The sequence below is a fragment of the Superficieibacter sp. HKU1 genome (assembly GCF_029319185.1).
GTDB lineage: Bacteria > Pseudomonadota > Gammaproteobacteria > Enterobacterales > Enterobacteriaceae > Superficieibacter.
Map to the genome: position 1 here is coordinate 3,800,677 of NZ_CP119754.1, position 113,702 is coordinate 3,914,378.

A 113,702-nucleotide genomic window follows, 5' to 3' on the forward strand; every position below is an offset into this window, starting at 1 on the left:
GCGTCTGCTCAGCGTTGAGCAGAACTATGACAAATGGTATGAATTCAGCGGCGAGCAGGATCTTCAGCTTGCCGATCTCGATGTCATCCTGATGCGTAAAGATCCGCCGTTTGATACTGAGTTCATCTACTCCACCTATATCCTTGAACGTGCGGAAGAACAAGGTACGCTGATCGTTAACAAGCCGCAGAGCCTGCGTGACTGTAACGAAAAGCTTTATACCGCCTGGTTCTCCGATCTAACGCCGGATACGCTGGTAACCCGCAGCAAGGCGCAGTTGAAGGCGTTCTGGCAAAAGCATACTGATATCATTCTAAAACCGCTGGACGGCATGGGCGGCGCATCTATTTTTCGCGTGAAGGAAGGCGATCCTAACCTTGGCGTAATCACCGAAACGCTGACCGAGCACGGCACCCGCTACTGCATGGCGCAGAATTATATTCCGGCTATTGTTGACGGTGACAAGCGTGTACTGGTGGTGGATGGCGAGCCAGTCCCCTACTGCCTGGCGCGCATTCCGCAGGGCGGTGAAACGCGTGGCAACCTCGCCGCGGGTGGCCGTGGCGAGCCGCGTCCGCTGACCGACAGCGACTGGGAAATTGCCCGCCGCGTGGGGCCGTTGCTGAAAGCCAAAGGGCTGATTTTTGTTGGTCTTGATATCATCGGCGACCGTCTGACCGAAGTTAACGTCACCAGCCCGACCTGTATTCGTGAAATCGAAGCGCAGTTCCCGGTCTCGATTACCGGTATGCTGATGGATGCCATCGAAAAACGTCTGGCGAAGTAATTTGCGTTGCGGGCGGATGACATAAACCCTCGCCTTTGCAACGCTGAGTCGCGGGAGGGAACCCGCGTTCTTCCTCCACTGGCTAGTGACAGCGTGATACTTTCCCCGCATACTGAACGTTGTTGCTTTTTTGAACCAGGAAACCGAACCTCTGACAATGAATTTACAGCATCACTTTCTGATTGCCATGCCTTCGCTCCAGGATCCTCTCTTCCGTCGTTCTGTGGTCTATGTCTGCGAATATAACGACGAGGGGGCAATGGGCATCATCATTAATAAACCCCTGGAAAACCTGCAGGTGGAAGGCGTTCTGGAAAAGTTAAAGATTACGCCTGAACCGCGCGATCCGGCGATTCGTCTGGATAAACCGGTCCTGCTTGGCGGTCCGCTGGCGGAAGATCGCGGTTTTATCCTGCATACGCCACCCGCGTCGTTCTCCTCCAGTATTCGCATCTCCGATAACACCGTCATCACCACCTCGCGGGACGTGCTGGAAACGCTGGGAACGCACGATCAGCCTGTCGATGTACTGGTCGCGCTGGGCTACTCTTCCTGGGAAAAAGGCCAGCTTGAGCAGGAGTTACTGGATAACGCCTGGCTAACCGCGCCCGCCGATCTCAATATTCTGTTTAAAACGCCGATTGCCGATCGCTGGCGCGAAGCGGCAAAACTGATTGGTATTGATATTCATACCATGCCCGGCGTGGCGGGACACGCCTGATGAGCGGAACCTTACTCGCTTTTGATTTCGGCACCAAAAGTATTGGCGTGGCGATTGGTCAGCGCATCACCGGCACCGCTCGCCCGCTTAATGCGATCAAAGCCCAGGACGGCTCGCCCGACTGGACGCTGATCGAACGTCTGCTTAAAGAGTGGCAGCCTGACACGGTGATTGTCGGCCTGCCGCTGAATATGGACGGCAGCGAACAGCCGCTAACGGCGCGGGCACGTAAATTTGCTAACCGGATCCATGGCAGGTTCGGCGTGACGGTGACGCTACACGATGAACGATTAAGTACCGTAGAAGCGCGCGCTGGCCTGTTCGAACACGGTGGCTTTCGCGCGCTGAATAAAGGCAGCGTGGATTCTGCCTCGGCGGTGATTATCCTGGAAAGTTATTTCGAACAGGGTTTTTAGTTGAATGCTCCCTGTGCCGTCCGGGTTGTCTGGTCACGCAGGGAGGCATTTGTCCAGCTAACCGCCTGCGTTCTGTTTTTGACGTTGAGCTTGCGGAAAATATTATACAAATGCGTGCGTACGGTATTTTCGCTGATAAACAGCGCGCGGGCGATGTCCACATTCGACGCGCCGCAGCGTAACTCATTAAGAATTTCATACTCACGTTCGGTAAGGGAAATATTCTCGTAACGATCGCTATCCCGTTCATCCGTATATGCCTGGACAGTACCGGGTAACTCAGACACCTCGCCGTTTAATATCGCTTTAATACCCGCCAGAATATTTTCCTGGCTGTCATCATAACTAAATATTCCGCATAACTTAGGCCAGCGCGCCATATCAAAAAGCGTATGCTGCTGAGCGCTATTTAAAATGATAACGCGTAGATTATCGGTTTGGGTCTGCAAAATATCACACCAGATGCCGGTTAATTTTTTATTCGACACGGCAATATCGAATAAGACGATGCTACCGTCAGGCAAACGCTGCTCCAGCGGCTTGGTTATATTCTGCAAACGGACGGGAACAGAAAGCGTTTCGGTCAGATAACTGGCAAAAGACCGGGATTGTACGGAAGGGCATGTAATAATAATCATCTGCTGCGGTGCACTTAACCCACTATCCTGCTGAAACATCCTGATTCTCCTTCAAACGTAGATTATCTCGCCATCAACGTCACGGACGCTACTCTCGCCTTGCAGAGGTCATCTCATGATTAAAGCGAATTCCTGAGTCAATCCTATCACCGGGTCTGAAGGGGAATAAGCCAGCCTGATGGACGAGGGCTAATTGGCATCGACAGCCAGCCCCCGATCCGGGTCACGTTTTTAGGATCTGCTATTGCAAAACCATCAGTGTTTCTATAAAAGAAACAAATCAGAAGGCGATTAATTGCGCTGCCAGCGCTTGCAGTTCACGGTGGCGTGCCGCAATGGTTTCAGCGTCCGGCTGCCACATTCCGGCGAAGGCCAGCGCGGCTGAATGCGCGCCCAGCGGCTGAGCAATAGAGACTTCACCATCCTGGTGGTGCCAGATGACGCTACCCTGCTCTCGCTGCTGCCGGAGGTGCGGGGCCAGCTGCTGCCACTGCTCGGGGGAAAAGCGTTTGGTAAGTTCCTCGTCGGATTCGGCTGCCAGCAGGCTCATGCCGATCACCGACTGCCACGCGGGCAGCATATGAAATCCTGCCAGCGCCTGACTGATCTGATGGCCGGGTTCAGAGTGATAAATGTAGATCACCTGATCCTCCCACAGAACGCCCATGGCGACCACGATATCACGTGGGGCATGGCGCTCAAGAATAGGCAGCGCCTGAGAAAAGAGAGCAGAGCCGCGTATCGCCTGCGCCGCCAGCGCATGAATACCCGGTCCTGGCAGATAGCGACGCTGTTCATCCTGTCTCGTCAGCCCGATGGATGCCATGGTCATCAGCAGACGATTTACGCGGGTCGTGTTAATGCCCATAAGACGTGCCAGTTCGCGGCAGCCAATGGCGCGGCCGCTGGATACCAGGTATTGCAGACAGCGAATGCCGTCAATCAGGCTTTGATTCGGTTGAGATGACATAACAGGATGATCCGCGTCGGGCTTAAGCAAACTACAGATTCTAGCGCCAGTTGAGAAGGATACAAGGTCATGAAAATCTTTAGCCAGACCGATAGCCGGGCTTTTCCCTCGCAGACGTTGCGTACTGATCTGCTGGTGGCAGGCGGCGGACTTGCCGGACTGTGCGCGGCGCTGGCCGCCGCCCGTGCCGGTATTAAGGTGATCCTGATTCAGGATCGCCCGGTACTGGGCGGAAATGCCTCCAGCGAGGTGCGCCTGTGGGCCAATGGCGCCACCTCGCATATGGGCAACAACAACCGCTGGGCGCGTGAGGGTGGGATCATGGGCGAGATCCTTGAGGAGAATCTGTGGCGTAACAAAGAAGGCAATCCGGTAATGTTCGATCTGCTGCTGCTGGACATGGCGCAGCGCCAGCTGGGGCTGACCCTGTTGCTGAACACCGCCATCTTCGCCGTACAAAAAGAGGCCAGGCGCATCACAAGCGTCAGCGCCTTTAACCCTATTAATGAAACCTTTTATGAGGTAAGCGCGGCACAGTTTTGCGATGCTACGGGCGACGGCGTGCTCGGCTATCTGGCCGGCGCAGAGTGTCGTGAAGGCGCGGAGGACATTGATGAACTCGGTGAAAAAATGGCGCCGGGCGATAATTTCGGGCATAAGCTGGGCCACTCTATCTACTTTTACACCCGGCAGACCCCCGCCCCGGTGAACTTCGTCCCGCCCTCTTTTGCCCTCAAGGATATCACCGCCATCCCGCGCTATAAGCGGCTGACCTCCACGCTCAACGGCTGTGACCTGTGGTGGCTGGAATGGGGAGGCCGACTGGACACGGTGCATGAAAGTGAAGAGATCAAATGGGAGCTGTGGAAGATCGTCTGGGGCGTCTGGGATCATATTAAAAACTCCGGCGAGTTTCCTGAGGCGGAAAACATGACGATTGACTGGGTGGGCGTGATCCCCGGCAAACGGGAGAGCCGCCGCTTTGTTGGCGATCATCTGCTGAGCCAGCAGGATATTATTGAGCAGCGCGACCATTATGATGCGGTCGGCTACGGCGGCTGGTCTATCGACCTCCATCCGGCCGACGGCGTATACAGCACTCATGATGGCTGTCGTCAGTTTCACAGTAAAGGTACCTATACGATCCCCTGGCGCAGCCTGTACAGCCGCTCGCTGGATAACCTGTTCCTGACGGGCCGCCTGATTTCTGCCTCCCACGTTGCCTTTGGCAGTGCCCGCGTGATGTGTACCTGTGGCCTGCTGGGAGAAGTCGTCGGCCAGGCCGCCGCCATTTGTCAGACGCAGCAGCTAACCCCGCGTGAGCTGGCGCAGCCGGACGCCATCGGCACGCTGCAACGCCAGCTTCAGGCCAGCGGCTTTTATATTCCACGCCAGTGGCTCAGCGATCCGGCGCGTGGCGCAAGCGTGCAGGTCAGCAGCGAGCTGGAACTGAGCGCGTTGCCGGCTGACGGCCAGTGGCATTCGCTGGCGGAGCGGATGGCGTTGCTGGTGCCGATTCAGGCCGGAGAGACGCTTCCTGAATTAACCTTTAGGCTGCGCAGTGCTCACCCCCGGCCGCTTACCATCGAGCTTCTCGGTAGCGAGCGCGCCGGTAACTTTACGCCGGAATTACGTTACGCCACCTGCGAATTGCAGATCGACGGCGAGCGCGACTACCGCTGCAATTTCAACTGGCAAAGCGACCGCGACCAGTACCTGTTTATCGCCTTTGCCGCACAGTCCGACGTGGAGATCGCCCTGACCGATTGCCATCTCCCCGGCCTGATGACCGTGTTTAACAGCCTCAATGCCAGAGTGGCAAAGCATTCGCGTCAGGTGGCCGACGGCGACTACGGCGTGGATGAATTTGATTTCTGGCTACCTCGCCGCCGTCCGCATCAAATAATGCCCGCCCTGCGTTTTGCCACGCCGCTGCGCTGCTTCAGCGCGCAAAACCTGCTCAACGGCCGCCTGCGTCCCGAACAGCACACAAATGCCTGGGTGCCTGACGTGGACGATCCTGCACCGATCGTGCACTGGCGCTGGCCACAGCCGATTACCCTCAGCAGCCTGACGCTGGTGCAGGATAACGATTTTGATAACGCCATGGAAACCGTGCAGATGGGACACCATCATGCGGTAACGCCGCATTGCATCACGCATTACCGTCTGTGGACGGACGATATTCTGCTGGCGGAAGTCACGGATAATCGTCATTCAGTCTGCCATCATTGGTTAAGCTCGCCGCGCGAAGTACAGGAGGTTCGCCTGGACGTTCTTGCCACCGCAGGCGCGTTACCGGCGATTTATTCGCTGAATGTTCGCTAAAGCAGCCCCGCCGCGACCCGCTGCTGGTAGCTTTGCGTAAACGTCTGCATCCCTGCCTGCTGCCCGGTTTGCATCACGCCGGGTAGCTGGTGCGTTTTACCCTCGCGGATCAAATTGGCTACGGCGGGGGTATTCACCAGCAGTTCAAACAGCGCCACCCGCGCATTTTGCGGATTGCACTGAAGCTTTTGCGCCACCACCGCACACAGGCTTCCGGCGAGCTGGCTGCGCACCTGCTCTTTCTCCTGGGCGGGAAACACATCGACCAGCCTTTCTACCGCCTGGGCTGCCCCGCGCGTGTGCAGGGTCGCCAGCACCAGATGCCCGGTTTCTGCGGCGGTCAACGCCAGACGAATGGTTTCGCTGTCGCGGAGCTCGCCGAGCAGAATGACGTCAGGATCTTCACGCAATGCCGCGCGCAGCGCCGCAGCAAATGAGTCGGTATGGCGACCGACTTCCCGCTGCTGGATCAGGCAGCGCTGGCTGTGATGGACGAATTCAATCGGATCTTCCAGCGTCAAAATATGCCCGTCCAGATGATGATTCAGATGATCGACCATTGCCGCGAGAGTCGTCGATTTACCGCTGCCGGTTGCCCCGGTGACCAGAATCAGCCCGCTCTCTTCATTTAATAACTCCGGCAGCGCGGCGGGACCCCCCAGGTCGGCGAGGTGCGGCGTTTCCATGGGAAGCAATCGAAGCGCAAGCGACGCGCCCTGACGGTGAATAAAGGCGCTGGCACGCAGCCGCTGCTGGCCGGGCAGCGTGATGGCGAAATCCACCTGCCCGCGAGCGAACTGCACCGTCTGCGCCTCATCCAGACAGTCATTCAGCACTTTTTCCACGTCAATGGCCGCAAAAGGCGCGGGCTCCAGTTTACCTGACCGTCGCCAGCGCGGTGGCCAGGCGTTGCACAGGTGTAGATCCGAGACGTTATGCTTTACACTAAGGGCCACGATTTCTTCCATATCCATACCATCATCCTCTGAAAATGAACGACATTGCGCATAACCTGGCACAGGTCAGGGATAAAATCTCCGCCGCCGCATCGCGTTGCGGCCGTGCTTCAGAAGAAGTTACGCTGCTTGCAGTCAGCAAAACCAAGCCTGCGAGCGCCGTCGCAGAAGCCATCGCTGTCGGACAGCGCGCCTTTGGCGAAAATTATGTGCAGGAAGGCGTGGAAAAAATCCTCCACTTTCACGAAGCGGGCGTGGAAGGGTTGCAGTGGCATTTTATCGGGCCGTTGCAGTCCAATAAAAGCCGTCTGGTGGCTGAGCATTTCGACTGGTGCCACACGGTCGATCGTCTGCGTATCGCCAGCCGCCTGAGCGAGCAGCGTCCGGCGCATCTGCCGCCGCTTAACGTGCTGATTCAGGTGAACATCAGCGATGAAGCGAGTAAGTCAGGCATTTCCGTTGAAGAAATTGATGCGCTGGCCGATGCAATAGTGGAGCTGAAAGGCGTGACGCTGCGCGGATTAATGGCAATCCCTGCGCCAGAGTCAGATTATGTAAGGCAGTTTGCGGTAGCAGGCCAAATGGCTGTAGCATTTACGCGGCTAAAAACACGCTATCCCACGGTAGATACCCTGTCGTTGGGCATGTCAGATGATATGGATGCTGCCATTGCAGCAGGTAGCACCATGGTACGCATCGGCACCGCCATTTTCGGTGCACGCGACTACACAAAAAATAAGGAAAACTGAGGAACGCCATGAAGACGTTGACTTTCCTGCTCTCAACAATCATTGAACTGTATACGATGGTGCTATTGCTACGCGTCTGGATGCAGTGGGCACGCTGCGATTTTTATAATCCGTTTTCGCAGTTTATCGTCAGGATCACTCAACCGGTCGTCGGACCGTTACGCCGCTTTATCCCGTCGATGGGTCCCATCGACAGCGCCTCGCTGCTGCTGGCGTTTATTTTATGCATTATCAAAGCTATCGTGCTGTTTATGGTGGTCACCTTCCAGCCGATTATCTGGATTGCCGCCGTTCTTATTCTGCTGAAAACCATTGGCCTGATGATTTTTTGGGTGCTGCTGCTGATGGCAATCATGAGCTGGGTAAGCCAGGGTCGTAGCCCGGTGGAGTTTGTCCTGATGCAGCTGGCCGATCCGCTGCTGCGCCCGATTCGCAGACTGCTGCCTTCGATGGGCGGTATCGATTTCTCGCCAATGATTCTGGTGCTGCTGCTGTACATGATTAATATGGGCATCGCTGAATTATTGCAAAGCACGGGTAACATGCTGTTGCCGGGGCTGTGGATGGCACTATGAGTGCCGTTATCACCTGCTCAGACGGCCTGGTTTTGCGGCTCTATATTCAGCCGAAAGCCAGCCGCGACAGCATTGTAGGTCTGCATGGCGACGAGGTAAAAGTCGCCATCACCGCCCCGCCGGTGGACGGCCAGGCCAACGCGCATCTGGTTAAATTTCTTGCCAAACAGTTTCGCGTGGCAAAAAGCCAGGTGGTGATTGAAAAGGGCGAACTGGGCCGTCATAAACAGGTTAAAATTATTCATCCGCAACAGATCCCGACGGAAGTCGCGGCGCTAACAGAGTAAATGCCCTATGCAAAAAGTTGTCCTCGCGACCGGTAATGCCGGTAAAGTGCGTGAACTCGCCTCGCTGCTGAGCGATTTTGGCCTTGATATCGTCGCGCAAACCGATCTTGGCGTGGAGTCCGCGGAAGAGACGGGCCTGACGTTTATTGAAAATGCGATCCTGAAAGCACGCCACGCCGCGCAGATCACTGGCCTGCCCGCCATCGCCGACGATTCCGGGCTGGCGGTTGATGCGCTGGGCGGCGCGCCGGGCATCTATTCCGCGCGCTATTCCGGCGTGGAGGCCAGCGACCAGCAGAATCTGGAAAAGCTGCTGGAAGAACTGAACGATGTCCCGGACGACCAGCGCCAGGCGCAGTTTCACTGCGTGCTGGTGTATCTGCGTCATGCCGACGATCCGACGCCGCTGGTTTGCCACGGCAGCTGGTCCGGCATGATTAGCCGCCAGCCTGCGGGCGCAGGCGGATTTGGCTACGATCCAATTTTCTTCGTGCCTTCTGAAGGCAAAACGGCAGCCGAGCTGACCCGCGAAGAAAAGAGCGCTATCTCCCATCGTGGGCAGGCGCTGAAACTGTTACTGGAAGCCCTGCGTGATCGCTAATTTACCGCCCCTGAGTCTGTATATTCATATTCCGTGGTGCGTGCAGAAATGCCCGTACTGCGATTTTAATTCGCACGCCCTGAAAGGCGACGTGCCGCACGACGATTACGTTCAGCATCTGCTGAGCGATCTGGATGGCGACGTCGCTTACGCGCAGGGACGTGAGATTACGACCATCTTTATCGGCGGCGGCACGCCGAGCCTGCTGTCTGGTCCGGCGATGCAGGCGCTGCTGGACGGCGTGCGCGCCCGTCTGCCGCTGGCGTCCAGTGCGGAAATCACCATGGAAGCCAATCCAGGCACGGTGGAAGCGGACCGTTTTGTGGAGTATCAGCGTGCGGGTATTAACCGTATCTCCATCGGCGTGCAGAGTTTTAGCGAGCCAAAGTTACAGCGCTTAGGACGTATTCACGGCCCGGACGAGGCCAAACGCGCCGCCCGGCTGGCGGCGGGTCTTGGGCTGCGCAGCTTTAACCTTGATCTGATGCACGGCCTGCCGGATCAGTCGCTGGAGGAGGCGCTGGATGATTTGCGTCAGGCCATCGCGCTGAACCCGCCGCACCTGTCGTGGTATCAATTGACCATCGAGCCAAACACCCTGTTTGGCTCTCGCCCGCCAGTGCTGCCCGATGACGACGCGCTGTGGGATATTTTCGAGCAGGGTCATCGGCTGCTCAGTGCGGCGGGCTATCAGCAGTATGAAACGTCGGCCTATGCGAAGCCGGGCTATCAGTGCCAGCATAACCTCAACTACTGGCGCTTTGGCGATTACCTCGGGATTGGCTGCGGCGCGCACGGGAAAATCACCTTCCCGGACGGGCGCATTCTACGCACCACCAAAACGCGCCATCCGCGCGGCTATATGCAGGGGCGCTATCTGGAAAGCCAGCGCGATGTGGAGCAGGCGGATAAACCGTTTGAGTTCTTTATGAACCGCTTCCGCCTGCTGGAGCCTGCGCCGCGCGAAGAGTTTGCGCGCTACACCGGACTGACGGAAGCCGCTGTTCGCGTACAGATTGATGAGGCGCTGGCGCAGGGTTATCTGACTGAAAGCGAGTCGCACTGGCAGATCACCGAACACGGCAAACTGTTCCTCAACTCGCTGCTGGAACTGTTCCTCGCAGAGTAATCTTCTTTACTGCGCCGGGCGGAATCATTTAATGACCCCGCGTCGGCGCAGATCGGTAATATCCTGCTCCCAGCGCTCATAGCTTCTCTCCAGCTCGCTGCTGCTGGTATCAAGTTTCATCAGCTGCGTGCGCAGTTCGCCCTGTTTCGCATACAGCGGCCTCACCTTCTCATCCTTAGCCGCCATCTCTTCTTTGATTTTTTCGCTTCTCAGCTTGTGCTGACGGGAATAATCGCGCTTCTGCTCTTCCAGTGCGACATCACGCGCTTTACGCAACGGCTCAGCGTCGCAGTCCGGTTTCTGCTGACAGGCAGCGAGCGCGGGTTCATAGATGGTTTTGTAGTAATGGTTTTCGAAGGTGAGCGGATCGTTTTTCCGGTCGGCCTGATACATCTCCTCCAGCATGGCCTGTTGCACATCACCACGGCTCAGCGGCTTACCGTTGGCGTCCGTTCCCCACGAGCGCTTTATCTGGTCATCTAACGTAGCAATCTCTTTTTCCAGCGCTTTTTGTTGGCTTTCCATCTTCTGTAGCGACTTTTTTTGTTCGCTATAGCTGGCTTCGATCGTTGCCAGGCGCGCATAAAAATTGCTGTCGTTAACCACCAGATACTTTGTTTTATCATTTACATCATCCAGCGGAACACCGGCATTTTTCGCCGCCGTCTGCATGGAGAAGAACTCCGTCGTCCAGCCGGAATCTTTTGTGCCCGTCGCGGTCACCATCGCCGAGAATTTAACCGGCTTACCCTTTGTCCAGGTCTTTTCCACCAGCCGATAGTCTGCCGCCATACCGACGGTGGCGTATAAATCCTGCGTCGAAGAGACGTCGCCCTCCGCCGACCAGGTGCTCTGGTTTCCGATACTGTTCAGCGGGTGCAGCGAGACGCTGTCCAGATGGATCATGCCCTGATATTGTTCGCTGAACTGCTTTTTCAGCGTGTCATCGGAAGGAGGTGTGGTTTCTGCCAGCGCGTAGCCTGCGGAAAGGAAAAGTAACGTCAGCCCAATGGCCAGGCGGTATGTCATGACAAAGTCCTTTTATCGTTTGGATAGCAGGCAATATTCTAACGCTAATAAATAAAAGAACATTATTTTTTATATTTTTGCGATCCTGCCCTGCAAAAAAACACGCTTATCATTCACGGGACAAATTATTTATAAAGATCTATCCATCACACATTAAATTCATGCCATGAATGTAAACAGCTTAACAATAAATATACAAGGTGAGAAAGATCACATAAACATTAATCGTTACAATCCTTCGCAAGGATAGCTATTGCTTCCCCTTTTAAATAGGCAAATAATTCTCTTCATCGAACAATTGTTCTATATATGGAACAGGAGGCAAAATGAATAACGGTAAATTTAACGATATCTCTCCGCCTGAATTCAACGGTTAATCAGCGAAAAGTCCGTTATGCACAGGTAATCTGCCTTGATTATTCCTGGAATCACATATTGTTAAAGTGTTATCTCCAGTATGCAAGATAAAACCTGTGCGGTTATAACGCTATTTCTGATAGTGGAAACTGTGTCGATATAATATTACTGGCAATAATAACTATTTCGCTAACAAACGATTTTGTTAGCGGCGGTTTGTGCGCGCAGTCATACTTAACGATTTAACGGCGGATGAGCCAGGCACGTCTTTCGAAACGCAAAATATATTCTGAGGTAAGAAATGGAACAAAAACCTGTACTGGGTATTTTTTTAGGTGAGGCCGCTGGTATTGGCCCTGAGCTGGTAGCGAAAGTGATCGCCGACGGGACCGCCTTTAAATATTGCCGCCCTATTTTGATTGGCGATGCGCGGGTACTGGCGCTTGGTCAGAAGATTGCTGGCGTCAGTTTCACATGGGAAACCATCACCGACCCGGCCGGGGCAACCTGGGAAAACGGCACCGTTCCGCTGATCGATCTAAAAAACTACAATCCTGAAAACCTGGTGATGGGAACCATTGATACGGTCTCCGGCCACGCTACCGGCGAGTCGCTGGTGAGCTGTATGGCGCTGTTAAAGAGCAGAAAAATTGATGGTTTTGTTTTTGCCCCGCTGAACAAAGAAGCGTTTAAGAAAGGCGGCTGGCACGTTGAAGATGAGCATTACCTGTTTGCAGAGCAGCTTGATTGTCTGAATCGTCCGCGTGGCCTGCTGAACGTGCTGGACGATCTGTGGGTTTTTCGCGTTACCGGACACGTTCCGTTCCGCGACGTTGTTAACTATATTACGCCGGAAAATGTGGGCCGTTCCATTCAGCTTTGTTACGACACCTTAAAAATGGCAGGATACGATCGTCCACGTATTGCCGTGGCGGCGCTGAATCCACATGCCGGCGATGGCGGCACCTGTGGCCGGGAAGAAATTGACGTATTGATGCCAGTGATTGAGAAATATCAGGCTAAAGGCATGGATATTTATGGCCCGGTACCCGGTGACACGATATTCATACACGCGTTTAATCATGAATATGATGCTGTGGTCACGCTTTTCCACGATCAGGGACAAATAGCCACGAAATTACATGCATTTGACGTTGGCGTCACGGTCGCAGGTGGTCTTCCCTATGCTATTACCACACCGGAACACGGCACCGCATTTGATATTGCCGGTAAAGGCGTGGCAAAAACGCTGGCAACAGAGAGAGCGATTTCCGTGGCAGCTCAAATGGCAATGACCACTCACAAATAGAAATAGCAAAGGTATCCTGGTCATTTATTTATAAATGACCATTTTAAATTTTAAAGTAGGCGGGCAGCGGTTTATATAGCCATGCATCCGCAGGGCACTCTCTTAATTAATTTATGGGTTGGTATGGTTTTTAAGGAGAAATTTTGTGGACACAACCTCATTTGTGGTAATAAGCGGCGTCATTTCAATTGGCCTGCTTATTATTCTTATTACTAAATTAAAACTGCATCCCTTTTTCGCTTTGCTTATTTCCTCTGTATTTCTGGGGATGGTTAATGGCATGGGCGTGGCGAAGTCGGTGAAGACCTTTACCCACGGTTTTGGCGGACAACTCGGCGTTACCGGGGTGGTCATCGGCCTGGGAGCGATGCTGGGCGGCCTGCTGGTTCAGTCTGGCGGCGGCGACAAAATTGCCGATATTATTATCGGTAACAGAAAACGCGTGTGGATGCCGCTGAGCGTAGGGCTGGTTTCACTTATCATCGGTCTGCCGAATCTCTTTGAGGTTACATTCGTCCTCATGGTGCCGCTGGTATTTTCCATCGTAAAGCGTCTGAACGTGTCCGTGCTGGCAGTCGCTATCCCTATGTGTGCCGGTTTAATGACGGCGCACGCCCTGTTGCCTCCTGGACCGGCAACCATCATCGCGGCAACAGCGTATAACGCCAACATCGGCGAAACGACGCTGTACGGGGTCATTATCAGCGTCCCTGTGCTTCTGGTCGGCGCTTATCTTTTCCCGCGTCTGATGCGCAATCATATGGATGTCGGCACGCCGCTTGATTTAACCGGCCCGGCTCACGGTTCCGGTAAAGCAGCGAACGTGACTCGCCAGCCTTCGCTGGGCGTGGCGCTGACCACCGTGCTTATTGCGCCGTTCCTGATGATTATCGGCACAATTGGCATCAATTTCGTGCCGAAAACCGGGCTGATTCAGGAAATCTTTCAGGCCATCGGCAACCCGATTGTTACTCTTGGGCTGGCTTTGATTTACGCGATGATTTTCATGGGGCGCGCCACCGGCTTAGCGGCAGAAGAGATCCTCGCTATCTGCAAAAAGAGCATTGTGCCGATTGTCGGCCTGCTGCTGATTATTGGCGCTGGTGGCGGACTGAAGGATATGCTGAACACCATTGGTCTGAGCGATATTATCAGCCATCTGGCAACCGAGTGGTCGATTCCGCCGCTGCTGTTTGCCTGGCTTATCGCGGTGGTTTTCCGTATCGCCCTGGGTTCTGGTACCGTGGCGGTTTCCGCTTCGTGTGGTATTGTCGCCTCACTCCTGGCCGCGCATCCTGATACCAACGTGGCGCTGTTGGTGCTGTCCACGACCACTGGCGCAATGATTTTCTCGCACGTCAGCGATGGTGCCTTCTGGCTGTTTAAGGAGTATTTCGGTCTGACCGTGCCGCAAACCCTGCGCACCTGGAGTTTACTGGTAACGGTACAATCCGTGGTAGGTCTGCTCTGCGTGCTCGCACTGGGGGCGTTTATCGGGGCGTAATTCTGCATCATAAAGTAAAAATCCCCGACACTCTCTCGGGGATTTTTTTACAGCGAGTAGAGACGCTTTACTTCAATCCACTCACCAGCGCCTTCCGGCTGTCTTCCAGCGTAATCACCCGCTGACAGACGTCTTTACCAAACTGCTGGAAATCTTTTTCCTGATTTTTCCATTCATTCTGCACCGCCGTTTGCAGGCCGCCCAGGTTGCCCAGCACGCTTTGCAGCGGATTGCCGCCTTTGGTCACCGCCTGCGCGCCCATCTCGTTAATGCTGTCCTGCAAGATACCGCCCATCGCCTGATTCACCAGCTGTTGCCCGTTGGCGCGTACCTGGTCAATCGCCTGATAATGAAAGGTCAGGCCGTCGGTGCGGTGTTCAATAATTTTGTTCAGTTGCTCTTTAAGCTGCGCGTCCAGTTGGGTCAGGCGGCTGCGCATTTTGCTGTCGGCCCCGACCTGTTGGGTAATGATTTTATCCAGCGCGGTTCGGCCTTTTTCAACGCGACTGCGTGAGCCGTCGTCAATCCATGGCAGAGCGTTGCGTAAATCGGTCTGATAATCTTTGGCCTGCTCACGCTGGCTGGCGCTCAGGTTGTACTGTTTGCCATTGAACATGACGCTGCCATCCGGTGAGATAACTAAATTGCCATTCTCGCCTTTGACCTGCACCGTTTGCGGGTTAAGGATCACGTCATCGCGCGGCGTGACGCTGCACTTGTAGTCTGCTTGTGCGGCAAAAGCCGTCACCGTCAATGCCGCTGCCAGCAGCGCTTTACGCATCATATATACTCCCTCAGAGACAAAACGGGCCAGCATGCGCCAGCCCCGTATTTCTTAGTCCCACCAGACGTCGAAAAGTTCGCTGGTGCGCACCTCTTCAAGCTTGTGTTCTTCCAGCCATTTACGCACGGCGGCCTGGTCGTCTTCGGTACATTTACCGATTTCCTGACGGCAAATCAGCCCTTCCCAGGCAAGATAGCCGCTGCCATCAAACGCCAGTTTATTCGGCTCAATCACCTCATTGATAAGGTCATCGACCGTTTGATCGATCTGCTCTGTAGACGTGCCTTCCGGGAAACGGAACGCGACGGAAAAACCTAATTCCTGAAACTCGTCAATGTGCATTTTTTTGCGCAGACGACGACTACGATGCTTTGCCATTATTTCACCCTCTCGAACATTAAGTCCCATACGCCGTGACCAAGACGATGGCCACGCTGTTCAAATTTGGTTACCGGACGTGAATCCGGACGCGGTACATAGTCGTTGCTGGCGGACTGGTTTTTATACCCGTCCAGCGCGGACATCACTTCCAGCATGTGCTCCGCATAGGCTTCCCAGTCGGTCGCCATATGGAATACGCCGCCCAGCTTCAGCTTACTTTTAACCAGTTCTGCGAACTCAGTCTGTACGATACGCCGTTTATTATGACGGGCTTTATGCCACGGGTCAGGGAAAAAGAGCTGCACCATGGTTAAAGAATTGTCAGGGATCATTTTGTGCAGCACTTCGACTGCGTCGTGACACATCACGCGCAGGTTCTCCACACCCTCTTCATGCGCGGAGGAGAGACAGGCACCGACGCCCGGCGAGTGGACTTCAATACCGAGAAAGTTTTGCTCCGGCTTTGCTTTCGCCATTGTGACCAGCGAAGCCCCCATACCAAAACCGATCTCCAGGGTGACGGGCGCGTCGCGGCCAAACAGTTCGGCAAAGTCCAGCGGCGCGTCCGAGAATTCAACGCCCATCACCGGCCAGTAGTGGTCCAGCGCATGCTGCTGCCCTTTGGTCAGGCGTCCCTGGCGGCGGACGAAGCTACGAATACGGCGCAGCGGGCGACCGTTTTCATCAAATTCCGGTGAAATGACGTCGTTATTCATAAAAGTAATCTGCTTGTGAGAGTCGTCGGGAAAACGGGCATTATCCAAAGTTAGTTGCCGGATGCAAGCATAGCAAAGATCCGATTTACAGCGTCGTGCGGCTGTGCTGGAATCTGTGCCCCTGATAGCGCAAATTCGGAAGCCCGCTTTGACCCTACAAGCCTCGCAATTTTCAGCCCGGGTGCTGGACTGGTACGACAAATACGGGCGTAAAACCCTGCCCTGGCAAATTGAAAAGACGCCTTACAAAGTCTGGCTCTCTGAAGTGATGCTACAACAGACCCAGGTGACCACGGTCATCCCCTATTTTGAGCGTTTTATGGCCCGCTTCCCGACGGTGACGGATCTGGCCGAGGCGCCGCTTGATGAAGTGCTGCACCTGTGGACCGGGCTGGGTTATTACGCCCGCGCCCGTAACCTGCATAAAGCAGCTCAGCAGGTCGCCACGCTACACGGCGGCGTATTTCCGCAGACGTTTGAAGCGGTCTGTGCCCTGCCCGGCGTCGGGCGTTCTACCGCCGGGGCAATTTTATCCCTCTCGCTGGGTCAGCATTATCCGATTCTGGACGGTAACGTAAAACGCGTGCTGGCACGCTGCTATGCTGTTGCCGGCTGGCCGGGTAAAAAAGAGGTCGAGAGTCGCCTGTGGTCAATCAGTGAAGACGTTACGCCTGCACAAGGCGTCGCGCGATTCAATCAGGCGATGATGGATTTGGGGGCGATAGTCTGTACCCGTTCAAAACCCAAATGCGAGCTGTGTCCGTTAAATATCGGCTGCGAAGCATACGCGTCGAACAGCTGGGCGCAGTATCCGGGCAAGAAGCCAAAGCAGACGCTGCCGGAACGCACCGGCTATCTGCTGTTAATGCAGCACGGCGATGACGTTTACCTGGCGCAGCGACCGCCCAGCGGCTTGTGGGGAGGATTATTTTGTTTTCCTCAGTTTACGACGGAAGAGGAAATGCGGGATTGGCTGGCGCAACGGCAAATTAACGCCGATAATTTGCGCCAAATGACGGCGTTTCGCCATACGTTCAGCCATTTCCATCTGGATATTGTGCCAATGTGGCTTACCGTGTCCTCCTTCCACTCATGCATGGATGAAGGCAACGCGCTCTGGTATAACTTAGCGCAACCGCCGTCAGTTGGGCTGGCGGCACCCGTGGAGCGCCTGTTACAACAGCTACGCGCCGGAGCACTCGCATAAGCTCGGGCCGATAAAGAGGATGATTTATGAGCAGAACGATTTTTTGTACCTTCCTGCAACGTGACGCTGAAGGACAGGATTTCCAGCTGTACCCAGGCGAGGTTGGCAAACGCATCTATAACGAAATCTCGAAAGAAGCCTGGGCGCAGTGGCAGCAAAAGCAGACCATGTTGATCAACGAGAAAAAGCTCAACATGATGAATGTAGAGCACCGTAAGCTTCTGGAGCAGGAGATGATCAACTTCCTGTTCGAAGGCAAGGACGTACACATCGAAGGCTACACGCCGGAAGACAAAAAATAAGGGCTTCGTGCCCTTTACCACAACACAACACACGCTCCCGGAATGATGAAAAAATATTTAGCGCTAGCCCTTCTTGCGCCGTTACTCATCTCCTGTTCAGATTCAACGAAGAAGGGTGAGACGTTTAACGAAGCCTGGGTCAAGGACACCAACAGTTTTGATATCCTGATGGGCCAGTTCGCTCATAACATTGAGAATATCTGGGGATATAAAGAGGTACTGGTCGCTGGTCCAAAGGACTATGTTAAGTATACCGACCAGTATCAGACGCGTAGCCACATCAACTTTGATGAGGGTACGATCACCATCGAGACCATTTCCGGTACCGAACCGGCCGCGCGTCTGCGCCAGGCGATTATCCAGACGCTGTTGATCGGTGAAGATCCGGGTTCTATCGACCTCTATTCTGATGCCGATGATATTCAGATCTCCAAAGAACCGTTCCTGTACGGTCAGGTTGTCGATAATAACGGCGCGCCGATCCGCTGGGAGTGGCGCGCGGCGCGCTTTGCCGATTACCTGCTGCAAAACAGGATGAAAAGCCGCAATAACGGCCTGCACATTGTTTACAGCGTCACCATTAATCTGGTGCCAAACCACCTTGATAAGCGTGCGCATAAGTATATCGGTATGGTGCGCCAGGCGTCGCGCAAGTATAACGTCGATGAATCGTTGATTCTTGCCATTATGCAAACTGAGTCGTCCTTCAACCCTTACGCAGTCAGCCGTTCTGACGCGCTCGGTTTGATGCAGGTTGTGCAGCATAGCGCCGGGAAAGATGTCTTCCGTATGCAGGGTAAGGGCGGCACGCCGGATCGTAGTTATTTGTTTGATCCGGCCAGTAACATTGATACCGGCACCGCCTATCTGGCGATGCTCAACACGGTTTATCTGGCCGGTATCAGCAACCCGACTTCGCGTCGCTATGCGGTTATCACCGCCTACAACGGCGGTGCGGGAAGCGTGCTGCGGATGTTCTCAGCGGATAAAGCTCAGGCGGCGGCGATCATCAACACTATGTCGCCGGGCGATCTTTATCAGGCCATTACCACCCGCCATCCATCAGCGGAATCGCGTCGCTATCTGTATAAGGTCAATAGTGCGCAGAAGGTCTATCGCAGGAAATAACATTGGCCGGGTGATCCTCTGTTTCGGGGATTGCCCGGCAATGCTTACCCTCGCGGCATTTTTTGTTCGAAATTAACCGCTGCCCCAATAAGATTGGCTTCACTGCCATACTGGCACAAACAGATTTCCGGCATAAATTCCTGTAGCCCTTTTTCGCATACCAGGGCGCGCAACCGCTGCGCAATACCTGCAAATACGGCCTGATTGGCTGAGATGCCGCCACCGAGAATAATGCAGTCAGGATCGTAGCAGACCTGTAAATTAAGCAATCCTGTCGCCATCCAGTGATAAAACTGGTCGACTTCCTGTTCAGCAACGGCGTCGCCCTGATGCGCAAGCTGGAAGACTTCCGCGCCGCTTAATGCGCTGGCGGTGCGTTGGTTATAGCGTTTTGCCATTGCTACGGCGGTGCCCAGCTCACTGAAGGTTTTTCCGTCATCCAGCGTCATCAGCCCAAACTCGCCAGCATATTTGTGGCTACCGCGTTGCAGGACGTTGTTTTTAACGATAGCGCCACCGATACCGGTACCCGCAATCACAAATAATACATGTGGTTTCCCCTGGCCCGCACCGAGTGCCGCTTCAGCGATACCGGCGGCATTAGCATCGTTTTCAATACAAACCGGGAGATTAAACAATGCGGTCAGTTCATCAACAATCGCAAAATGATGGATATAGGGGATAGCACTTAGCCCGCCAATAATGCCGGCCTCCGGGTCGACGTTACCCGGCGCGCTCACCGACACACCTTCAACAGCATACGTTTGCTGGTATTGCTGAAAAATATTCAGCAGCGCGCTTTTCATTGCCGGCCAGCTTGCTGGCGTCTTCGTTGAGGCCGTTTGTACTAAAGCCCCTTGCTGCCAGACACCGTGCTTTATAGACGTTCCGCCCCAGTCAAATAATACAATTGCCATTTATCCCCCAGCCATATAATTCCGCAAAAATCATTCACTCACAAAATATATAAAACACATTCAGAACGCTTTTATTATTTACACCACCCACCATCGCATCTCAATAGAAAAAAACGCTGCGCAATCAAATCAGGATAACGATCACAAAAGACATATCTTTTATTAATATTGATATTTACATATAAAAACGGCGGGGTATTTTTAGTTCACAGCGCAATCCGATAATAGCAGATGAATTGTTAATATTAAGGGAATAGCAGATGAACATTTCACTTTTTTGTAACTCTGGCATGTCCACCAGCATGATGGCGAAAAAACTCCAGGCAGCCTATGAGGCCGCAGGTGTCCACCATCAGGTTGAGGCTTATGACTATTCCAGCCTGCCTGATGTGGCTGAAGAGACGCAGGTGATCATTCTGGGCCCGCAAATCGCCTGGGCGCTGGATGATGTAGAAAGAGACTATCCGGACAAGATTGTAATTACGCTGGGTATTCAGGAGTTTGGCAGCATGAACGGTGAACGTCTGAAAAACAGAATTGATGAATTAATGGAAAAGTAATTTCTTCTACCTCCCAGGGATGAGGCTACATTAATGTCCATACTCTCTTTATCCGCAGTCCAGATCGCATTAACAAAATGCATCAGTAAAATTGCCGGCAACCGCCTGCTGCTGGCGCTACGCGATACCTTTATTATGACCGGCGTTCCGCTGATGATCGCCGGTATCGCTATTATGATCAGCTCCGTTTTTCTCGATCCCAACGGCATTATTTTTGGCCATGCCGGATTAAAACTCGGGGCGCTTTTTTACGGCAGTGACACGACGTGGCTGGCGTCCGGTATGGCAGCCAGAATGGTCATGCTCCAGCATTACTGTAATTATTTTATTAACGGCACTATGGCAATTAACGCCATCCTGATTATTGTCGGCTTTACCTTTTTTGGCACCCGGCGTTTCTTTCCTAAAAATAAAGAGCCGATTGTTTGCGTGTTTTACGCCATTGCCGCGTTCTTTATCTGCCTGCCGTGGGAATTTACCACTAACGACGTAAATCAGCAGGTCGTCACGTTGAGCGGCATCGTCAACACCCGCTTTATTGGTCAGGAAGGTATTTTTACCGGTCTGCTGGTCTCCGGATTAACCATCTGGATATTCAACCGGCTGGTGGAGAAAAATTACACGATCAAAATGCCTGACAGCGTTCCTCCGGCAGTAGCACGTAGTTTTGAATCTCTGATCCCCGGCTGCTTTACGCTACTTGTTTTTGTTGTTATCGCCGCCGTGCTGCATGCCTGCTTTGACTCGTCGGTGCCCGAAATTTTACTGACGCTGCTGCAAAAACCGACGCTGGCGGTAGCCTCAACACCGTTCTTCGCGATTGTGGCGGTCACCACCGGGCCGCTGCTGCAATGGTTTGGTATTCATGCCACTTCCGTCTGGGGGCCGATATTCGGGCTGACATGGACCATCAACGACAATGAAAATATTATGGGCGTGGCGCACCATCTCTATTCCACGCTGTTTTTTAACTTCTCAACGGTGTCATCCGGTGGAATGACGATTGCGCCGATTATTGCGGTGTACCTTTTCTCCCGGCGGATGGAGAACCGTAATACGGCAAAAATTGCCCTGGCTCCTGCCATTTTCAATATCAGCGAACCGATAAACTTTGGCCTGCCAATTATTTTAAACCCGGTGATGTTTATTCCCTACGTGCTGAGTTGGGTACTGCCGTTCTTTGGCGCGGTTTTGCTGACCAATATGGGGCTGCTTCCCATTATTACTAACAATGTTCCGTGGACCGTGCCACCGGTGATCTCCGGAATACTCTTTTCCGGGCAAGTTTCAGGGGGTCTTTATCAGCTTTTAGTGATTGTGGTGATGACCGCCATTTATATGCCCTTCGTTAAAATTGCTAATACAATCAACGAAAAAGCCGCTGAATAACGGAGAACACGATGATGGAAGAACATATTATCAACCGGGCGATCAATGGCTGGGATTACCAGAATAGCGATCGTCTTTTTTATCACGATGGCTATCATTACGATTATGTCACCGATGCGACCGCAATCGTTGAAAATGAGCATAGCGTCGACATTATGTTAACGCTGACCAGCGGTAAAGCGGCCTGCTTAACGCTGGCCGCGCTGGCTGACGACACGCTGGCATTTGAGTTCAGCCCGCGACCGGTCAGCCATGAAATGGCCGCATTTTATTTGCCGGTAACGCAGTGGCCGCGGCAGGCGCTGGCCGTCCGCCAGGATAATGAGAAGGCGCAGCTTCACTTTGCTGAACTCAGCGTGACGCTCACCCTCTCCCCTTTCTCGTTGCAGGTACGGCGCGGAGACACGGTTTTTTCGCTGTCGGGCAAGAAAGTCTCCCGCCAGCCCGTTACCCCGGGGCTCGGTATTCGTATTAATACGCAGGGACAGGTGGAAACATTCTTATCCTGGGAGATGAAAAACGGTCAGCATTTCTACGGCCTGGGGGAAAAATTTGGTCGCGTTGAAAAATCACAGTCTCGCGTTACCAGCTATGTGATGGATGCCTGCGCCACTAACTCAACGGATCTGAGCTATAAAGCGCACCCGATTTTACTGAGCGATGCCGGATACGGCATCCTGCTGGCGACCGCCCGGCGCACCCACTGGGAAATCGGCCACTTCTGTTTTGAATCCGCCAGCGCGCTGAGCGAAAGCGCCCTGCTGCGCGGCTATTTGTTTTTCGGCGATTCATTAAAAGCGCTGGTGCAGAGACAGGCTGAAATGCAGGGTAAACCCGATCTTCCCGCCCCGTGGACGCTCGGCGTCTGGTACAGCCGCTGCGCTTATCAGAGCGCGGAAGAAGTGCTGGGCATTAAAAAGCAGCTTGAGGAACATCAGCTCCCCTTTGATGTCCTGCATCTGGACGTCAACTGGGGCAAGCATTACTGGTATAACGATTTTTGGGTAGATTGCTGCGACTTCGAGTGGGGCCATACGCATTTTCCGCAGCCAGAAGCCTTTTTTGCCGCCCTTGAAAAAGAGCATGTCGCCTGCTCGGTGTGGATCAACCCTTACCTGCCGCCCGGCACCGATATCTATCGCGAGGCGCTGGAAAAAGGCTATCTGGTCAAAACATTAAACGGCGACATCGCCCACGTCTACCGGCGCAACGTCAGTGAAATTGGTATTCCCGATCTGACGCATCCCGAGGCGTATAACTGGTGGAAAGCGCATCTGATCACGCTGTTGCGGCGCGGCCTGAAAGCGCTGAAGCCCGATTACGCCGACCGTATCCCTGAAGATGCGCTGTTTTATAACGGCTATAGCGGTAAGGATATGCATAACGCTTATATCTGGCTGTATGCAAAAGTGTGCTATGAAGCCACTCAGGACGTTCACGGCACCGCGCTGGTCTGGAAACGCCCCGGCTTTCTTGGCTGTGGACGCTTTGCCGGTACCTGGTCAGGCGATGTAGAATCCACTTTTGAAGGACTGAAGCATACCCTGCGCGGCGGTCTGAGCATTGGCTTTAGCGGAGAGTGTTACTGGAGCAGCGACATCGCCGGTTTTAAAGGGCAGAACGTCGATCCAGAACTGTACATCCGCTGGTCGCAGGTGGGGATGCTGTGTTCCCTGGCCCGCTATCACGGCGTCAGCCCGCGCGAGCCGTGGCATTTTGGCCAGCAGGCGGTCGATATCGTCAGACGTTACAGCCGGCTACGCTATCGCTGGCTGCCGTATTTGCTGGCACTCGGCTGTGAAGCACAGGACAAGGGCCTGCCACTCATGCGTCATCTGGCGCTGGAATTTGAACGCGATCCTTTCGTCCACGCGATTGACGATCAGTTTATGCTCGGCGAAAATATTATGGTTGTTCCGGTGCTGGAGCCAGGACAGCGCCAGCGAAGCGTTTATTTACCCGCAGGCCGCTGGTACTCGCTGCATGAAAAACGCTGGTTTGACGGTCAACGCGTGCTCAGCGTTGATATTACCCTTGATGATATTCCACTTTATATCCGCGAAGGGGCAATCATTCCTGCTTTCGCAGAAAATACCCCGCAGATGAAAACCTTTAACACGATCCCTGTGGTGCTGAAGGGATATGGCAATGTTTCTCAGGGAAGCGGCATACTGGTGGATGAAAACCGCAGCCGCTATTGCTGGACATTGACTAATAATACGTTGCGCTGCGATTATCCCGGCACGGTGACATTTGAAAATGTTCGGTAATACTGGCGGTTGATTTTTATAATGCGGCGATCGATGCGCAGGCGTTGCGGCAAATGGGCAGCCGACTGATTAAAAAAGCGGTCACTGGTGTAACGCACTGCGCGCTAATAATGGCTTCGGTTACTCACCATGTCCGCCGGGAGAGATGCCCTCCCGGCCTGCGTGCGATCCGCTGGATTACTGCCGTTTTGATGGTATAGTGCGGTGATTTACGGATGAAGAATACCCGATGCGCGACAATTCACTGAAATATAAAATAATCTTTAATGATTTAAGAAATAAAATCATCACTGGTTATTATGGAATTAATCAGCAATTGCCGCTTGAAAAAGAGCTGGGGGACTTATACTGCGCCAGCCGCATCACCGTAAAAAAAGCCATGGATTTGCTGGTTAACGATGGCTTAATCATAAAACGCCGGGGCGTGGGTTCGTTTGTTAAAGGTGCCGCCTCGCTGGCCGCCAGCGCGCCTGCGGCCACAAAACCGTTTGGCTTCACCGCCGCGCATCAGGACGACGCCGTATCGTCAAAGCTCATCGAATTTTGCGTGGCGCATCCACGGTCTGAAACCATAAAAAATCTTTATATTAAAGAAACGGATTTTGTTTATCACTTCAGTCGCGTTCGCTATATCAATAAACAGCCGTGGTGTATTGAATATACTGAAATTCCCATTAAGATCATTCCCGGCATTCGTATTGATAATCTGATGGACTCCATTTATCAGCATATTGAAGTCGAAACCCATTTCCGTATTCAGAGCCAGCATCAGGTTATTCGCGCCTGTCGGGCAAATCCACTCGAAGTGGAAAACCTGGAGATTGATATCGTCGATCCCATAATGGAAATTGAGCAGGTGGCTTATCTTGATAATGGCCTGCCATTTGAATACAGCATCATCCATTACCGTCATGACCGATATGAACTACAAAACGTGAATATTAACAGTTAAAAGAGCAGGCCCGAACCAGACCTGCTCTATCAGAATGCTATTTCAACACGTAGCCATACAGCCGTTTAATGCCGTCAGCGTCGGTTTCGCTGTAAACCCCCTGCAATTCCGGCGAGAAGCCCGGCAGCAAATTGACGCCCTCTTCCAGCGCCAGAAAATAGCGTTGTACCGCCCCACCCCAGACTTCACCCGGCACCACGCAGAGCACGCCCGGCGGGTAAGGTAGCGCGCCTTCCGCCGCAATGCGCCCTTCGGCCTCGCTCAGGCGTACCAGCTCAACGTTACCGCGAATAAACTCGCTGTTAGCCTCCTGCGCGCCCATTGCCACAGTTGGCAGGCTCTCTTTGCGGAACATCGCTTTTTGCAGATCTTTAACGTTAAAACTGACGTACAGATCGTGCATCTCCTGGCACAGCTCGCGTAGCGTATAGTCGCGGTAGCGCACCGGATACTTGTTGTAGATCGTTGGCAGAACGTCAGCCAGCGGCGTGTTGTCTTCAATGTGATGCTCAAACTGCGCCAGCATCGCTACCAGCTGCGCCATTTTCTCCGCGCTTTCGGCAGGCGTCAGCAGGAACAGGATCGAGTTAAGATCGCATTTTTCCGGCACGATCCCGTTCTCACGCAGATAGTGCGCCAGAATGGTCGCCGGTACGCCAAACCCGGTATATTCGCCATTTTCGGCATTAATACCTGGCGTGGTGAGCAACAGTTTGCAGGGATCGACAAAATACTGCTCACGGGCATAGCCCGCAAAACCGTGCCACGCGGCTCCCGGCTCAAAGCTGAAGAAGCGACGCTCACTGGCAATCATCGCCGTGGGATGATCCTGCCACGGCTGTCCGTTCACTTCCGGCGGAATAAAGGGCTTGATCATTTTACACCGGGCAATAATCGCTTTCCTGGCGTCAATGCCAAGCTCCACGCACTCCGCCCACAGACGGCGGCCGCTCTCCCCTTCGTGGATTTTGGCATTCACATCCAGCGCCGCGAACAGCGGGTAAAACGGGCTGGTCGAGGCGTGCAGCATGAACGCATTGTTCAGGCGCTTATGCGGGCAAAAACGCGCCTGGCCGCGCAGATGGTTATCTTTTTTGTGGATCTGCGAGGTCTGGGAAAAACCGGCCTGCTGTTTGTGCACCGACTGGGTTACAAAAATGCCCGGATCGTTTTCATTCAGCTCCAGCAGCAGCGGCGAGGTTTCAGCCATCATCGGGATAAACTGCTCGTAGCCGACCCACGCCGAGTCAAAGAGAATGTAATCACACAGATGGCCGATTTTATCGACCACCTGCCGCGCGTTGTAGATGGTACCGTCGTAGGTGCCAAGCTGGATCACCGCCAGGCGGAACGGGCGCGGCTGATCAGCTTTTTCCGGCGCGACTTCACGGATCAGCTCACGCAGGTAGCCATCATTGAAACAGTGCTCGTCAATGCCGCCGATAAAACCGAACGGATTACGTGCGGCTTCCAGATACACCGGCGTCGCCCCGGCCTGGATCAGCGCCCCGTGATGATTCGACTTATGGTTATTGCGATCGAAAAGCACCAGATCGCCGCGGGTCAACAGCGCGTTGGTCACCACTTTATTGGCGGCGGAGGTGCCGTTGAGCACAAAGTAGGTTTTATCCGCATGGAACACTTTGGCGGCAAATTTCTGCGCGTGCTTAGCCGATCCTTCGTGGATCAACAGATCGCCCAGTTTAACGTCCGCATTGCACATATCGGCACGAAACACGTTCTCGCCAAAAAAGTCAAAGAACTGCCGCCCGGCGGGATGTTTTTTGAAAAATGCCCCGTGCTGATGACCCGGACAGGCAAAGGTGCTGTTATTCATCGCGACGTACTGGCTGAGCGTATCAAAGAACGGCGGCAGCAGATTTTCTTCATAGCGTAATGCCGCCGCCTCCACCTCCAGCCATTCCTGCGCGCTGCCGGTAATCGCCGCCACGACGCCGTCGGGAAGCTGGCCTTCCTCAGAGAATAAAAATACCGGCAGTTGAAAACCTGTGCGCTTCAACAGCGTCAGAATGCCGCTGCGGCTGTCTGCCGGAGTAATGACGACTGCCGCCACATCGGTGAAATCGGTACTGTCCAGCGTCACGACATCACGTGAGGTGGAAAGCGTGGAGACCAGCGCGGCGCTGGCGGCAATTTTCATTGTATTCATAGGCGTAAATAACCCTTGCGGGAGAATAAAAACCCCGGATAAGGCTCTGGCCTTATCCAACGAAACGTCAGGGTCTGACTGGTAACCAGCTCCGACCGCCAGACATCAGTAAAAACAGATCGCGTCTGATTTTACTGTTGTCCTACAGCGAGCATGCGTTGACCTCACCGCATGGTGAGCAGGCGAACGGATGGAATGGCACGGGGAAGCGCTCGCGTCGGCGCGCGATGACTCAGGCGAGGTAGCGACAGTAGTGTCATCTCAGGCAGCCCCGTAAGCAGATGGAGAAAATTCGCGCAATCATGGCACCTTTCCCCGGCAGGTGCAACACTCCGTCGGGCTTAAAAATGCATCGTATTACAATAATTCTTTTAACCGTCTGGCTAACATATTACCCTCTGAGCTATCGATTTTATTATTCGCGCCAGTCGGAGACGACAATATATGCCTCCGCCAGACTATGCATACTCATCGCATAGTTAAGCGATACTCTTGTGAGGATACAGTGTGCTAATCGGACCATTTATTAATGCCAGCGCCGTACTGGTCGGCGGCGCGCTGGGCGCGCTTCTCAGCCATCGCCTGCCGGAACGCGTCCGCGTTTCCATGCCTCCAGCTTTCGGGCTGTGCTCGCTGGGTATTGGGATTTTACTGACGATAAAATGCGTTAACCTGCCAGTTATGGTGCTGGCGACGCTGGTCGGCACGCTAATTGGCGAGATCTGCTACGTGGAGAAAGGGATCAGCAGTGCGATTAACGGCCTGCGGAAAATAGCGCAGAAGAAAAAGCCCGAGCTACAGGCCAGCGGTGCCCATGAGACGTTTGTAAACAGCCTCGTGGCGCTCATCATTCTGTTTTGCGCCAGCGGTACCGGCATCTTCGGCGCGATGCATGAAGGAATGACGGGCGATGCCAGTATCCTGATCGCTAAATCCTTCCTCGATTTCTTTACCGCATTGATTTTTGCTACTTCGCTGGGCATCGCCGTATCGGCTATCTCCGTTCCCATGCTGGCCATCCAGCTTTTGCTTGCCAGCTGCGCCACGCTCATTTTGCCGCTCACTACGCCCGCGATGATGGGCGACTTTTCTGCCGTGGGCGGCGTGCTGCTGCTGGCTACCGGCCTGCGCATCTGCGGTATTAAGATGTTTGCTGTTGCTAATATGCTCCCGGCGCTGGTTATCGCTATGCCGCTCTCTGCGCTTTGGACAACATTATTCACCTGAAAGCGGCTGCATTCTCGCCAATGTGCTGGCATAATGTGCAGTTCGCAGCGAATTTGATAATTTTCATTGACGCCGCCAGGGGATTACGGTTTAATGCGCCCCGTTGCCCGGATAGCTCAGTCGGTAGAGCAGGGGATTGAAAATCCCCGTGTCGGTGGTTCGATTCCGCCTCCGGGCACCACTATTCGAAGCACGCTGGTCAGAGGTGAGAAAACTGACGGGCGTTTAACGGGAGTGGTACTTGTTGATGTTGATCCTCACATCAGCATACATCAAGAAGTTACCCTCTCGATTAGGGAGCCTGCTGACACAGGCTCCCTTTTCTCGATCACTGTGAATAATTACAATGACGTGACTGAATGTCAACCATTGTAAAACATCTCTTCAGCCTTATCGGTGTAAAGTGCCATTTCCTTTTCCAGCGCCTGGCTCACAATATCCATACTGATATCAACATATTCCATTGTTGTACTCACGTTGCGGTGCCCCAGCAATCCCTTAACCAGCTGCAGGTTTCGTTCAGGCGAGCTCATCAGTGTCGTGGCAAGGGTGTGCCTGAACCGGTGGGGAGAAACATCAAATCCGCACTCTTTTGACAGTCTACGAAAAAAAGAGCGTAACGGTTGCAGCGATGGTTTTTCCGAAAGAGACGCCCTTTCTGCAGGCGAAGAGACAAACCGCTCATAGTGAAAAAGCGCATCATTATTGCCGGCACCGCAGTCCCTTGCACGCTGAAGCAATGCTTCCAGTCTCGGTCGTAAATGACTGACAACGGGAACCCGCCATTCCCGGTACGTTTTACTGCCTTCCGCTCTTAATTCAATCCACCCATCGTCAAGAGACACATCTTTTAGACGTATATGGAGCAGTTGATTTTGCCGCATACCAGTGTAACGCAAGGTGTCCAGGACAGTCAGCCAGTACCATACTGGCCTCAGAGCGCATTTAGATTCGGTTCTGGGCTCAGAAGCAAATTGCTGCATAGTTAGCCAGATTTTTGTCATCTGGTTTTTTGTTAGCGTTTTTTTACGCTTCTTGTCCTGTTTGACCGATACGCCATTGAAGGGATTTTTACTTAAGTTCGTCAGTTGAGAAGTGATGGCAAAATTATACAGGGCACGCATATGGCTGACCTTATTGTTCCAGGTATGTGCAGAAAGGCACTGCTTCTTGAGCACATGCCTTCGCCACTCAAGCACATCGCGACTGGTTATGCCGTAAGGCGGACAGGCTTCCCCGATATGCTTCCTGAAACCACGAACAACCTTCTTATAACTCCACTCGGTATCTTCGCGCAGCGATTTACAGAAAAAGTACTCATCCATAAGTTCCTGCCAGAGCCAGTCAGCACTATTTTCGTTCATTTTTTCCATTCCTCTCTTAGTAACAGTAACGCACCAGATGTCAGACCGACGTTGTGGTCAGGGGAACAAAATGAACTGACTGTCCTGAGGGATGGTCTTTCTGTATACCCGCCTGCTTTTCACCAGGTAGCCTTTTACCCGTTTGAACCTCCCGGACTTGTCGGGTGTATCGTAAAGCTGAGCAAAATAAAATCTCCTGTTATCACGACGCTTATGCAGGTTAAGTCGCTCAAAAGAAGCCTGAATGCTTTCCCGTTGAATAGTCGAACCAGTGGCCTTAAGGTAGTCGAAAAAGATACCGGGGACGGGTAAAAAGACATAGCCGGCAATAACATGGATTTTGTCTGCTTTACCATTAAAACTAATATCTCCCCGATTGAGTCCCTCCCGGAGCCAGTCAAAAAACTGTTCTCCTTCCGCTACGTCAGTACCGGAGACTGCTACGGGTACGGAATCTGATCTTTCATCACATTTGTTAACAATTGCAACCTGAGAATAGTCCGAGTTTCCTTTTGCAGACGGTTCCTTTTCATTTGCGGGGTCTTCTATCTTTTCAAGGGGTTCTGACGATTGCTGTTCCTCTGCAATCACAACGGACACGCCTGCCTGTACCTCACCTTCATTTTCTGAAGCTTTAGCATCTCCTGACATGTCGAAAAGAGAAAGGAGAGCATCAGCATCATCTTCAGAGGGCAGAGAGTCAGAGCCAGTACTTTTTTCGATTTCGCTTAAAACACTTTCTGCTTCGTTTTCTTCACGGCTTTTAACTGGTGAATCACTAAGCTGAGTGGGGTTATCAATACCTGTGGCAAGTGTAAAGATCTCAGGGGAAGATGGATCAGTTGCCCCGCTCAGAGCTGTTTGTTCAGATAACATATCTGTAGGTAAAACCGTAGCGCCCCCCTCATTTGAAAGGGCTGTATTTACTGGAATTTCACCTGCATAAGAACCTAAAATTTCCGCAGGTTTCCTCTCCATCAGAGGAGACTCTGTTTTCTCAGCTGCTTGTTTCATCAGGCTTCGGATCAACGGCATTGCCGGATGCTGGTTCCATAAGGCCCCGGCAAGATTGCCCAGAGCTTCGGGATTTTCTGCCAGCCAGCCTGTCGCTTCCGCTGGCATAAGTTGTCCGGCTGCCAGCGCTGCAAAAGCTGAGGAGTTGTCAGCTTCCCGGAAGCGAAATCGATAAGGCGAGTCCGGAACGGTTATTCCCGGAAGCCAGCTTTTACCATCAAGCAGCTCCCCCTCCAGAGACGCCAGGAGCGGCAAATGCCAGAACAGTGCAGACCAGAAAATGACCGTATTCCACATCACGTTTTGCTCTGCCTGCTCTTCTGGCGCAGCTCCGGGTGGAAACATGTATCCTTTGGCCAGTCTGACCGCACAGGTTGTGAACTGCAGCGTAAGGTCCCCGAAGCCGTCTGACTGCGACCACCTTCCCTGCTGTGTTGCCGGCACATTCTGTACCCTGGCCAGTAAGCCATGCAGTGGCGTTATATAAAACCGGTGATAAACATCCGCCGGAAGTGAGCTGTTTTCCCATATTTGTTGCAGGCAGGTTTTTCTCAACGGGCTACAGCACAGCGTATCGACCGTACGCGGAGCGTGGTAGCCGGCAGGTGTGAAAGCGGATACATGACGTGCTGGTTCCGGTTCACCTTTTGAAAACAGAAACCTCAGAGTCCTGATTCTGTCGCGCATGATTTTCTCCTGGTATAGGGCTGCCCAGTGTTGTGACACTCCCCGCGCTTCACCATAAAAAACCAGTTACTCATTCTCAGAAGTTTTTCCCGTTTCTTCGTGGCTGTCGGCACTCTCTCCATTTCCGGACGGTACGGTTTCGTACGTCGTCTCGCGGTTTTTCCCGCCTTCATCGCTCAGCCAGCGCATCAACTCGTTAAGCACGAGCGTTCTTCTGGCCCGGGTGACAGCCACGTACAGCAGGTTGGTCTCATCCTGCCGCTCATCCTGCGAAAGAAGCGGGTCGGTAATGTCGGTAAAATCCTCACTCAGCATCACCACCGGCCATTCGAGCCCCTTGCTGCGGTGTGCGGTTGAAACCGTGACCTGAGCCTCTTTTTCATGAGTGACGACCTGACGGCGCATAATGGCCAGCTTTTGAGGGAGCGGGAAAAAGTCATCGAGCAGGCGAATAGCCTGGTTCATCTCCACGTCCTGCGTGGCTTTGGCTATCGAGCAGTACTCGTCAAAATCCCGGTAGTCCCGGCTGAAGCGCGGGGACTGCATCTTTTCAGGCATATCGGCGGAGAACCAGTACAGATCCTCAAGCTCTTCGGTCTTGTAGCCTTCAATCCCGCCGACCCAGAAGACCTTTTTCTCCATGAGACTTGCCGTTAAAGCACTCCCAATCACACCGGATACCGTCCGGCTCAGTACAGCAATGTGCTCAGTTCCCTCCGGAATTCGGGTCACCACACTGTCTTCCCCCCCGTTGCCTGTTACCTGTTTATCTTCACCGGCACGGTCCAGCAGGATGTTGGCCATACGCGCGACCTCAGGGCCAAAACGAAAACTCGCCGTCAGCCACAATTTGTCTGCCTGCGCCAGCTGAGGGGCATTGAGCGCGTTATCCGCCCCGCGAAAGCGGTAAATCTGCTGGTAGCGGTCGCCGACCAGGATGACCCGGCAGGGCTGATTCAGTACAAACGCACTGGTCACCGGGTTAGCGTCCTGCGCCTCATCGAAAAGGATGGTATCCCAGCGTGTTGATAAATCAGGATGTGAAAGCTGGAAAAGTTTAAGGTAGGTGTCGTGCGTGACGGGAAAGGTTGAATCAGTACGGCTCATTTCATACCAGAGGATTTGGATTGCCCCCAGAATTTTACCGGCATCGAGACCGTGGCGATCATCCTCAGACGGCAGATGTATCAGCCCCGGCTCAGTATCTGCACTGCAGAGGAACATGTTCAGCCCGCTTAGCGCCAGCCGCGCCAGCGGCCAGTGGCGGGTATTGAGCTTGCGGGCCACATCCGTAATGCGCAGACTGGCTGTCAGCCGGTCACGGAAATGCCTGCCGAAACGGGCCCATGCCAGCTGATGCGACGTTTTACACTCTACGTTATAGGGGAATTTGCGTTCAGCCTCATCCCGCACAGCGCGATTATAGGCAAGGTAAAGCATCTTACTTTCCGGGTTGGCTTCAGCGTAGTTCACTAACGTGGAGGTTTTGCCTGTGCCTGCAAACGCATTTACCACAAGATGATTACCCTTCCATTCGATGATGGCGTTTTGTTCGGCTGTTGTTTTCCAGGTCACTGTGTTCTCCCGCAGCAGCAGATGTGAAAAAAAACAGCCTGACAGCGGGAAGAGTTCACTACGATAAAAAACCAGATACCGTGCTTCAGAAATAAAAAACGCTCCCGGGCGGGAGCGTGTGGATGTGATTATGCCGCCTGCAAGTACCGTGGATCCAGACGAACAGGCCAGCCGCCGAGATAGTGCCCGGGGGTATAGAGTATCCGGCGTCGTTCATTCGCCAGGGTATTACCTACCACCACTTCGCCGGCAATCCCGCACAGGGACAGCTGTATGTAAGCCATTCCGGCCGCAAGCGGATCGATATCTGTCGCGGATACCCACAGATACCGGTGCGGTGGCCACCCCGCCTTTTGCAGAACATCAGCAAATGCCAGCACCATGCAGCCGGCACCGCACGCAGGTTCACTCAGGGTGATGAAGGGTTTGTCACGGAACAACGCTTCAGTGTCGCCCAGCTGCATGGCCGCCATCATTCTGGCCACGTCCCAGGGCGTGAAAAACTGCCCCCTGTATTTGTCACCCAGCTCCAGCTGCATAAAGACGCGGCCAAGGAAGTCCCCGGGCGCTTCACCCAGCCCGTTAACAACGTGGGCCAGCAGCTGCGCCATGCGCGTGACGTCCTCCTTTTCGTATCCACCGACTATACGCAGATACTTTTGCTCCTGCGCTTCACTGAAGTGAAGCCGGTTTTCCAGCGCGATGACGCTGCAGCTGATGAAGTCTTCAAACACTTTAAACCGGTGATGATACCGGGCCGTCTGACTGAACAACTTAACAAAGGCTTTTTCGTGGTTAATCATGCCAGGCATGCGTCTTCTCCATAAAAAAAGGGAACACGCACCCTGACCAGGGGACGTGTCCCCTGAGGGTAAAAAGCCACGGCATTGCCGTGGCTGGGTTAACGGAGGAACAGGCTTTTACCCCCGGACCTCACGATAAGATGCTGCTTCCTGAGTCGATAACGCCGGCTCATCGCTGACGAGATAAAGCACCTGACCGGGCTGAGACGCGCCGGCCGCACCTTTGTGTCCGTCGACATGTTCGCCGCCGTCATAGCAGTCGTAACCGCTGAGCCCGCTCACGGGCTCGCTGTAGCTGTGACGCACCTCGCAGTCAAATACCGCAGAAATTTCCCCGACAACCTCACCTGACGGCGGAAGCCAGGGCGTATCCATCTGCAGCGTAAGACTGTTTGGCGAATGCCGCTGCCAGTTGACATTGTGCCCGGCAGGCCACTCCATGCCGTACTGCCGGCAGTAGAGGCTGGTTGTGGTCGATACGCCTGACATCAGCCCTCCGGAACCGTTCAGCTCTGCTGCCAGCCGCGTAGGTATGACGGCCAGCATATCGCAGGGCTGGGAGCGTTCAGGATACTGGCTGAGCCGCTCCCAGGCAGTTGCGGCATCAGACTCATCGCCGGCGCTGACCAGACCAAACCAGTCGGTGTATTGCCTGGCAATCAGCTCCGCCATAACCTCACGTGCCGGGTCGGGAATATTCTCCCATTTCAGCGCGCCCAGACCTGACTGGTGATACAGCCGGTCAATGGCCCGGATGGTTTCCGCATCGAGGATGGCATCCTTCAGCAGGAGCGCCAGCCAGCTTTCAAACGCCTGATTGGCCGCAGTGGAAAGCCCTGTGCCTGCACGGACCAGCCCCTGACAGGGCGGATACGACGTTGTGCGCACCGGCTTGAGTATCCCCGCCGCGCCAGCCAGAAAAAGCTGTATGCTCTGCTGCACTGCGTGGCGGTGACGCGGTACGTCAGTTCCGTTTATCCACTGCAGCATGACATCAATGCAGACGGATTTACCGGTGATTTCCAGGCGGTTATGACACCATTCGGACATAGTGAATACTCCTCTTTCATAAAAAAAAGAGGACACAGCCCCGTGAGGAGCGGTGTCCTCACGGGAGGGCGACAGTTACGGAATAACCGCCACCGGATAAGTTAATTACGCCGCCACAGCCTGACTTTCAGGCAGTGCCAGTAGATATTCCGACGCTTCCCGGGCATGCCGGCAGGCGCGGAACAGGGCCTTTTTGTCAGATTTCAGCACCTTCAGCCAGTGGTCCACATAGCTGTCGTGCTGAACCTCACCGAATACCCCGAGTTGGGCACACAAAAACGCACTGCCCATTTCGGCGATGAGCTCCTCAAAGGCATACACCGGGTCCCCGAACTTGCGGGATGAGGAGGTTATCCCCTCCCGGTTAAGTCGCTTCGCATGACCGGTACTGTGTACCAGTTCATGCAGCAGCGTGGACCAGCAGTCCGCCTCCGTAAAAAACTGCTCAGCCACCGGCATCACAATTTCATCCGTCAGCGGACGGTAATAAGCCCGGTTCTGAGGCAGCATCCGGTGTTTAACCCCTGTGGCGTTAAACATCCGGATCACCCTGTTCATCACGTCCGGGCTGAGTATGCCGTCCTCATCCACCGTCGGCGGTTGCTCAGGTGAAGCCGCAACCTCTGCCGGCAACCCCTCACACTGCTCAGCGTTGAACAGCTGCAGGGGTTTAAGCATCGGCACGGTTTCCATCAGCGGTTTACCGTCACTGTCATAAAGGCGGTTGCCTTCGCGATCCTCCGCCTGCTTCGTCCAGTCCTTATAAACCACCGCCAGGGTGGCTTTCTCACCCTTACGCACCTGCCCGCCAGCCTGCTGCGCCTGCCGGTAAGTCATCCAGCGGTTATTGCGAAAACCCTGCTCTTCCGCTGACATCCAGAGAAGCAGGACATTCACGCCGCTGTAGTGACGTCCGGTTGTGGCATTTAGGGGCAGACCGGCCAGACCGATGCCGGCAGCCGCGCGCCACGGCTTACGCCAGGGCGCGACGCCGTTTTCCAGAGCGACAACAATGCGGTCGGTGATCTGACGATAAAGGTCAGTATGTTTTGCCGGACGGCGGGCCGCCTTGTGTGAAGTCGTTTTTTTCATGAGATATACCTTTAATCAGAGGCATACCCCTGCGCCGGCGGGCGCAGAGATACGCCCGTCGACGGGAAATTCAGAAGTCAGTTACCATGCGGCATAAAACCACAGGTATTCATGTTCAAAGTCAAAATCACTGAGCAGGCTTTCCAGCCTGTCACGCAGGGTGAAAACGTACTGCAGCCGGCGCTGAAGAAGCTGATTATCCTCATTCCCCTCTGTAAATGTCGCAATCGCACAGTCCAGCCTCTCTTTCAGTTGCTGAATATGCTCGCGTGACAGTTCCAGACAGGTCGCGTTTTCCACCTCACCGACATGCTTATCCACCCAGGTAATCAGTGAAAAATCGCGGCTCAGTTCATACACCGGATGATACGGTGCCGGTACTGCGACGATCTGCCTGTGCTGGCTGTAGAGAAAAATATCCAGTCCCATACGGGCCTCCTTCGGTTCAGAAAGAGGCAGGAACCTTTCCGGCAGGAAAAGTCCCTGCCGGGGTGAGTTAACGTCCGGTTATTCGCAGCGCCCCCTGCGGGGTCACCTGCGATAACCTGGCCTGCAGCCTGCCACAGGCGTTCAGAAAGGTTTGATGATCTTCAGGCTTCGCCCGCTTACAACTGATGAAGGCCGCCTGCTTTAGCAGACGCACGGCGTTTTCACGCCAGCGGCAGAGTTCATCAGGCCCGACACAGGCATTGAAGTGACAGACTGCACTCGCCAGAAGCTGATCGGCTTTCTGGCGGTACTGCGCGACTTTCACCCGGTCAGTCGCTGCGGTGAGCACCTGTATCTGTGTGTCGGTAATCAGGATCCTCAGGTCCGTCCTGCCGGACAGTACAGAGGTGGCTACCGCGTCGCTTATCGACAGTGATTCAATGAAATCATCGCCGCCGGCAAGCAGGCGTGCCGTGTCGTACCAGTCCTCATTTTTCTGAGGGTGACACCCTGTGGCATACGCAATACGCGGCACCGGATCGTTGCCCTGCCAGGCACCGGTGGCCGGCATAAGATAAACACCCTCATCCTTTGCCAGGTGAAGCTGACCTCCCTGCATGCGGGCGGCCAGCAGGACGTTCGTCAGGTCTTTGTTGTCGAAAAAAAGCATGGGGCTCTCCTTTAAAAACGGGAGAGCCGCCCCGTCCGGAGTGATCTCTCCCGACGGGGTTAAAGTCAGTACTGTTTACAGCGCGTCAGTTTTTTCCGCGACCCGCTTCAGTTCATACAGCTGAAATTCAGCCTCCGTAAACGCATTCCAGTCGTCGTTGCTCAGCACACGCTCACCACCGCAGAGCAGCTGCAGCAGCAGGGAATCAAACGCGTCACCACGCACCGGCGTTTTCAGTACCGGCTGAGGCGCGGTCAGCGTCGGCTGCTCAGGCAGGCCGAGATGTCGCTCAATCCAGCGTAACGGTAACGCCCAGCTGCGGCCTTCGTCAGAAGAATGTATCCGAAAGCTGCCCGGACACAGGTTATGCAGCAGGACCATCACAATGCGTGCAAAGAAATCGCAGGGCTGATGCTGAAAATCCAGCTCCTGGATACTCAGCGTATTGCGGTTGCGCTCACGCTCAATCGTCATGTTGACCGGCCAGACACTGCCGCCTGTGTCGCCACAAAACGCCATGACATCAGCAACCGGAAAGAGGTCAGCCGCGCGATTAAGCGACGGCAGATACGTATTCCCCGGACGCAGACGCACCGGCAGTTGCCAGAAAGTTTCTGTGACGGCCAGAACGAAAGCATGCCAGTGTCGCAACGGAACCGTGCTGACGTGCTCGATGGTGTAGACAACCGACATGGAAGCCGGCGAAGAAAACAGGTTTTTCATCGATAAATCCTCCGCGAATAAAAAAGGGGGGATTTATCCCCCGGACGGGAGTAAATCCCCGTCAGGGTGTGTTCTTTCTGCTGGTTACATCCGTTCGAGAGCCGCTATAGCCCGATCACACCGGGCATCCTGGATACCTTCATCCACGGCCTTCTCCCAGAAGGGCCGGTTAATTTCTTTTCCCAGCTCGTCCAGCGTGAAGAGCAAATTTTTAGACGTATCAGGCAAAGGCGGAATATCGCCTTCCCCGAGTAAAAAGACAAACCAGCCATAAGCTGTGCCGGTGCCAATGATGGAATCTTCCAGAAACGTCAGTTCATTCGGTTCATCCCGGTCCGTATGAAGATCGAGACGCTGGAATGCCCTTATGCTCAGAAGTTCACTCTCAAGCAGGCAAAGCCAGCTGAGCGTGTCCAGTGGAGTTTTAAGCGTATAAACGTCTGTGTGCATGGGTATATCCTCAGGTAAATAACGGGATATTCCCTCCGACGGAGAGATATCCCCGTCAGGGTCCACAACATTTTTTGACCGGCGTTCATCAACCGATCAGTTCAGTGCATATGAATCAGATTGCTCCTGATACACATATTCAGGATTAAAGCGCAGGCTTTTCAACGCAGCTACCGACAGTGGATCTACGGAATTTATGCCCGAAACGGCCACGCCATCCAGTATGTCGCCAGCCTCCACCCGGGGAGAATATCCGTAATACTGACACCATACACAGAGTTCGGGGTCAGCCGGATCACAATCACCGAGCGGTGCGACAAAAACCTGTTCGCCACAGGAGACGTTATCTCTGAGGATTTCGCCCGGATGAAAACACCACTTACGGGGCCATACTGAGCGGGACATACATCCCGTCGCGTCTCAGACATCGACAGAATACGGAAAGTGACATCGTGCAGTGCTTCAGTCATGAGAATGCCCTCCGGAAAGAAAACGGTAGCGCAGGTGTGCCAGATGCTGTGCCTGACGGCAAGCATGGCGGTATGCGTTTCGACGACCTGTTATTCCCTCAGGAAAGGAAACCGGCAGGCGGTGAAAAACATACTCGGCGCGGTGGCAACCTGTACGAACGGTAAGAAAGACGTTAACGCCCTGGTCTTTGACAGAAGTGATGTGCGCACGGACGGCATAATTGCCCGAACCGTTGACATACCAGCTGCTGTTGCGATGCAGATAAATGAAAGATTTCAATCTCCGGACAGCTGCGTCAGCAGACTGCTGAAGCTGAGTAAGGAGATGTTCAGGGAAAACCGCAAAAGAGATGACAGACATGGTGTTTCTCCATAAAAAAAGGAAACACCTGCCCGACCGGGAAGTGTTTCCCGTCGGGGAGTCAGAAAAAACAACATTCTGACTGTCTGATAAGTTGAAATGACCTCAATCACTGTTCAGCGATATCCGTTTCCAGAGGTTAAACGGATTTACCACCCGAAGGTATCCTCTCTCAGGCTGCGAGGATTTTCCGGTCACCCGAAGGTGTTTCTCTCAGACCGGTGAAACGTTAGCTGCTAGTCACCCGAAGGCGCTCCTCTCAGACTGCCGGAGCATTAGCTGGTTGCATGTAGCAACAAGTAAGCCTGTCTATTTTCAGAGCAAATAGTGAACATGTCAACTGACGAACTGGCACAATATTGTCATTAACTTTTTTTAATAACAGTCCCTAGCCTACGGCTAAGATTATTTATACATTTTCGCTGACTTATATCCTAACTAAGGAAGGTGCGAATAAGCAGGTCATTTCTTCCCAAGCTGACTCGCTGATTAAAATTTCGCGGATCTGGGCCGATTTTTTTCCCGCAAACACATCGAATCAGCCTATTTAGGCTATTTTTTCCACCATTTCTGGCGTTATTTCCGGTTTTTACTGAGATCTCTCCCACTGACGTATCATTTGGTCCACCCGAAACAGGTTGGCCAGGGTGAATAACATCGCCAGTTGGTTATCGTTTTTCAGCAGCCCCTTGTATCTGGCTTTCACGAAGCCGAACTGCCGCTTGATGATGCGAAACGGGTGCTCCCCCCTGGCACGGATGCTGGCTTTCATGTATTCGATGTTGATGGCCGTTTTGTTCTTGCGCGGATGCTGCTTCAAGGTTTTTACCCTGCCGGGACGCTCGGCGATCAGCCAGTCCACATCCACCTCGGCCAGCTCCTCGCGCTGTGGCGCTCCTTGGTAGCCGGCATCGGCTGAGACAAATTGCTCCTCTCCATGAAGCAGATTACCCAGCTGATTGAGGTCATGCTCGTTGGCCGCGGTGGTGACTAGGCTGTGGGTCAGGCCACTCTTGGCATCGACACCAATGTGGGCCTTCATGCCAAAGTGCCACTGATTGCCTTTCTTGGTCTGATGCATCTCCGGATCGCGTTGCTGCTCTTTGTTCTTGGTAGAGCTGGGTGCCTCAATGATGGTGGCATCCACCAAAGTGCCTTGGGTCATCATGACGCCTGCTTCGGCCAGCCAGCGATTGATGGTCTTGAACAATTGACGGGCCAGTTGATGCTGCTCGAGCAGGTGGCGGAAATTCATGATGGTGGTGCGATCCGGCAGGGCGCTATCCAGGGATAATCGGGCAAACAGGCGCATGGAGGCGATTTCGTACAGGGCATCTTCCATGGCACCGTCGCTCAGGTTGTACCAATGCTGCATGCAGTGAATACGCAGCATGGTCTCCAGCGGATAGGGCCGTCGGCCATTGCCCGCCTTGGGATAAAACGGCTCGATGACAGCGGTCATATTCTGCCATGGCAGAATCTGCTCCATGCGGGAGAGGAAAATCTCTTTTCGGGTCTGACGGCGCTTAGTGCTGAATTCACTATCGGCGAAGGTGAGTTGATGGCTCATGATGTCCCTCTGGGATGCGCTCCGGATGAATATGATGATCTCATATCAGGAACTTGTTCGCACCTTCCATAATGCCCGATGACTTTGTCATGCAGCTCCACCGATTTTGAGAACGACAGCGACTTCCGTCCCAGCCGTGCCAGGTGCTGCCTCAGATTCAGGTTATGCCGCTCAATTCGCTGCGTATATCGCTTGCTGATTACGTGCAGCTTTCCCTTCAGGCGGGATTCATACAGCGGCCAGCCATCCGTCATCCATATCACCACGTCAAAGGGTGACAGCAGGCTCATAAGACGCCCCAGCGTCGCCATAGTGCGTTCACCGAATACGTGCGCAACAACCGTCTTCCGGAGCCTGTCATACGCGTAAAACAGCCAGCGCTGGCGCGATTTAGCCCCGACGTATCCCCACTGTTCGTCCATTTCCGCGCAGACGATGACGTCACTGCCCGGCTGTATGCGCGAGGTTACCGACTGCGGCCTGAGTTTTTTAAATGGCGGAAAATCGTGTTGAGGCCAACGCCCATAATGCGGGCGGTTGCCCGGCATCCAACGCCATTCATGGCCATATCAATGATTTTCTGGTGCGTACCGGGTTGAGAAGCGGTGTAAGTGAACTGCAGTTGCCATGTTTTACGGCAGTGAGAGCAGAGATAGCGCTGATGTCCGGCAGTGCTTTTGCCGTTACGCACCACCCCGTCAGTAGCTGAACAGGAGGGACAGCTGATAGAAACAGAAGCCACTGGAGCACCTCAAAAACACCATCATACACTAAATCAGTAAGTTGGCAGCATCACCCGTTGGTCAGATGAATGCCATTCCCTTGACAGTTGAAAATTTATGAGAGAGTTAAAAAAACGCTCCCGGACGGGAGCGTAAGCCAGTGACTTCGGCGTCAAATGAGGGTCTAACAAGTGGAGCTGCGGGTTAATTCTGGGTGATCTGGCTGCGATGCTTTTCAGCCTGCTGCTGATGAATAACGGAAGATTGACCATTATTCGCCTTCTCATGCACAACAGCGGCTTTCTCATGCTCGTTCATTTCGGAAAATGATTTTGCTGTTTCGTTAGAAGCTGCTGGCTTGGATTTCATCATTTTTTTATGCATTTCAGCCATGTCCTGATGGGCAGCAGAATTGCCGTTTTGCATCATTTCATGGGACATTGCGGCCTGATTGTGACCGCTCATATCCATCATTTTCATGCTCTCCCCCTGAACTGCACTTTTTTCAGCGGATGATTGCATCTGATGGGCAGGCGCCTGGGCATTATTTACCTGGTCATGCATGTTCATTGTCTCTGCAGCCCAGGCAGATGAAGCGACAGCCATCATGGCAATAAAGGATACAAGGATCTTTTTCATGGTTGGGTCTCCGGTGTTTTCATACCCGAACAATCAATGCTTATAACAGAGAAAGCATTTGATCTCAGGGCTGGTTGATCATCATGCTAGGAACCGGGCGATTGAATTATCACGCTGTCCTGATTTATGGCTGATTATAAAAAACCGCCTCTGTTTATCGCGTGACTGAACGATGACATTTTTGTCACCTTCCGGGTTTCTCCTGAATAACGGTATTAATCCATTAACAGACGCACACTGAACACAATTTCCCGCCCCTGCTGTTCTGCTGACAGCTCGCCGCCGTGAGCATGAATGATCGACCTTGTAATTGATAATCCCAGCCCCGCGCCTTCCGTGTTGTAGAACCTTGATGAGTCTGCGCGATAGAACCGGTCAAACAAACGTTCCAGATTAGCGGGAACCTGGCCGGATATCGTATTCGTAATCATCACGTTCACACAGTCACTGTCACGCTCAAGGTGTATCGCTGTACAGGTGTTATCGGGAGAATACTTGATTGCATTGGAAAGCAGGTTACTGAAAGCACGTCGGAGCATATCGCTGTCTCCGGCAACAACGCCCTCTCCTTCAACCGTGATTGTCTTTCCTGTTTCGTCTGCCAGGGGCTCGAACAACTCACGTAATTCATTCAGTTCGGCTGCCAGATCCACATCATGTTTATCCAGCCGCAGCAGACCATGCTCTGAACGTGCCAGAAAAAGCATGTCACTGGTCATTCGTGACAACCTTTTCAGTTCTTCCAGGTTAGCGAATAAAATTTCGCGGTAATGCGAAACATCCCTTTCCTTAGCCAGTGCAAACTGCGTCTGCATCATCAGATTACTGACTGGTGTGCGCAGCTCATGCGCGATGTCAGACGAGAAATCTGACAGTTTCCGGAATGCCCCCTCCAGGCGATCAAACATATTATTGAACTCCTGCATGGTCTCAGAGATTTCCGGCGGAGCCAGATCGGGATTTAGACGCTGATCCAGGCTGTGTACGGTCATGGAGGAAGCCAGACTGGTCATTTCCCGTAGCGGTTTCAGACCAATACGTGTGGTCAGCCAGCCCAGAAAAACAGAAATAAAGACCAGACCGATATTGAACCAGAACAGCCAGGTACTGAGTTTGTCCATAAACAGGGTGTGATACCCAGTATCCGTGGCAACCGTAATGATGACATGTTTGCTTTTACCCTGTTCCGGCGTCACGGCAACCCGCCGCGAGATACTGCGGTACACGGTGTTATTTTCTTCCGTCTGGATCATATAGTCGAGAATATCACCCGACTTATTAAGCAGGACCGCTGGAACAACAGAATTTTTGGCATAGAGTTCAACAATTTTTTCATTTTCCATGTTTTTTATAGAAATGAATAAGCCATTGTGCCCCACCATCGCATCGTTTATTTTTTCTGATAATGACTTAATATCCGTTTTGTTCCTGAACGTCTCTGTTTTAAGAAACTCTTCGGTGAGCTGAAGTTTACCTGTCAGAAAATCGCGGTCCTGATTATCGAAATAGCCATTAAGGGTGCTAATCAGGATAAAACTTGATAACCACCATACCGTAAGCATCACCGCAGAAAAAATCAGGCTCAGGCGTGTGGTCAGGGAAATTTTGAACCTCACTCTTCTCTGATCTCCAGGACATATCCGGCACCGCGAACGGTATGGATCAGTTTTGGCTCAAAGTCATCATCAATTTTACTTCTCAGACGTCTCACGGCGACATCAATCACATTCGTATCACTGTCAAAATTCATGTTCCAGACCAGGGACGAGATAAGACTCCTGGGTAACACTTCTCCGGTGCGTTGCAGCAGCAACTCAAGCAGAACGTATTCTTTACCGGTGAGATGGATCTTCTTCCCCGAACGGATCACGGTCCGGCGCACCATATCAACGGTCATATCGGCGATGGTGCAGACTGTTGCGGCCTGCGAGCGTGCCCGGCGCAGTAGGGTTCTTACACGTGCAACCAGCTCCGTAAAATCAAAGGGCTTAATCAGGTAGTCATCTGCGCCAAGCTCCAGTCCTTTCACTTTGTCCCGCACGTTGTCCTTTGCGGTTAAAAACAGGACCGGTTCTTCGTGCCCGGACTCCCTCAGTGCGCTGATGATTTGCCACCCGTCGAGGAAAGGCAGCATCACGTCCAGTATTATCAAATCATACTGTCCCTTCGACGCGGCCCCGAGACCATCGCGGCCATTATTAAAGAGATCGGCCTGATAGCCTTCCTCAACCAGTCCCTGCTGCAGGTAACGACCTGTTTTTTGTTCGTCTTCAACGATTAAAATACGCTGCATGGTCAACTCGCTGATATGAAAGTAAAAATCTCACGCATGAGCTTTGGCTGTCCCCTAGCTGACCTGAGACGGAGCAAGCATTCCGAGCCACGCTACGGCGCCCAGAATGATAATCGCAACAACGAATTCTGTCAGGATGCTGTTTCGCATCAGGGCAACGCTGCGATCATAATTCCCTTCCCTGACCATAACTTCAAGCCGGGGACCCAGGTGAAACCGGTTTGCTGCAGCCAGAAGAAGCATCAGAACAAACAGAGCCGTCTTGGCAAGCAATATCCTCCCCCAGGAACTGTTGAATAAGGGAGTTAAGTTACCCTCAGCAATATACAGATAGTTGACCAGCGCACTCAGGATCAGGGCTACAACAATCACCGTTCCTGCCGTGGCAAATTTTGCCAGGGAGTCAGATATCACAATGACGCTCTGTGCATTATGCTCGTTTCTGCGCATCAGCAGGATAGCAAATGCAACCAGAGCACCTGTCCAGGCACCTGCAGCGCCGAGATGGGTCAGATCGCTCAGTAAATGGAGATAGTAATGCAGACCGTCATGCATAACGGCGTGTCCTCCCCAGGCAAGTGTAGCCAGCGCCACGCCCCCACTCATCGTCATCAGCAGGCAGGACAATACTCTCTTATTAGTGTAAAGGAACAAAGCACCGAGTGTGGTAAACAGGGCACAGAGCCTGACAATCCAGCTAATACCCACATCAGTTTCTTCTATCACCATCTCGATAACATGGATGGATAATTCTCTGAGGTCAGTTACTCCACTCATGGCATTAGATACCAGGAGCATATTAATGCCAGTAAGAATGATGCCTGTAACAACAGCAAAGGTTATAAACGACCTGAAATTAGTCAGGTTATAGGTTTCATGTCTGACACCGCTTATTCCATATATCTGAAAAAATGGCAATCCAAATATTACCATCAAATCCAGATAAAGAAGAAAACGAATAACAATCATAATCAGGTCGTTCATAATATTACTTCACTGTAAAGGTGTAATTACCGGTAATAGGGTGCGTATCTGAAGAAACCGCGCGCCAGTCAACACGATAAGTGCCAGCGGGTAAAGGCTCTCGCGGAATAATGACCATCGATTTAGGGTCAGCGCCTGGCGCCACTTTTGCCGCGACCGGCATCGGAGAATGTGATGACATGCCTTTCATACCCGTCATCGTTAATTTTGCACCTGAGAATTTCACGGTCAGATTTTCCGAGAAATTAAGCTGAATCTTTTCCGGGGCCGCTACGGCTGAATCAGCCTGTGGCACAGAGCTTTTTAATTCCGGATGGGCCATAGCAGAGAAAGCAACGCCCATAACGAGGCCACCTGTAAGAATGGCTTTATTTAAAATCGACATTTTATTTACCTGTTTAGTTGAGTGTTTTATATCAGTGCGTTAAAACCAGATTCTGGCTCCCGCCAGGAATACTACCTGATGGTCTTTCTCACCTTCTCTTTTCGCCATATCGGATGTTTTCCCGTAAAGTTGATTCCAGGAAACGCCTATATAGGGTGCAAACTCACGGCGTATTTCATAGCGCAGCCGGAGCCCCAGCTCTGTGTCAGTCAGTCCCCTGCCGCGACCCCGCGATTCATCATCCTGACTGTAGAAATTCACCTCATAGGATGGCTGGAGTATGAGCCGGTTAGTCAGTAAAACGTCGTATTCTCCTCCCAGACGAAGGGCTGCTTTTCCGCCATTACTGACAAAACCCGAAATTTCAGACTCAAAATTATAGAGTGCCAGCCCCTGAAAACCGACAGCAGCCCAGGTCCGGGCAGAAGCAGGTCTGAAATCCTGCCTGACACCCGCAACCAAATCCCACCATGGGCCAACCGCATGTCCCCAGAGTAACTGCGCTTCAGCCGCCTCCGTTTCCCCATTGCTTCGTTCACCTTCACTCTTTAGCCAAATCCGATCTGTGTCGCCTCCAATCCAGCTGTTAACACTCCAGCTGAAATTGTTGGTGTTATCCGACCGTTGCCATTCCAGTTGATCCAGCAGAACCAGATAATTAATCGCACTGTCGTGAATCGCATGCCCCTGTAAATTGCCGAATGCAGCCTTCCGGTCGGCATCGGTAACAGGCGGAATTGGCGTTCTGCTCTCAGTTACAATGGGCTCCATTGACGTCATCTCAGTGAAATTCTCATCTGCTGGCATCTGCATGGCAGACATGTCGTGCCCGGCGTGGGGATCTGCAGAGACGGAGCCCGCCGCAATAGAAAGCTGTGAGGTAAACAAACCGGCGACCAGAACAGGTATGGCCTTCAAATTTCTCTTCATTCGCATCATTCCTCCACCCGGACTTCACGAAACATTCCCATTTCCATGTGATAGAGCAAATGGCAGTGATACGCCCAGCGGCCAAGCGCATCTGCTGTCACTCTGTAACTGCGTTTTGTACCAGGGGGAACATCTATTGTGTGTTTACGAACCATGAAATTACCGTTTTCATCTTCCAGATCGCTCCACATACCATGCAGGTGAATGGGGTGAGTCATCATGGTATCGTTGATCAGCGTGATCCTGAGCCGCTCACCGTATTTCAGCAGCACCGGTGCGGCATCTGAAAACTTGATTCCGTTAAATGACCAGGCAAACTTTTCCATGTGGCCGGTTAAATGCAGTTCTATGGTACGGCCAGGTTCACGTCCGTCAGGATCCTCAAAGCGGCTTTTCAAATCCGCGTACGTGAGAACCTTTCTTCCGTTATTTCGAAGACCAATACCCGGATCATTTAATTTCGGAGAGACGCTCATCGCCTGCATATCAACCAGTGGGTTATCCGTTTCTGACGCAGGATGACTTTGCATACCCGGCATTCCGGCCATCCGGGAATGATCCATACCGGCCATGCTGCTGTGATCCATGGGCGCGGAGGATGTCCCGCTATCCGGAAGGTCAGCACCGTCCATAGACATCATCTCTCCGCTGTTATCCATGCCTCCCATCTGGCTGTGGTCCATTCCTGCCATATCATGTCCCATTCCCCCCATACCCATGTCTTCCATGGTCAACAGAGGACGGGGATCGAGGGGGGGAACGGCAGCACTTAACCCCTCTCTCGTGGCCAGTGTCCCTCGAGCGTAACCGGTCCTGTCCATGGATTGTGCGAAGATGGTATAGGCCTCACCCTGAGGCTCCACAATGACATCATAGGTTTCGGCAACGGCAATCCTGAATTCGTCAACGGTAACCGGGTTTACATACTGGCCATCTGCAGCCACGACCGTCATTTTCAGCCCGGGGATACGGATATCGAAATAGGTCATTGCCGAGCCGTTGATAAACCGTAAGCGTATCTTTTCACCGGGACGGAACAGTCCGGTCCAGTTTTTCAGCGGGGCCTGCCCGTTCATGAGATAGGTGTAGGTGTAGCCACTGACATCCGCGAGGTCAGTCGGATTCATTTTCATTTCAGCCCACATTTTCCGATCGGCAATGGTGGCTGACAGCCCCCTGGTATTCACGTCGCGGAAAAAAGAGCCAACGGTTGGTTTATTGAAATTGTAGTAATCCGACTGTTTTTTTAATTTTTTCAGCAGGCTGTGAGGATTTTCATCGGTCCAGTCAGACAACATGACCACATGCTCACGATCGTAAGCAAACGGTTCTGGCTCCCTGGCATCGATGATAATGGCACCGTATACCCCCTCCTGTTCCTGCAGACCGGAATGGCTGTGGTACCAGTAAGTCCCGTTCTGCTTAACCTTAAAGGTGTAAACGTAGGTATCATCAGGCTCTATGCCCATAAAACTCAGCCCCGGAACACCATCCATATTGGCCGGAAGAATAATGCCGTGCCAGTGAATGGACGTCTGTTCATTAAGACGGTTTTTGACCTTCAGGGTAATGGTGTCACCTTCTTTCCAGCGAAGAACGGGCCCCGGCAGGCCTCCATTGATTGTTTTGGCCTGACGCTCACTGCCCGTGATATTGACGGCCGTTTCACCAATGGTCAGGTCAAACTGAGTACCCTGCAGGGATGCGGCAACTGGCAGGCTCAGACTGGAACGCGCATTGAAACTCCATACGCCAAGACTTCCGGCTACGCCAGAGAGGGTTAACCCCTTCAGGAAAGTTCGTCGAGACGTTTTCAACAGCATGCGCATTCCCTTATTTAAAGTATGGTTACTGACAGAATTCGAGAACCGATTTAAATTAAATTACTGGTTCATCCACTACAATGAAATGAATCTAGCACACCTTAAGAAACAAATTCATTACAATCGTGTAATGTACATAGCTGTATTACATTTACGTCATCTTCCCCACAGGTTGATTATTTTTATATATGATCATAAGGACATCTTTTATGTACCTCAGAAGGTAATTACACATGAATATATTAATCACGACCACTGCGTTTACAGCTTTATTTTGTGGGGCAGCTTTTGCTCAGTCCAGTGATATTGCCCATGAAGCACATCGATTTGTTAATAATGCCTCAGCCGTCAGTCATGTGAATTCCTCGACGCATGAAAACTTACCGGACAGGGTTAATAAAAACAACACGCCCTCATTCTCTGAAATGAATGAACATGAAAGGGCCATTGTTGCTCATTCATTTATGAACAACAGCGCGTCCTATGCGCATCAGAAAATGATTGAGGAACATAAAAAAATGCTGTCCGGCAGTGATGCAAATTCAAAGACCTCGTCTTCTTCTTTTAACGAACTGAATGCCGGAGAAAAAGCCGCTCTCGTGCATGAGCAGGTCAATAATGCCGGTGCGGAAGCACATCAGACGCAGGCAAGAAAGCTTCGCGGGCTGTATTCGACCAGGTAACTGCAGGCGGGTTAGTGCTTAGCGTCAGGTGCGCAGCAGGGCTTTACTGACGGGTTACGTAGCAGGACATGAGCCCCATATTGCTCTGCCGTAACCTGTTTCAGTCCCGTTAATCATCACCGTCGGGCTGGTCATACAGTTCCCAGAGCTTCAGGAGCAAACGGGAAACAAGATATGTTACAAAAATGACGACCATCAACGGTGCTCCCGATTAACTGACAGATGACACGCCTCCTGAAAACCCCTAGCATACGCCGCAGTGTTCATGCTAACGGCGAATTCCAGTAAATGTATTCTACCGATGTCGTAAAAGAAAATGCCTACCTTTCAGCCACCCGCTCGGGGCTGGAATCGAACGAGATCGCTACTCTTCAGCGCTCCTTGCCTTCCCGGTTTAATCTGCGGCATTTGAAAAAAAATGAATCATTAAAACTCGTACTGCAAAAGAAAGCGGGAAAATCACGTGTCGTGGCCTATAAATTTACGTCCGGTTCATTTAATTACACGGCGTATCGTATATCAGATAAAAAGTTCTATAACCTTTCCGATACTTCCGGGAAAGGCAGTCTCGATTATCCGTTACCGGCCACAGCAAGACTCAGTTCGCCTTTCAATCCTGCAAGACTTAACCCGGTATCGGGAAAAGTGAGTCCCCATAATGGCATTGATTATTCCATGCCCATGAACACGAAAATAGTCAGCGTCATCGACGGAAAAATCACCCGGGCCGAATACAACAGTACCATGGGATATTTTGTTGAAGTAACGGGAAAAGCCGGTGTTAAAACTCGCTATCTCCACCTCAATAAAATACTCGTTACTAAAGGGGCCAGGGTTACCCGGGGAGACGCTATTGCGTTATCCGGTAACAGCGGACGTTCATCCGGTCCTCATCTGCATTACGAGCTGGTCATCAATAACAATCCTGTTAACTCACTGGCGTTCCGGGCAGCGGCACCCGCTGATAACAAACTTGAACAGCATGCCTTTGCGCATGCCAGAGACTACGAACGATACCTGGACTGATAACGGGGCCGCGACGCGGCCCCGTCTGCCGGATTAATTTTTTTTATCGTTTTCACTTCCTTGATGTTGATGATCTCCATGCCCTCCGTGGCCGTGGAAAAGATGCATTAGCGGGCAGACCAGCAATAACAGATATGGCCAGTAACCTGCCACATGTGACCAGTGTTCGCGCAGGAGGGCAAATGCCGCGATCGCGGCGACAGCAATAAGCGCATAGGTGGTACTTTTCATACTGGACTCCTTCTGTTCGTAACAGCCCCTTCACTCAGTGTTATTTCCCGAGCCTGACACTTTTCAGACGCAACGCATTCACAATGACGCTGACGGAGGAAAGAGCCATGGCCGCCGCCGCAATAACTGGCGACAGCAGTATTCCATACACAGGATAAAGCAGACCTGCAGCCACAGGCACGCCAAGTGCGTTGTAGATAAATGCAAAAAACAGATTCTGTCGGATATTTTTCATGGTGATTTCTGACAGATGACGGGCCCTGTTCAGTATCATCAAGTCGCCTTTGAGAAGGGTGACTCCGGCACTTTCAATTGCCACATCTGTACCCGTTCCCATGGCTATACCCACGTCAGCCGCTGCCAGCGCCGGGGCATCATTCACACCGTCTCCGGCCATCGCAACCACATGGCCAGACGCTTTCAGTCGGGTTATCACTGCTTTTTTGCCATCCGGCAGAATCCCGGCTTCAACCTCATCTATTCCCAGTTTCCGTGCGACTGCTTCAGCGGTAAGCTGGTTATCCCCGGTGAGCATAACGATGCGGATCCCCGCCTGACGCAAAGCTTTAAGCGCATCCGGCGTGGTTGCTTTCACGGGATCCGAGATAGCTATCAGGCCTGCAAGGTGCCCGTCTGTGGCCACATAGATAACGGTAGCGCCTTCCATCCGCAACGTATCCGCAACGGCCTTTTGATTATCAATAACGATACTGTTTTCCTGCATAGCCAGTTCATTACCAATAACAACCCGTTGACCTTCGACATCGCCTGAGACACCTTTACCCGACGGCGCATTGAAATGAGTGACTGCGGGTATTGCGATCCCCTTTTCCTGTGCTGCTTTAACTACTGCCATACCCAGCGGATGCTGCGAGCCTTTTTCCACTGCGGCCGTTACACGCAAAAGAGATGTTTCCCCACCCGGATTGAGACTGATAATCCCTGTCACCGTCGGCGAACCTTCCGTGAGCGTGCCTGTTTTGTCGACAACCAGCGTGTCCACTTTTTCAAGACGCTCAAGGGCTTCGGCATTCTTGATTAACACCCCGGCCTGGGCTCCTTTGCCCACCCCCACCATTATCGACATCGGCGTGGCCAGCCCCAGCGCGCAGGGACAGGCAATAATCAGGACCGACACAGCCGCAATGAGACCGTGCGCCATCCTGGGCTCGGGCCCCCAGACAGACCAGATCATGAAAGCAACAACCGCGATAAGTATCACCAGAGGAACAAACCAGCCTGAAACGCTGTCAGCCATTCTCTGGATGGGGGCCCGCGAACGCTGTGCATCAGCGACCATCTGAACAATTCGTGAGAGCATCGTTTCATCACCGACTTTCTCTGCACGGATGATAAGACTACCTGTCTGATTAATGGTCCCCCCGATGACAGGGTCACCCTCCGTTTTGGTAACAGGCATAGATTCCCCGGTCACCATCGATTCATCAACGGTTGTTTTGCCTTCGACCACGATACCGTCGACCGGAATACTCTCTCCAGGTCTGATGCGGAGCTTATCGCCAGGCAGGACATCTTCCGCATTAATATCCGTTTCATGACCGTCTTGATCCAGCCGCCTGGCGGTTTTGGGGGCAAGGTTAAGAAGCGCAGTAATGGCACCTGAGGTTTGTTCCCTTGCCCGCAATTCAAGGACCTGTCCCAGCAGAACAAGCACCGTAATAACAGCTGCGGCTTCAAAATAAATGGCCACCAGGCCATCCATGTTTCTGAACGATGCAGGAAACCAGGAGGGGAAGACGGTTGCAATGACGCTGTAAACCCAGGCTACGCCGGTCCCCATTGCAACAAGGGTAAACATATTCAGGGAGCGGTTACGTAACGACATTCCGGCCCGGGCGAAGAATGGCCAGCCACACCACAAAACGACAGGAGAGGCCAGAAGTAACTGCAGCCATGTGTTGTACTGTGGCGGTACTGTATTCCTCAAAGCGGGAAACAGATGAGAACCCATTTCGAGTATCAGAACCGGAAACGCCAGCAACAACCCCAGCCAGAAGCGTCTTGTCATGTCGCGAAGTTCATCACTCGTCCCCGTGGATGCCGTAGCTACGAGCGGCTCCAGTGCCATTCCACAGACAGGACAGCTTCCGGGACCACTACGGCGTATCTCCGGATGCATCGGACATGTCCACACACCTTCAGAAATCTCTTTCTCCGCCTGGCGGTGAGACTGTTTTATCTTATCAGGGCTGACTTCATGGTGGTCGTGGTGATGGTGATGTTCACTGGCATCTTCGGTAAAATAATGATCGGGATGGGCTTTAAATTTGCTCTCACAGCTGGCGGAGCAGAAATAAAGCTGATGGTCCTGGTATCGAATGCTGCTGTGCGCCTTGTCAGGCAGGATGACCATCCCGCACACGGGATCTCTCACCTTATGCAATGCGTGACTCTCGTCCGGGGATGATGTCTGCTCAGAAGCAGTCTGGTTGTTATGTTCCACTGCATTGTCATTTTTCACAGTAACTCTCCTTATGCATATCTGAAGCATTTTCTGTCTTCAGGATATGTCATGGATGCGATTACCACGAATGCCGCCGGCATAAGAGTGCCTGCTGCCGGCGTCCCGTTATCAGCCGTTCCGCTGACTATTCGATTCGCTGGAAGACTTTTTTACTGCCCTCCGGTGAGAATGCGATAACATCGTAAGCCTCTTTTCGGGCCCCCATCTCCATTCCCGGACTTCCTGCTGGCATACCGGGGGTGGCGAGACCGTATATACCCGAACCAGACTGCATGGCCTTATGTATCGTTGCCGCAGGCACATGGCCTTCAATGATCAAATTACCTACAACCGCGGTATGACAACTTCGTAGTCCAGCAGGAACAGCATGCTTTTCTTTCAGGGCTGACAGCGCCTGATCATTCATGACGTGAGTTCGCACTTCGAACCCGTCTTTTTCCATCGCTTTGCCCCACAGGGAACAACAGCCACAGTTTTCAGATTTGTACATATCAATGACTTTTTCACTCGCCATTGCAGGCAGTGACAGGCCGAGAGCCAGGGCCATTAGAACCACTTTTTTCATACTCACCTCTGTATATTATCGATATAAACCCTGACGTCAGGGTGAATCAGTGCAGAAGGACGCCCACTGGGGGCGCCCTTTCAGGGTTATGACACGCTTTTTTTATGTCTGCGCAGCCAGATTAATTTGTAGGCGGCAGGAATAATGAACAGGGACAGCAGCGGAGCCGTGATCATCCCACCAATCATTGGCGCAGCAATACGGCTCATGACTTCTGAACCTGCGCCGGTTCCCCAGAGTATTGGCAGCAGACCCGCAATGATCACCGCCACGGTCATGGCTTTCGGCCGGACACGCAGTACGGCACCATGATAGAGGGCTTCATCAAGACCTTCCGGTGTGAACGTCTCTTTACGGGACAATTCCGGGTGCGCTTCAATGGCATGACGCAGATACATCAGCATGACCACGCCAAACTCTGCTGCCACCCCGGCCAGGGCGATAAACCCGGTTCCGGTCGCCACTGACATATGGAAGCCCTGCCAGTACAGGAACCATATTCCGCCAACCAGGGCGAACGGCAGGCTCATCAGGATCAGCAGGGCTTCGTCAACCCGGCGGAATGCCAGATACAACAGGATGAAAATGATCATCACCGTCATCGGCACCATCAGCTTCAGTTTCTTGTTGGCATGCTCAAGCAGTTCAAACTGTCCGGAGAATGCCACACTGGTTCCCGGTCTCAGTTTCACTTTCTCGCTGATGGCCGTCTTAATGTCGTTAACCACCGACACCATGTCCCTGCCGCGGGCATCAACATAAATCCAGCTGGCTGGCCGGGCATTTTCGGTTTTCAGCATGGTTGGTCCAGAAACGACGTTAATATCCGCGACATCGCCCAGCGTGATCTGCTGCTTCATCGGGGTCAGGATCGGCATCTGTTTCAGCGCCTGCGGACTGTTCCGGTAATCCTGCGGGTAGCGAATGTTAATAGGGTACCGGGCCACCCCTTCAACCGTCTCACCCACCATAGCACCTCCGATTGCTGAAGAGACGAACAGCTGGACATCACCTACCGTCATCCCGTAGCGGGAGGCTTTCTCCCGGTTGATATCGATATCGATGTAGCGCCCGCCCTCAAGTCGCTCAGCCAGGACAGACACCACGCCAGGCACGGTTTTGGCTACCGCCTCGATACTCTGCGCCGTCGCGTCGATATCGGACAGAACAGTCCCGGACACTTTGATACCTATCGGGCTTTTGATCCCGGTTGAGAGCATATCAATACGGTTACGGATAGGCGGCACCCAGAGGTTTGCCAGACCCGGTAAACGGACTGTCCTGTCGAGTTCATCAATAATCTTGTCAATTGTCATGCCGGGACGCCACTGATCCTCAGGTTTGAGCTGGATCGTGGTTTCCACCATTTCGAGCGGCGCGGAATCCGTTGCGGTCTCTGCTTTACCGGTCTTGCCAAATACAGAAGCCACTTCAGGAACGCTTTTGATTAACTTGTCTGTTGTCTGCAGGAGCGCTGCAGCTTCTGCCGGAGAGACGCCAGGCAAGGTCGACGGCATATACAGCAGATCGCCCTCGTTAATCTTCGGCAGAAATTCACCGCCCACCTGACTCAGTGGCCAGATAACCGTGAAAATGGACAAGGCCGCAACCAGCAGGGTTGTTTTTGGCCAGTGGAGGACCCGCAGCAGCAAAGGATGATACGCTTTGATCAGCACCCGGTTCAGGGGGTTACTTGTCTCGGCAGGAATTTTCCCCCGGATCCAGAATCCCATCAGAATAGGAATGACGATGATGGCCAGTGCGGCCGCTCCCGCCATGGAGTACGTTTTCGTGAATGCCAGCGGGCCAAACAGACGACCTTCCTGCCCTTCCAGGGTAAAGATAGGAATAAAGGACAGGGTGATGATCAGCAGGCTAATGAACAACGCGGGTCCCACTTCCACGGAGGCGTCGGTAATCACCTTCCAGCGGGTGGCGTTGTCAATCTGCTCACCCGGATGCTGATGATCCCACTCCTCAAGCCGTTTGTGCGCATTTTCAATCATCACAATGGCGGCATCCACCATCGCACCGACGGCAATCGCTATCCCTCCCAGCGACATGATATTGGCGTTCAGTCCCTGGAAGTGCATGACGATAAAGGCGATACACAGGCCAAGCGGCAGAGAGATAATCGCCACCAGGGCAGAACGTACGTGCCACAGGAACAGAGCACAGACGATGGCCACCACGATAAACTCTTCCAGAAGTTTGGAACTGAGGTTATCAATCGCCCGGTCGATTAACTGGCTGCGATCGTAGGTGGTCACGATTTCAACGCCTTCCGGCAGGCTGGCCTTCAGCGTCTCCAGTTTATCCCTCACTGCCGTGATAACGTCGCGCGCATTTTTACCCGACCGCAGGATCACCACGCCGCCAGCGACTTCTCCCTGGCCGTTCAGCTCGGCAATACCACGCCTCATTTCGGGCCCGGTCTGCACGCGGGCAACATCCCGCAGATAAACCGGCACGCCGTTCTCACCTGTTTTCAGGACGATGTTATTAAAATCATCAATGCTCTGAAGATAACCGCTGGCACGGACCATATACTCCGCTTCGGCCATTTCAACGGATGAGCCACCGGCCTCCTGGTTAGACGATTCAAGTGCCTGTTTCACTTCGGGCAGGCTGATACCGTACTGGGACAGTTTTACCGGATTGACCTGAATCTGGTACTGTTTCACCACGCCGCCAACCGAAGCGACCTCAGCCACGTTCGGGATGGTTTTCAGCTCAAATTTCAGGAACCAGTCCTGCAGAGAGCGCAGTTCTGAAAGGTCGTGTTTTCCGTTGCGATCGACAAGGGCATATTCAAATATCCAGCCCACTCCCGTGGCGTCCGGGCCGATTTCAGAGCTCACACCCGCAGGCAGTTTGCCCTGAACCTGATTCAGGTATTCCAGCACGCGCGAACGGGCCCAGTACAGATCGGTGCCGTCTTCAAAAATGACATACACATACGAATCACCGAACTGTGAAAAGCCACGCACGGTTTTTGCGCCAGGTACGGACAGCATGGTGGTGGTAAGCGGATAGGTGACCTGGTTTTCTACAATCTGCGGGGCCTGTCCGGGATAGCTGGTTTTAATAATGACCTGCACATCTGACAGGTCAGGCAGCGCATCGACCGGCGTGTTAATTATCGTCCATGTGCCCCAGATGCTGAGAAACAGTGCGCCCATCATGACCAGGAAACGGTTGGCGACAGAGCGCCGGATAATCCATTCAATCATCGTCGTCTCCTCAGTGCCCTGAATGCATATTTACAGGCTGCTCAGACATTGCTGGCATACTGTTTTCTGTTTTTTCAGGGTGGCGCATACGTTCCAGCGCGCCCGTAATATTGGCTTCGGAGTCAATGAGGAACAGGCCACTGACCACCACGGTATCGCCTTCATTCAGGCCGGAGCCAATGCCGGACTGTTGCTGTGATTCATGCAGAACGTGGATCTGTTTCGGCACAAACTTGCCTTCATCATCAACAGTAATCACGCGCTGTTCTTTGCCGGTATCGATAACGGCCTGGCTTGGTATCAGCAGCATCTCCTGGCTCTTGGTATTCAGTTTCAGATAGGCATTCATGCCCGGCTTGAGAAACTCATCCTTATTAGAAACCTGGAGACGGACCTGAAGCGTACGGGTTGTCTGATCCACGCTGGGAAGAATGTTCCATTTTTCGACATGGAATGTTTTATCCGGATAAGCCGGTACCGAAATTTCAAACTGCGACGTATCTTTCAGCAGATATGCGATAGATTCTGGCACTGCAGCGCTGATCCAGACCGGGTCCATCCCCTGAATCTGAGCCACTACTTTATCTTTCGAAATATTCATTCCGGTGCGCAGGTCAAACGCAGTAATGACACCATCAATAGGTGCTTTAATGGTAAAACGGGTCTGGATTGTGCGGGTTGAACGCAGCCTTTGAATATCCTCTTCCGGCATACCAGCTAGACGAAGTCGCTCCAGAACCCCTTTTATCTGGGTTGACGTACCGCCTGTACCGGATAACAGCAGGAACTCACTTTGTGCCTCAACCCATTCAGGAATGGTGATATCGATAAGCGGAGTGCCTTTCTTCACATGATCGCCAATCGTCAGGGGATACACTTTTTCGACGAAACCGTCAGAGCGCGCCTGCACAATGACAAACTGATACTCGTTGTAACTGACATTAGCCGGGATTGTCTGAGAATAATTCAGCATTCCTCGCGTGACTTTTTGCGTTTTTAATCCCAGATTCTGAACCTGCGTTGGATCGATACGGATCCCGCCACTGCTTTTATCGCCGCTTTCATCAGCATATTTTGGCACCAGGTCCATATCCATAAAGGGAGATTTTCCGGGTTTATCAAATTTGGTATCCGGTTTCATCGGGTCATACCAGAAAAGTACCTTTCGCTCCGGTGCCTTTTGTTCGGTTTGTACTGTTTTTTGTGATGAGTTTACATACTGCCAGGCAGTAACCGATATCAGCCCTCCTGCTATGAGGCTGCTGATAATTATTGCAGCATATTTTATCTTTAAAGAAGCCATACAATTTCTCGCTGAAAAATCAAAACACCTGGCATATGCGCCCGATCATTCATTCACAGTAATCCCTTAATGAATGTTCAGGCGCACTGGATGTATTCGCTCCGGACTGATAATCAGGATTGCGTAACGTTAATGCTTTTGAGTAAGGAGATATTGCCCTGCTGAATAAACGAGAAATCGACATGGTTGCCGGTTTTCAGGGCATTGATAGCGTCGTCTGCATTAACAAAAGTGAAGCGCATGGTCATTGCAGGCCAGCCCACAGCAGGGATTGCTTCGTGCGAAATGGTAATCTTTTTACTATTCATATCAATGTCTTTAACGACACCGGTGCCCTTGATAACCTGCTGTACCGAAGCATCACTGGCAGCATTCATATCGCCATGCTGATGTGTTTCAGCATGAAGACCGGCAGAAAACATGACAGAGAAGGCACCAAATAAAACGGCTTTAAGTGAATTACGCATTTTTAATTTCCTGATTAATTAAATAAATTTACTCTACCCAACCGCCACCCAGCGCGGTAAACAGATTAATTTCGTTAACCTGTCGGGAATAGGTAAGATCGAGAATGGTTTGCTGCGTAGCGAAGAGGGAACGTTCTGCATCCAGCACTTCGATGTAACTGACAGCACCACTTGCATATAATCCTCTGGCACGCTGGAGAGTTATCTGAAGTGAATCAAGATAACGCTGCTGTGACTCAAGTTGCTGGCTAAGGCTGTCGCGCAGCGCAAGCGTGTCGGAAACATCCTTAAAGGCTGACTGAATTTTTTGTTCGTAATTAACCACCGATTGTTGCTGGCGAATTTCAGCCAGCTTCAGATTGGCTTTATTCCTGCCAGCATTAAAAATAGGAATTTCAATTTTAGGGATAAAATTCCACATTCCACTTCCTGACGTAAACAGGCTTGACAGCTCCGTACTGCTTGCGGAAAGACCACTGGTCAGGGTAATGGAGGGGAAAAAGGCCGCTCGCGCTGCGCCAATATTGGCATCAGCCGCTTTCAGCTGATATTCCGCTTCCATAATATCCGGTCGCTGCAGCAAAATTTGTGAAGATAGATTTGGTGGCAATTTTACTGGTGCGATCTCCCCGCCTTTCATCCCTTTTTCTGACGGAAGTGCGCGGTACGTTCCCAGCACCAGTTGCAGGGCATTGTTTGCCTGAGCCAGATCGCCTTCTCGTTTGGCTATTTCGGCGCGGGTACTTTCGATTTGTCCTCTCGCCTGTTCAAGTGCCAGAACGTTCGTACTCCCGGTCACGAGCTGTTGCTCAACGAAAGCATAGGACTGTTCATAATTTTTCAGCGTTTCCCGCGCAATACGGAGTTGTTCGTACGCCAGTTGCTGGCTGAAATAGCTCTGTGAAACGTTGGAGACCAGCAGGATGTGTACGGCCCGACGGGCTTCTTCGCTGGCAAAGTAGTTCTGGCGGTCAGCATCACTCATGTTCTTAAGTTTGCCGAAAAAATCGAGCTCATAGCTGAGCTCCAGTCTCGCGTCGTACTCCTGTGTGGTCGGCTTGTCACCTTTCAGACCACCGCTGTATGTTATCCCGGATGAGGCATTCAGCTGGGGGTAACGATCTGCATCCGTGACGTTGAACTGGGCTCGGGCCTCTTCAACCTTCAGGGCAGCCATTCTCAAATCACGGTTATTAGTCAGAGCTTCACCGATCAACCGGGTAACCTGGGGATCGACAAAAAAGTTACGCCAGCCCGTATCCTGATAGCCATTTACCGCTGGCGTCAGGCTGTTATGGGACAGTGAAAACTGCTGGGGTACCGGTGCTGCGGGCCGCTGATATTCAGGCGCAAGCGACACGCAGCCTGCCAGGATGAATATCGTGCTAATGCTGAGTAATTTTAATTTGAACATAACGCTTCTCGTCCAGGCAGACCTGGTAAATGGTTCAAATGAAGTCCAGAGTATTGATAGGGGTACTTTACCTAACGCTCTCTGTTTGCCGAGTGACAGGATAATGACAATGTTGTCATTTTTGCTGTAATCCGTTGATAACGATCGTGGGCGCAATAGAATGACATTAGCAGCCAGCCGGGGAGCAAGATGAAAATATTGATCGTCGAAGACGAAATTAAAACAGGTGAATATCTCAGCAAAGGGCTTACAGAGGCAGGGTTCGTAGTGGATCACGCTGATAATGGTCTTACCGGATATCATCTCGCCATGACAGCCGAGTATGATTTAGTCATTCTGGATATCATGCTACCTGATGTGAACGGCTGGGATATCATCCGCATGCTGCGCACTGCCGGAAAGGGTATGCCGGTCTTACTGCTGACAGCCCTCGGCACGATCGAACATAGGGTCAAAGGACTGGAACTGGGTGCGGACGATTATCTGGTTAAACCCTTTGCGTTTGCCGAACTGCTCGCCCGGGTGAGAACCCTTCTGAGGCGGGGAAACACGATGATCACGGAAAGCCAGTTTAAGGTGGCTGACCTCTCGATTGATCTCGTATCCAGAAAAGTCAGTCGCGCCGGAAACCGCATTGTGCTCACCAGTAAAGAGTTCAGCCTGCTGGAATTCTTCATTCGCCATCAGGGAGAGGTTCTTCCCCGCTCCCTGATTGCCTCTCAGGTCTGGGACATGAATTTTGACAGCGACACTAATGCGATCGATGTCGCAGTAAAGCGACTCCGCGCTAAAATAGACAACGATTACGAGACAAAGCTGATCCAGACAGTCCGGGGCGTGGGCTACATGCTGGAGGTCCCGGATGCATAGCAAACCTTCCAGACGCCCTTTCTCACTCGCTCTGCGGCTGACCTTTTTTATCAGCCTGTCCACGATACTGGCTTTTATCGCCTTCACCTGGTTTATGCTGCATTCTGTTGAAAATCATTTTGCCGAGCAGGATGTCAGCGATCTTCAACAAATCAGCACCACACTGAACCGTATACTGCAGTCCCCGGTGGATCCGGATGATAAAAAAATAAGCAAAATAAAGGAATCAATTGCCAGCTACCGCAACGTTGCCCTTTTGCTCCTCAATCCCAGGGGTGAAGTGCTCTTTAGCTCAGCTCAGGGGGCGGCACTACGCCCGGCAGTGAATTCAGCAGATTTTAGCGAGCACAGCCGCGCACGGGATGTCTTTCTCTGGACGGTGGAGGATCCTGCGGGACCGATGGATACCGGGTCCGAAATGAAGATGGAAACATACAGGATTATCGCCTCCTCTGGTCAGGCGATATTTCAGGGCAAACAGCAGAACTATGTCATGCTGACTGGCCTATCCATTAATTTCCATCTCCATTACCTCGATGCGCTGAAAAAGAACCTGATTGCGATTGCCGTCGTGATAAGCCTGTTGATTGTTCTGATCATTCGAATCGCTGTCCGTCAGGGGCACCTGCCCCTTCGTAATGTCAGCAATGCCATTAAAAACATCACCTCCGAGAATCTTGATGCGCGACTGGAACCGACACGCGTTCCCATTGAGCTGGAGCAACTGGTTATCTCGTTCAATCATATGATTGGAAAGATTGAGGATGTCTTTACCCGCCAGGCCAATTTCTCTGCCGATATCGCGCATGAGATCAGAACGCCCATCACCAATCTGGTGACGCAGACTGAAATCGCACTGAGTCAGGATCGAACACAGAGGGAACTTGAGGATGTCCTCTATTCCAGTCTTGAAGAGTATAACCGGATGACCAAAATGGTCAGCGATATGCTGTTCCTGGCACAGGCAGATAATAATCAGCTGATACCTGACAGGGTCATGTTTGACCTCAGAGCGGAAGTCATGAAAGTCTTCGAGTTTTTCGAAGCCTGGGCCGAAGAACGCAATATCACGCTCAAATTTAACGGGATGCCCTGTCTGGTCGAGGGAGATCCACAAATGTTTAGAAGAGCGATCAATAATCTGTTATCCAATGCCCTGCGTTATACCCCTGAGGGACAGGCAATCACCGTCTCAATAAGAAAACAGGGGAGCTTTTTTGACCTTGTGATTGAAAATCCGGGGAAACCAATCCCTGAAGAGCATTTATCAAGGCTGTTTGACCGTTTTTATCGGGTGGATCCGTCCAGACAACGAAAAGGAGAAGGCAGCGGCATCGGTCTTGCGATTGTGAAGTCAATCGTGGAAGCACATCACGGAAGAGTGCATGTGGAATCGGATATACGCTCGACACGTTTTATTTTATCCGTACCCAGACTGGAGAAAATGATTCCGGATCCCCAACACTGAGAATAAAGATTTAAATGACAAAGATGTCATTAGCCTGTCATGCAGCAAACAGAAGCCATTCGATATAATTAGTGCAACTTATCAGGAAGGCTGGATTGCTTCATCAATACCCGGCGTCAGAGTACGCCAGGAATGAATATCCAGCCATCTCCCGGAGAAATAAGAACTGCCGAACCTGTTTAAGTTATGAAACTGAAAACACCGGTTGTACTTCCCCGGACATCATTAATTGAGAAATGGAGAGTTATCATGAAAAATATCGTATTAGCATCTTTGCTGGGCTTTGGTTTAATTTCTTCGGCCTGGGCCACTGAAACCGTGAATATCCATGAGCGCGTCAACAATGCACAGGCCCCTGCTCACCAGATGCAGTCTGCTGCGGCTCCTGTCGGGATCCAGGGGACTGCTCCCCGTATGACCGGTATGGACCAGCATGAACAGGCCATTATTGCTCATGAAACCATGACGAACGGATCGGCAGATGCGCACCAGAAAATGGTGGAAAGTCATCAGAAGATGATGGGAAATAACACAGTATCCACGACCGTCCCTTCAACGTCTTACGCGGCGATGGATGAGCATGAAAGAGCAGCGGTTGCCCATGAATTCATGAATAACGGTCAGTCCGGCCCACATCAGGCCATGGCCGAAGCGCACCGCCGCATGATCAATGTAGGCTGAATGCGACTGTAGTATCCGTGCTTTTTACCCTTTCCTTGATAGATTATTCCTTAACCGGATATGTTGTGACATTTTTGCCCCCATCAGGGGGCTTTTTTATATGACTCAGCTACAATTAACCGGTACCTACCTGAAAAGGATTTATTAAATGAAAATCAAAAACACCCTTTTTGTTATATTAATGTTATCCCTGCCAGCAATTTCTGCCGAACATTCGGAAATGAAAATGTCAGATATGCACTCATCGGCATCGTCACAGGAATATATGGCTGGCATGAAAGACATGCATGAAAAAATGATGGCCGCCGTTAATGAGCCCGATCCCGATAAGGCCTTTGCAAAAGGTATGATCGCACACCATGAAGGAGCAATAGCAATGGCTGAGACCGAGCTTAAATACGGAAAAGATCCCGAAATGAGAAAGCTTGCGCAGGACATCATTAAAGCTCAGAAAGGTGAAATCGAGCAGATGAATAAATGGCTTGGCAGTCAAAAATAAAGATTGCAAAAACGCCATGATAAGCGTAATTTTAAATCACTCCCGGGCACGGGATCCTGTTAAACGTTAAATAATTAAAACCCGATTAATTTCGGGTTTTTTATATTCTATACTCCGGTCCTTTGCTGTGGACCGGAATATATGCAGCTGCGATTATTTTAACACATTATCTCGTCATGGAAATAATGTCGCTCAGGATCTCAATCAGTTCAATTCTTTCCTGCGTTCCGTCATGATAGGTTGATCTTGAGATTATTCTTTCCGCTGTCATCTGGGGCCAGAATTTATCAAGCACATTATCGGGTTTCATTCCCACAGCCCGGCCGATTATTTTTTTAGCGTCACAGGTGTCCGTAAACGTGACTGCTACACCGGTAATTTCTTCGATCAGATCCGGGCAGAGATAGTTCTCTATTTCACGTTTGCGCGTGGCGAAGAATACCTTACCGGCTTCCTCCACTTCTTTTTTACGTTTCTGAATGGACAGAACCTGTGCAGGGTCTCCCCCAATATCGGAGTCCAGAAATACGCACCAGGGAAGCCCCAGATCGTTGGCCAGATTTAAGGTAACCCAGTGTTTGACGCTCCCGCATCCTCCTATGAGGACTGGCACAATTTTCACGTCCTCAAGAGAGGCTGGCAGCACACCTGATTGTTTAAATGAACTGGCCGCATGCCTCAGGAAAGTGACATCCGACTTTCCTTCTACCAGAACAATGCCTTTAGCCCTTTCCATACCAGTCTCTGGCAACACCCCCAGGCTTTCAGTTGCTTCCTTCAGCACATCGTCATCCGGCATTTTTACAACGGGTTCACCTGTCTCATTTCTGGTGACATAACGTACTGAATCGCCACGGATAATCTAGACACTTCCGAGCCGTTGATAATACTGTTTTTCATATTCTGTCGGTGACATCTGTTCGCTAGAACCATGCCGACGCTTACTGTTATAAAACATTTCGATGTAATCAAAAATATCACTGCGGGCTTCTTCTCGCGTTCCGTAGATCTTTTTCTTTATCCGTTCACGTTTCAACAACTGGAAAAAACTTTCTGCAACCGCATTATCATGGCAGTTACCGCGACGGCTCATGCTACCCTCCAGGCCGTGTGATTTCAGGAACGACTGCCACTCATGGCTTGTGTACTGACTGCCCTGATCCGAATGAACCAGCACCTGTTTTTCGGGATTACGCCGCCATACAGCCATCAGCAGTGCGTTCAGGACAATGTCCTTTGTCATCCGGGATTGCATGGACCAGCCGATAATTTTGCGTGAGAACAGATCAACAACAACGGCAAGATACAGCCAGCCTTCGTGGGTCCTGATGTAGGTTATGTCCGTTACCCAACGCTCATCAGGAGCATCCGGATTGAACTGTCGCTGGAGCCTGTTGGGTGACACGATACTGGCCTCGCCTTTACGTGCCCGCGGGCTTCGGTATCCGACCTGAGCCTTTATTCCGACACGTTTCATCAGTCTCCAGACTCTGTTTACTCCGCACTGTTGCCCGCTGTCACGCAGATCCAGATGGATTTTGCGATAACCATAGACGCATCCCAATTCCAGCCAGAACTGTTTAATCTGTCCTGTCAGTCTCAGGTCTGCCTGATGGCGTTGTGAATGCGGCTGCTGAAGCCAGGCGTAAAAACCACTGGGATGAACATCCAGCACCCGACAGAGCAGGCGAACAGGCCAGCAACAGGAGTTGTCACGGATAAAGGCGTACCTCAGTCGGACAGCTTTGCGAAGTACGCCGCAGCTTTTTTTAATATGTCCCGTTCGTCGGTAACCCGTTTCAGCTCTTTCTGGAGACGGCGGATCTCGGCCTGAGCATCTGACTGTTCTTTATTAGTGGAAGAATCCGGACCGTACTTCTTTATCCAGGCATAAAGGCTGTGGGTGGTGATATCGAGACGTGTTGCAACGCTGGCAACAGAATAACCGCGATCAACAACCTGTTTGACTGCTTCAGTTTTAAACTCTTCGGGATAACGCTTACCGCTCATGGGCACCTCTCTTTAAGCCATCTTAAATGACTCTGAGGTGTCTGTTAAACCCATGGCGATTCAATATCCGTTTCCAGAGGTTAAACGGATTTACCACCCGAAGGTATCCTCTCTCAGGCTGCGAGGATTTTCCGGTCACCCGAAGGTGTTTCTCTCAGACCGGTAAAACGTTGGCTGGCAGTCACCCGAAGGCGCTCCTCTCAGACTGCCGGAGCATTAGCTGGTTGCATGTAGCAACAAGTAAGCCTGTCTATTTTCAGAGCAAATAGTGATTATGTCAACCTGGGTATCAAATGGGTATACCTGTTAAAGACCACCCTATTTATTGGTAGAATATGAATAAGTTACCATTCAAATGATACTGATTGGGATGTAACTATTTTAACGCTACCGCCGGAGGGGCTTTTTAATATTTTCCTTCAACTTAGGAAAGTGGTTGGGGAAACGTAATTTAGTCAAATAATAGCCTGATATACATAAACATATTACCATTGAAAAACACACTGTAACGTTATGCTTTTGTACCTTTGGCCTTCAAACTCTGCTACTAAATAAAAGAAAAAACAAGAACTTAACCCACAATCATTTTAATTTCTACTAAAAATTTGCTAGTCAGACTGGGTTCTCGACCCTACAACGCTTTTTTTCATCATTTTTCGCTTAATTCTGAAAAAAGCCTTTTTGAAAGGCGTGATGTAGGAATTTTTTATACCAGCATAATTTTCATATTTTTCACCATTAACTCCGAAAGTTAAGTTTTTTTCGTGGGAAGGTTGTAGCTGGGTTTTGAATATTTTATCCCAGAATGCAAAAATAAATCCAAAGTTTATATCAAAGTGTTTTTTGTCACTACTGTGGTGCAATTGGTGATATGCAGGGCTAATAAATATGCTTCTGATAACTTTAGGGTAGCGCAGAAAAATTCTTGAATGCTGAAGATTGAGTCCAAGAAAAAGAAGAATGAACATAAATACATTCTGTCCCGCAAATAATATGTAAGCATGGGAAGAATCAAAAAAGTAACCTACAATACCGGAGTAAGTACCAGAGAATAAACTCACCATCAGAATAAAGCAGCATTGATTTACCGGGTGAGAGCGATATGCAGTCAGGGGATTCAGCTCTTCCGCAATGTGATGTATTTTATGGAATTCCCATAAAAACAATACTTTATGGGAAAGATAGTGTTCAAGGAAAACCGCAAAATCAAAGACCAACAAAGATAATAACGTAAGAATTATACTCAGGAAAATCCCAGGAGAATATTTCTGAGTAGGCATTCCAATATATGAAAGAAAATGGATCACTTCCCCGCGAAATAAAAAAGCAGCGCCGATAACAAAACTATAGATAAATCCTAAAAATATCTTATCAAAGATAAAGAGCTTCAGGTCATCTTTTACTGACCTGGAACTAAAACTATGAGCACCAATAACCGCTTTTAGGGCAGACAGAAGGTTAGCGCTACGCGATGAGTAAGCGTAAAAAAGAACTGCTATTATCAGGGCCGAAACGAGATAGCCAATAAAAAGACCATCTGAGGGTTTAAAAAAAACACTGGCGCGATCATAAAGAGGAATAATAAAATTTTCATACATCCAAATCATGAAGTTTTTAGCCATACTTTTTAGACCTATATAAATGTCTCAGAAGTGTGAATTTTCAATTGCACGAATGAGTTCCATCGTTCTCATACACTCTGACTGTAGCAGCTTAAGTTGAGGGTGCTCAGGATTGTCTATAAATTCGGCAAGATATTTTAACATGCTGATATGTTGTTTTTCCCGGATGTTAATAATTATTTCCTTTTTATCAATTAAAGGCTTCATGCCCCACTCGACCTGTACCCGCATATCTTGCAGCAGAGTTCCATACACAAAGGAGCCGCTGTAAGGCATAACGAAATCGTTAATGATCAATCGCCCTTTAGAGCCGGAGATCTCACATTTCTGTTGAACAACAAAATCCGTATATGAAGCATTGGCCATAAAAACAATACCGGTATCAGTGTTACCAATGGCGCTCATATCGACGATAACATTATTGCCGTCACGCAACAGGAGAGAATGTATTTTGTTGATATTACCGCATGGGATGAATTTGCTGATTATCCTTAACGGATACCAGCCGAGGTCACCTGCCACCCCGTACGGCTCGAGCATGGGATCGTATTTTATCTGACCTATGTTTTTATCAGGCCATGAAAAACTTGCATGGATTTTGTTTACACTTCCAACATATTCATTCAATAGATCATCAAGCTTCTTATACCAGAGAGTATGAATGTAATGCGTAGCATCTATCCATACCAGATGCCTGGAACTGGCTTTATCCAGCAGAGTCTGCATGGACTCGGTGGATGGGAAAGGTTTTTCAATCAATGCATGTTTATTGAATTCGAGACATAACTTCAGCAGGTTCTCTTTCTCAGATGTCGGTGTAGCAATATAGACGACGTCCAGCTCATCATCAGAAAAAAAATCTTCTCTAAGAGTAAACCCTTTGTTACGGCTGATGCCGAATTTGAGACAGAATTTTTCAGATGATGCAGCCGATCTTGACAGAATAGAATGTAACTTAACTCCCGCCTCTGAACAACTTTCGGCAATGATACCAGCCATCATGCCAGTCCCGACAATTCCTAACTTAACCATAATAACACCTGTAATCTATAGGCTCTGATACTTTAACAATGAAAACAGTACCTTCCGGAATAATAATTTCACTATTTGGAAGGGCGGGTAAGACATCATTACCAATGATAAAACAAGCAGCTCCGCTCAAAATATTAAAACGCTCTTTTTTTTCAGCAAGCCATTTGAATTCCCCAGCAGCCATAAATCCCATAGTGACTTTAGTTCTATTTTGATAAAAATCACGCAGTACTACCTTTCCGTCAAAGAAAATATGTGTACTGTCAAATTCAAATGATTCAGACATAATCTTTTACCAACCTTTTAATGTATGGATCATCAACATCCAGCTTAGTCCTGAGAGGGCTTGTTATAACCTCTGGAACAGGATCGAAACCAAGATGCTCTCTCTTATCGAATCGTAAGCCTAGACTTCTTGTATAGCACAGAATAAGCTGAAGCCTGTTATCATATGGGCAGGCCTCACGCCAGTGCTCTAATTTTTTCCCGTCAAGAACAAGACCATCCCCACGATTCATGTTATAAGCTCTTCCATCAACATAAATACTCCATTCATTCATTTCTCGGGGATGTATACCAATCGATATAATGTAATCGACAGAATTTCTGTCTTTGTGTTTCGGTAAAACATATCCTTTCTTATAGTTCCAGAGAAAAGAATAACTTGGATAAACAGTTTCACCTACATGAGAGGACATTTCATCACAATAATAACTTAGTAAAGCCTCTCCATAAGGTACCGCATAGTACATATGTGCATCTTTACTATCTGTATTGCCTTTAAGATGTTTCAGGTTTTCTGAAATCCCAAGATAATGATAAAAGATGTCCACCTCACGTTCGGTTATGACTGAGGGCAAAATTTTGACTCCAGAAAACATTTATTTGTCCTCCATAATTTTATTAATGAAATTATCGTGTCTGGCCTGAACGCGACTTTCAATGATTTCTCCGGGGATTCGACTTATTTTAGAAAGCCAGGCTATACCATCTGGGTTAACGTGAAGAATTTTTTTAAAAGTCGTTAAATGATCATGAACCATTTCCTTTTTAGCGGGCTTACTCTTAATTAGTTGTCGGAAATAATTTATACCAAGCTGGACATGTCTTGCCTCATCATTCATTGCGCCTTTGTAGATTTTCCCAATTAAGCTACCTTCACCAAAAGCGTGAATAAAAAGATTAAACTGTTCAAGTGCACCATTTTCTAGGAAAACATGGCTCAAGAATGTTTCATCAAAAGTGTTTAGTTTATGAAAGTGATCAAGATAAAGCTCACGTGTTTTGGACAAATCAAGTATATAACCATTGGCTAATATGGCATAGCGTGAGAATAATTCAGCATGTCTTGCTTCGTCATTTACTGCCTGAGCAAGACCTATCTTCAGTGAAAAATCAGTCGCCTGAAGCATCAGTTCAGCTGCATTCTCCATTCCGATGAGTTCGACGTGGGAGGATAAACTGGCCACTGTGACAGCGTCTTCTTTCAGATCATCAGGAAAATCGTCGTTGACAGCCTTTCCCCAATCAAGCCCAATATCCCAGGTCTGTTTCGTCTTCCCTTTTTGGTATAATGCATAATGCTTATCTTCAAGAAAATTTATTTCACTCATTTTTGGTTGGTTGTTCATTCGTATTTATCCTCAGTTTAGATGAATAGATATTTAATGACATAACTAAAAGAAGAGCTAAAAGAATTATACTTGTTATCCTGAAAGTTATTTCAAGTGAAAGAACGTTCGCAATATACCCACCGACAAGGGGCATAGTGATTGCTACTACGGAAGATATCATCTGTATTGTGCCAGTGGCCTTACCTACATTTTTAAAACCAATGATCTCCCGAACGCCATAACGTATAGAAAAAAAAGTCACACCAGATGAAATACCGATCAGGATGATACATCCGTAGTAAACATATACAGATACCATGTCTCCACTCACAAAACCGAAAATCGCAAAGGAGAATGTGTTAATCATGACCGATGTTGTCAATATCACTACGGATGTAAGTTTTTTATTCAATAGTGAGGCAAACTTCGTACCAATAACCCCACCTATTCCAAGTAGAGAAATTATTAATCCGATACTATTTTCGTTCTCACCGATGTTTTTAAAAAACAAACCTAACATATCATTGCTTAAAAAAAACGCAAAATTCGCTATGGTGTAACCAGAAACTAGATAAAAAAGGTTTTTGTTTTTCTTCATCGATGCTGCAAAGGAGAATTTTTTTTCCTCATATACATTTTTCTTTTCCCCAGTATGTTCTTCTTTTTTATTTAACCTAAGTGATACAAGTTCACATATCAGGCTTGAAACATTTAGAGATGACGAAAATAAAATTACTTCCCATAAACCGAAAGAGTTATACAAGGCCACTACCGCGACCGGAACCAGTATGCGACTAAAATTGATAAGATATCCATAGATCTCATAGAACCTTTTAGATTCGTCGTCATTTTCGTTAAGTTTCACATTCGATATGCTCAATCCACAACGAACGGTTGTTTTAATAAATGCTATAGCAAGCAGTCCATAAACACTCCCAGTTAGAACAAAAACAGGGGTCACAAAACTGTTTACTATGAAAAAAAAAGACCGCCATTGATGAGTCTGTCCGTTATCAAGTAATTTACCGAAGAAACTACTTGAAAAAAGGAATGGCAAAGCGAAGCATGCTCCGAGCAGCCCCATTTCACTAGGCGTTGCCTCATAAAGATAAATTGCCACAATACTCAGCAGCGCATAATCAAGATAAGTATCAAGCTCGTTAGCCCCGATACTAATGTATTTCAGCATAATTAGTTCCTTACGATGCGGGTAAACAGGCATAAGGATATCCCTTATGCCTGTTCTTTTCTTTAATTAAACTGCCAGCGGTTGATAATCCATAAATCCTCCTTCATCAAAGTGGTTCATTGAATTGGACTACCTGCAGGGAATTTAAACATAACAACACACATAAAAAGATGTAAATATAAAATTTGCAATTTGTTATTCAAATGTAAATCTTAAGTAAAAAATTTAATATATAATTTGCTTAAAAAACAAACATTTAAATCCACATAAACTGCAAGGGATTAAGATTATTCCTAATCTTAATTTGATTGATTCTTACTGCTTTTGATCGGTTTTTCCTATTAAATTCAATGGATTTTGCAAGTAACGCCAATATCATTGTGTGGAATTAGTTACCATTAGGTATAATACAAAGTAAAAACTATCAGAAATTAAGCTAATCACTTAGTAAAATAATTATAGAAGGAATCATCTAGGTTTTTCTGGTGTTAACAGGAAATTTTAAGAGTTCACTTATTTTTAGCTGGTTTACAATTGCATTTACTCGAGTTTATTTCCGCTGCTGTGCATAGCGGGGTCCGCCTGAAAAAGGGAAATATCTTACGCTAAGACGATTTTTTAAGTAGGTATGACAGGCGACTCAGAGCGTGAAGAGGACATTGATGGGAGAATGTTGATAATGTTTGCACAGTTGGCACTATTTCCAATAGAGGCAGTAATGGAATACCAAAAGGCATTGCAGAATATACGGTCAGATGATCCTATTACAATGAAGATCCTTTATGCTGTTCGGGCAATAGAACTCAATGATGGCTTGATCAGTGCAGGGTTTGTGCGAGATGCAGTTTGGGATCACTTACATGGGTATGGGATAAGTCATATCTTTGGTGATGTGGATGTCGTCTGGTTTGACTCAGCGCACTGTATACCTGATCAAGATAGCTACCTAGAAGGCAGGCTTAGGTAACAACTAGGCTTTGTTGAATAAATCGAACTTTTGCTGAGTTGAAAGATCAGATCACGCATCATCCTGACAATGCAGGCAGTTCCGTGGCAAAGCAGAAGTTCAAAATCACCAACTGGCGCAACTACAACAAGGCCCTGATTAATCGTGGCTCCATCACTTTCTGGCTGGACGACGAGGCGATTCAGGCCTGGTATGAGTCAGCAACGCCTGCATCCAGGGGACGGCCTCAGCGCTATTCAGACCTTGCCATCACAACCGTCCTGGTGATTAAACGTGTATTCCGGCTGACCCTGCGGGCCGCTCAGGGCTTTATTGATTCCATTTTTGCCCTGATGGATGTCCCGCTGCGCTGCCCGGATTACACCAGTGTCAGCAAGCGGGCAAAGTCGGTTAACGTCAGTTTTAAAACGCCCACCCGGGGTGAAATTGCGCATCTGGTGATTGATTCCACAGGACTGAAAGTCTTCGGTGAAGGTGAGTGGAAAGTCAAAAAGCACGGCAAAGAGCGCCGTCGTATCTGGCGAAAACTGCATCTGGCTGTTGATGCGAGTACGCATGAAGTCATCTGCGCGGACCTGTCACTGAACAACATCACGGACGCTGAAGCATTCCCGGGGCTTATCCGGCAGACCCACCGAAAAATCAGGTCAGCGGCGGCGGACGGCGCTTACGATACGCGGCGATGTCATGACGAACTGCGTCGCAAGAAAATTAGTGCGCTCATCCCTCCCCGAAAGGGAGCGGGCTACTGGCCAGTCGGGTATGAGGACCGAAACCGTGCCGTTGCGAATCAACGACTGAGCGGGAGCAATGCACGGTGGAAATGGACAACAGATTACAACCGTCGGTCGATAGCGGAAACGGCGATGTACAGGGTAAAGCAGTTATTTGGGGGTTCGCTGACGTTGCGTGATTACGATGGTCAGGTTGCAGAGGCTTTGGCCATGGTGCGTGCGCTGAACAAAATGACAAAGGCAGGTATGCCAGAAAGCGTGCGTATTATCTGACAGTTGCAACTTACTACGAAGATGCTTGCCCCAAATCTGATTTATTCAACAAAGCCCCTTTAGTGTCGAAATATGAGCATTTATTAAAGAAGTCCTTCACTTTATGGAAATCGATAACCATAACTCGATAATCATTATGGGACTGCAACATTATTAATGTATTTAATATAGCTACTTGGAAAGGCGTTTTTTTTCATCTTTCATAACTTCAAACGATACTTCAAAAAGGCCCAGCAGAAAAACAGTCTCGTAAAGCTCTTCAATTAAATCAGTGTACTGCATATTATGCAAAAATAGCGGAGCGATAAATCTATGATGTTCTACCGAATCGGCGATAAGAAAAGTCACTACTACAAACAGAGTCGTCCATAACGGTAACTGTACAGTTCGAAATCTTATGGCAATAGCATTTCGTAAAGCATTCGAAAAAATCACGGGAAGAAGCAACATTGCAATCAATAGAATCGAAATAGCTCTAAAGATAAATTTTGGTTCATCAGGTAAATAGTTTCTTCCCCAACTGATACTTCTACCTAACAGAACAATCCACCATACCACGGCCCATAACCAGAACTTTTTCTGCTCATGTCGCATCGTATTCATATAAAAAAACGTAAATATGGCACCAAACAGGAGCCAGACCGCCTGGCTGTTTTCGATCCACTTAACTATCTCACCGTGCATCAGTGGCGTTTGCAGATCCGCCAAAAATGGAAAAAACAGTGAGATGATAAAAAGGAAAAACGTCGATGCAGAAACTTTCGTTTTCAGTCTCATATTTTATGCCTACCCTAAAAAATCCTGACTGCCATTATAAGCAATCCACACCAGAACGCATTAAATTTTAATACAAAATTTTGTTTCTACAGTCAGAAAATTATAAAATATTTAATGCCCTCAGGGCAATTTCTGTTACTTATTATGATCTCACTTATGGTATTCAACTTAATACAGAACCAGCGTCAGCGGTTCCGCCTTTTTGGTTATGTTATACCTTACCTTATCAAGACGCTTTCGGCTAAAACCTAACGGACCTGCTCCCGGTTGATAAACACACCGCGATGTTAGTATTGTCTTCATCTTTAACCTGAGGATATCTCATGAGGAAGCATTTTTCCGGTGAACAGATCATCAGTATTCACCGGGAGGCCGAAGCCCTGGTCTCTTCCGGGGGAGCTTTGCCGTAAGTATGCTATCCCCTAAGCCATCTTTTATATCTATGGACTACATCCGTTTTGCAAGTTCTGAATCTGGTTTTGTGTTATTGCTTAAATCAATACGATATCAGCAAGCCTGTGTCCAAATGGGAAATCCGCACACAATCGTCTCAGTATATGTTGGGCTGACTAAAATAGCATATTCCTGTCAAACGTCAAGAGAAAGTATTCAGGCATGGTACGTCCGGATTGGAATCGATTCTGCTGAATGGGCCAATGCTCAGAATACGCGGCTACTTTCTGTATTCTGGGGCGACAGGGCTTAACCGGTAGAAGGGCATAACTTCTGAGATGCGTTAATTTACCAGAATAAAATAAACAGATCATCGTTTTTTGAACTATACTTAGTATATGCGCATCTTTCCTTTCAAATTGTATGACAGCGGAGGAATTTATGCCTTTGAAAAGTGATAAGTGTGTTTTGTTTTCCGGAGATTTAGATTTTATTGCTTTAAGTTTTGCCAGAATGCGTCTTCTGGGCCGACAGCTGCCCACAGATGCTATTACCGGCAACATGGATGAAGACTGCAGGATGCAATTCCTGAAGCGTTATGAATTTTACTTTGAACAGCTTAAGACAAAAGAGCTGGCAGAGTAATCACAAGCCGGGTGGCTATAATAACTGCCCGGACTTCAGTTCACTGTGATGTTATATAACTAACCTGTCTGCGATACAAATCTTGAGCGTAGAAAGTTAAGACATGTACAGCAGTCATCAGGAAGCATATCGCAAAGCTTCATTCACCAATCTCGCCCTTATCGGTTACCGAAATGATGTGTTATTAAATACAGAAGGGAATCCCTTTCCCTGGTCAGTATTATATAAAAAATCTACTCCATCTTTTCAATTCAGTACCTTACCGGAACAGTTATATAACATTTTCTGATTCTTTTCAGTAAAGTAGTTCTGTTGAAGCGAAATTCCAAAAAAAAACCTGCTCGGGCAAGCAGGCATCAAATAATCATGAAAAAAAAGCTAAAGCGAATTTATGTAGCGCCGGGTGCCTCCCGGTAAGTCCAGCCAGCAACTGGAACTTGCGTATTGATGACGGTTAACCCTCGAGTAAGGGTTGCTGGTTACGCCCCTCCGCATAGGGGGGATTCACTTCTACTCAAGCATAGACAATTTTTTTCGTTTTCTCTGCCTGTCAGCAATAAAATCAGTTCTAAAGCACAAAAAGTCAAAAAAGAAAGGACTGCAAAAAAATTGTGGTGCCGGGTGCCTCCCGGTGGGTCTGCGCCAGTACACATAACCCGCGATTCTCGCAATGCGTACAACAGCAGATGAGCCGTTCCTGGTTCGCCCCTCCGCTCAGGGGGATTCACCACATTTTTTATCTTAAAACGCGTTTTGGATTTTAGTAAAGCGGAAACATAACATTGATCGGGTCATACATAATGAGAATACAGAGTTTACATAAGAAAAGCCTGGTACAGCATTTGTCTGGTTAAGCCCCGATCAGTAACCATATTAAGAGTAAAATAAAAACAGACTGACCACATCCTGCGATAAGAGGGCGCACAGTTATAACGTTTCCTTAAAGATTACCGCTATCAGGGGCATAAGATTGACAGCAACGGTAAACCATATGGAAATAAATTCAAATTGCTGGCAGTGATGCAGGTCTTTCCCTGCCGCCACCACTTTTTTATTAAAGTCATAAGTGGGGATGACTATTGCACTGGCAGGCAATGAGTAGAACTCAAAGTCTGCACCCGCAAGAACTTAGCTGAACGATGCTTCAACGAAACCACTAAATAAAAAGGTGTTATACATGTAGTGCCGGGTGCCTCCCGGTGAGCCTGCTCCAGCCAGCAAGCCCGCGAGCAATAACAAATAACACCAATTGAGAACTGGTTCGCCCCTCCGCACAGGGGGATTCACCACTTTTCAAATTTAGACAACTTTGACGCGTTTTTCCTTTTCTTAGACAAAAAAGCCTGTCGAATCGCACGAAATGTTAACAAAGTAGCCTTTTGAACGTAAGCCCTGCTGTATGCTGTAAGGATGCCGACACTCTGTTTATATGAAATAATCTGAACACCATATAGAAGGATGTTGCAGGAAGTTCCAGACATGAAATCAACGGCCTTGACGGTAGGGATAATGACACATTCTCCGGCAAGTCTGTGACAGTGCCGGAATTTGCGTGTCAGGTTGCGTTATCATTTTCCATCCGACTGACTGCTATCTTCAAAATAGAAAACTCATCATGTTTTTCACATAAGCCGTTTCGTCATGATTAATGAGAGAATACACAAAATGCAAGCCTGATCACACGAAATAACCGTTGTTCTTAAAAAAAAGCCTGCCTTGATTAAAAGTTCAGGCAGGCAAAAGTTTTTGTAACCTACAGATGAATGTGGTGCCGGGTGCCTCCCGGTGGTTCTTTGGCTGGCTGACCATGAACCGCGTGTTGGCAAGATAACCACAGCCACTTACGCCCCGCCGCTCAGGGGGATACACCACCATTAAACTTTAGACTGTTTTACTATGATTGCTTACCATAAAGTCAATAATTACTTTCTGAACGCACAAAAGGTCAATTATGAAATCGATATCAAAAAAATCTTACTGACCATATCACTGTGAAGCCTGATCCCTGCGGCATAGAATATTAAAAGGTTGACTGGACCACCTTTCAGGGTCGTACGATCTATAAAACAAACTTGTCCGGCCCGGTAATTTGTGTATCACTCCGTCTCTTACGCCTCTCGACAGATGCAGGTATTGTAACCAATTGTAATTATAACTGTTCACTCTGCTTAAGGATCTTAAGCTTTTATTAATTTGTTCGCAATCCTTGGATTTTCAAAGAACCGAATACAGCGGGATCATTCTATAGTAAAAGTTCCAGAAAACTGATGCTGTATGATTAGGCTGTGTCCCTTAATCACCTGAGCTATAGTAACTATCTGTTTCCGCAACACATTGAACTATAGCTCGCTACGACCTTCCCGATGAAGCATGGACTATCATCCAGCACTTATCCCCTGCTGAACCAGCAACACCACGGGCCGGACGTCAATGGGCTAAGCACCATAAATTCATTAACGGCATGTTCTGGGTGCTGTGTTCAGGCGATTAGCCTGACCGTTATCGCCCATGGAAGACCGTTTATAACCGTTTTAACCGATGGTCTGAATCGGGAATTTTTAGCATTTTTTTCGACAGTTTAATTTCTTCTCTTGATGTTTGTGGTCTCATTGACTGGTCCGCGACCGCGCTGCATGGCAGCAATATCCGGGCACTCAGGTGCGCCGCCGGTGCGCAAAAAAACATTCCAATATCACCGGAGATAATGGGCTGGGTCGCTCTCTCGTGGTTTTAGCACCAAAATTCATCTGGCAACCGCCGGAAGCGGTCTGCCGTTAGATATCGTGCTGAGCCCCGGACAGGCTCACGAAAGCCAGTCCACATTATGTCTTCAGGACGGTATTGGTGTTCAGCGCCAGAACGGCAGCATGAAGCGTCGTGGTTATACGGTGCTGGCTGATAAAGCTTACTCAGGACATACGCTTCGCAATGAGCTGAAAGAAAAAGGATAAAGTGGTTATCCTGCAGAAATCTAATAAAAAAATGGCAGCAGATGGTCGTTCACAACACGACCGTGATGCCTGCCGCACTCGCAACGTTGTTGAGCGGTGTTTTGGCCATCTGAAAGAATACCGTCGCATTGCCACATGTTACGACAAAACGGCGAGGTATTATCTGGCGATGGTGAAACCGGGGTGCATCCGGCTGTTTTACAAAAGATTATGTAATTAATGGACTCTGCCCAGGTGAGTTCATCTCTCATGACGGGAGACTCATAACCCCATATTATTCCTTTCTGTCAGGCGCCTAGCCAGCCTTCTGGCTCTGATTAATTCAATAACACCTTATGCGCCCTGATGAATTTACAAAAAATCAGGTATCATACTGTCAGTAATTTCAGTGATGCTGCTCGCACAAATATATTATCCAGTAGGTAATACTGACCAGTACGCTGCCGCCGATGATATTACCAATAGCCACAGGTATCAGGTTATCGGTAACAAGATTGCTCACCGTTAGACTCGGAAAATTATTCGCAGTCGTTTGTGTTATATACCAGAATTCATCTGGTGCATAGTCACGAATCATAATACCCAGGGGAATAAGAAACATATTTGCGATACTGTGTTCAAAACCGCTGGCGACAAACATGCCGATGGGTAACAGCATCGCGACGATTTTGTCGGTTAACGAATGACCCGAATAGCTCATCCAGACGGCAAGACAGACCATTAAATTGCAGAGTGTGCCCAGACAGACAGCTTCAATAAAAGTATGGTGCATTTTATGGTTGGCGGTTTGCAGGACGTTGAGTCCCCATAAGCCATTGCTGCTCATGATTTATCCGGAGAACCAGATCAGAAATACGAAAAAGAGCGCGCCGATAAAATTATCGAAATAAACAATAATCCAGTTAATGATTAATTGTCGCCAGCATATTAAACTGCTGGCTTTTGCCATGACCGTCATTACGGTTGAGGTAAAGAGATCGGCACCTCAAACCACTACCGGAATCAGTCCGAGTGTAAAGCAGAGATCTCATGCCATTTTAGTGAGCGAACTGGCAGGGGTCGCACTGGTAGTGACGGTGATATAAAAAACAAAAGCAATGGAAATGAAGATACCCGCCGTTACAGCCAGAAAAAACGCGAGTTCTTTTTTCTTTGTAACTTTATAGACTCCGGCCTGTTCCGCCATTTTGGCCATTTCAGCGGGCATACGTAAATCAAAAGAAATATCATTCTTCTTAGCAGACTCCTGGAGAGCATTGAGAAATGCATAGTTGCTGAAATATCCGCAAAGCGCGTGCCAGAATACATTTTTTGGTATAATTGAAAATTGTGACTGCCGTCACCTGCCGATTTTCATAACACTTCGTGGACAGCGATCCCCAGGCGTTGCACCCGAGAAAGCAGTGTCGTGGGTTTCATTCCAAGACGGGTTGCTGCATCGCGCGGTCCGGCGACAATACCATTGGTCTCTTTTAATACCTGGATAATTCGCTGGCGTTCCTCTTTATCGTTTTCCGGGTTGGCAGGATTCAACATCTGCGCCATTGGACCTTTCGTAGGGAGGGCGTCGCCCAATGTAGGCAGCAGGCGTGTCTGTCTTGAATTAATATATAAATTCAGTCTGGTGCCACGCATCAACAGAACTGCGCGTTCAATAACGTTTTCTGGTTCGCGGACGTTGCCTGGCCAGTCCCACGACATCAGATGACGCAGAGTTTCTTCGGGAATGGTGTCAATAATGCGATTCATGCGTTTAGATATTTTTCGCGTGAAGTATTTTGCCAGCAGGGGATGTCTTCCCGGCGTTCACGCAGTGGGGGGTACCGATGCGAGAGTCGGGTTAATAACATCCTGCCAGCCGTTGAACTTCACCGGCTGTTACTGCGTTACTGACAGGACGATGGCCGAGGCATCCTCCAGAATCTGGCTTACGGGATGTGGGATATGGATGCCCATCAACAGCATCATCACCAGCAGAACAGCCATGGGTGCCGTCGTCAGCCAGCCCAGCTCGCCACGGCTGACTGCTTCTGGTGGACGGGCGAAAAATACTCGCGCCACCATACGCACCAGACCTGCCAGCACCCGCGTCAGCAGCAGCAATAAAAGGATGGTGATAAATAGATGGTCGCGGGCAAGACCCGCCGTTACGGTCATAAACTCGCTGAGAAAATGTTGAATGGCGGCATGCCGCCAGGCGCCAGCACGCCACCGGCAAGCAGCGTGGCGGTAAGCGGCATGATTTTTAACATATCGCAGACAACATCCGGATTACGGGTGCCATACTTCATCAGGACATTGCCTGAGTCGCAGAACATCAAGGCTTTCTCCAGGCTATGATTAAGCGTATGGAGCAGGGCGGCCAGAATTCCCAGCGGCCCGCCAATGCATGGCGCGACAGCGACAAGTCCCATGTTCTCTACGCTTGAGTAAGCCAGTAGACGTTTCATGTCCTGCTGGACGAGGATAAAGAACGCTGCGACGGCGACTGAAAGCAGCCCGAATATCAGTAGTAATTCACCGGGGAAATCTTCGCCGACGGCCTGGCAAATAATGATGTAGTAACGAATCAATACCAACAGAGCGCAATTCAGCAGCTCTGCTGGAAGCAGGGTGATGACCGGGCTGGGCGCTTCGCTATGGGCGTCCGGCAGCCAGGCGTGCATCGGGAAAAGCCCGGTTTTAGTTCCGAAGCCAATAAGGATAAAACAAAGGCCAGCAGCATCAGCGTAGAATCAAGCTGAGCCGCTTGTTTGAGTTCTTCTGTCCAGAAAACAGCCTGATTGGGATCGGGCATAAAGCTGGCGACATTGGTATAAACCAACATAGTGCCGAATAACCCAAAGACGACGCCGACGGTATCTGAAATGGAAGGTTGATGGTGCGCCTGACTGCCAGCTGGAGCACATCCTGCCATTCTGGCTACCTTGTCTGCATGCTGCGTGAGCGTGGACAACTCCATAAATTGGTAAGGCGGATCTTGCGAAAAATCTCCCTGCGTAAGGGCTAGCGATTCTTTGATGCGTGCGTCGGTATTTCGGAGAGTGGCTAGCAACATCTTACGGTGCAAATCTGGTACAAAGTTGTGCGGGGCGTTCACCTCTAGTACCAGCAGGTAGTCTGGTTGTTCGTCATAGACCATCGCCATCTGACGCGTAGCAAGACCCGCTGGATAACCGATAGCTGACGGTAGCTGCGTGGCGGAAACTATGCCACTCAGTCTTAGTACAATCGGAATCATAGCGTTTTCTGGCGTTAGGTCTGAAATTAACACGGTATATTGAGCCCTTACGTATGTGTGCAAATCAATATTCATTGGTTGTCTCACTGCGTCCTTTCGCCTCACTGTAGAGCCAGAAGGGCATAAGGATGTGGGGAAAAAGCATGGATAATGTGTATTTAATGAGCAAGACGTCCCCCTGATGTTCTGTAAGATACCTGAATTGCTTTGCCTGAGTAGTTTTTGTACAGATATCCTGCTGAACAGCTTATAAAATTAAATATCTCATAAATTTCATAAAGTTATGTTTATGCAACCGATAAGCTATCTGTTTCTTTATGTTTTTTTATCATCCAGGGAAGTCAGTTGATTAAATTTTTCCTAAACTAATATGTGTAATTATGTAATCTGCAGATAACCGAGCAGACAATGGTTACTGATTTTTGTTACTTATCTGACAACTAAAAGTTGTTGGCTGAACATAAGGGGAAATAATGATATTTTTATTAGATGAGTTATCTGGTGCTCCATCATGGGTACCTGCTGTATTGCTCGTCACTTTCTCATTCGCACTAGGTTTTCTGGCCCGATTTACACTTCTCAGGCTTATCCGTTACTGGCAGGGTCGTGACAGAAAGTTATTCAAATCCCTTGAAAAGCATCTTCGTGGTTCCATGTTTTTTTTCATCCCCTTACTGTTAATAAATATTGGGATTAATTATATCAAAATTAATCCGAATTCTTTGGTTTTTATTACATCGACAATCAATATGTTTATTATTTTATCAGTTTGTTCTGTTTTAATTCGATTGATTAATGTGGCGCAGGATATGCTTTTCATTCGTTATGATATTAACCTTTCAAATAACCTTCGCGCTCGTAAAATTCGCACGCAATTAATATATGTTAAAAAAGTTGCTATCGTTCTGCTTGTGTTATTCTGTGTTTCCCTGATTCTACTCAGCTTCCCTGCTGTTCGAAAATTTGGCACTACAATCCTGGCCGGTGCCGGCGTAGCAGGAATAATAATTGGATTTGCTCTTCAGAAGACGCTGGTCAACCTTTTTGCCGGAATTCAGATAGCCTTTACGCAACCTATAAAAATTGACGATGCAGTGGTCGTTGAAAATGAATGGGGCTGGATTGAGGAGATCAACCTGACTTATGTTGTTGTGCGTATATGGGATCTCCGCCGACTTGTACTGCCAATTACATACTTTACAGAAAATACCTTCCAGAACTGGACGCGTAATAACGCACAAATATTGGGTTCAGTTTTTCTTTACCTTGATTATTCAATGCCATTAGATCCTCTCCGTAAGCATTTTGAAAAAGTACTCAGTGAAACAAAACTCTGGGATCAACAGACTCAGGTGCTCCAGGTTACCGATACTAATGACAAGACTATGGCTGTCAGATTATTGATGACGGCACAGAATTCTCCCATTGCGTGGGATTTACGCTGCCATGTGCGTGAAAAAATGATTGAGTTTATTCAGCAAAATTATCCTCAGAGTTTTCCTCATGTGAGGGCAACACTGACCGATTCTGGTATTTGATAACTCAAGTTATCAGTTATTAATCGTTCTCAATTTTCTTAGCAATACGTAACGGAATGTACAGATACCGTGAGCGTTTAACTGCCCCCGATATCAATGACATCATTCATCTTATTGCATGTTCACTTTAACCAAGAACCTTTGTCCTAAATAGCTGCGCCTAATACCGCCACACTTTTGCCAGATCATGTTTCCCTCCGGGGAACTGACTGGCGATTTCCATAAAGTGCCTTACCTTTTTCAGCAACTGCCACATTGAACGGCATTGATGTTTGCGCGTTATCGTGTTGTGAAATGCTTGCCATAACCGCTCAACGTGATTCCCCCATGGCGCGAGTAAACTGGCTGATAAATCACTCTGAACTTCGGGTTCGCTTTCAGCCAACGCTGAGTTTCGCGACTTTTATGGATGATGTCGTTATCGACGATGAGTATGATCGTTTTAGCGCCGCAGTAGCTTGCCTTAAGGTGCTTAAGCAGATTGATAAACAGCACCAAACTTTTGCAATTGCCACCAACGTGGCTGACTTTCCCCGTTCCGGTGTGCAGCGCTCTGGCCAGATAGTATTTTTCATTCCGCCCCGGAGTCACCTCGCGTTTTTGCAGCCCGCGCACTTGCCAGTCTGCCCCGATTTTTGGGTTGAGGTAGATACCCATACTCTTTGCTATGACAGGCAGATTATCACTCATGCCGTTGAACATGCGCTGAATATCGGAGATGGTAGTCGCTGATCTTACCCTGCAATAGTAAACACGCGACTAAGTGAGTAAACTCTTAACCAGAGGTGCCTCACATGACAAAGCCTGTATCGACTACCAAAAAGCCACGCAAACAGCACACGCCTGAATTTCGTCAGGAAGCCTGAAACTGGCTGAACGTATGGGTGTGGCCGCAGTCGCCCGCGAACTTAGCCTGTATGAATCACAGCTCTACAACTGGCGAAGCAAACAGCAAAGTCAGCTCTCTTCTTCTGAATGTGAACAGGAGATGTCCGCTGAGATCGCCCGTCTGAAGCGTCAACTGGCAGAACGGGATGAGGAACTGGCCATTCTCCAAAAGGCTGCGACATACTTCGCAAAGCGCCTGAAATGAAGTATGTCTTCATCGAAAAACATCAGGCTGAGTTCAGTATGAAAGCCACGTGCCGTGTACTTCAGGTTGCCCGTAGCGGGTGGTACGTCTGGCATCAGCATCGTCATCAGATAAACCAGCGTCAGCAGTTCTGCCTTGTCTGTGATAACGTCGTCCGGGAGGCATTCAGTGACACAAAACAGCGCTATGGTGCGCCACGCCTGACGGATGTCAGTGACTGGTGTATAACATATAAACCGTGGCGGCCAGCCTGCGCTGGCAGGGACTGCGGGCGAAAGCCTCCCGCCGGTTCAGCCTGGTCAGTTATCATGAGCCTGGTCTGCCAGTATCAGATAATCTGCTGAAGCAGGACTTTTACGCCAGGGGCCCGAATCAGAAGTGGGTGGGTGATGACATCACGTATCTTCGCACTGGTGAAGGCTGGCTTTATCTGGCCGTGGTTATTGACCTGTGGTCGCGGTCAGTCATTGGCTGTTCGATGTCCTCGCGGATGACAGCACAGCTTGCCTGCGATGCGTTACAGATGGCGTTGTGGCGGCGTAAACGTCCGGAAAATGTCATCGTGCATACAGACAGAGGTGGTCAGTACTGTTCAACGGATTACCAGAGCTTAATGAAACGCCATAATCTGCAGGGCAGTATGAGCGCCAGAGGCGATTGTTACGACAATGCCTGTGCGGAAAGCTTCTTCCACACGCTGAAGGTGGAATGTATCCACGGAGAGGACTTTGCCAGCCGGGAAATAATGCGGACAGCAGTGTTTAATTATATCGAGTGCGATTACAACCGGTGGCGTCGTCACAGTGCCTGTGGCGGTCTCAGTCCGGAACAGTTTGAAAACCAGAACCTCGCTTAGGGTTGTGTCCATATTACGTGGGTAGGATCACATTTTATACGGCAATCAAAAGCCGGGAGGCTGGCAGGTAATAATTTTCCCCTTAACGTGTAATCTCCGCATCGTCTGGAAAAAACTGGAATTCCTTACAGAACACCCCAGCTACTATACACTCATTTAAAATGCTGCGATATATAACCCTTAGGATTCGTATGAATTTGGCTGATTTTTGACAAAGTTTAACAGGAAAAATTATGACAATAGTATCGCCTTGTTATTAAACACCACAGCCGCAGACAGTCTGCTTTATCTTACATTAAGAAACCACGCAGGCACAAAAAAAGCCGCCAATGGCGGCTTTCCATAGATATCAATGTGGTATCTCGGCTACTTCTCTGACGTCGGTTTTGTTAATTTGTTGTTTCACACCGTTGGCATCAGTGTATCCGAGCAGGCCAGTTTCAGACTCACTGGGTTTCCCGTCACTGATGATCGTGCGTCCGTCATTGGTATGTATCGCATAACTGGTACGTGTACAACCAGTCAGAGCAGACAGAACAATCGTTGCCGCAAAAGCCGTAAGTAAAAACTTTTTCATAGCACTTCCCCTTTAATTAGTTGTCCAGCTCACTCATATTAGTAATTTTGTCGCGGTTGATCTGCTCATTTCTGCCAGTCTGAGCATCCTTATAGGAAACCAGACCAGTATCATCGTCAATCTGAGGTTTTCCATCGGTCACGATAGTCCGCCCGTCAGTAGTTTTAATGGCCTGATTAGACGAACAGCCGGAAGCAATGATTGCTATGAATACAACCATAACTATCGCTAATGGGTTTATTCTGTTCATGGTAATTCCCTTATGTAACAATTTTAACGATAATAAACAGTAACTTTTGAATTATAGACTATTCCATTCAGTTAGCCAGATTCTTAATCAACAGGGCTTTGTTGAGCATCAACGAGGTTAATCATCAAAAAAACCGGCCCTGGGGGCCGGTATGCAATATTGTTATTTTCTTTTTGTAATCATGCCCCTGGTGAAGGCAAGTCTGTAGTTATACGTCAAGCCCGTTGATCCACAGCATCAGATACACCAGATCAGCCGAATCCGGCACCGTGATATACCAGCGCGGATGCGCATACTCCTCTTCCTGCGGCCAGCTCGTCTGTCCCGTCACGGTGATAAGAATATTCACCGCCTGCTTCAGCTTTCCCTCAAGGTAGATGGCCACGCTGCTGCTGAGTCCCACCCGGTGCGGGTGACAGGTCATTTTGACCGGCCCGGTCAGGCGCTGTCTGAGCATTGCCCGCAGCCTCACCAGATGCTGATGTGTCGCCGGGAGCACGCCGGGCTCCCCCTGAGGCGACAGGGTGAAAAGCGCGCCGCCACTGTGCTCATGAATGGCGGGTTCAGGGTACTTCAGTGTCATCATACCGTGGCAGGCTCCTGTTGTTTCTCCGTCAGACCGCGCAGACGGTCCAGATTCTGCGCGACGCGTTTTGCCGCTTCCAGTTCGCTGCAGTTAAATTCATTCATCAGCGCCCGGCGTTCGGCTTTCTCTTCTTTTTCCGTCATGCCCAGTGCCAGGAAGAGACTGGGCGGCACGGCACGAAACAGCGCTTCGATCCGTTTCGCCAGCACCACGCCTTCCGTATAACAACCCGACAGTTTACTGGCGGAAAGCAGCACCGATTCCTGCTCCGGCGTGAGCGCGCGGAAACGGCTGATATCTTTGACCTCCTCCGGGGGCATGGTCAGACAAATCCACCATTCCGCCATGTTCAGCATTTTTTCGGCAATATCCGGGTAGTCTTTAAGGTTCTGGGTGGCCAGCCACAGCCAGGCACCGAGCTTACGCCACATCTTGACCACCTTGGTCATATACGGCGACAGCAGCGGGTTGACCGTCACGATATGCGCCTCATCCACCGTGAAGACAATATCCCGGCCCAGGAACTGGTCACGCTCCGCGATGTTGTTAATCATGTTGGTCATTGAGACCATGGTCAGGGCCATCTGCGCCTCGTAGCCCTCACGCGCCAGATGCCCCAGGTCGACCAGCGTCACGTCAGCTTCCGGCCACAGCTCCCCTTCGCGGTTGAACAGCTCCGCTTCAAAGCTCCCGGCCTGAGTGAACATGCCCAGGGATTCCGCCATTTCCGCCGCTTTCGCCTTGCGCTGGGCATTGCGGACATTGATGACGCCCTCATCGTTGTCAGAGGCAATGTCGTACAGCGCCTTCTGCAGGTCAGACGGCAGCATCTGCCGCCCTTCCTTATACGTGGCATGTGCCGCCATCAGCAGCGCCTCACGTATCATCGCCCTGTCGGCACGCTTCAGGTCAGCCTCTTCTTTCGGGTCGCCGCCGGTGATCATCATGCGCGCGGAGATTTCCATTTCACCGAGAACGTCACGCTTGTCATCCTCGCCATCGTCGTCCGTGTCGATATCCGGCAGGTCGCTCTCATCCACGGCCTGGGCGGCCAGGCCTTCTTCCACCAGTTTGTGAGCATCAGCAAACGGCGGCAGGCTGACGCCGCTCCCGGGTTTGACGCTGATTTTATTCACCGTCAGCCCGAGGCTGTCAAAGAAGTCGGCCAGCAGGCCGAACGAGTTCCCGGCCTCCGCAATAAACAGCCGCGGACGGTGGACGGCCATCAGCTGGGAGAGCGCGGCACACAGCGTGGCCGACTTGCCCGCCCCGGTCGGGCCGAACAACAGCAGATGCGCGTTCTGGGTGCGGTCGAGCTTGTTGAGCGGATCGAATGTCAGGGTATCCCCGCCGCGGTTGAAAAAGCTGAAGCCGGGGTGCCCCGTGCCGGTTTCTCGCCCGGTTACCGGCAGAAGACCGGCCAGGTGCTGAACCCAGGTCAGACGGGTGTACCAGTGTTTTTTGTCGCTGTCCGGGTTAAAGCACATCGGCAGCGCCCGCAGCCAGCTGTTCAGCGGACCTTCTTCAAACTCCGGCCGTACCGGCTGCAGACCGGCCCCGAGCAATACGGTGGACAGCTCCAGCCGCTTGCGCTTCAGGCTGGTCATGTCATCGCCGCGCAACAGGAAGGTGATCCCCGCCCGGTACAGCTTGTGCCGGTTGCCCAGATACTCTTTGACCGTCTTCACATCCTGGCGGACGCGGCCCGACTCGGTATTCTCACCGACCGCATTTTTCGACAGCCGGTTAAACTGCTCTTCAAGCCGGTCCTGGGGCTGCACCACCACGGTCATGCACACCATGGTCCCTTCCGGAAACATATCCATCAGGGCATTGATTTTCTTTTCGCCCCGGCTTTTCTCGCCGGTCAGGGTGCCCGGCTCCGGCGGTATGCGCAGTTTTTCCACCGCCACCGCGCAGTGCGGCTTGTTGTCAATCCACCACACGCCGTTTTCCGGGTCGGAGACCGGCGGCGTGAACCACAGGGTTTCGGCAAAATCATTGCTGACCGGTACGGTGCCTTCAGGTGTCTCGCGCGGGTCTGCGTAAGCAGCCTGCCGATAGAGCGTGGTTTTCTCCACCCAGTCCGGTGACGGATTGAACAGCCGCAGCAGCCAGCCATGCACCTGCAGGCCGTTCTGCCGGGTGCAGCGGATCCCCGCCCCGCCCAGGGCATTAACGACCCGGTCGCACACCTGATTGAGCATCGCCACCGGCGGCATCGGATCCCGGCTTTTCCCAAGCCAGCGATAAACAACCATCCGGGTGCGGCGCTGCTGCCCGCGCCACGGCTGGCCGGTAATCAGCGAGTCAGTAAAAAGTCCCTCAGGCCGGGAGATACTGCGAATATGGCGCTCCATTTCACCCAGCCAGGCGTCGGTAAACGCCGTGCGCTGTGCATGTGGTTTGACATACCCGCGCAGCCTGTCCAGGTAAGCGTCAGTGTCGTCCTCGTCCTGGCAGAAGAACTGCACGACCCAGGGATTCACGTCATGTTCATCAAAGCTGTCCTGAAGTGCATCCTCAACCGAGTCCCGGATCTGCTCCAGGCGCTCTTCGGTTCGCCCTTCGGTCGCCACCGGTGTCACATCATAAACGGCCCCCACCGACACGCCGTCATCAAGCAGGAGACACTGCTCTTCATCGAGAAATTCTGCCCAGGGCAAAAAGTCAATGATGGACGGACTGGCGTGATAAACCTTCTCCTCATCCTGGCGCGTCATTTTCCCGGGGCGCTTCAGGGGTTGCCGGCCCTTCACGGCCGCGGTCAGGGTTTCATCTGCCTGAACGGACTGGCCGTCATCAACCGGCGTCTGCCGGTCGGTGGATTTATTACGCGTAAACAGTGAAAGCATTACAGGGCCTCCGTGCGCTCGCCAGGCATGGCATACTGCGTCTGGCTGTAGAACGGGAACACAGTGCTGTAACCCGGCACCGGCGTGTTACCGTCTGCCAGGTGGGGATACAGATACATCACCATGTCGGGGTTGGGCAGCCGGGGAAACTGCTGGGTGATTTCGCTTTCCTGAGTACGGCTGTAGCTGCGGTCGGCCTGCGCGTCCGCCTGCGTTTCGCTGCCCGTCAGCGGCCGTCGCAGCGTGTCGCGGGCCGCCGCAGACTGGCGGGAAGTACTGCCGCCACCGTCCGCCCCGTTCCACAGTTCAAGCATGGTGTTATCGCCCGCCGGCAGCATTTCCTCTTTGGAGGTTGAGCAGCCGCTGAGCATTACACAGCTCAGGGCCAGAATGAAAACCGTTCTGTACATTACCGGTATCTCCTTTGTGAGGCGGCCGGATCGTAACCGCCGCAGATAAAAACGAACGCACTGACATTCAGCAGGTGCCCCAGCTCCCGTAATGTCATACGCGGGCAGTAAAGCCGGCGCGGGATTTTCGGGCTGCGCCACGAAACGGCACACTCCCGGGCACTGAGCGGCAGGGAGAACCTGCCGATATCCAGTAAAAGCTGGCCATCGCGCCAGCGCAGTAAAGGTGCGCCGGCAGGCAACAGCGCTACGGGTCGCAGCAACAGAACCGCAGAAGACGCAGGGATCACGTCAATATGCCAGCCTGCCCCGTCGCTGAACGTCCAGCACACGGATGAAAGAGGGAAAAACGTTATCTGTCCCGCCATGGCCGTGTACTCAGTCCAGTCCGCCGTTGTCACTGACGCCACCCGGCAGGGTGAAGTCGTAGCGCACCTTACGGCCCTTATCTTCATAATCAATGGCCAGCTGACGGGTGATATGCACGGCAAGACGGGCACCGGGCGGCACATAAATGGCATCAAACGTCATCCCGTAACGCTGTTTGATCCAGTCGGTGGTTTCAGACATACCGCCGGAAATGGCTTTCCCCAGCGCCGCCTGTCCGGCGTCGCCGGTCATGGTGGCGGAAATGCCATTCACGTTGTTCTGCGTCGTGTACTGCCCCTGACTCATCGCTTCACCCGCCGCACCGGCAGCCGACAGGCCAAAGATGGTGGGCAGGTAGGTGGAGGCATTGGACTTACGTTCGCCGCCAATGCACGGGATCCCGTTTTCATCCGAAATCCAGCCGATACCGCCACTGGTGCCGGTATCCTGTTTAGCCTGAGCGTTATTATTCTGCCCGCCGGCGTTGTTACTGGTGTCTGGTCTGGGGAGGGTGCGCACCGTACCGTCGGAAAAAACAAAGGTGACGCTGTTAACCTGCCCGCGTACGCAGGACAGCGTCCAGTCACCGCTGGCCGTCCCGGAAACAATCGCCCCTTCGACGTCCGGCAGCTCGATGCCGTTCGCCGTCAGGTTATCCTTACCAATAAGCACCTTGAACGGATAAGGATCGGTCACGGTGCCGTTGATGGGCACACGGCCAAGCAGTGCCGTCATGGCGCGGCTGCCGACCAGCGTGGAATTTTCCGGCAGAGTGTAAACCGGCTCGGCGCTCTCTTCCGCCCCTTTTTCATTGGTACGTCCCTTCACTTTCTCTTCATAAGCGGCTTTCTGGCGGGTCAGCTCATTTTCCCCCAGAAAAGAGGTCGGGAACTGAGGTGAGGCTTTGCCGCTGGCCGCATCCCGCGGATCCGTCTCTTTCTGGTCCGTCGGCGCGACCCACATCATGCCGTCGCTGCCCTGAGAAGCGCTCCCCCCGGTGCTGCTGCCCATGCCGTCCAGGCCCAGCCCCAGCGGGATATCACTGTCCGCCGTTTTTTTCTCGGTGTCAGGCTTTTTGAGTTTGTCAGTCAGCTCCTGGATTTTCGCCGTCAGGCTCAGTTGTTCGTTCTGAAGCTGCGCCTGACGTTTGTCGTACTGCTCGCGCAGACCATTAACGGCCTCATTCACCTGCCCTGATACGTCCTGATTGCGCCGGCGCAACCGCTCGTTTTCTTTCACCAAATCCGCGTTCTGCTTATCCAGCGTTTTCTGGCGGTCACGCACATCATTCAGCCGGCCAATGAGCGTGCGCAGGGTGTCCTCCGGCGTGTCGCCTTCCACACCCAGCGCCTTCAGTTCATCCGGCGAGAGGTTTTTCAGGGAGCCGCTTTGTTTTGCCTGAGGTTGTTCTGCCGGTTCGTTTTTGCAGCTTTTGAGCCCCACGGCCAGCCCGGCAATCACCACGGCCGGCACGATAAACTTCACCAGGGCATTAGATTTAATCTGCATGGCGGGCCTCCTGTTTTACCGCACGGGCCGCTTTACGCAGCGCAGACGGCTCAGCAATAAATGCGCTCTCCGGACGACCGGCGGTCACCACATACACCGTGGTGGTGTCTTCCGGCGTGCCGGCCGGACCGACCCAGCGGTGCTGGAAGGTGGCGGACACAAATTGTCCCTGCAGCGCACGCGGATCCAGAACGACTTTACGGCTGCCGGTGTTCGTGAGCCTTAGTGCCACCACGCTGCGGTTTGCCACGCCCCAGCCAGCCAGCGGCGTGACCGTTAATGGTTCAGAGGGATACAGCGTGCTGACGCGTCGGGGCAGATGCGGGTTGACCGGATGAATACCCGGGACCGCCTCGACCGTACGTGCCGGAGCATAAAGGCTTTGAGCGGCATAGCGGGTCAGCAGCACCGGGATGGGGGCGCTGTAGCGGATTTTTTTACGCTTTGCCTGGGTGCCGTCATCGCTGCCGGTGGGAGCAGATGAGCCTGATCCGGAAGCAGCCCGGTCTGCACCACCTGGCTGACCGGCCGCATCGCCGGCGTGACTCAGCGTGCTGACATCACCGCTGTTGACCAGCCGGACCGGCTCAGTCGGCCCTTTTTCACCGGCAGCGATATCAAACAGCAGAACCTCGCCGCTTTCCACATCCTGCAGCTGCACCCGCGTCTGCGGAAAGGCGCTGTCGGCTTTCAGGTAGACGGCCCCGCCGGTGCTCTGCACCCGAAGTTTGCCGTTAAGCGCCGGCGGAAAACCAACGCGGACGTTTTTGTCCACAAAGACCACCCGCTCCTGCCCCACCTTCAGGGGGATCTGCAGCGGAATACGCTCCCATTTCATCAGCTCATCTGCGCCGGCAGGACGTGATACCAGTGTCACCAGGGGCAGCAGGACGAAGGACAGCGCCATCAGCCCGGCGCGGTAGTGGGGTTTTTTACTCATCACTGAAACACTCCTGACTTCTCCGGTTTAGGTGCAGGCGGTGCCGCCTCCAGACGCTGGGGCACACCGGCATAACAGTCCAGCGCCAGACCGAACGGGTTGCGCTCCGCATCACCTTCCCAGCGCACCACTTTCAGCGGGTAACGCACCAGGGCGCGTTTGACCGGCTCGGCATGGAAATATTCATCGGCCACCACGTCCAGGCGGGCAATCCAGTGATCGCGATCCTGTACGGTCACGCTCTGTGACTGGTAACCGCGACCGGGCACTTCATACACCACGCGCACGCGGTCGGTGAGCTCCCCGGCGTCACCGCGTTTCTTTGCATCCGCTTTCAGGAAATCCTGACAGGACGGCGTCAGATACGGCGACAACGCATTGATTTTGGCGGAATAGTCCACCTCGCCATTTTTCGGCCAGGCATTGAGCTGCTGAAAAATGTAGAACGCAAAGGAGTAGACCGTCGGGGGTGGCACTTCCCACCAGGGCCGCGTGCTGCCGGTACGTAAATCCGGCGGGTTATGCACGGTCAGCTTGCTGGGTGCCAGCATCCAGCCGGCACAGGTGAATAAAAGGAAAAAGGCGAGCACGGCGCAGGCGATGCGCAGCGTCTGAATATGCTGGTCGCGGTCTTTTACCGCATGGCGAAAACGGCTCATGAGGCTCTCCTGTTACGTTTCACTGACCAGCCCCGGGCATCCACTATCAGTTTCGGATTGCCCATCCCCAGCCGGCGTTTTTTCGTCTCCAGTCGCTGCCAGAGCCAGTTCTCAGGCTTACCACGCTTGAGCCTGGCCATCCAGCGGCCGCCGAACCAGACGAGCAGCAGCGGCATGACCAGCAGGCCGGTGGGAACAACAACCCAGCCGGCAAGCGGGATAAACGGCAGTGACAGGAGCAGACCTGCACCCGCGCCGGCAAGGGCAGCCAGCCCCATCTCATGGGTGGTAAACCCGCGAAACACCACGGGCTCACTGTTGAGACGGTCAGGTAAAAAACGAATGGTCTGCATCGTCGCAGGCTCCTACAGCAGAATGTCGGCAGACTTGCCGAGCAGCCAGATAACGGCAACCAGCAGAACCACACCCACCACCACAATGGCCCCGAATTTGGTCCAGGTGGCTTTCTCATTGCGGACTTCGGTGAAGGTGTGCAGGGCGGCAATGGCAACGTTGATAAAGGCAACGGCCGCCACGACCAGCCCCCCGATAACAATGCCGTCCTGCAGGTAGCCCTTGATTTGTCCGGACAGCCCGCTTCCGCCTCCGGACTCAGGCGCTTCAACGCTTGGCAAGTCCGCAAAGGCCGGTTTGCAGGTGAGCCAGCCCAGGAGGGCAAGCGTACCGGCGCGGGTCAGCGTACGACTGGCGAAACGGCGCAGGCGGGCAACAACAGACTCAGAATGGTGCATGGAATTCATCTCCTGACTTAACGTTCATAATCGGGTTAACTGGCAAACATCCAGATACACACAAGCAACAGCAGCACGGTGCGGACGGCAAAACGCCCCAGGGCCGCGTCCCGCACTTTGGTGTTACTCCAGCCGGTCCAGACATCCGACAGCGCCCACGCGGCCCATAAAAAAAGAAACGCCAGCAGTGCTCCGATGCAGAGCAGATGAAGGATGTTCACATCAAGACTGCCGGAGCCGGCTTTAAACGCGTTCGTTTGTTCGGATGTCATGGACATCAGGGCCGCTCCCGCCGGTAATTACCGGCCACATAAGACGGGTCACGCGGTTGCGCGCGGGAGGGTTCCAGATAGCGGTCAATGCCGCTGCGGATGGTGTTGAGATCGGATGTGGCCTGACGGTAATCAAAGAAAAAGCGGCCACGGTCAGCCGGGTCGGCCTGTGCAGCCGCCACGCGGGCCCGTTCAAGCGACGCCTGAACCTGGTCCAGCTGACGCTGAACAGACGCAAGCTCGTCTTTCTCGGATGCCTGTGCAGCAGCTGATGCCAGAAAGGTCAGCAATATCAGGCCAGTGATGCCCGGGACACGACGGTTGCGCCGCATGGCCGGACGATGTGAGTTCATACGCACCTCCAGAAGGATTAAGGGGTGCGGACAGGATGCGGAAGAGAGAGCGTCGGGTCAGCGATAAACCCTAAACAGGAATTTCAAAATTAATTGCAGGTCAGTGCCGGTGGCAGGTTTAGCTGTAAATAAAGGTTCATTGTGATATTAAGAAAACTCAACGGTAAACAGAGGGAAAATGAAAATGATGAAGACTGTTCTGAAGGCCACGTTAATCACTGCACTGATTACCGGCCCTGTTCTTGCGGCCGACGGTACTGGCAAAGTCCAGCTTTCAGACCTGCATTTCGCCACAGCAGCAAATGGTTTGCAGCAAATTGAAGGCACGGGAACAAACGTGTCAGGTGGGCCTGTGAAGACTGTAATTGTCAAATTCAACTTGCTTCAGAATGGGGCAGTAATAGGAAATACGGCAGCGATGGCTGAAAATCTGGAGCCGGGTCAGCAATGGAAGCTACAGGCCCCCTACGACAGCATAACCAACAAGCCAGACAGCTTCAAAGTGACAGAACTGACGGTATTTAATAACTGACACTGACGCGCCAGTAACGGTCGTTTCATGGCTTGTCTGCTGACGGCAGGCGCGCAAAACAAGTTTTGCACGCCTCCGTCCAGCCCTGATTTAAAGATACTTCTTGAATGAGGCAGTGGTCACGGTCACGGCGATACCCAGCAGGACAGCCGCCGGCAACAACAGCAGGTTGGGGTAGACTGCCGTGGGCCAGGAAAGGTACAGCATGGCGGGCACCACAGCGGCCGGTTTGACCAGCTTTTTGGCATGGTGATAGACAAAAGAACTTTCATACCCGGCCCCATAACGCCGCAGATCACGCCGCCCCAGCCCCTCAACCAGCGCCACCACCACGACCAGCACAAACAGCGGGACGGACAGCACCAGGATGGTGACGCGTACCAGGGTGATAATGCTTATCCATACCGTGGCCAGCAGGTATTCACGCAGATAGCCGGCAAGCCAGCCGCTCCAGCTGTTGATTTCCCGGGTGACGGCATTGTCACTGTGCATCTGATGCGCATACTGCTGCCGGACCCAGTCCAGGAAGCCACTGTCCACAAAGGCCCACTGATAGGCGGTGCTCACCCAGCGCACAACCGTCACCGATGGCTCAGACAGCAGCAGGCTGCGGGTGAACTCCGTGGACAGCCACCCCAGCTCGGTGTTCATAACCGCTTCACTGTGCGCCGCCCCGGCTTCCGGCCAGAAGAAGGCGATGCCGATATATTCAATCAGCAGGCTCAGCAGCAGCGAGGACAGCACCACGCCTATCAGGGCCCACGGCCAGCCCCAGAGCAGGTTATACAGGATGCCATGTTTGCGCTCCGGCAGCGTCTGCTGCTGTGGGGGACGTTTTACCTCAGCCATTCTCCCCTCCTGCGACCGGCACGTTCAGGGCCGGACCGTCCCGCCACCAGGTTTCGCCGCTGTGATAACTGCGCCGCATCTCCTCCGCTATTTTCTCGATGCTTTCCGGCATCAGCACATCATCAGCGTCCCCGGCAGGCAGCGGCATGCGGATTTTCCACAGTTGCCCGCCTTCCAGCAGGGCAAACGCCTGCCCTTTCGGCAGCGTCACGATATCGGCCGGCTCCAGCAGCGGGACTTTTACCGTCCCGACGCGGTCCTGGGTGCTGGAAGTAAAGTCCTGGTCTGCATTGACATCTGCCGTGTCCTGGTGCCCGGAGACCAGCGTTTTGGTGTAAATCTCCACCTGCGGCAGCTGCGTGGTCAGCAGCTCGGCGGTGCGGTTCTCCCTGACGCGCAGCATAATCAGGTTGTTAAAGTTACCCTGTACCTGGGCCGTCTTGGCCGCATTCCCGATGCGTGCCTCAATATCAGAAGACGTCTGGGTATAGGCCGTCACCTGCATGCCGGCACCGCCACCTTTGTTGATGAGAGGGATAAACTCATCGCCCATCAGCTCGTTAAACTCATCGCAGTGCAGGTTAATCAGGGACTTCCCTTCTTTCCCGCCCGGCAGGCCCGCATTGATACCGTGTTTGTAGATATGGCCGGCCACGCTCACCAGATCGGCGAACATGGAATTGCCCACCGCGCTCGCTACCATACTGTCACTGAGCGCATCGAGCCCCACATAGACCACGGCCTTTTTACGAATGATTTGCTCCCAGTCAAATATGGGCCGTGAGTCATCCATATCGAGATAGTCAGGAGCCAGCAGTTCAGCGGTTTTGCCGGTAGTCAGTTTTTCCAGCAGCGGTAGCAGCGACGCCACGATTTTGTCAAAGTAAGTACGGTCATAACGTACCGCTGACCGCAGCCCGTCAAGGATGGGATCGTAGAGTTTTTTTCCCTCTTCTGAACTCAGGGCAACCTCAATGGCCCAGATACGTAAGGCATCCGGCTGACCCTGCATGTTACGGGGCACGTCGTCCTCTCCCAGCACCTGCTGATTATTCTCAATCTGCGTCTGCAGAGCCGGCAGCTGCGCCTGGATGATTTTTTCCGCATAGCGGATATAGAGATCGGCGATATTGTTCACGTAGCGCATAATCAGCGTATAGTCAGGGCGTTCACCCAGGGCAACCAGCGCACGGGCAATAATGTTGACGAACCGCCAGGCAAATTCACGAAAGGCGGCATTATTGCCGTCCCCTGAAAGCTGACCGGCCACGCGGGACGCCACCTCTGACACGCGACCAAAACGCCCGACGGCATTATAACGGGCTGAAATTTCAGGCCAGCCGAGATGAAAGATATACAGCTCATCCCCGCGCCCGGCCCGGTGGGCCTCTGCCCAGACGCGTTTCATCAGGTCTGCGTCGCCTTTCGGATCAAACACGATGGTGACTTCACCCCGCCGGATATCCTGAGTGACCAGCAGCTCTGCCAGCCGGGTCTTCCCGACGCGCGTGGTGCCATACACCACCGTATGGCCAACGCGCTCCCCCAGGGCCAGGGTGACGTCTTTTTCATCGGGCTCGATGCCGTGCAGCGCCGGATTCCCGCCCACCGGTGGTAATGGCCGCACCGGGTTCAGCGGCGTATCGGCACTCAGCAGCTTGCCCAGCCAGGGCAGACGGTGCTCTGTCAGCAATTCGAGCTGACGCGCCCCCAGGTAAAAGCGGTTTGGCTGCAGGTAACGGGCCACTTCAGGGCGCAGCGTATCCTGCAGGCGCTGGGTGTGTTTCTGCGTCCAGCGGAACCCCCGGCCGAGAAACAGGCGACGATGACTGACGGGGATCTGTTTAGTGCTCATGACATAGCGCGGCAGGCGGCGGAGATTCCGGCGGTAACGAATAATCTTCATCCCCTGATGCGTGCGGGTGACGGCCAGCGCCGCAAACCCGGCTGCGGTGACATAGCTGACAGACGGAGCCAGAGCGACAGCCCAGGGTGCCTGCACACAGACATACGCCGCCATGCCCGATACCACGGCGGTATTCAGCTCAACGGCCGGACGCAGCAGGGCCTCAATGACATAACGGTTACTCATCGTCTGCCTCCTTTATGATTTTACCGTCGGCCCTGAGGGTATACGTCCCCTTTGCGGAGCCGGCTTCCCTGCAGGGCTGAGAGTGATAACGCAGGGCATCCGCCAGTAAGCGCCAGAGCACATACAGGACATTCGACAGAATGAAAAAAATGATCCATACGGCCCGCAATGACAGCAGGTAATTGTTCGCCGCGGTTTCTGTGGAGACGGCAGTGACGGTGCAGGCTGCCGGCTTTGCCTCAGGCGGAGCCGCATTATCAGGCACCGGGCATTCCTCGCACATGTAATGTCCGGGCGGCGCGGTGCGCCATGCCGTTGCCTCCTTCTGCAACTGGTCGTTCAGGTCACTGACCGGATGGCCGAAAACAAACCAGGCGAGCAGGCAGACACCGCCGAAAGCCGCAGGCACGAAAACGGCATGACGGAATAAACAGAACACAAGCCACAAAGCGCAGCGCAGGCTGTTCAGGATGATGTGCATAAATGATTCCTCAGAGATACTGCCGGACGTCCTGCCCGGCGAGAATGGTCAGCAGGCGTTGCCCGCTGATGATGCGCAGGCGCGGTGACGCCGTGCGAATGGCGCGGCTCATCTTTCCGGTGCGGCCCGTGTGGACAAACATACCGCGGCGGCCGGTCTGCAGGAGAAGCCGGTCAAAGTCCTCAACATGTGCGGGGGAAACAGCACGGCTGTACCGTTTGGCCTGGATAAGCCAGTGCTCGCCGTCGATGATGACCTGGCCATCAAGGCCGCCGTCACCGCTGTAGGAGGCATTGCGCACCACGGTCAGCCCCTGACGTTCAAAGGCAGACAGCAACAGCTCTTCAAAGACATAGGGGCTGATTTTGCGCAGATAAGTCAGGCGCTGCCCGTCTCCCGGCAGGCTGTTAAGCTTATTCAGTACCCGCCGCGCCGTTGCCCGGTATCGCCGGTGACGGCGGGTGCTGGCTTTCTCCCGCCCGCGCAGGTTCAGAAAGGCCATCACCACCAGGAACAGGACGACCAGTATGACCGCCACGTAAGGGTGCGCCATCAGCAGACCGTTGATATATGGCGCGCTCATTACGGCTTAACCTGCTGCGTCAGGCCGGTATCGGTGATGAGTACCGGATAATGCGCAATCTGCAGGCGACGGGCCAGCTCGCTGCCGGAAGCCGGGGCCAGACTGACACCGGGTGCCAGCTCGCGCAGCTCACGCACGGCAGCCATGTCCGTGACGTTGACTATCATCCCGGCCGCATGCTGTTCAGCCAGCTCACCGGCATTAGCCTTCAGCCAGTCACGGGACAGGGCATCATCCCCGACCAGAAACAACGCCCCGATGCCGGGCAGCTGCAGCGGCCGGTCGGCAATGCTCCCCGGGCGCAACTCCGGCGTGAATACCGGCAGCATGGCGGCCTCGCCCTGCAGCACGGGTGACGGGGGTGAAGATGTGGTGTCGTTTCCCGTGCTCATACCGGGCTGTTTATTAACGGCCTCAAAATACGGCGCAGCATCTTCACCGCCCAGATCAGCAATCACGTTCAGTTCAGCATGGCCGGTCAGGGGAAGGAGGGTAAACAGCAGTAAGGACAGCGTTTTCATCAGGGTTATCTCCCGGGTTCAGTCCAGACGAAGCCTGGATCGGGGGTGAGCGCAGCAACCGAACGGGGCGCTTCAGCTGCCGGCGCAGAAATGCGGGGTGCAGGGCTGATTTTTGCCAGATGCCCTCTCACAATGGTGCGGTAACGTGCAGCAGGCTGACCACCTGCGGGATGGTGGTAGCAGCCGGCCGCATCCAGCCAGCTGCCGGGCTTACGCGCCCAGCACTCACGCAGAATGGTGGCGGCGGCGTTCAGGTTGGTGTAAGGGTCAAACGCCTCCCACGTCGAGGCAAAATGATGACCGTTCCAGCCCAGATTGACCTGGGCAATACCGACATCGATGCGCTTAAGCGGGTGACGCTTCATAAAGACCTGCAGCGCCTGCCAGGCCTGCAGACGCGTCTCATAGCGATACCCTTTGCCTGCCACATTGATGGTCCAGGGCCATGGACGCACGCCGCGGGGAAGTCTGCGCGAAGACTCGCTCAGTGAGACCGAGTAAAGCGCTTCCGGGGGCACGCCGTGCGCCATGGCCACGCGGACGTAACCCTCCGGCACCGTCTGGTCAGCATGGCCGTCAGGGACGGCCGCCATCAGTAAGCCCAGCGCCAGCGCGCCGGTCAGAATGCTGCGATTGCCCATTTACCGTCTCCCGCCTGCTGCAGTAAAACCGGCATCAGACCGTTACCAAAGCGCATCCACCGTCCGCCGTCGTGGTTAAGCGTGATCTGGCGCTTGCGGACCTTTTCCACGGGAATGTGATGGTCCCGCGCCCAGCTGCGAAGCGCATCATCACTGCCCTGGCTGTCGACCAGATAGATGTCCACCGGCCGGTTGTCAGCCAGCACGGCAGACAGTTTCGCGTCGCAGGTGGCGCAGTCCTCTGACCTGACGAACAGCGCCAGCCGGCCACCACTGTCGTGCGCCACGCCGGAGGCGTTCCCCATATTGACCGGCAGTGTGCCCGGATACAGGCGCTGCCAGGCCGCGTTCACCTCACGCTGGAAATCAAGCTCTTTCTGGGTGCGGGCAAACTCTTCCTTGACCCACTTTTCAGCAAACTTACGGCGCTCTACCGGCGTCTGCGCCTCGATACCGAGGGTGGAAAGCGGATCGAGACCCGGCGACTGGATACCCCGGGGTCCCTTCATCAGCTGCTGATAACGCTGATAATCGTCGGCACTGAGTCCCCACTGACCGGCCTGCTGCTGCAGGTTTTGCTGTGCGGAGTCCGCCCGTTGTGTTGATTCCTGTCGGCTGACATCCGTCTGTCCTGATGTGGTCGCGGCCAGGGTCAGGGGACTCAGCAGCATGGCGGCTAAAAAGGTATGTTTCAGTTTCATTATTCGCTCCGTTATTCTGCTCTGAGCACGGTCAGGCGGCCGTTAACCCGAAACGTCGCCTCACCATAACCGGCACTGACCAGCGTCCAGCCGGCAACGGTTTCGCCCTCTCCGACCAGGGCCACCTGCGACAGGCTGCTGTAGCCCCGGGGCGCGATGGCAGCCCAGGACTCTGCCCCCCGCTTCTCCACACCCGTCAGCACAAAAGGCGCATTGCGGGCCAGGCGAAGGGACGGAGCAGCACGACGTGTGTCAGCGGGACGGGGCTTTTTTGCAGCAGGCGCGTTTTTTTTGACCGGTGCGGCGACAGGTGCGGCGGGTGCGGGTGCCGGCTGTGATTTCAGCGCTGTCAGCTGCTCAGTCAGCGCACTCAGGCGGGTTTCCAGCCCCTGCTGTGCCTCCTGAAGAGTTCGCAATGACTGACGCACGGCATCGTCGCTGCCGGCCTGTTTCGCTGCTGCGCTCAGCTCCTGCTGCATCTCACCCAGTGTTTTCCGGGTGTCCTGCAGACCGGCTCTGAGCATGGTCACATCTGACTGCAGGGCCGCGACCGTCTCAGCAGTGGCCGCTGTACTGCCCTGAGATTCAAGGCGTGTAAGGCGTTCATCAAGGTTCGATATGCCCAGACTGAAGGCGGTGTAGCCCAGCGCCAGAATGCCAGCCAGCGCCACACCTGCGGCAGCGCCCCAGATGAGGCGGCGGCGTGGACGCCAGCTGAATCTTTTACGGGCCGGCGCGGGGTCAGTATGGAATGGTTGCTGTTCGCTCATTTTCTCAGAAACCCTCCGCTGACAGGTTTAACGGGGACGGACTGAGGGGCGCTGATGGCCGGTTGTGACACGGCTGACGGCGCAGGCGTGGACCAGCTGCTGACCGGCGGCGGAAGCTGGGAGACCGGCAGCTGGTAGCCGTCGCGCAGGCTGTGGCAGACCACACGTTGTACATCATCCACCTCAAGCTGCCAGGCCGGACCGGCAAGGACCTGCAGGGCAGTACGCAGGCGCATCGGGCCCAGCTGGTACTGGACTGCCGGCAATGCCTGGCGGTAAAGCACGCCGTTGGCGGAGCCGGTCGCGCAAAGGGAATAACCTGACTGGCGCAGGGCGTAACGCAGCGCATCCGCCACAGTAGGATGCAGGGATGACGGGATGCGAATATCAATAATCTGCGAGAGAGGGTCACGCTGGGCCGCCTGCGGATCGGTACTGACCAGCAGATAACGATCGTAGCGCACCACTTCCGGCGTCCGCGCATACTCGTCCGGAGAGACCGGCTGAACGTTGCGGGTGACGGTGGTGCCGGGTGCCGGGTCCGCAGGCGCACGTTGCTGCAACTTTTGCGGCTGGGAAACACAGCCCGCAAGGAGCAGCAGAGGAAGAACAGTGGCAAGCCTGCCTGGTGAAAATACGTTGTGAGAGGTGTTACGTTTCATCCGGAATTTTCCTGTACAGTGATAAAACAGCCCTCACTGTGCGGAATCGGTCCGGTTTCACTCAATTAACAACTGATTTTCCGTTGATGAAAAAAAACGCCGGCAAAAGCCAGCGTTTTTCACTAATAGCGCGCTGTCAGGCTACTTTATGGGGACGATGGGTCACATCGCCGCGGCCTTCAAGCAAACCCGCAATAGAAATGTCTTCGTCCAGCGCGTCCCAGTGGATACCACGGGGACTCAGTTCATAGCTGTTAAGCTGTTCAGTTGAAGCATGCAACAGGCGTGGAAACCATGCCAGCGGCACACCGATGGTACGGGCGTCGTTGAGTTCAACCCACATCGTGGCCTCATCGAAGCTGACCCGTTTAGCTGAAATAGTCATTCCAGGCCTCCAGAAACAATGCTTGGTTATCTTCAACGATCCCCGTCAGTTCTTTTAATACCCGTGAATTAAACCCATCGTTACTGGCCAGTACCACTGATGGCGTTAACCAGAATTTGGCTTCACTACCTGCTTTCATTACGTGAATGTGTGCAGGTTCGAGCGGGTTACCTTCATTAGAATAAAAAAAGAACCGGAAACCGTTGATCCTCAGTATAACAGGCATGTCAGTTATCCTTAAATGCTGACCGGATTATGTGTAAGTTCAGAGCAACTACCATAAAGGCTGTTCAGAGTGCATGGATTGCCGATTTTGGTACTCCATACCCGAATCCAATGAACGGTATATCGTCATCGAAGTCCATCGGTGGCGCACCGGCACTGCTGCCGGAAGCCTGGCCACTGTGAGTCGGTCCGGAAGGTTGCTGAGGCTGGCCCCAGTCATTCCGGGAAGACGTATTCTGACCGCTGCCGGACTGCCGACCGCCAAGCATCTGCATGGTGCCACCAATATTGACCACCACCTCTGTGGTGTATTTATCCTGGCCGGCCTGATCGGTCCATTTGCGTGTGCGCAGCTGGCCCTCGATGTAAACCTGGGAGCCTTTACGCAGATATTCACCCGCAATTTCTGCCAGCTTGCCGAAAATAACCACCCGATGCCATTCGGTCACTTCTTTCTGTTCACCGGACTGCTTATCGCGCCAGCTCTCAGACGTGGCCAGCGAAAGGGTGGCAACTGCGCTGCCGTTAGGAATATAACGAACTTCAGGATCCTGGCCGAGGTTTCCGACAAGAATAACCTTGTTAACGCCGCGTGAGGACATAATCATTTCTCCTGTAAGGAATAAAGGAACACCCCGCGAACGGGGTGTGTCAGGTGCGCATCAGAATGAGTTTTCTGCGTAGTTTTGTTGTGCGGCAGAGCCATTCTGCGGCGGCACGGAGTCAGATTTTTCAGTCTTGTAAACCATTTCCTGGCCTATTTTGATCCAGTCCACCTTTATCAGGCGGGCTTTCAGACTGACGCGCTGTTCGCCGGCATGGTCGCCCTTGTTCAGCGTAAATATGTCCGTGGACGGGTTACTCAGGTTAAAGCCCAACAGGACTTTCTTGTCTTCATCGACGGCTTTCTGGCAGCGGGCGATAAGGCTGGTTGCCTCTTTACCTGCGACAGAAATGTCAAAACGGACGTAGGCCGGATTATCAGTCGGACCACTCAGTGCATTGATTACGCAGCTGAGGAACGAGCCATTCTGATGGTTAACCTGGCGAATGTTGCTGAGATACCCGATGCCTTTGATAGTCAGGTTGAAGTACTCAGATTTTGCAGATGCAGAAGTGTTGTTTGCAGACATGATGTTTTCTCCATGGAGGTAAAAATAGGTACGACGGAGAAACCATCTGCCCTGACGGGAGTGGTTTCCCGTCGGGGGTCAGGATCGGTTGAATCCTGAGAGTCTGGTATGTTGAAGGAACCTTCATCGCCGCGTCGTAATGCGCTTGTACAGGCGATATCTGCTTTCAAAGGTGCGCAGATGTACCAAAGTTTGCTCCCTTTCAGGTTACAGGAGCTTTCGCTGTAGCCACCCGAAGGCGATTCTCACAGGCTACTGAATCATTGGTGGTCGTATGAACGACGGTTTAGCACTTTTATAATTAAACCGTCCTCCCGGAATGTCAACGGTCAAAATGGAAAACGTGATCCGTAAAAATAAAAGGGCACCGTTTCCGGTGCCCTGGGGTCAGTGCCTTAACCTGCGGTCGTCTCATCTGTCTCCGGGGAATAATCCCGACGCGGTTTTCACGGAGTGCATGCGTCTTACAGGTCAGTTAGTGTGCAATAACTTCCTGCCAGGCCTGCTGCGGGTAAATCCCGTTAAAGTTTACCTTACAGCACCGTGGCCAGCGGGGCACCTATGCATCAAAGCCTGGCAACAATAGCAGAACCCGCCCCGGGGTTGTACAGTGAAATAGTTCAATACTGCGCGGATTATTCTGTTTTAGCCTTAACCGATGTTTTTTTACGCTTCGCTGCTTTCTTCTTACCTGTACTGATAATTCCCTCACAGTCCGGATAGCGTATGCACCCCCAGAAATCACCATTTTTACCTTTACGTTTACGTGTGGGCCCTTTGCATAACGGGCAGGGAGGCGTGACGGGAGCGGTGATTTTCACACTGTCCTGGCGGCCTTTTTCGACAAGGTGACGGGTCCACTGCAGCTGCTTTTGCATAAAGACCGCAAGCGACATTTTCCCCTGCGAAATATCATCCAGTGCCTGCTCCCATAATGCGGTCATGCCCGGGCTCGTCAGCGTTTCCGGCAGGGCCGCAATCAGCTCCCGGGCCATCTGCGTTGAGTGGATGTGCTTCCCTTTTTTCTCCAGATAGTGTCGTTTGAAGAGGGTTTCGAGTACTGCCGCACGCGTCGCCTCTGTGCCCAGACCTGCGTTATCACGCAGCACTTTCTTCAGCTTCGGGTCACTGACGAAACTGGCCGCGTTCTTCATGGCAGCAATCAGCGTCCCCTCCGTGAACGGTTTGGGCGGACTGGTTTTCATATCCTTAACCTCAGAACCGGTGACAGCGCAAATATCCCCTTTTGCCAGCGCCGGCAGCGCCATACTGTCACCGTCGACGTCCTCTTCATCGTCATCTTTTTCAGCCTGGAACAATGACTTCCAGCCCGTCACCACACCGACTTTCCCGCGTGTACGGAACAGCTGGCCACCGATATTGAACGACGCCTCAGTCACGTCAGATTCCTGCAGCGGAAGGAACTGGGCGAAATAATGCTGGCGAATCAGCTGGTAGACCTTCAGCTCATCGGCGCTGAGGCGCGACAAATCAAATGCCTGCCGGGTGGGAATGATGGCATGGTGCGCGGTGATTTTCTTGTCATTCCAGACGCGCGAGACAAACTGCCTGTCCAGCTGATTCAGTACCGGGGCCACAGCGGGATCGGATTTCGCCACTGCTGCCAGCACGTCGGGAATTTCCTGCTGCATGGAGGTTGGCAGAAAACCACAGTCTGTCCGGGGGTAGGTGGTCGCTTTGTGGGTTTCGTAAAGTGACTGAGCAATGGCGAGCACATCATTTGCGCCCATGCCGAATTTTCGGGAACAGACCTGCTGAAGGGTGCCCAGGTCAAAACAGAGGGGTGCCGCCGTTTTCTCCCGCTTCTGGGTCACCTCCAGTACCGTAGCCCTGCCCTGCTGCTGACAAAGCTGTCCCACCGCCCGGGCTGCCTGAGGATTGATGCAACGCTTTTCCTCGTCACAGTACTGCTCAACGGGCACCCAGCCAGCCCGGAACCGGACGCCCTCTTTTTCAATAAGCGCATGTACCTGCCACCAGGGCTTTGGCACGAAGGACGTGATTTCATTATCCCGGTTAACCACCATGGCAAGCGTCGGCGTCTGTACCCGCCCGACGGACAGCACTTCTGACACCCCTGAGTCACGGGCTTTGAGGGTATAAAGGCGAGTCAGGTTCATACCGATGAGCCAGTCAGCCTGGCTCCGGCCCTTGCCGGCATCATACAGCAGGGCTGTTTTTTCCCCGGGAAGGATATTGCCCAGTGCTTCCTTCACACTGGCCTCATCCAGGGCTGACAACCAGAGCCGGCGTACCGCGCCACTGTAGCGGCAGTATTCCAGCAGCTCACGCGCGATAACTTCTCCCTCGCGGTCGGCATCGGTGGCGATGACCACCTCAGACGCCTTTTTGAGCAGCTTACTGATAACGGTGAACTGCGATTTTGTCTGCTCTTTGACGACCATTTTCCAGTCCTCAGGCAGCACAGGCAGAACATCGGCACGCCATGGCCTGCCATACTGCTCGCCATAGGCTTCAGGGCTGGCAGTTTCGAGTAAATGGCCGACCGCCCAGGTCACAACGATGTTACCGCCGCTGATAAATCCCTGCTCACGCTTGCTGATACCCAGTACGCGGGCAATATCCTTTGCCTGGGAGGGTTTTTCACACAGAAAGAGTTGCATGTGTTGCCTCCCGCATCAGCGTTTTTCACCCGCCGCAACAGCGCGGACATCATTCATCAGCTTCGTGACGCCGGACCCGGCCAGACGCTGTGCTGATGATGAGCGATAGACAACATAGAGCCTGCTGCCGGACCCGTTTTTCTCGATTTCGATATCCAGGTGATCACGTCCGTTCCAGTCGGAGCCCATTTTGTAGTAGCTGCCCGGCATGGCATCCCAGACGGGATGCGCATCATCTTCAGCCGCCGCTTTCCAGTCCCCGTCATTTGCGGCCTGCCGCAGTGCCTCAAGCTCCTGCGTGGAGATAAATTTGTAATGGCGCTTCAGGCGGGCCGCCGCGGTATCCACATCGACCGGCACGGAGAACGTTTTATCGACGGACTGCAGGGCCTGTTGCCCCGCCGGGCTCATCAGCGGCATCCCGCCACTTTCTCCGCTGCTGTTGCCGCCCAACGTTTTTGTCAGGTTTGCGGCTGTGTCACTGACCTGTTTATTAATCGCAGCCCAGTCCGTTGTTGCGCATCCGCTCAGTAAAAAGAAGGAGGTGAGGAGGAACACAGGGGGAATCATATCATTCCTCCTCTGCTATGGTGTTTTTAAGCGGAGGTGAGAACGAAGAACGTTTTTTACCGCGTAACACATCCGGATCAGGTTCGCCATTTCGCTCAATGGCAACAAGCCCTTGCGTGGTTTTTTCTGCAATATCACGGCGAGTCACTGCAAGTGTTCGGTAAGGCTGAATCACGCCATAGACCTGACGAACAGCATGGCCACCATTGTCCAGGATAGCGTCACGTTGCGAACGCGAAATCAGTCCGTAATGAAAAGCCTGGAAAGCTTTCATTGCTAACTGATCATATCCAACCAGAAGCCATACGCACCGGTATCCTAACGGTGAACGGCTGAAAACGCTGACATTTAACGGATCGGCTGATTCAACTTCCGAAAGCGTTACCCCTTTGGGTACGGCTGACAATATGGCATCCAGTGAACTGACGTTTTCATTAATTTTAAGTGTTGCTCGTTGCAGGGCTTCTTCGAGCCGTACCAGAGCCATATCGGCATAGGGATTATCTGCCGCTGAGTCTCGGGAAGCATTACCAGCTCGCGCAATGGCTTGCGGCATGCTGATTATTTCAGGCCTCTTTTTTTTCACCCCTGTCTCGTCCGGAGCATCACGTTTCCTGCCCTCCCAAAGCCGGATTGCATAATGTGTATGGAGCAGGATATTAACAGAGGACTGTAGGGCCCCCGCTCGTGAAGCGGTTGTTCCGCCCTTTGTTTTACCATCAGACATGTCTAACGCCTCTCTTTAGTGGGTAATGAGTTTTGACACGCTTGAGATAGTCCGGGCGAGAGGGGTATATGAACAACTTAAAACCAGATCGTCACCGTTACAAATTTGCAGAACCTTCATCTCTTTTATGGCGAAGAAGTATTGCCTGGCTTTCAACCAGTGTTGCCACTGGCAACAGTGCTCGCTTTTTAGCCAGTGTTGCCACTGGCAACAGTGCTTACTTTTTAGACAGTGTTGCCACTGGCAACAGCGCTTACTTTTTAGACAGTGTTGCCACTGGCAACAGCGCTTACTTTTTAGACAGTGTTGCCACTGGCAACAGTGCTTACTTTTTAGCCAGTGTTTCCACTGGCAACAGCGCTCACTTTTTAGCCAGCATTTTGCTGGCAAAAGTGCAAGACTTCATGCTCCGCTGCCTGTAAAAATCTGCGATTTCATGAATTTATGATTTTTTCCCGAATTTTCTTCACCAGATCCCTGATATTTTCCTCCGATACCGGGCGGGCAGAGGCGCGTGGTTCGGGTTTCCATTGTTGCTGTTCGGGACGCTGAACTGTTTTTTGCCCGACACTGTCAGATATATCGCCACCCTGACGGGGCGCGTATAACCTGCCCTCACGTGCCTTCTTCATCACGGCCAGCAACCAGCCAACCGGGTTGCTGAGCTGCTGGCGTGCCATCACCTTTTGCAGGCTGAGCAGCACAAGTTTTGCCTGTTCTTCAGGCAGCGCCTGCAGCTGGGCGGTCAGCATGGCAATATCTTCTGCCGGCACAAGTTCATGCAGACTGTCGGGAAGCACAGGTTTACCCGGTACGTACGTATTTTTATTCACACTGTGTGTGATACTACGTACGTAATGGTTCGGTTTCCGAACCCGGTCATAACTGCTTGTTTTTACTGGCAGTACGGATTCCGAACTCAGTGAATTGTTGTACCTTTCTGGACTGAGTTCGGTATCCGAACCCTGTTTTTTAGCGACGATTCCTGGCCGTTTATGACTGAGTTCTGTTTCCGAACCCGGTGCGGGACAGGGTATTCGGTGATGATGTTTCGCCATCTGGCTGGGAGTCTGTGGGCTGTCCAGACGCGATTCGATCAGTGCAAGATGGCTGCGATAATGGCGCATGGTGGGGTCGTTTTTTATATCGTCGAGCACTTCGCGGGCGGTCTGGCTGATAGTCCGGTTTTTACTCAGGCAGGCATCCGCCACCACATCAAGGAAGCGGGGGTCGAGCATTTCCGCATCGCTGAACGTCAGGGGCTCATCGTGCTGAGCATAGATATTCCCCCGCACCCGCCCTTTATCATCCCGCACGCGTTTACAGAGGCTGAGCCAGCCGGTTATTCGCAGCATCAGCAGGACGCGGCTTACCGTTTCCCTTGAGGCTTTCCCCTTTCCGGGTGAGGCAAGCTGCAACTGCAGTTCGTCATAGCTGGGGAAAACCGCCCCCTCATTATTTTGTGCATACAGCCGGATCATCATCCAGCCCATCTTGTCCAGTGGTGACAACCGCGTGTCGAGCAACAGCCGGCGGGGAATGGAATCATGCACATTTCCGGTAAACAGCAGGCCGTTACGTATCCTGCCATCATCCCGCCGGGGACTGGCCGCAAGGCGGGCATTCATTTTATCCAGCGTATAAGCAATCAGGCTTTCTGCAGGCAGACTCATTATTTTTCCTTTTCGGCCGCCATCACGGCCGTTCTGAACTGTCAGTATGCTTAGTACTGCACCCGCGTACGGGTGCAGGGTAAACAGGCTGTCATGCTGCTATTTCCGTATGGCGCTGTTATAGCGTTCGTGGCTGAGAAGAAGCCATGTCCGGCCTTCGTTGCGACTCAGCAGACGCCAGAACGGGCCGAGATCGATTTTGTAGTAACCGCAGCCTTTCTCATCGAGCCGGGTGTAATTACGCGCCCCCTGCCGGAAACGGCGAACCTGACGTAACGCCTTTTGACAGCATTGCGGCGGCGTACCATGGGGAGCCCGCAGGCCCGGCGCAACCATCCTGTATTTCATGCCGTCTTCCTTACCGGCGTTCGGGCCGGAGAAGGCTGCCGGGTCTTGTGCCAGCCGCGGACGGCATGCCAGACCGACGTCAGCGAGACGTTCATCTGTTCTGCAGCCAGCATCATCACGTCCAGCCCGTCAGCACTTTCCGCGTCTTCAACGCCGGACTTTTGCCACTGACGCCACAGGGCGGCGTTTTCCTCATCACCCAGTGCGTTACCGCGCCCCGGCCGGACATCGATACCGGCAATGCGACGGCGGGCCGCCACGTCCGTACTGGAGAGCCCGAAGTAATTGGCCATCAGTTCAATGGAGCCGCCCAGCGCCAGCGCCCGATCGATACGCTGGAGTCGTTTCTGTTCCGTCCGGGCCTGCTGTAGCATGCGCACCAGATTGCCGTGATTGATGCCCACACTGATGATCGACACCTCACTGCCGGAAAGGTAGTGAAGCTCTTCGAGCGAGAGCCCCTGCAGCATCTGCATTTCCTCGCGGTTCAGTCCCAGCGATTCGCAGCGGCGGAGATAGCCACTTCTGAGATCCATAACCAGCTGCATCAATAATCCGTTTGCAGCCTGAGATAAACTGTTCATCATTCCCCCTTAATCCTGACGGTAACCAATGGCTGCCGGACCCCGGCCGCTGACACCCTGATGAAGACGGGCATTTTGTCCGGCTTCATACCCCTGATAACGTGCTGTATCCGCCCCGCGGCAGGCTTTCAGTTCACGGGTTGTGACTGTTTTCATACTGCGGCTTTCCAGCCAGTGGCTCATTACCTGCTGCTCCTCGCTGCTGATGTCAGTTGCCGATATCACCTCACGCACCCCACATACCCAGCCGTCACGGAACTGCTCCGCTCTCGCCCGGCGTGTGGCCAGTTTCAGCCGCTTACTCTGGGTTTTGAGATAAGAATTTGTGGCATCTTTCAGCTGGCGCGTCAGCACATCAAAGGCATAGGCTGCTATCTCAGGTTTTTCACTGAATCCGTAAAAGGTTACCGAACGGCGATACCCGGCAGAGGTCTGACGCCATGAGTAATAAGCGCGGCAGCCAAAGGCATGACAGACGCCCCGGACAAGGGTCACCATCCATTCCGGAACTTTTTCAGCATCCGAAGGGGCCGTGCGGGAAGACGCTTCGCGCACGGATGTAAGGCCGGCATCAAGCTCGCTGATACCGTATCTGGCCATCAGCTTCTGGGCACGCTGCAGGGCCAGTCCTGCCTCATGGGCATTACTGTTGCTGCGGCCCAGCTTCAGCAGTTTCCTGACAAGATTCAGCAGTCGCAACTGTCGCTGTGAGTTATTCATCACTGTTATCCTCCCCGTACTTCAGACCGCGTTGCAGCTCCCGGAGACGGCGCATAACGCGCATCAGGCGGAGCAGTTTCAGAGCATCTTCATCTGTCAGGGCAGGTGCTTCCCCCTCACCCGGGCCGCCGGTGAAAAGCTCCGGCAGGCCACACACTCCTGCCGCAGGATGCAGCGCAGGCGCTTCGCCGGTCAGGCCCAGCAGAAATGCGGCGGCTTCAGAACGCACCTCACCTGCCCCGACGTAACCGGCAGACATGTCGTTGTCGCGTTGAGGAAGAATTTCATCTTCGCAGCCAAGGACCTCACCCAGCTCCCAGGCCAGACGAAAAGCGGTATTCTGCAGGTGTTCGATATCGTCCTGATGGGCCGGCACATGCCAGATGCTGTCATTACTCACCGGCGCGTCATCCTGCAGGACAACTTCAGGTTCTGGTGTTAAAAGAGAAAGCAGGCCATCCTCCCCATTGTCCTCTTCTCCGCCATTCTCTTCTCTGTACCCATCGGAGAGGGTAACCAGCCCGCTAACATCCCCGCTCTCACCTGAAATAACCGGCGCGGCACCGTACATATCTGGCTGAACCTCATGCCGGGGGGGCTCATTAATCGGTGTTTCAGAAGGAGAAGACGCATTACCCGGAACGGGCGTTACAGCCCCTCCTGAGACCTCAGGACGTGAACTGGAGACAGGTAGCGGGACGCCTTCACTCTCATCTGAGCCTGTGGTATGCAGGGCGTGATCAGCATTAACAGGCTTGTTTGCGGCGGGAAAGGCAACCGTCTCCGGCTCGCCAAAGTGATGTCTGCGGTTGCGTTCTTTAGGATCGAGTTCCATCATCCAGCGGTCATAGTCCAGTTCCGGATGGGGTAACGCCTGCAGTAAATCACCAATAAATTCATCGCGAAACATCTCCAGAGACCACAGTTCCGGGGAGTTGAAACGGCCACAACACTGGCCAAAAACGTCGCTGAAGGATTTGTCGCCTGTGTCTGAAATCAGGCAAAACTCATCCCACACGCGTTCCGCATCATGCCGGAGCGCCAGCAGTGACGTTATTTGTGGCCTGCCAAGCCCGGACTCAAGCAGGTCTGGGATCCACGGATAAAGATATTTCAGCGCATCTTCCATACGGCTGACTGTTGAGTAATGGACTGGCAAACCTTCATGGGTCAGTAGCTCTGACAACTGACGCAACGAAACCGTCTTTCCCATCTGCTCTTCATATATAGAGCGGGCTTTGTGGATCCCCTGCGCTTTTTCAATAAAACTCAGCTCCCCGCGCACTTCATTCTCTGCCAGATGGCCAATAACACACTGCAGCCGTCCCGGCCACGGCTTGAACAACACATGGACGCGGAAAAACTGGTCTTCTCCGGTTTCCTGCCACAGTTCTGACAGGATCTGATAACGTGTATTACCCCCGTCGCTGAAGATGTACATATCGGGCTCACCATCCGGGTCACGGGTGACTTTGGGCACGGTGTCCAGCCCGCGCGAACGGATGGAAGCCTTGATATCGTCATAACGCGGATTGCGTGATGTTCGCGGATTATCAGGATTCGGGCTTAACTGGTCGAGCGTCAGGACCATGGGCATTTCAGCCGCCGGCATGACGCTGATATTGCCGGCCGCCTGCGACTGGCGTCCGGGCTGCAGCATGGCAGCCCCCACATTAGAACTTTTACGGCTCATGCCTGTTTCCTCCCGCTGCGGTAACCGAAGTCATAGCTGCCTTCCTGAAACTCCGAAAAGAGGGTGTAACGCCCGTCAAATTTGACTTTTACCGTGCCGGTTGGCCCCTGCCGCTGCTTGCCGACAATGATCTCAGCCACCCCGGCATCAGGGGTGCCGGGGTTATAAACCTCATCCCGGTAAATAAACATGATGAGGTCCGCATCCTGCTCCAGCGCACCGGAGTCACGCAGGTCACCATTATTGGGGCGTTTATCGGCCCGCTGCTCCACCAGGCGGTTGAGCTGGGAAAGCGCCAGTACCGGACAGCCCAGCTCTTTACCGAGCGCCTTAAGCGAGCGGGAAATTTCCGCTATTTCCTGCGTGCGGTTTTCCTGCTCGGGGGAGCGGACAAGCTGCAGATAGTCCAGCATGATGAGAGAGGGTCTGCCGTATTTGCGGACATAGCGTCGGGCGCGGGCGCGCAGTGTGGCCGGGGTCTGGTAACTGGTATCATCAATGATCAGACGGTTTTTCCACTCAATAATGCGACCGGTTGCCTCGGACACGCGAGCCCAGTCTTCATCATCCATGTTGCCGCTGCGAAGCCGGGACAGTTCCACCCGGCCTTCCATCGCCAGCAGGCGCATCATCAGCTGCTCTGAGGGCATTTCAAGACTGAACACAAAGACGTGATCGTCAGGTTTTGCGCTCACGGCCGCTGTGCAGGCGGCCATGGCCAGCGACGTTTTCCCCATGGAAGGACGGGCGGCCAGCAGGGCCAGATCGCCGGGCTGGAGACCACAGGTCATCGCGTCCAGTTCACTGAACCCTGTCGGTGTCCCGGTGAGGCCGTCACTGGCGGACATGCTTTCCAGCTGCGTCAGCAGTTTATCCAGCGCCTCGTTAACACCGGTCTCACTGTTGAGCTGCATGGCTCCCTGTTCGGCAATGTTAAACAACTTACCTTCGGCCGACTCAAGAATGCCCGCCGAGCTCGCTTTCGGGGCCTGCACATCGGAAAGAAGACTGTTACCCACAGTCATCAGCTGCCGCAGGCGGCTTTTCTCCGCCACCACCCCGGCGTAAGCCAGGATATTGGCTGCAGACGGCGTGTTTTTACTCATTTCAGCCAGATAAGCAAAGCCGCCACACTGTTCAAGGTCGCCTCTGTTCTCCAGCCGTTCCGTAATAGTGATGAGATCGAGCGGTAGCCCTTCTCCGGCCAGCTCGGCCATGACGCGGAAGACCATACGGTGCGGCCGGGAAAACAAATCTTCCGGGGAGATTTGCAGTATCACCTCATCCCACCGGTCGTTATCAAGCATCAGTCCGCCCAGTACGGCCTGCTCAGCCTCATAAGAGCAGGGCATCATCATCTCAGACATGACGCACCTCCCGGGT

The 113,702-nt window shown here is 52.2% G+C and carries 110 protein-coding genes, 1 tRNA gene and 9 pseudogenes (2 of these 120 only partly in view); 34 read left to right on the top strand and 86 right to left on the bottom strand.

Features of this window, described 5'->3' with window-relative positions; translation table 11 throughout:
- The 3 genes from gshB to ruvX form a co-directional block, all read left to right on the top strand.
- On the top strand, positions 1-787 hold the 3' portion of the coding sequence (gene gshB / locus P0H77_RS18005) for a glutathione synthase (RefSeq protein ID WP_176917314.1). Its footprint begins 161 nt before the window's first position; the window shows 787 of its 948 coding nt (coding positions 162-948); the start codon falls outside the window, past its left edge; its stop codon occupies positions 785-787.
- A 157-nt stretch (positions 788-944) separates the two neighbouring features.
- Positions 945-1,508: a YqgE/AlgH family protein gene (locus tag P0H77_RS18010; protein ID WP_276158648.1), complete on the top strand. Its 564-nt coding sequence runs from the start codon at positions 945-947 to the stop codon at positions 1,506-1,508.
- Positions 1,508-1,924 carry a Holliday junction resolvase RuvX gene (ruvX, locus tag P0H77_RS18015; protein ID WP_276158649.1) on the top strand — a complete coding sequence of 139 codons (417 nt, stop codon included), beginning with the start codon at positions 1,508-1,510 and terminating at the stop codon, positions 1,922-1,924. Before P0H77_RS18010 ends, ruvX begins: the two co-directional genes overlap by 1 nt.
- Here ruvX and P0H77_RS18020 read toward each other — a convergent pair.
- Complete coding sequence (locus tag P0H77_RS18020) at positions 1,921-2,601, bottom strand: LuxR C-terminal-related transcriptional regulator (protein WP_276158650.1); 681 nt, start codon at positions 2,599-2,601, stop codon at positions 1,921-1,923. The genes ruvX and P0H77_RS18020 overlap by 4 nt on opposite strands.
- Positions 2,602-2,842: 241 nt before the next feature.
- A complete protein-coding gene (locus P0H77_RS18025; RefSeq protein WP_276158651.1) occupies positions 2,843-3,532 on the bottom strand; it encodes an IclR family transcriptional regulator in 690 nt (229 codons plus the stop codon).
- 69 nt (positions 3,533-3,601) lie between these two features.
- On the opposite strand from P0H77_RS18025, the gene P0H77_RS18030 reads away from it, so the two are divergent.
- Complete coding sequence (locus P0H77_RS18030) at positions 3,602-5,860, top strand: FAD-dependent oxidoreductase (RefSeq protein ID WP_276158652.1); 2,259 nt, start codon at positions 3,602-3,604, stop codon at positions 5,858-5,860.
- Here the strand turns inward: P0H77_RS18030 and P0H77_RS18035 are convergent.
- Complete coding sequence (locus P0H77_RS18035) at positions 5,857-6,834, bottom strand: type IV pilus twitching motility protein PilT (RefSeq protein WP_276158653.1); 978 nt, start codon at positions 6,832-6,834, stop codon at positions 5,857-5,859. The genes P0H77_RS18030 and P0H77_RS18035 overlap by 4 nt on opposite strands.
- A gap of 17 nt (positions 6,835-6,851) precedes the next feature.
- Here P0H77_RS18035 and P0H77_RS18040 point away from each other — a divergent pair, with 17 nt between their 5' ends.
- From P0H77_RS18040 to hemW, 5 genes are read left to right on the top strand one after another with little or no spacing between them, the layout of a single operon-like run.
- On the top strand, positions 6,852-7,565 hold the full coding sequence (locus P0H77_RS18040; protein ID WP_276158654.1) for a YggS family pyridoxal phosphate-dependent enzyme: 714 nt from the start codon (positions 6,852-6,854) through the stop codon (positions 7,563-7,565).
- An 8-nt stretch (positions 7,566-7,573) separates the two neighbouring features.
- Complete coding sequence (locus P0H77_RS18045) at positions 7,574-8,140, top strand: YggT family protein (RefSeq protein WP_276158655.1); 567 nt, start codon at positions 7,574-7,576, stop codon at positions 8,138-8,140.
- Positions 8,137-8,427 (top strand): DUF167 family protein YggU, encoded by a 291-nt coding sequence (gene yggU, locus P0H77_RS18050; protein ID WP_176917306.1) that lies wholly within the window; start codon positions 8,137-8,139, stop codon positions 8,425-8,427. The genes P0H77_RS18045 and yggU overlap by 4 nt, the downstream gene beginning before the upstream one ends.
- A 7-nt stretch (positions 8,428-8,434) precedes the next feature.
- Positions 8,435-9,028: an XTP/dITP diphosphatase gene (locus P0H77_RS18055; protein WP_276158656.1), complete on the top strand. Its 594-nt coding sequence runs from the start codon at positions 8,435-8,437 to the stop codon at positions 9,026-9,028.
- On the top strand, positions 9,021-10,157 hold the full coding sequence (gene hemW, locus P0H77_RS18060) for a radical SAM family heme chaperone HemW (RefSeq protein WP_276165174.1): 1,137 nt from the start codon (positions 9,021-9,023) through the stop codon (positions 10,155-10,157). The genes P0H77_RS18055 and hemW overlap by 8 nt, the downstream gene beginning before the upstream one ends.
- A gap of 24 nt (positions 10,158-10,181) precedes the next feature.
- On the opposite strand, the gene P0H77_RS18065 is transcribed toward hemW, so the two are convergent.
- A complete protein-coding gene (locus P0H77_RS18065) occupies positions 10,182-11,186 on the bottom strand; it encodes a DUF1202 family protein (RefSeq protein ID WP_276158657.1) in 1,005 nt (334 codons plus the stop codon).
- A 658-nt stretch (positions 11,187-11,844) separates the two neighbouring features.
- On the opposite strand from P0H77_RS18065, the gene P0H77_RS18070 reads away from it, so the two are divergent.
- A complete protein-coding gene (locus tag P0H77_RS18070) occupies positions 11,845-12,852 on the top strand; it encodes a 4-hydroxythreonine-4-phosphate dehydrogenase PdxA (protein ID WP_276158658.1) in 1,008 nt (335 codons plus the stop codon).
- A 145-nt stretch (positions 12,853-12,997) separates the two neighbouring features.
- Positions 12,998-14,356: a gluconate:H+ symporter gene (locus P0H77_RS18075; RefSeq protein WP_276158659.1), complete on the top strand. Its 1,359-nt coding sequence runs from the start codon at positions 12,998-13,000 to the stop codon at positions 14,354-14,356.
- Positions 14,357-14,423: 67 nt separating this feature from the next.
- Here the strand turns inward: P0H77_RS18075 and P0H77_RS18080 are convergent, their stop codons facing one another.
- Genes P0H77_RS18080 through trmB form a run of 3 tightly spaced genes read right to left on the bottom strand, consistent with a single transcriptional unit; the run spans position 14,424 to position 16,237 of the window.
- Positions 14,424-15,140 carry a DUF2884 domain-containing protein gene (locus P0H77_RS18080; RefSeq protein WP_276158660.1) on the bottom strand — a complete coding sequence of 239 codons (717 nt, stop codon included), beginning with the start codon at positions 15,138-15,140 and terminating at the stop codon, positions 14,424-14,426.
- A 51-nt stretch (positions 15,141-15,191) separates the two neighbouring features.
- Positions 15,192-15,518, bottom strand: coding sequence for a YggL family protein (locus P0H77_RS18085; protein WP_276158661.1), 327 nt, complete (start codon positions 15,516-15,518; stop codon positions 15,192-15,194).
- Positions 15,518-16,237, bottom strand: coding sequence for a tRNA (guanosine(46)-N7)-methyltransferase TrmB (trmB, locus tag P0H77_RS18090; protein ID WP_194208347.1), 720 nt, complete (start codon positions 16,235-16,237; stop codon positions 15,518-15,520). Before trmB ends, P0H77_RS18085 begins: the two co-directional genes overlap by 1 nt.
- Positions 16,238-16,385: 148 nt before the next feature.
- Between trmB and mutY the strand changes: the two genes are divergently transcribed.
- From mutY to mltC, 3 genes are read left to right on the top strand one after another with little or no spacing between them, the layout of a single operon-like run.
- A complete protein-coding gene (gene mutY, locus P0H77_RS18095) occupies positions 16,386-17,444 on the top strand; it encodes an A/G-specific adenine glycosylase (protein ID WP_276158662.1) in 1,059 nt (352 codons plus the stop codon).
- Positions 17,445-17,470: 26 nt separating this feature from the next.
- Positions 17,471-17,746 (top strand): oxidative damage protection protein, encoded by a 276-nt coding sequence (locus P0H77_RS18100; protein WP_176917298.1) that lies wholly within the window; start codon positions 17,471-17,473, stop codon positions 17,744-17,746.
- A 45-nt stretch (positions 17,747-17,791) separates the two neighbouring features.
- Positions 17,792-18,874, top strand: coding sequence for a membrane-bound lytic murein transglycosylase MltC (gene mltC / locus P0H77_RS18105; protein WP_276165175.1), 1,083 nt, complete (start codon positions 17,792-17,794; stop codon positions 18,872-18,874).
- 44 nt (positions 18,875-18,918) lie between these two features.
- Here mltC and P0H77_RS18110 read toward each other — a convergent pair whose 3' ends face one another.
- Positions 18,919-19,791 (bottom strand): ROK family protein, encoded by an 873-nt coding sequence (locus P0H77_RS18110; protein ID WP_276158663.1) that lies wholly within the window; start codon positions 19,789-19,791, stop codon positions 18,919-18,921.
- Positions 19,792-20,051: 260 nt separating this feature from the next.
- On the opposite strand from P0H77_RS18110, the gene P0H77_RS18115 reads away from it, so the two are divergent.
- The 4 genes from P0H77_RS18115 to P0H77_RS18130 all read left to right on the top strand — a co-directional run bounded on the left by P0H77_RS18115 (position 20,052) and on the right by P0H77_RS18130 (position 24,962).
- Positions 20,052-20,351: a hypothetical protein gene (locus P0H77_RS18115; RefSeq protein ID WP_276158664.1), complete on the top strand. Its 300-nt coding sequence runs from the start codon at positions 20,052-20,054 to the stop codon at positions 20,349-20,351.
- Positions 20,352-20,384: 33 nt separating this feature from the next.
- On the top strand, positions 20,385-21,740 hold the full coding sequence (locus P0H77_RS18120; protein WP_276158665.1) for a PTS transporter subunit EIIC: 1,356 nt from the start codon (positions 20,385-20,387) through the stop codon (positions 21,738-21,740).
- 11 nt (positions 21,741-21,751) lie between these two features.
- Positions 21,752-24,010 carry an alpha-xylosidase gene (locus P0H77_RS18125; protein ID WP_276158666.1) on the top strand — a complete coding sequence of 753 codons (2,259 nt, stop codon included), beginning with the start codon at positions 21,752-21,754 and terminating at the stop codon, positions 24,008-24,010.
- A 229-nt stretch (positions 24,011-24,239) separates the two neighbouring features.
- Positions 24,240-24,962 (top strand): GntR family transcriptional regulator, encoded by a 723-nt coding sequence (locus tag P0H77_RS18130; RefSeq protein ID WP_276158667.1) that lies wholly within the window; start codon positions 24,240-24,242, stop codon positions 24,960-24,962.
- Between the two features lie 37 nt (positions 24,963-24,999).
- Here the strand turns inward: P0H77_RS18130 and P0H77_RS18135 are convergent, their stop codons facing one another.
- The gene (locus P0H77_RS18135) at positions 25,000-27,132 is read right to left on the bottom strand and encodes an ornithine decarboxylase (RefSeq protein WP_276158668.1); all 2,133 of its coding nucleotides are present in this window, start codon (positions 27,130-27,132) and stop codon (positions 25,000-25,002) included.
- A 507-nt stretch (positions 27,133-27,639) separates the two neighbouring features.
- On the opposite strand from P0H77_RS18135, the gene P0H77_RS18140 reads away from it, so the two are divergent.
- A complete protein-coding gene (locus P0H77_RS18140; protein ID WP_276158669.1) occupies positions 27,640-28,359 on the top strand; it encodes a DUF554 domain-containing protein in 720 nt (239 codons plus the stop codon).
- Positions 28,360-28,464: 105 nt separating this feature from the next.
- Positions 28,465-28,540: transfer RNA gene (locus P0H77_RS18145), tRNA-Phe, on the top strand.
- Between the two features lie 181 nt (positions 28,541-28,721).
- Here P0H77_RS18145 and P0H77_RS18150 read toward each other — a convergent pair.
- The 20 genes and pseudogenes from P0H77_RS18150 to pcoA all read right to left on the bottom strand — a co-directional run bounded on the left by P0H77_RS18150 (position 28,722) and on the right by pcoA (position 48,393).
- Positions 28,722-29,723 carry a site-specific integrase gene (locus P0H77_RS18150; protein ID WP_006781417.1) on the bottom strand — a complete coding sequence of 334 codons (1,002 nt, stop codon included), beginning with the start codon at positions 29,721-29,723 and terminating at the stop codon, positions 28,722-28,724.
- 57 nt (positions 29,724-29,780) lie between these two features.
- Positions 29,781-31,424: a TraI domain-containing protein gene (locus P0H77_RS18155; RefSeq protein ID WP_006781415.1), complete on the bottom strand. Its 1,644-nt coding sequence runs from the start codon at positions 31,422-31,424 to the stop codon at positions 29,781-29,783.
- Between the two features lie 66 nt (positions 31,425-31,490).
- Positions 31,491-32,999 carry a UvrD-helicase domain-containing protein gene (locus P0H77_RS18160; RefSeq protein ID WP_006781413.1) on the bottom strand — a complete coding sequence of 503 codons (1,509 nt, stop codon included), beginning with the start codon at positions 32,997-32,999 and terminating at the stop codon, positions 31,491-31,493.
- A gap of 128 nt (positions 33,000-33,127) precedes the next feature.
- Complete coding sequence (locus P0H77_RS18165; RefSeq protein ID WP_006781411.1) at positions 33,128-33,811, bottom strand: N-6 DNA methylase; 684 nt, start codon at positions 33,809-33,811, stop codon at positions 33,128-33,130.
- 222 nt (positions 33,812-34,033) lie between these two features.
- Positions 34,034-34,852, bottom strand: a pseudogene (locus tag P0H77_RS18170) (DUF1281 domain-containing protein); the annotation flags it as partial.
- A 105-nt stretch (positions 34,853-34,957) separates the two neighbouring features.
- On the bottom strand, positions 34,958-35,944 hold the full coding sequence (locus P0H77_RS18175; protein ID WP_006781408.1) for an ArdC-like ssDNA-binding domain-containing protein: 987 nt from the start codon (positions 35,942-35,944) through the stop codon (positions 34,958-34,960).
- An 81-nt stretch (positions 35,945-36,025) separates the two neighbouring features.
- On the bottom strand, positions 36,026-36,373 hold the full coding sequence (locus P0H77_RS18180) for a hypothetical protein (protein WP_006781405.1): 348 nt from the start codon (positions 36,371-36,373) through the stop codon (positions 36,026-36,028).
- Positions 36,374-36,440: 67 nt separating this feature from the next.
- Positions 36,441-37,043, bottom strand: coding sequence for a DUF3085 domain-containing protein (locus P0H77_RS18185; RefSeq protein WP_006781404.1), 603 nt, complete (start codon positions 37,041-37,043; stop codon positions 36,441-36,443).
- A gap of 75 nt (positions 37,044-37,118) precedes the next feature.
- Positions 37,119-37,766, bottom strand: a complete 648-nt coding sequence (locus P0H77_RS18190; protein WP_006781402.1) for a hypothetical protein — start codon at positions 37,764-37,766, stop codon at positions 37,119-37,121.
- A gap of 84 nt (positions 37,767-37,850) precedes the next feature.
- Positions 37,851-38,216, bottom strand: coding sequence for a hypothetical protein (locus tag P0H77_RS18195; protein WP_006781400.1), 366 nt, complete (start codon positions 38,214-38,216; stop codon positions 37,851-37,853).
- Between the two features lie 462 nt (positions 38,217-38,678).
- Complete coding sequence (locus tag P0H77_RS18200) at positions 38,679-39,047, bottom strand: hypothetical protein (protein WP_154283625.1); 369 nt, start codon at positions 39,045-39,047, stop codon at positions 38,679-38,681.
- A 589-nt stretch (positions 39,048-39,636) separates the two neighbouring features.
- Positions 39,637-40,617 carry an IS5-like element ISKpn26 family transposase gene (locus P0H77_RS18205; RefSeq protein WP_020899206.1) on the bottom strand — a complete coding sequence of 327 codons (981 nt, stop codon included), beginning with the start codon at positions 40,615-40,617 and terminating at the stop codon, positions 39,637-39,639.
- Positions 40,614-41,359 (bottom strand): IS1-like element IS1B family transposase gene (locus P0H77_RS18210; RefSeq protein WP_223151193.1). Its coding sequence is split into 2 segments (ribosomal slippage): positions 40,614-41,110 and positions 41,110-41,359, totalling 747 coding nucleotides; the frame shifts between segments, so codons are not numbered across the junction. The genes P0H77_RS18205 and P0H77_RS18210 overlap by 4 nt, the downstream gene beginning before the upstream one ends.
- Before the next feature lie 184 nt (positions 41,360-41,543).
- The gene (gene pcoE / locus P0H77_RS18215) at positions 41,544-41,978 is read right to left on the bottom strand and encodes a copper resistance system metallochaperone PcoE (protein ID WP_276158670.1); all 435 of its coding nucleotides are present in this window, start codon (positions 41,976-41,978) and stop codon (positions 41,544-41,546) included.
- A 215-nt stretch (positions 41,979-42,193) separates the two neighbouring features.
- Entirely contained in the window at positions 42,194-43,594 is a 1,401-nt protein-coding gene (pcoS, locus tag P0H77_RS18220; protein ID WP_006785898.1) for a copper resistance membrane spanning protein PcoS, read from the bottom strand.
- Positions 43,591-44,271, bottom strand: a complete 681-nt coding sequence (gene pcoR, locus P0H77_RS18225) for a copper response regulator transcription factor PcoR (protein WP_001188930.1) — start codon at positions 44,269-44,271, stop codon at positions 43,591-43,593. The genes pcoS and pcoR overlap by 4 nt, the downstream gene beginning before the upstream one ends.
- A gap of 54 nt (positions 44,272-44,325) precedes the next feature.
- Positions 44,326-45,204: a copper resistance inner membrane protein PcoD gene (gene pcoD / locus P0H77_RS18230; protein ID WP_229692861.1), complete on the bottom strand. Its 879-nt coding sequence runs from the start codon at positions 45,202-45,204 to the stop codon at positions 44,326-44,328.
- A 55-nt stretch (positions 45,205-45,259) separates the two neighbouring features.
- Entirely contained in the window at positions 45,260-45,640 is a 381-nt protein-coding gene (pcoC, locus tag P0H77_RS18235) for a copper resistance system metallochaperone PcoC (RefSeq protein ID WP_000025662.1), read from the bottom strand.
- Positions 45,641-45,679: 39 nt separating this feature from the next.
- A complete protein-coding gene (gene pcoB, locus P0H77_RS18240; protein ID WP_006785895.1) occupies positions 45,680-46,570 on the bottom strand; it encodes a copper resistance outer membrane transporter PcoB in 891 nt (296 codons plus the stop codon).
- 5 nt (positions 46,571-46,575) lie between these two features.
- The gene (gene pcoA, locus P0H77_RS18245; RefSeq protein WP_000925242.1) at positions 46,576-48,393 is read right to left on the bottom strand and encodes a multicopper oxidase PcoA; all 1,818 of its coding nucleotides are present in this window, start codon (positions 48,391-48,393) and stop codon (positions 46,576-46,578) included.
- Between the two features lie 233 nt (positions 48,394-48,626).
- Between pcoA and P0H77_RS18250 the strand changes: the two genes are divergently transcribed.
- A complete protein-coding gene (locus P0H77_RS18250) occupies positions 48,627-49,076 on the top strand; it encodes a copper resistance protein (protein ID WP_001023257.1) in 450 nt (149 codons plus the stop codon).
- A 288-nt stretch (positions 49,077-49,364) separates the two neighbouring features.
- On the top strand, positions 49,365-50,102 hold the full coding sequence (locus P0H77_RS18255; RefSeq protein WP_004118669.1) for a peptidoglycan DD-metalloendopeptidase family protein: 738 nt from the start codon (positions 49,365-49,367) through the stop codon (positions 50,100-50,102).
- A 33-nt stretch (positions 50,103-50,135) separates the two neighbouring features.
- On the opposite strand, the gene P0H77_RS18260 is transcribed toward P0H77_RS18255, so the two are convergent.
- The 7 genes from P0H77_RS18260 to silC form a co-directional block, all read right to left on the bottom strand.
- Positions 50,136-50,333: a DUF2933 domain-containing protein gene (locus tag P0H77_RS18260; RefSeq protein WP_000843497.1), complete on the bottom strand. Its 198-nt coding sequence runs from the start codon at positions 50,331-50,333 to the stop codon at positions 50,136-50,138.
- Between the two features lie 40 nt (positions 50,334-50,373).
- Positions 50,374-52,845, bottom strand: coding sequence for an Ag(+)-translocating P-type ATPase SilP (gene silP, locus P0H77_RS18265; RefSeq protein WP_129244003.1), 2,472 nt, complete (start codon positions 52,843-52,845; stop codon positions 50,374-50,376).
- A 97-nt stretch (positions 52,846-52,942) separates the two neighbouring features.
- A complete protein-coding gene (locus P0H77_RS18270) occupies positions 52,943-53,383 on the bottom strand; it encodes a DUF411 domain-containing protein (RefSeq protein ID WP_002436620.1) in 441 nt (146 codons plus the stop codon).
- Positions 53,384-53,469: 86 nt separating this feature from the next.
- On the bottom strand, positions 53,470-56,616 hold the full coding sequence (gene silA, locus P0H77_RS18275; protein ID WP_000574021.1) for a Cu(+)/Ag(+) efflux RND transporter permease subunit SilA: 3,147 nt from the start codon (positions 56,614-56,616) through the stop codon (positions 53,470-53,472).
- 10 nt (positions 56,617-56,626) lie between these two features.
- Positions 56,627-57,919, bottom strand: coding sequence for a Cu(+)/Ag(+) efflux RND transporter periplasmic adaptor subunit SilB (silB, locus tag P0H77_RS18280; protein WP_001485328.1), 1,293 nt, complete (start codon positions 57,917-57,919; stop codon positions 56,627-56,629).
- Between the two features lie 113 nt (positions 57,920-58,032).
- Positions 58,033-58,386 carry a cation efflux system protein CusF gene (gene cusF / locus P0H77_RS18285; protein ID WP_001246153.1) on the bottom strand — a complete coding sequence of 118 codons (354 nt, stop codon included), beginning with the start codon at positions 58,384-58,386 and terminating at the stop codon, positions 58,033-58,035.
- 28 nt (positions 58,387-58,414) lie between these two features.
- Positions 58,415-59,800, bottom strand: a complete 1,386-nt coding sequence (gene silC / locus P0H77_RS18290) for a Cu(+)/Ag(+) efflux RND transporter outer membrane channel SilC (protein WP_000475503.1) — start codon at positions 59,798-59,800, stop codon at positions 58,415-58,417.
- A 189-nt stretch (positions 59,801-59,989) separates the two neighbouring features.
- Here silC and silR point away from each other — a divergent pair, with 189 nt between their 5' ends.
- The 4 genes from silR (at position 59,990) to P0H77_RS18310 (ending at position 63,318) form a co-directional block, all read left to right on the top strand.
- Positions 59,990-60,670 carry a copper/silver response regulator transcription factor SilR gene (gene silR / locus P0H77_RS18295; RefSeq protein WP_000697968.1) on the top strand — a complete coding sequence of 227 codons (681 nt, stop codon included), beginning with the start codon at positions 59,990-59,992 and terminating at the stop codon, positions 60,668-60,670.
- Positions 60,663-62,138: a copper/silver sensor histidine kinase SilS gene (silS, locus tag P0H77_RS18300; protein WP_000555738.1), complete on the top strand. Its 1,476-nt coding sequence runs from the start codon at positions 60,663-60,665 to the stop codon at positions 62,136-62,138. Before silR ends, silS begins: the two co-directional genes overlap by 8 nt.
- A gap of 249 nt (positions 62,139-62,387) precedes the next feature.
- On the top strand, positions 62,388-62,819 hold the full coding sequence (gene silE, locus P0H77_RS18305; RefSeq protein ID WP_006785880.1) for a silver-binding protein SilE: 432 nt from the start codon (positions 62,388-62,390) through the stop codon (positions 62,817-62,819).
- A gap of 148 nt (positions 62,820-62,967) precedes the next feature.
- A complete protein-coding gene (locus P0H77_RS18310; RefSeq protein ID WP_006785879.1) occupies positions 62,968-63,318 on the top strand; it encodes a DUF305 domain-containing protein in 351 nt (116 codons plus the stop codon).
- 166 nt (positions 63,319-63,484) lie between these two features.
- Here P0H77_RS18310 and P0H77_RS18315 read toward each other — a convergent pair.
- The 8 genes and pseudogenes from P0H77_RS18315 to P0H77_RS18350 all read right to left on the bottom strand — a co-directional run.
- A pseudogene (locus P0H77_RS18315) lies at positions 63,485-64,162 on the bottom strand (TOPRIM nucleotidyl transferase/hydrolase domain-containing protein); the annotation flags it as partial.
- 18 nt (positions 64,163-64,180) lie between these two features.
- A protein-coding gene (locus tag P0H77_RS18320; protein ID WP_087464944.1) for an IS3 family transposase occupies positions 64,181-65,328 on the bottom strand; the annotation gives its coding sequence in 2 pieces (ribosomal slippage) (positions 64,181-65,079 and positions 65,079-65,328; 1,149 coding nt in all).
- Positions 65,329-65,936: 608 nt separating this feature from the next.
- Entirely contained in the window at positions 65,937-66,950 is a 1,014-nt protein-coding gene (locus tag P0H77_RS18325) for a sterol desaturase family protein (protein ID WP_081764435.1), read from the bottom strand.
- A 24-nt stretch (positions 66,951-66,974) separates the two neighbouring features.
- The gene (locus P0H77_RS18330) at positions 66,975-67,982 is read right to left on the bottom strand and encodes a Gfo/Idh/MocA family oxidoreductase (protein WP_276158673.1); all 1,008 of its coding nucleotides are present in this window, start codon (positions 67,980-67,982) and stop codon (positions 66,975-66,977) included.
- Positions 67,975-68,268 carry a pyrimidine/purine nucleoside phosphorylase gene (locus P0H77_RS18335; protein ID WP_276158674.1) on the bottom strand — a complete coding sequence of 98 codons (294 nt, stop codon included), beginning with the start codon at positions 68,266-68,268 and terminating at the stop codon, positions 67,975-67,977. Before P0H77_RS18335 ends, P0H77_RS18330 begins: the two co-directional genes overlap by 8 nt.
- The gene (locus P0H77_RS18340) at positions 68,261-68,863 is read right to left on the bottom strand and encodes a hypothetical protein (protein WP_276158675.1); all 603 of its coding nucleotides are present in this window, start codon (positions 68,861-68,863) and stop codon (positions 68,261-68,263) included. The genes P0H77_RS18335 and P0H77_RS18340 overlap by 8 nt, the downstream gene beginning before the upstream one ends.
- Positions 68,864-69,613 carry a ferritin-like domain-containing protein gene (locus P0H77_RS18345; protein ID WP_276158676.1) on the bottom strand — a complete coding sequence of 250 codons (750 nt, stop codon included), beginning with the start codon at positions 69,611-69,613 and terminating at the stop codon, positions 68,864-68,866.
- Positions 69,588-70,784, bottom strand: coding sequence for an MFS transporter (locus P0H77_RS18350; protein ID WP_276158677.1), 1,197 nt, complete (start codon positions 70,782-70,784; stop codon positions 69,588-69,590). Before P0H77_RS18350 ends, P0H77_RS18345 begins: the two co-directional genes overlap by 26 nt.
- A 718-nt stretch (positions 70,785-71,502) precedes the next feature.
- Between P0H77_RS18350 and P0H77_RS18355 the strand changes: the two genes are divergently transcribed.
- Together P0H77_RS18355 and P0H77_RS18360 are read left to right on the top strand one after the other, a co-directional pair.
- On the top strand, positions 71,503-71,751 hold the full coding sequence (locus P0H77_RS18355) for a nucleotidyltransferase family protein (protein ID WP_136129079.1): 249 nt from the start codon (positions 71,503-71,505) through the stop codon (positions 71,749-71,751).
- 83 nt (positions 71,752-71,834) lie between these two features.
- Complete coding sequence (locus P0H77_RS18360) at positions 71,835-72,758, top strand: IS5 family transposase (RefSeq protein ID WP_032636831.1); 924 nt, start codon at positions 71,835-71,837, stop codon at positions 72,756-72,758.
- Between the two features lie 171 nt (positions 72,759-72,929).
- Here P0H77_RS18360 and P0H77_RS18365 read toward each other — a convergent pair whose 3' ends face one another.
- The gene (locus tag P0H77_RS18365) at positions 72,930-73,535 is read right to left on the bottom strand and encodes a hypothetical protein (RefSeq protein WP_194208736.1); all 606 of its coding nucleotides are present in this window, start codon (positions 73,533-73,535) and stop codon (positions 72,930-72,932) included.
- An 834-nt stretch (positions 73,536-74,369) separates the two neighbouring features.
- Here P0H77_RS18365 and P0H77_RS18370 point away from each other — a divergent pair.
- Together P0H77_RS18370 and P0H77_RS18375 are read left to right on the top strand one after the other, a co-directional pair.
- Entirely contained in the window at positions 74,370-74,573 is a 204-nt protein-coding gene (locus P0H77_RS18370; protein WP_194208735.1) for a glycogen synthesis protein GlgS, read from the top strand.
- Between the two features lie 2,341 nt (positions 74,574-76,914).
- Positions 76,915-77,744, top strand: a pseudogene (locus P0H77_RS18375) (IS5 family transposase).
- Between the two features lie 165 nt (positions 77,745-77,909).
- On the opposite strand, the pseudogene focA reads toward P0H77_RS18375, so the two are convergent.
- From focA to P0H77_RS18395, 4 pseudogenes are all read right to left on the bottom strand, one after another.
- Positions 77,910-78,731: pseudogene (gene focA, locus P0H77_RS18380) on the bottom strand (formate transporter FocA).
- Between the two features lie 146 nt (positions 78,732-78,877).
- Positions 78,878-79,344: pseudogene (locus P0H77_RS18385) on the bottom strand (hydrogenase); the annotation flags it as partial.
- A gap of 58 nt (positions 79,345-79,402) precedes the next feature.
- Positions 79,403-80,384: pseudogene (locus P0H77_RS18390) on the bottom strand (hydrogenase 4 subunit F); the annotation flags it as partial.
- Positions 80,385-80,405: 21 nt separating this feature from the next.
- Positions 80,406-80,765, bottom strand: a pseudogene (locus P0H77_RS18395) (hypothetical protein); the annotation flags it as partial.
- A gap of 473 nt (positions 80,766-81,238) precedes the next feature.
- On the opposite strand from P0H77_RS18395, the gene P0H77_RS18400 reads away from it, so the two are divergent.
- On the top strand, positions 81,239-82,303 hold the full coding sequence (locus tag P0H77_RS18400) for a mechanosensitive ion channel domain-containing protein (protein WP_032636837.1): 1,065 nt from the start codon (positions 81,239-81,241) through the stop codon (positions 82,301-82,303).
- A gap of 160 nt (positions 82,304-82,463) precedes the next feature.
- Here P0H77_RS18400 and P0H77_RS18405 read toward each other — a convergent pair.
- A pseudogene (locus P0H77_RS18405) lies at positions 82,464-82,954 on the bottom strand (IS630 family transposase); the annotation flags it as partial.
- Between the two features lie 143 nt (positions 82,955-83,097).
- Between P0H77_RS18405 and P0H77_RS18410 the strand changes: the two are divergent.
- A pseudogene (locus P0H77_RS18410) lies at positions 83,098-84,252 on the top strand (IS3 family transposase).
- 349 nt (positions 84,253-84,601) lie between these two features.
- Here P0H77_RS18410 and P0H77_RS18415 read toward each other — a convergent pair.
- The 13 genes from P0H77_RS18415 to P0H77_RS18475 all read right to left on the bottom strand — a co-directional run bounded on the left by P0H77_RS18415 (position 84,602) and on the right by P0H77_RS18475 (position 93,784).
- Positions 84,602-84,829 carry a YgdI/YgdR family lipoprotein gene (locus P0H77_RS18415; protein WP_032636835.1) on the bottom strand — a complete coding sequence of 76 codons (228 nt, stop codon included), beginning with the start codon at positions 84,827-84,829 and terminating at the stop codon, positions 84,602-84,604.
- Positions 84,830-84,845: 16 nt separating this feature from the next.
- Positions 84,846-85,079, bottom strand: a complete 234-nt coding sequence (locus P0H77_RS18420; protein WP_032636833.1) for a YgdI/YgdR family lipoprotein — start codon at positions 85,077-85,079, stop codon at positions 84,846-84,848.
- A 208-nt stretch (positions 85,080-85,287) separates the two neighbouring features.
- Positions 85,288-85,665, bottom strand: coding sequence for a hypothetical protein (locus tag P0H77_RS18425; RefSeq protein ID WP_004115528.1), 378 nt, complete (start codon positions 85,663-85,665; stop codon positions 85,288-85,290).
- Complete coding sequence (locus P0H77_RS18430) at positions 85,662-88,520, bottom strand: conjugative transfer ATPase (protein ID WP_276158678.1); 2,859 nt, start codon at positions 88,518-88,520, stop codon at positions 85,662-85,664. Before P0H77_RS18430 ends, P0H77_RS18425 begins: the two co-directional genes overlap by 4 nt.
- Positions 88,520-88,930 carry a TIGR03751 family conjugal transfer lipoprotein gene (locus tag P0H77_RS18435; RefSeq protein ID WP_006785978.1) on the bottom strand — a complete coding sequence of 137 codons (411 nt, stop codon included), beginning with the start codon at positions 88,928-88,930 and terminating at the stop codon, positions 88,520-88,522. The genes P0H77_RS18430 and P0H77_RS18435 overlap by 1 nt, the downstream gene beginning before the upstream one ends.
- Positions 88,930-89,298 carry a hypothetical protein gene (locus P0H77_RS18440; RefSeq protein ID WP_016151320.1) on the bottom strand — a complete coding sequence of 123 codons (369 nt, stop codon included), beginning with the start codon at positions 89,296-89,298 and terminating at the stop codon, positions 88,930-88,932. The genes P0H77_RS18435 and P0H77_RS18440 overlap by 1 nt, the downstream gene beginning before the upstream one ends.
- A 10-nt stretch (positions 89,299-89,308) precedes the next feature.
- Entirely contained in the window at positions 89,309-90,808 is a 1,500-nt protein-coding gene (locus P0H77_RS18445) for a TIGR03752 family integrating conjugative element protein (RefSeq protein ID WP_276158679.1), read from the bottom strand.
- A complete protein-coding gene (locus P0H77_RS18450; protein WP_276158680.1) occupies positions 90,798-91,748 on the bottom strand; it encodes a TIGR03749 family integrating conjugative element protein in 951 nt (316 codons plus the stop codon). Before P0H77_RS18450 ends, P0H77_RS18445 begins: the two co-directional genes overlap by 11 nt.
- The gene (locus P0H77_RS18455) at positions 91,748-92,407 is read right to left on the bottom strand and encodes a PFL_4703 family integrating conjugative element protein (protein ID WP_004115533.1); all 660 of its coding nucleotides are present in this window, start codon (positions 92,405-92,407) and stop codon (positions 91,748-91,750) included. Before P0H77_RS18455 ends, P0H77_RS18450 begins: the two co-directional genes overlap by 1 nt.
- The gene (locus tag P0H77_RS18460) at positions 92,404-92,760 is read right to left on the bottom strand and encodes a TIGR03750 family conjugal transfer protein (protein ID WP_004115534.1); all 357 of its coding nucleotides are present in this window, start codon (positions 92,758-92,760) and stop codon (positions 92,404-92,406) included. The genes P0H77_RS18455 and P0H77_RS18460 overlap by 4 nt, the downstream gene beginning before the upstream one ends.
- Positions 92,761-92,772: 12 nt before the next feature.
- Positions 92,773-93,159 carry a TIGR03745 family integrating conjugative element membrane protein gene (locus P0H77_RS18465; protein ID WP_004115535.1) on the bottom strand — a complete coding sequence of 129 codons (387 nt, stop codon included), beginning with the start codon at positions 93,157-93,159 and terminating at the stop codon, positions 92,773-92,775.
- A 35-nt stretch (positions 93,160-93,194) separates the two neighbouring features.
- On the bottom strand, positions 93,195-93,437 hold the full coding sequence (locus P0H77_RS18470; RefSeq protein WP_004115536.1) for a TIGR03758 family integrating conjugative element protein: 243 nt from the start codon (positions 93,435-93,437) through the stop codon (positions 93,195-93,197).
- On the bottom strand, positions 93,437-93,784 hold the full coding sequence (locus tag P0H77_RS18475) for an RAQPRD family integrative conjugative element protein (protein WP_276158681.1): 348 nt from the start codon (positions 93,782-93,784) through the stop codon (positions 93,437-93,439). Before P0H77_RS18475 ends, P0H77_RS18470 begins: the two co-directional genes overlap by 1 nt.
- A 184-nt stretch (positions 93,785-93,968) precedes the next feature.
- On the opposite strand from P0H77_RS18475, the gene P0H77_RS18480 reads away from it, so the two are divergent.
- Complete coding sequence (locus P0H77_RS18480; protein ID WP_016808262.1) at positions 93,969-94,316, top strand: FxLYD domain-containing protein; 348 nt, start codon at positions 93,969-93,971, stop codon at positions 94,314-94,316.
- 90 nt (positions 94,317-94,406) lie between these two features.
- On the opposite strand, the gene P0H77_RS18485 is transcribed toward P0H77_RS18480, so the two are convergent.
- The 16 genes from P0H77_RS18485 to P0H77_RS18560 all read right to left on the bottom strand — a co-directional run bounded on the left by P0H77_RS18485 (position 94,407) and on the right by P0H77_RS18560 (position 107,301).
- On the bottom strand, positions 94,407-95,165 hold the full coding sequence (locus tag P0H77_RS18485) for a TIGR03747 family integrating conjugative element membrane protein (RefSeq protein ID WP_276158682.1): 759 nt from the start codon (positions 95,163-95,165) through the stop codon (positions 94,407-94,409).
- On the bottom strand, positions 95,158-97,257 hold the full coding sequence (traD, locus tag P0H77_RS18490) for a type IV conjugative transfer system coupling protein TraD (protein ID WP_276158683.1): 2,100 nt from the start codon (positions 97,255-97,257) through the stop codon (positions 95,158-95,160). The genes P0H77_RS18485 and traD overlap by 8 nt, the downstream gene beginning before the upstream one ends.
- Complete coding sequence (locus P0H77_RS18495; RefSeq protein ID WP_276158684.1) at positions 97,250-97,738, bottom strand: hypothetical protein; 489 nt, start codon at positions 97,736-97,738, stop codon at positions 97,250-97,252. Before P0H77_RS18495 ends, traD begins: the two co-directional genes overlap by 8 nt.
- 10 nt (positions 97,739-97,748) lie before the next feature.
- Complete coding sequence (locus P0H77_RS18500; protein WP_276158685.1) at positions 97,749-98,321, bottom strand: restriction endonuclease; 573 nt, start codon at positions 98,319-98,321, stop codon at positions 97,749-97,751.
- Entirely contained in the window at positions 98,321-98,842 is a 522-nt protein-coding gene (locus P0H77_RS18505) for an integrating conjugative element protein (protein ID WP_276158686.1), read from the bottom strand. Before P0H77_RS18505 ends, P0H77_RS18500 begins: the two co-directional genes overlap by 1 nt.
- A 5-nt stretch (positions 98,843-98,847) precedes the next feature.
- Entirely contained in the window at positions 98,848-99,483 is a 636-nt protein-coding gene (locus P0H77_RS18510) for a lytic transglycosylase domain-containing protein (protein ID WP_276158687.1), read from the bottom strand.
- The gene (locus P0H77_RS18515; protein WP_276158688.1) at positions 99,462-100,184 is read right to left on the bottom strand and encodes a TIGR03759 family integrating conjugative element protein; all 723 of its coding nucleotides are present in this window, start codon (positions 100,182-100,184) and stop codon (positions 99,462-99,464) included. Before P0H77_RS18515 ends, P0H77_RS18510 begins: the two co-directional genes overlap by 22 nt.
- A gap of 11 nt (positions 100,185-100,195) precedes the next feature.
- A complete protein-coding gene (locus P0H77_RS18520; RefSeq protein ID WP_276158689.1) occupies positions 100,196-100,954 on the bottom strand; it encodes a hypothetical protein in 759 nt (252 codons plus the stop codon).
- Positions 100,951-101,616 (bottom strand): PilL N-terminal domain-containing protein, encoded by a 666-nt coding sequence (locus tag P0H77_RS18525; RefSeq protein ID WP_276158690.1) that lies wholly within the window; start codon positions 101,614-101,616, stop codon positions 100,951-100,953. Before P0H77_RS18525 ends, P0H77_RS18520 begins: the two co-directional genes overlap by 4 nt.
- A gap of 136 nt (positions 101,617-101,752) precedes the next feature.
- Entirely contained in the window at positions 101,753-102,001 is a 249-nt protein-coding gene (locus tag P0H77_RS18530) for a DUF2442 domain-containing protein (protein WP_004115558.1), read from the bottom strand.
- Positions 101,985-102,227, bottom strand: coding sequence for a DUF4160 domain-containing protein (locus P0H77_RS18535; protein ID WP_004115560.1), 243 nt, complete (start codon positions 102,225-102,227; stop codon positions 101,985-101,987). The genes P0H77_RS18530 and P0H77_RS18535 overlap by 17 nt, the downstream gene beginning before the upstream one ends.
- A gap of 64 nt (positions 102,228-102,291) precedes the next feature.
- Complete coding sequence (locus tag P0H77_RS18540; protein ID WP_004115562.1) at positions 102,292-102,828, bottom strand: single-stranded DNA-binding protein; 537 nt, start codon at positions 102,826-102,828, stop codon at positions 102,292-102,294.
- A gap of 60 nt (positions 102,829-102,888) precedes the next feature.
- On the bottom strand, positions 102,889-103,359 hold the full coding sequence (locus tag P0H77_RS18545; RefSeq protein ID WP_006785950.1) for an STY4534 family ICE replication protein: 471 nt from the start codon (positions 103,357-103,359) through the stop codon (positions 102,889-102,891).
- A 635-nt stretch (positions 103,360-103,994) separates the two neighbouring features.
- A complete protein-coding gene (locus P0H77_RS18550; RefSeq protein WP_276158691.1) occupies positions 103,995-106,004 on the bottom strand; it encodes a DNA topoisomerase III in 2,010 nt (669 codons plus the stop codon).
- A gap of 15 nt (positions 106,005-106,019) precedes the next feature.
- On the bottom strand, positions 106,020-106,574 hold the full coding sequence (locus tag P0H77_RS18555; RefSeq protein WP_276158692.1) for a hypothetical protein: 555 nt from the start codon (positions 106,572-106,574) through the stop codon (positions 106,020-106,022).
- A gap of 1 nt (position 106,575) precedes the next feature.
- Positions 106,576-107,301 carry a PFL_4669 family integrating conjugative element protein gene (locus P0H77_RS18560; protein WP_276158693.1) on the bottom strand — a complete coding sequence of 242 codons (726 nt, stop codon included), beginning with the start codon at positions 107,299-107,301 and terminating at the stop codon, positions 106,576-106,578.
- A gap of 68 nt (positions 107,302-107,369) precedes the next feature.
- Between P0H77_RS18560 and P0H77_RS18565 the strand changes: the two genes are divergently transcribed.
- The gene (locus tag P0H77_RS18565) at positions 107,370-107,723 is read left to right on the top strand and encodes a hypothetical protein (protein ID WP_276158694.1); all 354 of its coding nucleotides are present in this window, start codon (positions 107,370-107,372) and stop codon (positions 107,721-107,723) included.
- Between the two features lie 12 nt (positions 107,724-107,735).
- Here P0H77_RS18565 and P0H77_RS18570 read toward each other — a convergent pair whose 3' ends face one another.
- From P0H77_RS18570 to P0H77_RS18600, 7 genes are all read right to left on the bottom strand, one after another.
- Positions 107,736-108,974: an STY4528 family pathogenicity island replication protein gene (locus P0H77_RS18570; RefSeq protein WP_276158695.1), complete on the bottom strand. Its 1,239-nt coding sequence runs from the start codon at positions 108,972-108,974 to the stop codon at positions 107,736-107,738.
- Positions 108,975-109,073: 99 nt separating this feature from the next.
- Positions 109,074-109,322, bottom strand: coding sequence for a hypothetical protein (locus P0H77_RS18575; protein ID WP_004115572.1), 249 nt, complete (start codon positions 109,320-109,322; stop codon positions 109,074-109,076).
- Positions 109,319-109,909, bottom strand: coding sequence for a DUF2857 domain-containing protein (locus tag P0H77_RS18580; RefSeq protein ID WP_006777722.1), 591 nt, complete (start codon positions 109,907-109,909; stop codon positions 109,319-109,321). Before P0H77_RS18580 ends, P0H77_RS18575 begins: the two co-directional genes overlap by 4 nt.
- 6 nt (positions 109,910-109,915) lie before the next feature.
- On the bottom strand, positions 109,916-110,626 hold the full coding sequence (locus tag P0H77_RS18585; protein ID WP_004115576.1) for a DUF2786 domain-containing protein: 711 nt from the start codon (positions 110,624-110,626) through the stop codon (positions 109,916-109,918).
- Positions 110,619-112,319 carry a ParB family protein gene (locus P0H77_RS18590; protein WP_276158696.1) on the bottom strand — a complete coding sequence of 567 codons (1,701 nt, stop codon included), beginning with the start codon at positions 112,317-112,319 and terminating at the stop codon, positions 110,619-110,621. The genes P0H77_RS18585 and P0H77_RS18590 overlap by 8 nt, the downstream gene beginning before the upstream one ends.
- Positions 112,316-113,686, bottom strand: a complete 1,371-nt coding sequence (gene dnaB-PI / locus P0H77_RS18595; protein WP_004115579.1) for an SPI-7-type island replicative DNA helicase — start codon at positions 113,684-113,686, stop codon at positions 112,316-112,318. Before dnaB-PI ends, P0H77_RS18590 begins: the two co-directional genes overlap by 4 nt.
- Positions 113,679-113,702, bottom strand: partial view of a ParA family protein gene (locus tag P0H77_RS18600; protein WP_276158697.1) — the 3' end only. Its footprint extends 852 nt past the window's final position; 24 of the gene's 876 nt are visible here — the last part of the coding sequence; the start codon falls outside the window, past its right edge; the stop codon is at positions 113,679-113,681. Before P0H77_RS18600 ends, dnaB-PI begins: the two co-directional genes overlap by 8 nt.

What these genes read in the sequence shown, in the direction of transcription:
- P0H77_RS18500 (WP_276158685.1), bottom strand. Translation starts at nt 98,321, where the DNA reads ATGAGCGCGCCATATATCAACGGTCTGCTGATGGCGCACCCTTACGTG.
- P0H77_RS18260 (WP_000843497.1), bottom strand. Translation starts at nt 50,333, where the DNA reads ATGAAAAGTACCACCTATGCGCTTATTGCTGTCGCCGCGATCGCGGCA.
- P0H77_RS18460 (WP_004115534.1), bottom strand. Translation starts at nt 92,760, where the DNA reads ATGCAGACCATTCGTTTTTTACCTGACCGTCTCAACAGTGAGCCCGTG.
- P0H77_RS18540 (WP_004115562.1), bottom strand. Translation starts at nt 102,828, where the DNA reads ATGTCCTCACGCGGCGTTAACAAGGTTATTCTTGTCGGAAACCTCGGC.
- mltC (WP_276165175.1), top strand. Translation starts at nt 17,792, where the DNA reads ATGAAAAAATATTTAGCGCTAGCCCTTCTTGCGCCGTTACTCATCTCC.
- silC (WP_000475503.1), bottom strand. Translation starts at nt 59,800, where the DNA reads ATGTTCAAATTAAAATTACTCAGCATTAGCACGATATTCATCCTGGCA.
- P0H77_RS18505 (WP_276158686.1), bottom strand. Translation starts at nt 98,842, where the DNA reads ATGAAAACGCTGTCCTTACTGCTGTTTACCCTCCTTCCCCTGACCGGC.
- P0H77_RS18025 (WP_276158651.1), bottom strand. Translation starts at nt 3,532, where the DNA reads ATGTCATCTCAACCGAATCAAAGCCTGATTGACGGCATTCGCTGTCTG.
- P0H77_RS18125 (WP_276158666.1), top strand. Translation starts at nt 21,752, where the DNA reads ATGATGGAAGAACATATTATCAACCGGGCGATCAATGGCTGGGATTAC.
- P0H77_RS18065 (WP_276158657.1), bottom strand. Translation starts at nt 11,186, where the DNA reads ATGACATACCGCCTGGCCATTGGGCTGACGTTACTTTTCCTTTCCGCA.
- P0H77_RS18400 (WP_032636837.1), top strand. Translation starts at nt 81,239, where the DNA reads ATGATATTTTTATTAGATGAGTTATCTGGTGCTCCATCATGGGTACCT.
- P0H77_RS18445 (WP_276158679.1), bottom strand. Translation starts at nt 90,808, where the DNA reads ATGCAGATTAAATCTAATGCCCTGGTGAAGTTTATCGTGCCGGCCGTG.
- P0H77_RS18255 (WP_004118669.1), top strand. Translation starts at nt 49,365, where the DNA reads ATGTATTCTACCGATGTCGTAAAAGAAAATGCCTACCTTTCAGCCACC.
- cusF (WP_001246153.1), bottom strand. Translation starts at nt 58,386, where the DNA reads ATGCGTAATTCACTTAAAGCCGTTTTATTTGGTGCCTTCTCTGTCATG.
- silA (WP_000574021.1), bottom strand. Translation starts at nt 56,616, where the DNA reads ATGATTGAATGGATTATCCGGCGCTCTGTCGCCAACCGTTTCCTGGTC.
- P0H77_RS18545 (WP_006785950.1), bottom strand. Translation starts at nt 103,359, where the DNA reads ATGTCTGCAAACAACACTTCTGCATCTGCAAAATCTGAGTACTTCAAC.
- silB (WP_001485328.1), bottom strand. Translation starts at nt 57,919, where the DNA reads ATGGCTTCTTTAAAGATAAAATATGCTGCAATAATTATCAGCAGCCTC.
- P0H77_RS18205 (WP_020899206.1), bottom strand. Translation starts at nt 40,617, where the DNA reads ATGAGCCATCAACTCACCTTCGCCGATAGTGAATTCAGCACTAAGCGC.
- P0H77_RS18345 (WP_276158676.1), bottom strand. Translation starts at nt 69,613, where the DNA reads ATGAACAACCAACCAAAAATGAGTGAAATAAATTTTCTTGAAGATAAG.
- P0H77_RS18080 (WP_276158660.1), bottom strand. Translation starts at nt 15,140, where the DNA reads ATGATGCGTAAAGCGCTGCTGGCAGCGGCATTGACGGTGACGGCTTTT.
- P0H77_RS18475 (WP_276158681.1), bottom strand. Translation starts at nt 93,784, where the DNA reads ATGAACTCACATCGTCCGGCCATGCGGCGCAACCGTCGTGTCCCGGGC.
- P0H77_RS18570 (WP_276158695.1), bottom strand. Translation starts at nt 108,974, where the DNA reads ATGAGTCTGCCTGCAGAAAGCCTGATTGCTTATACGCTGGATAAAATG.
- P0H77_RS18110 (WP_276158663.1), bottom strand. Translation starts at nt 19,791, where the DNA reads ATGGCAATTGTATTATTTGACTGGGGCGGAACGTCTATAAAGCACGGT.
- P0H77_RS18480 (WP_016808262.1), top strand. Translation starts at nt 93,969, where the DNA reads ATGATGAAGACTGTTCTGAAGGCCACGTTAATCACTGCACTGATTACC.
- pcoA (WP_000925242.1), bottom strand. Translation starts at nt 48,393, where the DNA reads ATGCTGTTGAAAACGTCTCGACGAACTTTCCTGAAGGGGTTAACCCTC.
- P0H77_RS18465 (WP_004115535.1), bottom strand. Translation starts at nt 93,159, where the DNA reads ATGCACCATTCTGAGTCTGTTGTTGCCCGCCTGCGCCGTTTCGCCAGT.
- silR (WP_000697968.1), top strand. Translation starts at nt 59,990, where the DNA reads ATGAAAATATTGATCGTCGAAGACGAAATTAAAACAGGTGAATATCTC.
- P0H77_RS18055 (WP_276158656.1), top strand. Translation starts at nt 8,435, where the DNA reads ATGCAAAAAGTTGTCCTCGCGACCGGTAATGCCGGTAAAGTGCGTGAA.
- pcoR (WP_001188930.1), bottom strand. Translation starts at nt 44,271, where the DNA reads ATGCAGCGTATTTTAATCGTTGAAGACGAACAAAAAACAGGTCGTTAC.
- P0H77_RS18565 (WP_276158694.1), top strand. Translation starts at nt 107,370, where the DNA reads ATGAACAACTTAAAACCAGATCGTCACCGTTACAAATTTGCAGAACCT.
- P0H77_RS18200 (WP_154283625.1), bottom strand. Translation starts at nt 39,047, where the DNA reads ATGTCTGTCATCTCTTTTGCGGTTTTCCCTGAACATCTCCTTACTCAG.
- traD (WP_276158683.1), bottom strand. Translation starts at nt 97,257, where the DNA reads ATGAGTAACCGTTATGTCATTGAGGCCCTGCTGCGTCCGGCCGTTGAG.
- pcoD (WP_229692861.1), bottom strand. Translation starts at nt 45,204, where the DNA reads ATGGTAATATTTGGATTGCCATTTTTTCAGATATATGGAATAAGCGGT.
- pcoB (WP_006785895.1), bottom strand. Translation starts at nt 46,570, where the DNA reads ATGAAGAGAAATTTGAAGGCCATACCTGTTCTGGTCGCCGGTTTGTTT.
- P0H77_RS18120 (WP_276158665.1), top strand. Translation starts at nt 20,385, where the DNA reads ATGTCCATACTCTCTTTATCCGCAGTCCAGATCGCATTAACAAAATGC.
- P0H77_RS18155 (WP_006781415.1), bottom strand. Translation starts at nt 31,424, where the DNA reads ATGCGCGACAGAATCAGGACTCTGAGGTTTCTGTTTTCAAAAGGTGAA.
- P0H77_RS18420 (WP_032636833.1), bottom strand. Translation starts at nt 85,079, where the DNA reads ATGAACAGAATAAACCCATTAGCGATAGTTATGGTTGTATTCATAGCA.
- P0H77_RS18370 (WP_194208735.1), top strand. Translation starts at nt 74,370, where the DNA reads ATGCCTTTGAAAAGTGATAAGTGTGTTTTGTTTTCCGGAGATTTAGAT.
- P0H77_RS18450 (WP_276158680.1), bottom strand. Translation starts at nt 91,748, where the DNA reads ATGAGTAAAAAACCCCACTACCGCGCCGGGCTGATGGCGCTGTCCTTC.
- silE (WP_006785880.1), top strand. Translation starts at nt 62,388, where the DNA reads ATGAAAAATATCGTATTAGCATCTTTGCTGGGCTTTGGTTTAATTTCT.
- P0H77_RS18070 (WP_276158658.1), top strand. Translation starts at nt 11,845, where the DNA reads ATGGAACAAAAACCTGTACTGGGTATTTTTTTAGGTGAGGCCGCTGGT.
- P0H77_RS18195 (WP_006781400.1), bottom strand. Translation starts at nt 38,216, where the DNA reads ATGCACACAGACGTTTATACGCTTAAAACTCCACTGGACACGCTCAGC.
- P0H77_RS18440 (WP_016151320.1), bottom strand. Translation starts at nt 89,298, where the DNA reads ATGGCGGGACAGATAACGTTTTTCCCTCTTTCATCCGTGTGCTGGACG.
- P0H77_RS18010 (WP_276158648.1), top strand. Translation starts at nt 945, where the DNA reads ATGAATTTACAGCATCACTTTCTGATTGCCATGCCTTCGCTCCAGGAT.
- P0H77_RS18130 (WP_276158667.1), top strand. Translation starts at nt 24,240, where the DNA reads ATGCGCGACAATTCACTGAAATATAAAATAATCTTTAATGATTTAAGA.
- P0H77_RS18340 (WP_276158675.1), bottom strand. Translation starts at nt 68,863, where the DNA reads ATGTTTTCTGGAGTCAAAATTTTGCCCTCAGTCATAACCGAACGTGAG.
- P0H77_RS18180 (WP_006781405.1), bottom strand. Translation starts at nt 36,373, where the DNA reads ATGGGACTGGATATTTTTCTCTACAGCCAGCACAGGCAGATCGTCGCA.
- P0H77_RS18190 (WP_006781402.1), bottom strand. Translation starts at nt 37,766, where the DNA reads ATGAAAAACCTGTTTTCTTCGCCGGCTTCCATGTCGGTTGTCTACACC.
- P0H77_RS18335 (WP_276158674.1), bottom strand. Translation starts at nt 68,268, where the DNA reads ATGTCTGAATCATTTGAATTTGACAGTACACATATTTTCTTTGACGGA.
- P0H77_RS18175 (WP_006781408.1), bottom strand. Translation starts at nt 35,944, where the DNA reads ATGAAAAAAACGACTTCACACAAGGCGGCCCGCCGTCCGGCAAAACAT.
- P0H77_RS18485 (WP_276158682.1), bottom strand. Translation starts at nt 95,165, where the DNA reads ATGGCTGAGGTAAAACGTCCCCCACAGCAGCAGACGCTGCCGGAGCGC.
- P0H77_RS18085 (WP_276158661.1), bottom strand. Translation starts at nt 15,518, where the DNA reads ATGGCAAAGCATCGTAGTCGTCGTCTGCGCAAAAAAATGCACATTGAC.
- P0H77_RS18575 (WP_004115572.1), bottom strand. Translation starts at nt 109,322, where the DNA reads ATGAAATACAGGATGGTTGCGCCGGGCCTGCGGGCTCCCCATGGTACG.
- P0H77_RS18550 (WP_276158691.1), bottom strand. Translation starts at nt 106,004, where the DNA reads ATGCAACTCTTTCTGTGTGAAAAACCCTCCCAGGCAAAGGATATTGCC.
- P0H77_RS18580 (WP_006777722.1), bottom strand. Translation starts at nt 109,909, where the DNA reads ATGATGAACAGTTTATCTCAGGCTGCAAACGGATTATTGATGCAGCTG.
- P0H77_RS18425 (WP_004115528.1), bottom strand. Translation starts at nt 85,665, where the DNA reads ATGATGACACTGAAGTACCCTGAACCCGCCATTCATGAGCACAGTGGC.
- pcoE (WP_276158670.1), bottom strand. Translation starts at nt 41,978, where the DNA reads ATGAAAAAGATCCTTGTATCCTTTATTGCCATGATGGCTGTCGCTTCA.
- P0H77_RS18040 (WP_276158654.1), top strand. Translation starts at nt 6,852, where the DNA reads ATGAACGACATTGCGCATAACCTGGCACAGGTCAGGGATAAAATCTCC.
- P0H77_RS18590 (WP_276158696.1), bottom strand. Translation starts at nt 112,319, where the DNA reads ATGAGCCGTAAAAGTTCTAATGTGGGGGCTGCCATGCTGCAGCCCGGA.
- P0H77_RS18100 (WP_176917298.1), top strand. Translation starts at nt 17,471, where the DNA reads ATGAGCAGAACGATTTTTTGTACCTTCCTGCAACGTGACGCTGAAGGA.
- P0H77_RS18555 (WP_276158692.1), bottom strand. Translation starts at nt 106,574, where the DNA reads ATGATTCCCCCTGTGTTCCTCCTCACCTCCTTCTTTTTACTGAGCGGA.
- P0H77_RS18250 (WP_001023257.1), top strand. Translation starts at nt 48,627, where the DNA reads ATGAATATATTAATCACGACCACTGCGTTTACAGCTTTATTTTGTGGG.
- P0H77_RS18165 (WP_006781411.1), bottom strand. Translation starts at nt 33,811, where the DNA reads ATGCCTGGCATGATTAACCACGAAAAAGCCTTTGTTAAGTTGTTCAGT.
- P0H77_RS18150 (WP_006781417.1), bottom strand. Translation starts at nt 29,723, where the DNA reads ATGAACGAAAATAGTGCTGACTGGCTCTGGCAGGAACTTATGGATGAG.
- P0H77_RS18330 (WP_276158673.1), bottom strand. Translation starts at nt 67,982, where the DNA reads ATGGTTAAGTTAGGAATTGTCGGGACTGGCATGATGGCTGGTATCATT.
- P0H77_RS18325 (WP_081764435.1), bottom strand. Translation starts at nt 66,950, where the DNA reads ATGGCTAAAAACTTCATGATTTGGATGTATGAAAATTTTATTATTCCT.
- P0H77_RS18430 (WP_276158678.1), bottom strand. Translation starts at nt 88,520, where the DNA reads ATGCTTTCACTGTTTACGCGTAATAAATCCACCGACCGGCAGACGCCG.
- P0H77_RS18495 (WP_276158684.1), bottom strand. Translation starts at nt 97,738, where the DNA reads ATGCACATCATCCTGAACAGCCTGCGCTGCGCTTTGTGGCTTGTGTTC.
- P0H77_RS18030 (WP_276158652.1), top strand. Translation starts at nt 3,602, where the DNA reads ATGAAAATCTTTAGCCAGACCGATAGCCGGGCTTTTCCCTCGCAGACG.
- P0H77_RS18035 (WP_276158653.1), bottom strand. Translation starts at nt 6,834, where the DNA reads ATGGATATGGAAGAAATCGTGGCCCTTAGTGTAAAGCATAACGTCTCG.
- P0H77_RS18510 (WP_276158687.1), bottom strand. Translation starts at nt 99,483, where the DNA reads ATGGGCAATCGCAGCATTCTGACCGGCGCGCTGGCGCTGGGCTTACTG.
- dnaB-PI (WP_004115579.1), bottom strand. Translation starts at nt 113,686, where the DNA reads ATGTCTGAGATGATGATGCCCTGCTCTTATGAGGCTGAGCAGGCCGTA.
- P0H77_RS18585 (WP_004115576.1), bottom strand. Translation starts at nt 110,626, where the DNA reads ATGAATAACTCACAGCGACAGTTGCGACTGCTGAATCTTGTCAGGAAA.
- P0H77_RS18020 (WP_276158650.1), bottom strand. Translation starts at nt 2,601, where the DNA reads ATGTTTCAGCAGGATAGTGGGTTAAGTGCACCGCAGCAGATGATTATT.
- P0H77_RS18525 (WP_276158690.1), bottom strand. Translation starts at nt 101,616, where the DNA reads ATGAAACGTAACACCTCTCACAACGTATTTTCACCAGGCAGGCTTGCC.
- P0H77_RS18435 (WP_006785978.1), bottom strand. Translation starts at nt 88,930, where the DNA reads ATGTACAGAACGGTTTTCATTCTGGCCCTGAGCTGTGTAATGCTCAGC.
- P0H77_RS18455 (WP_004115533.1), bottom strand. Translation starts at nt 92,407, where the DNA reads ATGAGCCGTTTTCGCCATGCGGTAAAAGACCGCGACCAGCATATTCAG.
- P0H77_RS18355 (WP_136129079.1), top strand. Translation starts at nt 71,503, where the DNA reads ATGGAATACCAAAAGGCATTGCAGAATATACGGTCAGATGATCCTATT.
- P0H77_RS18115 (WP_276158664.1), top strand. Translation starts at nt 20,052, where the DNA reads ATGAACATTTCACTTTTTTGTAACTCTGGCATGTCCACCAGCATGATG.
- P0H77_RS18530 (WP_004115558.1), bottom strand. Translation starts at nt 102,001, where the DNA reads ATGACTATTTCAGCTAAACGGGTCAGCTTCGATGAGGCCACGATGTGG.
- silS (WP_000555738.1), top strand. Translation starts at nt 60,663, where the DNA reads ATGCATAGCAAACCTTCCAGACGCCCTTTCTCACTCGCTCTGCGGCTG.
- P0H77_RS18415 (WP_032636835.1), bottom strand. Translation starts at nt 84,829, where the DNA reads ATGAAAAAGTTTTTACTTACGGCTTTTGCGGCAACGATTGTTCTGTCT.
- yggU (WP_176917306.1), top strand. Translation starts at nt 8,137, where the DNA reads ATGAGTGCCGTTATCACCTGCTCAGACGGCCTGGTTTTGCGGCTCTAT.
- P0H77_RS18185 (WP_006781404.1), bottom strand. Translation starts at nt 37,043, where the DNA reads ATGCTTTTTTTCGACAACAAAGACCTGACGAACGTCCTGCTGGCCGCC.
- P0H77_RS18270 (WP_002436620.1), bottom strand. Translation starts at nt 53,383, where the DNA reads ATGAAAAAAGTGGTTCTAATGGCCCTGGCTCTCGGCCTGTCACTGCCT.
- P0H77_RS18470 (WP_004115536.1), bottom strand. Translation starts at nt 93,437, where the DNA reads ATGTCCATGACATCCGAACAAACGAACGCGTTTAAAGCCGGCTCCGGC.
- pcoC (WP_000025662.1), bottom strand. Translation starts at nt 45,640, where the DNA reads ATGTCGATTTTAAATAAAGCCATTCTTACAGGTGGCCTCGTTATGGGC.
- silP (WP_129244003.1), bottom strand. Translation starts at nt 52,845, where the DNA reads ATGCTTCAGATATGCATAAGGAGAGTTACTGTGAAAAATGACAATGCA.
- P0H77_RS18310 (WP_006785879.1), top strand. Translation starts at nt 62,968, where the DNA reads ATGAAAATCAAAAACACCCTTTTTGTTATATTAATGTTATCCCTGCCA.
- ruvX (WP_276158649.1), top strand. Translation starts at nt 1,508, where the DNA reads ATGAGCGGAACCTTACTCGCTTTTGATTTCGGCACCAAAAGTATTGGC.
- P0H77_RS18350 (WP_276158677.1), bottom strand. Translation starts at nt 70,784, where the DNA reads ATGCTGAAATACATTAGTATCGGGGCTAACGAGCTTGATACTTATCTT.
- P0H77_RS18045 (WP_276158655.1), top strand. Translation starts at nt 7,574, where the DNA reads ATGAAGACGTTGACTTTCCTGCTCTCAACAATCATTGAACTGTATACG.
- P0H77_RS18365 (WP_194208736.1), bottom strand. Translation starts at nt 73,535, where the DNA reads ATGAGACTGAAAACGAAAGTTTCTGCATCGACGTTTTTCCTTTTTATC.
- P0H77_RS18560 (WP_276158693.1), bottom strand. Translation starts at nt 107,301, where the DNA reads ATGTCTGATGGTAAAACAAAGGGCGGAACAACCGCTTCACGAGCGGGG.
- trmB (WP_194208347.1), bottom strand. Translation starts at nt 16,237, where the DNA reads ATGAATAACGACGTCATTTCACCGGAATTTGATGAAAACGGTCGCCCG.
- P0H77_RS18535 (WP_004115560.1), bottom strand. Translation starts at nt 102,227, where the DNA reads ATGCCTGTTATACTGAGGATCAACGGTTTCCGGTTCTTTTTTTATTCT.
- P0H77_RS18135 (WP_276158668.1), bottom strand. Translation starts at nt 27,132, where the DNA reads ATGAATACAATGAAAATTGCCGCCAGCGCCGCGCTGGTCTCCACGCTT.
- P0H77_RS18515 (WP_276158688.1), bottom strand. Translation starts at nt 100,184, where the DNA reads ATGAAACTGAAACATACCTTTTTAGCCGCCATGCTGCTGAGTCCCCTG.
- P0H77_RS18520 (WP_276158689.1), bottom strand. Translation starts at nt 100,954, where the DNA reads ATGAGCGAACAGCAACCATTCCATACTGACCCCGCGCCGGCCCGTAAA.